116 protein-coding genes and 4 pseudogenes (2 of these 120 only partly in view) are annotated in these 111,293 nt (G+C 66.1%); 56 read left to right on the top strand and 64 right to left on the bottom strand.

Annotation, left to right across the window (positions count from 1 at the left end; translation table 11 throughout):
- The 7 genes from metG to hemF all read left to right on the top strand — a co-directional run.
- Positions 1–1,618, top strand: partial view of a methionine--tRNA ligase gene (gene metG, locus GV368_RS01420; protein ID WP_169114831.1) — the 3' portion only. 485 nt of this gene lie to the left of the window's left edge; the window shows 1,618 of its 2,103 coding nt (coding positions 486–2,103); the start codon falls outside the window, past its left edge; it ends in the stop codon at positions 1,616–1,618.
- The gene (locus tag GV368_RS01415) at positions 1,615–3,300 is read left to right on the top strand and encodes a SulP family inorganic anion transporter (RefSeq protein ID WP_142810092.1); all 1,686 of its coding nucleotides are present in this window, start codon (positions 1,615–1,617) and stop codon (positions 3,298–3,300) included. Before metG ends, GV368_RS01415 begins: the two co-directional genes overlap by 4 nt.
- Positions 3,301–3,504: 204 nt before the next feature.
- Positions 3,505–4,518, top strand: a complete 1,014-nt coding sequence (gene dusB, locus GV368_RS01410; protein ID WP_169114819.1) for a tRNA dihydrouridine synthase DusB — start codon at positions 3,505–3,507, stop codon at positions 4,516–4,518.
- Entirely contained in the window at positions 4,515–4,763 is a 249-nt protein-coding gene (locus GV368_RS01405) for a helix-turn-helix domain-containing protein (RefSeq protein ID WP_206673193.1), read from the top strand. The genes dusB and GV368_RS01405 overlap by 4 nt, the downstream gene beginning before the upstream one ends.
- A 21-nt stretch (positions 4,764–4,784) precedes the next feature.
- Positions 4,785–6,368, top strand: a complete 1,584-nt coding sequence (gene purH, locus GV368_RS01400; protein WP_169114817.1) for a bifunctional phosphoribosylaminoimidazolecarboxamide formyltransferase/IMP cyclohydrolase — start codon at positions 4,785–4,787, stop codon at positions 6,366–6,368.
- Positions 6,369–6,397: 29 nt separating this feature from the next.
- The gene (gene purD, locus GV368_RS01395) at positions 6,398–7,708 is read left to right on the top strand and encodes a phosphoribosylamine--glycine ligase (RefSeq protein WP_169114815.1); all 1,311 of its coding nucleotides are present in this window, start codon (positions 6,398–6,400) and stop codon (positions 7,706–7,708) included.
- Positions 7,705–8,667 carry an oxygen-dependent coproporphyrinogen oxidase gene (gene hemF, locus GV368_RS01390; RefSeq protein ID WP_169114813.1) on the top strand — a complete coding sequence of 321 codons (963 nt, stop codon included), beginning with the start codon at positions 7,705–7,707 and terminating at the stop codon, positions 8,665–8,667. The genes purD and hemF overlap by 4 nt, the downstream gene beginning before the upstream one ends.
- Here hemF and GV368_RS01385 read toward each other — a convergent pair.
- The 3 genes from GV368_RS01385 to GV368_RS01375 form a co-directional block, all read right to left on the bottom strand.
- Entirely contained in the window at positions 8,651–8,971 is a 321-nt protein-coding gene (locus tag GV368_RS01385) for a hypothetical protein (RefSeq protein ID WP_169114811.1), read from the bottom strand. The two genes, hemF and GV368_RS01385, sit on opposite strands and share 17 nt — an antisense overlap.
- 252 nt (positions 8,972–9,223) lie before the next feature.
- Positions 9,224–9,568, bottom strand: a complete 345-nt coding sequence (locus tag GV368_RS11485; RefSeq protein WP_385916363.1) for a type II toxin-antitoxin system HicB family antitoxin — start codon at positions 9,566–9,568, stop codon at positions 9,224–9,226.
- Positions 9,568–9,810: a type II toxin-antitoxin system HicA family toxin gene (locus tag GV368_RS01375; protein ID WP_169114809.1), complete on the bottom strand. Its 243-nt coding sequence runs from the start codon at positions 9,808–9,810 to the stop codon at positions 9,568–9,570. The genes GV368_RS11485 and GV368_RS01375 overlap by 1 nt, the downstream gene beginning before the upstream one ends.
- A gap of 165 nt (positions 9,811–9,975) precedes the next feature.
- Here GV368_RS01375 and pyk point away from each other — a divergent pair, with 165 nt between their 5' ends.
- From pyk to GV368_RS01355, 4 genes and pseudogenes are all read left to right on the top strand, one after another.
- Positions 9,976–11,427: a pyruvate kinase gene (gene pyk, locus GV368_RS01370; RefSeq protein WP_169114807.1), complete on the top strand. Its 1,452-nt coding sequence runs from the start codon at positions 9,976–9,978 to the stop codon at positions 11,425–11,427.
- A gap of 38 nt (positions 11,428–11,465) precedes the next feature.
- On the top strand, positions 11,466–12,530 hold the full coding sequence (gene fba, locus GV368_RS01365) for a class II fructose-bisphosphate aldolase (RefSeq protein WP_169114805.1): 1,065 nt from the start codon (positions 11,466–11,468) through the stop codon (positions 12,528–12,530).
- Between the two features lie 119 nt (positions 12,531–12,649).
- Positions 12,650–12,919 (top strand): annotated as a pseudogene (locus GV368_RS11040) (hypothetical protein); the annotation flags it as partial.
- Positions 12,920–13,033: 114 nt separating this feature from the next.
- Positions 13,034–13,918 (top strand): phosphoribulokinase, encoded by an 885-nt coding sequence (locus GV368_RS01355; protein ID WP_169114803.1) that lies wholly within the window; start codon positions 13,034–13,036, stop codon positions 13,916–13,918.
- A 3-nt stretch (positions 13,919–13,921) separates the two neighbouring features.
- Here GV368_RS01355 and aroG read toward each other — a convergent pair whose 3' ends face one another.
- Genes aroG through yjgA form a run of 3 tightly spaced genes read right to left on the bottom strand, consistent with a single transcriptional unit; the run spans position 13,922 to position 16,181 of the window.
- The gene (gene aroG, locus GV368_RS01350; protein WP_169114801.1) at positions 13,922–15,013 is read right to left on the bottom strand and encodes a 3-deoxy-7-phosphoheptulonate synthase AroG; all 1,092 of its coding nucleotides are present in this window, start codon (positions 15,011–15,013) and stop codon (positions 13,922–13,924) included.
- Positions 15,014–15,030: 17 nt separating this feature from the next.
- The gene (mog, locus tag GV368_RS01345) at positions 15,031–15,621 is read right to left on the bottom strand and encodes a molybdopterin adenylyltransferase (RefSeq protein WP_169114799.1); all 591 of its coding nucleotides are present in this window, start codon (positions 15,619–15,621) and stop codon (positions 15,031–15,033) included.
- A complete protein-coding gene (gene yjgA / locus GV368_RS01340) occupies positions 15,618–16,181 on the bottom strand; it encodes a ribosome biogenesis factor YjgA (RefSeq protein WP_142810185.1) in 564 nt (187 codons plus the stop codon). The genes mog and yjgA overlap by 4 nt, the downstream gene beginning before the upstream one ends.
- A gap of 70 nt (positions 16,182–16,251) precedes the next feature.
- Between yjgA and pmbA the strand changes: the two genes are divergently transcribed.
- Both pmbA and GV368_RS01330 read left to right on the top strand, forming a co-directional pair.
- Positions 16,252–17,598, top strand: coding sequence for a metalloprotease PmbA (gene pmbA, locus GV368_RS01335; protein ID WP_169114797.1), 1,347 nt, complete (start codon positions 16,252–16,254; stop codon positions 17,596–17,598).
- A 383-nt stretch (positions 17,599–17,981) separates the two neighbouring features.
- Positions 17,982–19,063: pseudogene (locus tag GV368_RS01330) on the top strand (TRAP transporter substrate-binding protein).
- A gap of 51 nt (positions 19,064–19,114) precedes the next feature.
- Here GV368_RS01330 and trpE read toward each other — a convergent pair.
- From trpE to GV368_RS01285, 9 genes are all read right to left on the bottom strand, one after another.
- Positions 19,115–20,602, bottom strand: a complete 1,488-nt coding sequence (gene trpE / locus GV368_RS01325; RefSeq protein WP_169114795.1) for an anthranilate synthase component I — start codon at positions 20,600–20,602, stop codon at positions 19,115–19,117.
- Positions 20,603–20,621: 19 nt separating this feature from the next.
- Complete coding sequence (gph, locus tag GV368_RS01320; protein WP_169114793.1) at positions 20,622–21,293, bottom strand: phosphoglycolate phosphatase; 672 nt, start codon at positions 21,291–21,293, stop codon at positions 20,622–20,624.
- Positions 21,290–22,009, bottom strand: a complete 720-nt coding sequence (gene rpe / locus GV368_RS01315) for a ribulose-phosphate 3-epimerase (protein ID WP_142804922.1) — start codon at positions 22,007–22,009, stop codon at positions 21,290–21,292. Before rpe ends, gph begins: the two co-directional genes overlap by 4 nt.
- Positions 22,006–22,665, bottom strand: a complete 660-nt coding sequence (locus tag GV368_RS01310) for an FHA domain-containing protein (RefSeq protein ID WP_142804921.1) — start codon at positions 22,663–22,665, stop codon at positions 22,006–22,008. The genes rpe and GV368_RS01310 overlap by 4 nt, the downstream gene beginning before the upstream one ends.
- An 11-nt stretch (positions 22,666–22,676) precedes the next feature.
- Positions 22,677–23,630 (bottom strand): ornithine cyclodeaminase family protein, encoded by a 954-nt coding sequence (locus GV368_RS01305; protein ID WP_169114784.1) that lies wholly within the window; start codon positions 23,628–23,630, stop codon positions 22,677–22,679.
- A gap of 28 nt (positions 23,631–23,658) precedes the next feature.
- Complete coding sequence (gene sucD, locus GV368_RS01300; protein ID WP_169114782.1) at positions 23,659–24,552, bottom strand: succinate--CoA ligase subunit alpha; 894 nt, start codon at positions 24,550–24,552, stop codon at positions 23,659–23,661.
- A gap of 27 nt (positions 24,553–24,579) precedes the next feature.
- Positions 24,580–25,749: an ADP-forming succinate--CoA ligase subunit beta gene (gene sucC / locus GV368_RS01295; protein WP_169114780.1), complete on the bottom strand. Its 1,170-nt coding sequence runs from the start codon at positions 25,747–25,749 to the stop codon at positions 24,580–24,582.
- A gap of 173 nt (positions 25,750–25,922) precedes the next feature.
- The gene (locus GV368_RS01290) at positions 25,923–26,501 is read right to left on the bottom strand and encodes a DUF2889 domain-containing protein (RefSeq protein ID WP_142804917.1); all 579 of its coding nucleotides are present in this window, start codon (positions 26,499–26,501) and stop codon (positions 25,923–25,925) included.
- Positions 26,502–26,566: 65 nt separating this feature from the next.
- Positions 26,567–27,313 carry a Nif3-like dinuclear metal center hexameric protein gene (locus tag GV368_RS01285; protein WP_169114778.1) on the bottom strand — a complete coding sequence of 249 codons (747 nt, stop codon included), beginning with the start codon at positions 27,311–27,313 and terminating at the stop codon, positions 26,567–26,569.
- 23 nt (positions 27,314–27,336) lie between these two features.
- On the opposite strand from GV368_RS01285, the gene GV368_RS01280 reads away from it, so the two are divergent.
- Positions 27,337–28,485, top strand: coding sequence for a S1C family serine protease (locus GV368_RS01280; RefSeq protein ID WP_169114769.1), 1,149 nt, complete (start codon positions 27,337–27,339; stop codon positions 28,483–28,485).
- Here the strand turns inward: GV368_RS01280 and tatC are convergent, their stop codons facing one another.
- From tatC to hisB, 10 genes are all read right to left on the bottom strand, one after another.
- The gene (gene tatC, locus GV368_RS01275) at positions 28,486–29,277 is read right to left on the bottom strand and encodes a twin-arginine translocase subunit TatC (RefSeq protein WP_169114767.1); all 792 of its coding nucleotides are present in this window, start codon (positions 29,275–29,277) and stop codon (positions 28,486–28,488) included.
- On the bottom strand, positions 29,274–29,840 hold the full coding sequence (gene tatB, locus GV368_RS01270; protein ID WP_169114765.1) for a Sec-independent protein translocase protein TatB: 567 nt from the start codon (positions 29,838–29,840) through the stop codon (positions 29,274–29,276). The genes tatC and tatB overlap by 4 nt, the downstream gene beginning before the upstream one ends.
- Before the next feature lie 226 nt (positions 29,841–30,066).
- Positions 30,067–30,312, bottom strand: coding sequence for a Sec-independent protein translocase subunit TatA (gene tatA / locus GV368_RS01265; RefSeq protein WP_169114763.1), 246 nt, complete (start codon positions 30,310–30,312; stop codon positions 30,067–30,069).
- 31 nt (positions 30,313–30,343) lie between these two features.
- On the bottom strand, positions 30,344–30,709 hold the full coding sequence (locus tag GV368_RS01260) for a histidine triad nucleotide-binding protein (RefSeq protein ID WP_142804911.1): 366 nt from the start codon (positions 30,707–30,709) through the stop codon (positions 30,344–30,346).
- Complete coding sequence (locus GV368_RS01255) at positions 30,706–31,077, bottom strand: phosphoribosyl-ATP diphosphatase (RefSeq protein WP_142804910.1); 372 nt, start codon at positions 31,075–31,077, stop codon at positions 30,706–30,708. Before GV368_RS01255 ends, GV368_RS01260 begins: the two co-directional genes overlap by 4 nt.
- Positions 31,074–31,460: a phosphoribosyl-AMP cyclohydrolase gene (gene hisI, locus GV368_RS01250; RefSeq protein ID WP_169114761.1), complete on the bottom strand. Its 387-nt coding sequence runs from the start codon at positions 31,458–31,460 to the stop codon at positions 31,074–31,076. The genes GV368_RS01255 and hisI overlap by 4 nt, the downstream gene beginning before the upstream one ends.
- The gene (gene hisF / locus GV368_RS01245) at positions 31,457–32,215 is read right to left on the bottom strand and encodes an imidazole glycerol phosphate synthase subunit HisF (RefSeq protein WP_142804908.1); all 759 of its coding nucleotides are present in this window, start codon (positions 32,213–32,215) and stop codon (positions 31,457–31,459) included. Before hisF ends, hisI begins: the two co-directional genes overlap by 4 nt.
- The gene (hisA, locus tag GV368_RS01240; protein ID WP_142804907.1) at positions 32,215–32,982 is read right to left on the bottom strand and encodes a 1-(5-phosphoribosyl)-5-[(5-phosphoribosylamino)methylideneamino]imidazole-4-carboxamide isomerase; all 768 of its coding nucleotides are present in this window, start codon (positions 32,980–32,982) and stop codon (positions 32,215–32,217) included. The genes hisF and hisA overlap by 1 nt, the downstream gene beginning before the upstream one ends.
- Positions 32,983–33,066: 84 nt before the next feature.
- Positions 33,067–33,702, bottom strand: a complete 636-nt coding sequence (gene hisH, locus GV368_RS01235) for an imidazole glycerol phosphate synthase subunit HisH (RefSeq protein ID WP_206673188.1) — start codon at positions 33,700–33,702, stop codon at positions 33,067–33,069.
- A gap of 7 nt (positions 33,703–33,709) precedes the next feature.
- Positions 33,710–34,315 carry an imidazoleglycerol-phosphate dehydratase HisB gene (gene hisB, locus GV368_RS01230; RefSeq protein WP_169114757.1) on the bottom strand — a complete coding sequence of 202 codons (606 nt, stop codon included), beginning with the start codon at positions 34,313–34,315 and terminating at the stop codon, positions 33,710–33,712.
- Between the two features lie 90 nt (positions 34,316–34,405).
- Here hisB and hisC point away from each other — a divergent pair, with 90 nt between their 5' ends.
- Positions 34,406–35,482, top strand: a complete 1,077-nt coding sequence (gene hisC, locus GV368_RS01225; protein ID WP_169114755.1) for a histidinol-phosphate transaminase — start codon at positions 34,406–34,408, stop codon at positions 35,480–35,482.
- On the opposite strand, the gene hisD is transcribed toward hisC, so the two are convergent.
- The 12 genes from hisD to GV368_RS01165 are packed head-to-tail and all read right to left on the bottom strand — an operon-like array spanning position 35,479 to position 44,510.
- On the bottom strand, positions 35,479–36,807 hold the full coding sequence (gene hisD / locus GV368_RS01220) for a histidinol dehydrogenase (protein ID WP_206673187.1): 1,329 nt from the start codon (positions 36,805–36,807) through the stop codon (positions 35,479–35,481). The genes hisC and hisD overlap by 4 nt on opposite strands.
- Positions 36,788–37,444: an ATP phosphoribosyltransferase gene (gene hisG, locus GV368_RS01215; protein ID WP_142804900.1), complete on the bottom strand. Its 657-nt coding sequence runs from the start codon at positions 37,442–37,444 to the stop codon at positions 36,788–36,790. The genes hisD and hisG overlap by 20 nt, the downstream gene beginning before the upstream one ends.
- A 9-nt stretch (positions 37,445–37,453) precedes the next feature.
- Positions 37,454–38,704: a UDP-N-acetylglucosamine 1-carboxyvinyltransferase gene (murA, locus tag GV368_RS01210; protein ID WP_169114753.1), complete on the bottom strand. Its 1,251-nt coding sequence runs from the start codon at positions 38,702–38,704 to the stop codon at positions 37,454–37,456.
- Positions 38,705–38,706: 2 nt separating this feature from the next.
- Positions 38,707–38,976 (bottom strand): BolA family protein, encoded by a 270-nt coding sequence (locus tag GV368_RS01205; protein WP_169114751.1) that lies wholly within the window; start codon positions 38,974–38,976, stop codon positions 38,707–38,709.
- A 16-nt stretch (positions 38,977–38,992) separates the two neighbouring features.
- A complete protein-coding gene (locus GV368_RS01200) occupies positions 38,993–39,763 on the bottom strand; it encodes an ABC transporter permease (RefSeq protein ID WP_142804897.1) in 771 nt (256 codons plus the stop codon).
- A complete protein-coding gene (locus tag GV368_RS01195; RefSeq protein WP_142810051.1) occupies positions 39,756–40,649 on the bottom strand; it encodes an ABC transporter ATP-binding protein in 894 nt (297 codons plus the stop codon). Before GV368_RS01195 ends, GV368_RS01200 begins: the two co-directional genes overlap by 8 nt.
- Positions 40,646–40,963 carry an STAS domain-containing protein gene (locus GV368_RS01190; protein ID WP_206673186.1) on the bottom strand — a complete coding sequence of 106 codons (318 nt, stop codon included), beginning with the start codon at positions 40,961–40,963 and terminating at the stop codon, positions 40,646–40,648. Before GV368_RS01190 ends, GV368_RS01195 begins: the two co-directional genes overlap by 4 nt.
- Complete coding sequence (locus GV368_RS01185) at positions 40,960–41,619, bottom strand: MlaC/ttg2D family ABC transporter substrate-binding protein (protein WP_206673185.1); 660 nt, start codon at positions 41,617–41,619, stop codon at positions 40,960–40,962. Before GV368_RS01185 ends, GV368_RS01190 begins: the two co-directional genes overlap by 4 nt.
- Positions 41,620–41,646: 27 nt before the next feature.
- Positions 41,647–42,408, bottom strand: coding sequence for an MlaA family lipoprotein (locus GV368_RS01180; protein WP_169114749.1), 762 nt, complete (start codon positions 42,406–42,408; stop codon positions 41,647–41,649).
- Positions 42,405–42,875, bottom strand: coding sequence for an outer membrane lipid asymmetry maintenance protein MlaD (gene mlaD / locus GV368_RS01175; RefSeq protein WP_142810045.1), 471 nt, complete (start codon positions 42,873–42,875; stop codon positions 42,405–42,407). The genes GV368_RS01180 and mlaD overlap by 4 nt, the downstream gene beginning before the upstream one ends.
- 28 nt (positions 42,876–42,903) lie before the next feature.
- Positions 42,904–43,686 (bottom strand): lipid asymmetry maintenance ABC transporter permease subunit MlaE, encoded by a 783-nt coding sequence (mlaE, locus tag GV368_RS01170; RefSeq protein ID WP_142804893.1) that lies wholly within the window; start codon positions 43,684–43,686, stop codon positions 42,904–42,906.
- Complete coding sequence (locus GV368_RS01165) at positions 43,683–44,510, bottom strand: ABC transporter ATP-binding protein (protein ID WP_142804892.1); 828 nt, start codon at positions 44,508–44,510, stop codon at positions 43,683–43,685. The genes mlaE and GV368_RS01165 overlap by 4 nt, the downstream gene beginning before the upstream one ends.
- Positions 44,511–44,644: 134 nt before the next feature.
- Between GV368_RS01165 and GV368_RS01160 the strand changes: the two genes are divergently transcribed.
- Positions 44,645–45,283 (top strand): FlgO family outer membrane protein, encoded by a 639-nt coding sequence (locus GV368_RS01160; RefSeq protein WP_142810040.1) that lies wholly within the window; start codon positions 44,645–44,647, stop codon positions 45,281–45,283.
- Between the two features lies 1 nt (position 45,284).
- Positions 45,285–45,836 carry a FlgO family outer membrane protein gene (locus GV368_RS01155; RefSeq protein ID WP_169114747.1) on the top strand — a complete coding sequence of 184 codons (552 nt, stop codon included), beginning with the start codon at positions 45,285–45,287 and terminating at the stop codon, positions 45,834–45,836.
- A 95-nt stretch (positions 45,837–45,931) separates the two neighbouring features.
- Here the strand turns inward: GV368_RS01155 and GV368_RS01150 are convergent, their stop codons facing one another.
- Positions 45,932–47,908, bottom strand: coding sequence for a monovalent cation:proton antiporter family protein (locus GV368_RS01150; RefSeq protein ID WP_169114745.1), 1,977 nt, complete (start codon positions 47,906–47,908; stop codon positions 45,932–45,934).
- 218 nt (positions 47,909–48,126) lie between these two features.
- On the opposite strand from GV368_RS01150, the gene GV368_RS01145 reads away from it, so the two are divergent.
- From GV368_RS01145 to GV368_RS01100, 10 genes and pseudogenes are all read left to right on the top strand, one after another.
- On the top strand, positions 48,127–49,119 hold the full coding sequence (locus tag GV368_RS01145; protein WP_169114743.1) for a KpsF/GutQ family sugar-phosphate isomerase: 993 nt from the start codon (positions 48,127–48,129) through the stop codon (positions 49,117–49,119).
- A complete protein-coding gene (locus tag GV368_RS01140) occupies positions 49,119–49,646 on the top strand; it encodes a KdsC family phosphatase (protein ID WP_169114741.1) in 528 nt (175 codons plus the stop codon). Before GV368_RS01145 ends, GV368_RS01140 begins: the two co-directional genes overlap by 1 nt.
- Positions 49,643–50,278 (top strand): LPS export ABC transporter periplasmic protein LptC, encoded by a 636-nt coding sequence (lptC, locus tag GV368_RS01135; protein ID WP_169114739.1) that lies wholly within the window; start codon positions 49,643–49,645, stop codon positions 50,276–50,278. Before GV368_RS01140 ends, lptC begins: the two co-directional genes overlap by 4 nt.
- Positions 50,275–50,940 carry a lipopolysaccharide transport periplasmic protein LptA gene (gene lptA, locus GV368_RS01130; protein WP_206673184.1) on the top strand — a complete coding sequence of 222 codons (666 nt, stop codon included), beginning with the start codon at positions 50,275–50,277 and terminating at the stop codon, positions 50,938–50,940. Before lptC ends, lptA begins: the two co-directional genes overlap by 4 nt.
- Positions 50,941–50,969: 29 nt before the next feature.
- Positions 50,970–51,745, top strand: a pseudogene (locus GV368_RS01125) (enoyl-CoA hydratase).
- 210 nt (positions 51,746–51,955) lie between these two features.
- A complete protein-coding gene (phaP, locus tag GV368_RS01120) occupies positions 51,956–52,558 on the top strand; it encodes a TIGR01841 family phasin (RefSeq protein WP_142804884.1) in 603 nt (200 codons plus the stop codon).
- 128 nt (positions 52,559–52,686) lie between these two features.
- Complete coding sequence (gene lptM, locus GV368_RS11690) at positions 52,687–52,791, top strand: LPS translocon maturation chaperone LptM (protein ID WP_142804883.1); 105 nt, start codon at positions 52,687–52,689, stop codon at positions 52,789–52,791.
- Entirely contained in the window at positions 52,788–54,038 is a 1,251-nt protein-coding gene (gene lysA, locus GV368_RS01110) for a diaminopimelate decarboxylase (protein ID WP_169114737.1), read from the top strand. Before lptM ends, lysA begins: the two co-directional genes overlap by 4 nt.
- 8 nt (positions 54,039–54,046) lie before the next feature.
- Positions 54,047–55,456 (top strand): D-alanyl-D-alanine carboxypeptidase/D-alanyl-D-alanine endopeptidase, encoded by a 1,410-nt coding sequence (dacB, locus tag GV368_RS01105; protein WP_169114735.1) that lies wholly within the window; start codon positions 54,047–54,049, stop codon positions 55,454–55,456.
- Between the two features lie 96 nt (positions 55,457–55,552).
- Positions 55,553–56,848 (top strand): M23 family metallopeptidase, encoded by a 1,296-nt coding sequence (locus tag GV368_RS01100; protein WP_169114733.1) that lies wholly within the window; start codon positions 55,553–55,555, stop codon positions 56,846–56,848.
- A gap of 285 nt (positions 56,849–57,133) precedes the next feature.
- On the opposite strand, the gene rfbC is transcribed toward GV368_RS01100, so the two are convergent.
- Genes rfbC through GV368_RS01060 form a run of 8 tightly spaced genes read right to left on the bottom strand, consistent with a single transcriptional unit; the run spans position 57,134 to position 64,297 of the window.
- Complete coding sequence (gene rfbC / locus GV368_RS01095) at positions 57,134–57,685, bottom strand: dTDP-4-dehydrorhamnose 3,5-epimerase (RefSeq protein ID WP_169114991.1); 552 nt, start codon at positions 57,683–57,685, stop codon at positions 57,134–57,136.
- Complete coding sequence (gene rfbA / locus GV368_RS01090) at positions 57,685–58,584, bottom strand: glucose-1-phosphate thymidylyltransferase RfbA (protein ID WP_169114731.1); 900 nt, start codon at positions 58,582–58,584, stop codon at positions 57,685–57,687. Before rfbA ends, rfbC begins: the two co-directional genes overlap by 1 nt.
- A complete protein-coding gene (rfbD, locus tag GV368_RS01085; protein WP_169114729.1) occupies positions 58,581–59,507 on the bottom strand; it encodes a dTDP-4-dehydrorhamnose reductase in 927 nt (308 codons plus the stop codon). The genes rfbA and rfbD overlap by 4 nt, the downstream gene beginning before the upstream one ends.
- Positions 59,504–60,580, bottom strand: coding sequence for a dTDP-glucose 4,6-dehydratase (gene rfbB / locus GV368_RS01080; RefSeq protein ID WP_169114727.1), 1,077 nt, complete (start codon positions 60,578–60,580; stop codon positions 59,504–59,506). Before rfbB ends, rfbD begins: the two co-directional genes overlap by 4 nt.
- Positions 60,581–60,619: 39 nt before the next feature.
- On the bottom strand, positions 60,620–61,804 hold the full coding sequence (gene clsB, locus GV368_RS01075) for a cardiolipin synthase ClsB (RefSeq protein ID WP_178086717.1): 1,185 nt from the start codon (positions 61,802–61,804) through the stop codon (positions 60,620–60,622).
- A gap of 39 nt (positions 61,805–61,843) precedes the next feature.
- Positions 61,844–62,686 (bottom strand): endonuclease/exonuclease/phosphatase family protein, encoded by an 843-nt coding sequence (locus GV368_RS01070; protein ID WP_169114725.1) that lies wholly within the window; start codon positions 62,684–62,686, stop codon positions 61,844–61,846.
- A gap of 8 nt (positions 62,687–62,694) precedes the next feature.
- Complete coding sequence (gene nadA, locus GV368_RS01065; RefSeq protein WP_169114723.1) at positions 62,695–63,807, bottom strand: quinolinate synthase NadA; 1,113 nt, start codon at positions 63,805–63,807, stop codon at positions 62,695–62,697.
- 25 nt (positions 63,808–63,832) lie between these two features.
- Entirely contained in the window at positions 63,833–64,297 is a 465-nt protein-coding gene (locus GV368_RS01060) for a rhodanese-like domain-containing protein (RefSeq protein ID WP_194240853.1), read from the bottom strand.
- Between GV368_RS01060 and GV368_RS01055 the strand changes: the two genes are divergently transcribed.
- From GV368_RS01055 to yacG, 12 genes are all read left to right on the top strand, one after another.
- Entirely contained in the window at positions 64,296–65,570 is a 1,275-nt protein-coding gene (locus tag GV368_RS01055; RefSeq protein WP_169114721.1) for a cation diffusion facilitator family transporter, read from the top strand. The two genes, GV368_RS01060 and GV368_RS01055, sit on opposite strands and share 2 nt — an antisense overlap.
- Before the next feature lie 68 nt (positions 65,571–65,638).
- A complete protein-coding gene (gene glnA, locus GV368_RS01050; RefSeq protein WP_169114718.1) occupies positions 65,639–67,024 on the top strand; it encodes a type I glutamate--ammonia ligase in 1,386 nt (461 codons plus the stop codon).
- A 76-nt stretch (positions 67,025–67,100) separates the two neighbouring features.
- The gene (locus tag GV368_RS01045) at positions 67,101–67,550 is read left to right on the top strand and encodes a DUF4124 domain-containing protein (protein WP_055422526.1); all 450 of its coding nucleotides are present in this window, start codon (positions 67,101–67,103) and stop codon (positions 67,548–67,550) included.
- Positions 67,551–67,612: 62 nt separating this feature from the next.
- Entirely contained in the window at positions 67,613–68,662 is a 1,050-nt protein-coding gene (gene glnL / locus GV368_RS01040; RefSeq protein ID WP_169114711.1) for a nitrogen regulation protein NR(II), read from the top strand.
- Positions 68,659–70,050: a nitrogen regulation protein NR(I) gene (gene ntrC, locus GV368_RS01035; protein ID WP_169114709.1), complete on the top strand. Its 1,392-nt coding sequence runs from the start codon at positions 68,659–68,661 to the stop codon at positions 70,048–70,050. Before glnL ends, ntrC begins: the two co-directional genes overlap by 4 nt.
- 45 nt (positions 70,051–70,095) lie before the next feature.
- Positions 70,096–70,899, top strand: a complete 804-nt coding sequence (locus GV368_RS01030) for a biotin--[acetyl-CoA-carboxylase] ligase (RefSeq protein ID WP_169114708.1) — start codon at positions 70,096–70,098, stop codon at positions 70,897–70,899.
- Positions 70,896–71,657, top strand: a complete 762-nt coding sequence (locus GV368_RS01025) for a type III pantothenate kinase (RefSeq protein ID WP_169114707.1) — start codon at positions 70,896–70,898, stop codon at positions 71,655–71,657. Before GV368_RS01030 ends, GV368_RS01025 begins: the two co-directional genes overlap by 4 nt.
- On the top strand, positions 71,654–73,021 hold the full coding sequence (locus tag GV368_RS01020; RefSeq protein ID WP_169114706.1) for a TrpB-like pyridoxal phosphate-dependent enzyme: 1,368 nt from the start codon (positions 71,654–71,656) through the stop codon (positions 73,019–73,021). The genes GV368_RS01025 and GV368_RS01020 overlap by 4 nt, the downstream gene beginning before the upstream one ends.
- A 16-nt stretch (positions 73,022–73,037) precedes the next feature.
- The gene (locus GV368_RS01015) at positions 73,038–73,868 is read left to right on the top strand and encodes an SPOR domain-containing protein (RefSeq protein ID WP_169114705.1); all 831 of its coding nucleotides are present in this window, start codon (positions 73,038–73,040) and stop codon (positions 73,866–73,868) included.
- Complete coding sequence (gene coaE / locus GV368_RS01010; RefSeq protein WP_178086716.1) at positions 73,865–74,491, top strand: dephospho-CoA kinase; 627 nt, start codon at positions 73,865–73,867, stop codon at positions 74,489–74,491. The genes GV368_RS01015 and coaE overlap by 4 nt, the downstream gene beginning before the upstream one ends.
- On the top strand, positions 74,488–75,246 hold the full coding sequence (gene zapD / locus GV368_RS01005; protein WP_169114704.1) for a cell division protein ZapD: 759 nt from the start codon (positions 74,488–74,490) through the stop codon (positions 75,244–75,246). The genes coaE and zapD overlap by 4 nt, the downstream gene beginning before the upstream one ends.
- Before the next feature lie 12 nt (positions 75,247–75,258).
- On the top strand, positions 75,259–75,462 hold the full coding sequence (gene yacG / locus GV368_RS01000; RefSeq protein ID WP_169114703.1) for a DNA gyrase inhibitor YacG: 204 nt from the start codon (positions 75,259–75,261) through the stop codon (positions 75,460–75,462).
- Here yacG and GV368_RS00995 read toward each other — a convergent pair.
- The 3 genes from GV368_RS00995 to GV368_RS00985 form a co-directional block, all read right to left on the bottom strand.
- On the bottom strand, positions 75,405–76,415 hold the full coding sequence (locus tag GV368_RS00995) for a Nudix family hydrolase (protein WP_206673182.1): 1,011 nt from the start codon (positions 76,413–76,415) through the stop codon (positions 75,405–75,407). The two genes, yacG and GV368_RS00995, sit on opposite strands and share 58 nt — an antisense overlap.
- Complete coding sequence (locus GV368_RS00990; protein ID WP_206673181.1) at positions 76,412–77,311, bottom strand: ATP-binding protein; 900 nt, start codon at positions 77,309–77,311, stop codon at positions 76,412–76,414. The genes GV368_RS00995 and GV368_RS00990 overlap by 4 nt, the downstream gene beginning before the upstream one ends.
- Before the next feature lie 124 nt (positions 77,312–77,435).
- On the bottom strand, positions 77,436–78,026 hold the full coding sequence (locus tag GV368_RS00985) for a DsbC family protein (RefSeq protein WP_169114699.1): 591 nt from the start codon (positions 78,024–78,026) through the stop codon (positions 77,436–77,438).
- Between the two features lie 242 nt (positions 78,027–78,268).
- Here GV368_RS00985 and mltA point away from each other — a divergent pair, with 242 nt between their 5' ends.
- Positions 78,269–79,480, top strand: a complete 1,212-nt coding sequence (mltA, locus tag GV368_RS00980; RefSeq protein ID WP_178086715.1) for a murein transglycosylase A — start codon at positions 78,269–78,271, stop codon at positions 79,478–79,480.
- 54 nt (positions 79,481–79,534) lie between these two features.
- Here the strand turns inward: mltA and GV368_RS00975 are convergent, their stop codons facing one another.
- The 15 genes and pseudogenes from GV368_RS00975 to GV368_RS00910 form a co-directional block, all read right to left on the bottom strand.
- Positions 79,535–80,641 carry an aromatic ring-hydroxylating oxygenase subunit alpha gene (locus tag GV368_RS00975; protein ID WP_169114697.1) on the bottom strand — a complete coding sequence of 369 codons (1,107 nt, stop codon included), beginning with the start codon at positions 80,639–80,641 and terminating at the stop codon, positions 79,535–79,537.
- Positions 80,642–80,773: 132 nt separating this feature from the next.
- On the bottom strand, positions 80,774–81,964 hold the full coding sequence (locus tag GV368_RS00970; protein ID WP_169114695.1) for a class I SAM-dependent rRNA methyltransferase: 1,191 nt from the start codon (positions 81,962–81,964) through the stop codon (positions 80,774–80,776).
- A 16-nt stretch (positions 81,965–81,980) separates the two neighbouring features.
- Complete coding sequence (locus GV368_RS00965; protein ID WP_169114693.1) at positions 81,981–82,877, bottom strand: tyrosine recombinase XerC; 897 nt, start codon at positions 82,875–82,877, stop codon at positions 81,981–81,983.
- A gap of 5 nt (positions 82,878–82,882) precedes the next feature.
- Positions 82,883–83,515 (bottom strand): DUF484 family protein, encoded by a 633-nt coding sequence (locus tag GV368_RS00960; RefSeq protein ID WP_169114691.1) that lies wholly within the window; start codon positions 83,513–83,515, stop codon positions 82,883–82,885.
- A pseudogene (dapF, locus tag GV368_RS00955) lies at positions 83,512–84,368 on the bottom strand (diaminopimelate epimerase). Before dapF ends, GV368_RS00960 begins: the two are co-directional and overlap by 4 nt.
- Positions 84,365–85,600, bottom strand: coding sequence for a glycolate oxidase subunit GlcF (glcF, locus tag GV368_RS00950; RefSeq protein ID WP_142804857.1), 1,236 nt, complete (start codon positions 85,598–85,600; stop codon positions 84,365–84,367). The pseudogene dapF and the gene glcF overlap by 4 nt, the downstream one beginning before the upstream one ends.
- A 3-nt stretch (positions 85,601–85,603) precedes the next feature.
- Positions 85,604–86,668: a glycolate oxidase subunit GlcE gene (gene glcE / locus GV368_RS00945; RefSeq protein ID WP_142809969.1), complete on the bottom strand. Its 1,065-nt coding sequence runs from the start codon at positions 86,666–86,668 to the stop codon at positions 85,604–85,606.
- Positions 86,665–86,799 (bottom strand): hypothetical protein, encoded by a 135-nt coding sequence (locus tag GV368_RS11480; RefSeq protein ID WP_255446500.1) that lies wholly within the window; start codon positions 86,797–86,799, stop codon positions 86,665–86,667. The genes glcE and GV368_RS11480 overlap by 4 nt, the downstream gene beginning before the upstream one ends.
- 55 nt (positions 86,800–86,854) lie before the next feature.
- On the bottom strand, positions 86,855–88,345 hold the full coding sequence (locus GV368_RS00940; RefSeq protein ID WP_142809967.1) for an FAD-linked oxidase C-terminal domain-containing protein: 1,491 nt from the start codon (positions 88,343–88,345) through the stop codon (positions 86,855–86,857).
- A complete protein-coding gene (locus tag GV368_RS00935) occupies positions 88,338–89,096 on the bottom strand; it encodes a FadR/GntR family transcriptional regulator (RefSeq protein ID WP_185957715.1) in 759 nt (252 codons plus the stop codon). The genes GV368_RS00940 and GV368_RS00935 overlap by 8 nt, the downstream gene beginning before the upstream one ends.
- A gap of 73 nt (positions 89,097–89,169) precedes the next feature.
- A complete protein-coding gene (locus GV368_RS00930) occupies positions 89,170–91,113 on the bottom strand; it encodes a dynamin family protein (RefSeq protein WP_169114687.1) in 1,944 nt (647 codons plus the stop codon).
- Positions 91,114–91,159: 46 nt separating this feature from the next.
- The gene (mutM, locus tag GV368_RS00925; RefSeq protein ID WP_169114685.1) at positions 91,160–91,969 is read right to left on the bottom strand and encodes a bifunctional DNA-formamidopyrimidine glycosylase/DNA-(apurinic or apyrimidinic site) lyase; all 810 of its coding nucleotides are present in this window, start codon (positions 91,967–91,969) and stop codon (positions 91,160–91,162) included.
- A gap of 1 nt (position 91,970) precedes the next feature.
- Positions 91,971–92,297: an AzlD domain-containing protein gene (locus tag GV368_RS00920; protein ID WP_142804851.1), complete on the bottom strand. Its 327-nt coding sequence runs from the start codon at positions 92,295–92,297 to the stop codon at positions 91,971–91,973.
- Complete coding sequence (locus GV368_RS00915; RefSeq protein WP_194240852.1) at positions 92,294–92,998, bottom strand: AzlC family ABC transporter permease; 705 nt, start codon at positions 92,996–92,998, stop codon at positions 92,294–92,296. The genes GV368_RS00920 and GV368_RS00915 overlap by 4 nt, the downstream gene beginning before the upstream one ends.
- Positions 92,998–95,001 (bottom strand): YgiQ family radical SAM protein, encoded by a 2,004-nt coding sequence (locus GV368_RS00910; protein WP_169114979.1) that lies wholly within the window; start codon positions 94,999–95,001, stop codon positions 92,998–93,000. The genes GV368_RS00915 and GV368_RS00910 overlap by 1 nt, the downstream gene beginning before the upstream one ends.
- Before the next feature lie 160 nt (positions 95,002–95,161).
- On the opposite strand from GV368_RS00910, the gene GV368_RS00905 reads away from it, so the two are divergent.
- The 16 genes from GV368_RS00905 to GV368_RS00830 form a co-directional block, all read left to right on the top strand.
- Positions 95,162–95,932 (top strand): (Fe-S)-binding protein, encoded by a 771-nt coding sequence (locus tag GV368_RS00905; protein WP_142804849.1) that lies wholly within the window; start codon positions 95,162–95,164, stop codon positions 95,930–95,932.
- A 13-nt stretch (positions 95,933–95,945) separates the two neighbouring features.
- On the top strand, positions 95,946–97,352 hold the full coding sequence (locus GV368_RS00900; protein WP_169114681.1) for a LutB/LldF family L-lactate oxidation iron-sulfur protein: 1,407 nt from the start codon (positions 95,946–95,948) through the stop codon (positions 97,350–97,352).
- Entirely contained in the window at positions 97,349–98,038 is a 690-nt protein-coding gene (locus GV368_RS00895; RefSeq protein ID WP_169114679.1) for a LutC/YkgG family protein, read from the top strand. Before GV368_RS00900 ends, GV368_RS00895 begins: the two co-directional genes overlap by 4 nt.
- Before the next feature lie 10 nt (positions 98,039–98,048).
- Complete coding sequence (locus tag GV368_RS11685) at positions 98,049–98,297, top strand: DUF4160 domain-containing protein (protein WP_142809953.1); 249 nt, start codon at positions 98,049–98,051, stop codon at positions 98,295–98,297.
- The gene (locus tag GV368_RS00885) at positions 98,284–98,598 is read left to right on the top strand and encodes a DUF2442 domain-containing protein (RefSeq protein ID WP_169114677.1); all 315 of its coding nucleotides are present in this window, start codon (positions 98,284–98,286) and stop codon (positions 98,596–98,598) included. Before GV368_RS11685 ends, GV368_RS00885 begins: the two co-directional genes overlap by 14 nt.
- A 72-nt stretch (positions 98,599–98,670) precedes the next feature.
- Complete coding sequence (yghU, locus tag GV368_RS00880) at positions 98,671–99,516, top strand: glutathione-dependent disulfide-bond oxidoreductase (RefSeq protein ID WP_169114675.1); 846 nt, start codon at positions 98,671–98,673, stop codon at positions 99,514–99,516.
- Between the two features lie 80 nt (positions 99,517–99,596).
- Positions 99,597–99,866 (top strand): type II toxin-antitoxin system ParD family antitoxin, encoded by a 270-nt coding sequence (locus GV368_RS00875; RefSeq protein ID WP_169114673.1) that lies wholly within the window; start codon positions 99,597–99,599, stop codon positions 99,864–99,866.
- Positions 99,867–100,301 carry a type II toxin-antitoxin system RelE/ParE family toxin gene (locus tag GV368_RS00870; RefSeq protein ID WP_169114671.1) on the top strand — a complete coding sequence of 145 codons (435 nt, stop codon included), beginning with the start codon at positions 99,867–99,869 and terminating at the stop codon, positions 100,299–100,301.
- Complete coding sequence (locus GV368_RS00865) at positions 100,216–101,823, top strand: site-specific DNA-methyltransferase (RefSeq protein WP_169114669.1); 1,608 nt, start codon at positions 100,216–100,218, stop codon at positions 101,821–101,823. Before GV368_RS00870 ends, GV368_RS00865 begins: the two co-directional genes overlap by 86 nt.
- 3 nt (positions 101,824–101,826) lie before the next feature.
- Positions 101,827–102,348 carry a zeta toxin family protein gene (locus tag GV368_RS00860; RefSeq protein ID WP_169114667.1) on the top strand — a complete coding sequence of 174 codons (522 nt, stop codon included), beginning with the start codon at positions 101,827–101,829 and terminating at the stop codon, positions 102,346–102,348.
- Positions 102,345–102,563, top strand: a complete 219-nt coding sequence (locus tag GV368_RS00855) for a hypothetical protein (protein ID WP_169114665.1) — start codon at positions 102,345–102,347, stop codon at positions 102,561–102,563. Before GV368_RS00860 ends, GV368_RS00855 begins: the two co-directional genes overlap by 4 nt.
- Complete coding sequence (locus GV368_RS00850; protein ID WP_169114663.1) at positions 102,560–105,283, top strand: DEAD/DEAH box helicase; 2,724 nt, start codon at positions 102,560–102,562, stop codon at positions 105,281–105,283. The genes GV368_RS00855 and GV368_RS00850 overlap by 4 nt, the downstream gene beginning before the upstream one ends.
- A 15-nt stretch (positions 105,284–105,298) precedes the next feature.
- Positions 105,299–106,771, top strand: a complete 1,473-nt coding sequence (locus GV368_RS00845; protein ID WP_055422491.1) for a DUF3375 domain-containing protein — start codon at positions 105,299–105,301, stop codon at positions 106,769–106,771.
- 26 nt (positions 106,772–106,797) lie between these two features.
- Entirely contained in the window at positions 106,798–107,475 is a 678-nt protein-coding gene (locus tag GV368_RS00840; RefSeq protein WP_055422723.1) for a DUF4194 domain-containing protein, read from the top strand.
- Positions 107,468–110,863: an ATP-binding protein gene (locus GV368_RS00835; RefSeq protein ID WP_169114661.1), complete on the top strand. Its 3,396-nt coding sequence runs from the start codon at positions 107,468–107,470 to the stop codon at positions 110,861–110,863. The genes GV368_RS00840 and GV368_RS00835 overlap by 8 nt, the downstream gene beginning before the upstream one ends.
- A 61-nt stretch (positions 110,864–110,924) precedes the next feature.
- Positions 110,925–111,293, top strand: partial view of a GmrSD restriction endonuclease domain-containing protein gene (locus GV368_RS00830; RefSeq protein WP_169114659.1) — the beginning only. 1,431 nt of this gene lie beyond the right edge of the window; the window shows 369 of its 1,800 coding nt (coding positions 1–369); the start codon lies at positions 110,925–110,927; the stop codon falls past the right edge of the window.

Below are 111,293 nucleotides of genomic sequence, written 5' to 3'. Positions count from 1 at the left end.
CTACTCGCCCACCGAACTCAAGAACCCCTATTCCGCCGTCTCCGGCGCCAAGCCCGTCCTCAAAAAGAGCGAGCACTACTTCTTCAAGCTCTCGGATCCCCGCTGCGTCGAATTCCTGCGCCGCTGGACGCGCGGCACCAACGCGCGCGGCGAACCCCACCTGAGCCTCGAGGCCGCCAACAAGGTCCGGGAATGGCTCGGCGAAGAAGGCGAGAACCGCCTCTCGGACTGGGACATCACGCGCGACGCCCCCTACTTCGGCTTCGAGATCCCGGACGCACCCGGCAAGTATTTCTACGTCTGGCTGGATGCCCCCATCGGCTATCTGGCGAGTTTTCTGGCGCTCGCCAAGCGCCGCGGCAACCTCGACGTGGCCGAGTACATCGACGCACGCCGCGCCGCCGAAGCCGGCACCGAGATGGTGCACTTCATCGGCAAGGACATCCTCTACTTCCACGCCCTCTTCTGGCCGGCGATGCTGCACTTTTCCGGCTATCGCACGCCCACGCGCGAGTACGTCAATGGGTTCCTCACCGTCGACGGCGCCAAGATGAGCAAAAGCCGTGGCACCTTCATCACCGCCCGCTCCTGGCTCGAACATGGACTCGACCCGGAATGGCTGCGCTACTACTTCGCCACCAAATCGAACGGCACCTTCGAAGACATCGACCTCAGTTTCGACGACCTCATCGCCAAGGTCAATAGCGACCTCGTGGGCAAGTACGTCAACATCGCCAGCCGTACCGCCCGCTTCATCGTCGATCGCTTCGACGGCCGGCTCGGACCCGTCGATGCCGAAGCGCTCGCTCCTTTCAAGGCCGCCCACCGCGACGAGCGGCTGCACCGTGCGTTCGAAGACGCCGACTACGGCCGAGCGCTGCGCGAGGCGATGGCGCTCGCCGACGCCGCCAACCACTACATCAACGAGCACAAGCCCTGGGAACTGGCGAAAACCGGTGAACTCGATCGGCTGCACCGCGTCTGCTCCACGGCGCTCACCATGTTTCGCGATCTCACCCGCCTCCTCAAACCCGTCCTGCCGCGCACCGCGGCGCGCGTCGAGCGATTCCTCGCCATCGAACCGCTGTGCTGGAAGAAAGACTGGGCGCCGCTGCCGGCCGGGCACCGGATCGAATCCTACGAGCACCTCCTCACCCGGATCGAACGCAAGGCGATCGACGCGCTCATCGAAGCCAACCGCGAGGCCCTCGCCCCGATCGCCCCTCCCACCAAACCCGCTGCGACGAAGCCCGAATCGGCCGCACCGATCACGCTCGATCAGTTCCTCGGCGTCGACCTGCGCGTAGCGCGCGTCATCGCCGCCGAGCCGGTCGAGGGGGCCGATAAACTGCTGCGGCTCTTGCTCGATGCGGGCGAACGCGAGAAAGACGGCAGCGCCCGGGTACGGCAAGTCTTCGCCGGCATCAAAGCGGCCTACGACCCCGCCGCGCTCGTCGGCCGCCTGGTCGTACTGGTGGCCAATCTCGCACCGCGCAAAATGAAGTTCGGCGTTTCGGAAGGCATGGTGCTCGCCGCTTCCGACCCGGATGGTAAGCATCCGGGAATCTATCTGGTTTCCCCCGACGAGGGCGCCCTACCCGGCATGAGGATCAAATGATCTTTTTCAAACCGCGCCTCGTCGATACGCTACGTGCTTATGACCGCGGACAACTGATCGCAGACGTCTCCGCTGGCCTAACGGTCGGCGTGCTGGCGCTGCCGCTCGCGATGGCCTTTGCGATCGCCAGCGGCATGTCCCCTTCGGCCGGCATCTGGACGGCCATCGTCGCCGGATTCCTCATCTCGGCGCTGGGCGGTTCGCGCGTGCAGATCGGCGGCCCCACCGGCGCCTTCATCCCCATCGTCTATGGCATCGTCGCCATACACGGAGAGGCGAACCTGCTGGTGGCGACCATGCTCGCCGGTCTGATGCTCTTCGCGCTGGGCGCCGCCCGACTCGGCACGCTGGTGCGTTTCATTCCTCTGCCCGTGGTCATCGGATTCACCAACGGCATCGCGGTGGTGATCTTCCTCTCCCAGATCAAGGACTTCCTCGGGTTGGCGATCGAGAAAGTACCCGCCGAGTTCTTCGGCAAGATGCATGCGCTCGCCACGGCGCTGCCCACGGCGCACTGGCCTACCCTCACCTTCGGGCTTGCCTCGCTCGCCTTTCTCCTCACCTGGAACCGCTACGCGTCCCGCTCCCGCTGGCTGGCGCGCCTGCCAGGGCCGCTGGCGGTGCTGATCGTCGCCACCGCCGTGAACATGCTCTTCTCCTTGCCCCTGGAGACCATCGGCACGCGCTTCGGCGGCATCCCGCAAACGATCCCGACACCGAGTTTCCCGGCGTTCGATCTCACCAAATTGGGGCAACTGCTGCCGCCGGCGATCGCCATTGCGCTGCTCGGCGCGATCGAGAGCCTGCTCTCGGCGCGGGTGGCCGACAGCATGATCGATGATCGACACGACCCGAACCAGGAATTGATGGCGCAGGGCATCGCCAACGTCGTCGCCCCGCTCTTCGGCGGCTTCGCCGCCACCGGCGCCATCGCCCGCACCGCCACCAACGTGCGCGCCGGCGGACGCACACCCGTGGCCGGCATGGTGCATGCACTCACCCTGCTCGCCGTCGTGCTCGTGCTCGCGCCGCTCGCCGCGCACGTGCCGCTCACCACGCTCGCCGCCATCGTCTTGGTGGTCGCAGTCAATATGGGCGACTGGCACGAAATGTCGCCCACCGCACTCAAGCGTTTCAGCACCAAATACCGCGTGATACTGCTCACCACCTTCGCGCTCACCGTGCTCTTCGACCTCACCATCGCCGTCGAGGTCGGCATGGTGCTCGCGAGCCTCGCCTTCATCTACCAGATGGCGCGTTTCACCCACGTGGATCGCTTGCCGCTCGAGCGTCGCCCCGACGCCGCGCGTTTCCTTCGCCCCGACGGCTCCCTGCGCGTGGCTGCCTACCGCATCTCCGGAGCACTCTTTTTCGGCGCCATCCACAAGCTCGATGAAATTCTCGACACGCAGGATTGGCCCGACGTGGTCGTGCTCGACCTGGGTAAACTCGTGAGCATCGACGCTTCGGGCCTGGACACCCTACGCGCCATCGCCCGCGAACTCGACAAACGCGGCATCCCTCTGGTGCTCGCCGAACCGAGCCGCGAAACGTTCCGCACGCTGCGCAAGGCGGGATTCCTCGACGAAATCGGCCGTGAGAACGTGCGACGCACCTTCGAGGACGCCTTGGCGCACGCCGCGACCTTGCAGCGACGCGAACCATCGATTTCCTATACGTAGGGAAACGCTGAAGAAATGAGCGAGCGGGATGAAGCGCAAGGCGCACGGAGCGCAGCGACCGAGACATATCGAGTAGATAGGCGAGGGAGCGAGCACCGCGCAACGCAGCGATTCGCCCGCGCAGCCAATTATTCAGCGTTTCCCTAGCGGCAAGCGCTGCGGTATACTTGCCCGTTCCCGACGAACGACACCCACCCCACCGCGATGGATTATCTCGGCTTTCGCCTGCGCAACAACCTCTTCGTCGCCCCGATGGCAGGGGTCACCGACCGCCCCTTCCGGCAGCTGTGCAAGCGCCTGGGCGCGGGACTGGCGGTCTCCGAGATGGTCACCTCCAATTCGCTCCTCTATGGCAGCGCCAAGACCCTGCGCCGGGCCGACCACAGGGGCGAAGTCGAACCCATCGTCGTGCAGATCGCCGGCGCCGACCCCGAAATGATGGCGCAGGCGGCGCGCCACAACGTCGAGCGCGGGGCGCAGATCATCGACATCAACATGGGCTGCCCGGCGAAGAAAGTGTGCAACGTCTATGCGGGTTCCGCGCTCATGCAAGACGAAGCGCTCGCCGCCCGCATCCTGGAAGCCGTGGTGCGCGCCGTGCCCGACACCCCGGTGACGCTCAAGATGCGTACCGGCTGGAACCGCGCCAACAAGAACGCCCCGCGCCTGGCGCGCATCGCCGAATCCTGCGGCATCCGGGCGCTCGCCATCCACGGCCGCACCCGGGCCGATCAGTACATGGGCGAAGCGGAATACGACACCATCGCCCTGGTGAAGACCCTCGTCTCCATTCCCGTGATCGCCAACGGCGACATCACCACGCCCGAGAAAGCCCGCGCCGTGCTGGACTACACTGGCGCCGACGGCGTGATGATCGGCCGCGCCGCCCAGGGGCGCCCCTGGCTCTTTCGCGAGATCGAACACTACCTCGCCACCGGAAAGCACCTGCCGCCGCCTTCGCCGCTCGAGATCCGCGCCCTGCTGCTCGAACACCTCGAAGACCTCTATGCCTTCTACGGCGAGGCAACGGGCGTGAAGATCGCCCGCAAGCACATCTCCTGGTACACCAAGGGCCTCGTCGGCTCGGCGGCTTTCCGCCAGCGCATGAACCGGCTCGAGACGGTGGCCGAACAACGCGAAGCGATCGACGAGTTCTTCGGCGAACTCGCCAGCCGGGGGATCGAACCCCTGGAAACGACCGACGAGGTCTGCGCATGAAACCGATGCCCGAATGCCGCGACGAGCTCGGCCGGGCAGTGCTCGCCACGCTCGAGCGCTATTTCCACGACCTCGAGGGCCAGACACCCACGGGTCTGTACGCGCTGGTGATGGACCGAGTCGAGAGCGAACTCATCCGCTACATCCTCGCCCGCGCCGACGGCAACCAGACGCTGGCGGCACAGATGCTCGGCATCAACCGCAACACGCTACGGCGCAAGATCCAGCAATACCATCTCGGCTGACCCTCACGCACGGAAATCATCATGACGGAAAGATACGCACTCCTCAGCGTCTCGGACAAGACCGGGATCGTCGAATTCGCCCGAGGGCTCGAACGGCTGGGCCTGCGCCTGCTCTCCACCGGCGGTACGGCCCAAGTGCTGCGCGAAGCCGGGTTGAACGTCACCGACGTGGCCGAACACACGGGATTTCCCGAGATGCTCGATGGCCGCGTCAAGACCCTGCACCCCCGCGTACACAGCGGCATCCTCGCGCGGCGCGACGACGAAGCCCATCTGGCCGCGCTCGCCGCCCACGGCATCCCCCTCATCGACGTCGTGGCCGTCAACCTCTACCCCTTCGAGCAGACCGTGGCACGCCCGGGCTGCACCCTCGAAGAGGCGATCGAGAACATCGACATCGGCGGTCCGGCCATGGTACGCGCCGCGGCCAAGAATCACGGCAACGAGCAAGGGGGCGTGGCCGTGCTCACCGATCCGGCCGACTATGCGCCGCTGCTCGACGAGATGCACGCCAATGGCGGGCGCGTGAGCCATGCCACCCGTTACCGCCTCGCCGCCAAAGCCTTCACGCACACGGCACGCTACGATGCCGCCATTTCCCACTACCTCACCGCCCGCACCCCGGCGGGCGAGACGAGCCCATTCCCCGCCGCCTTTCAGCCGGCCTTCGACAAGGTGCAGGACCTGCGCTACGGCGAGAACCCGCATCAGAGCGCCGCTTTCTATCGCGACCCGAGGGCGGCCGCGGGCGGCATCGCCCAAGCGCAACAGCTCCAGGGCAAGGAGCTCTCCTACAACAACCTCGCCGACGCCGACGCCGCCTGGGAATGCGTCAAGAGCTTCGCCGCGGATGCCGACGGTCCCGCCTGCGTCATCGTCAAGCACGCCAATCCCTGCGGCGTCGCGCTCGGGGAAACCCCACTCGAAGCCTATCAACGGGCCTTCGCCACCGACCCGACCTCCGCCTTCGGCGGCATCATCGCCTTCAACGTGCCCGTGGACGCAGCCGCGGCGCAGGCCGTCTCCTCGCAGTTCCTCGAAGTGCTCATCGCGCCGGGTTACACCCACGAGGCGCTCGAAGTGCTCGCGGCGAAGAAGAACGTGCGCGTGCTGCGCTGCCCGCTGGGCACCGATCCCGCCCAATGGGAATACAAGCGCATCGGCGGGGGACTCTTGGTGCAGACGCCGGATGCCCTCTCCTTCGACCCGGACCAGCTGCGCGTCGTTACCCGCCGCCAGCCCACCGCCGAAGAAATGCGCGATCTCCTCTTCGTGTGGCGCGTGGCCAAGTACGTCAAGTCGAACGCCATCGTCTATGGCAAGGAACGGCGTACCGTGGGCATCGGCGCGGGGCAAATGAGCCGGGTCGACTCCTCACGCATCGCCGTGATCAAGGCGCGCAACGCCGGTCTGGAGGTGCGCGGCAGCGTGGTCGCTTCCGACGCCTTCTTCCCCTTCAGAGATGGGCTCGACGTACTCGCCGAAGCCGGCGCCACCGCCGTCATCCAGCCCGGCGGGTCGGTGCGCGACGAAGAGGTGATCGCCGCAGCCGACGAGCATGGCCTTGCCATGGTCTTTACCGGCATCCGCCATTTCCGTCACTGAGCATCTGCAGAAGAACGAGCGAACCCCTCATGAAGAAACACGGACTCACCGTGATGGTCATCGGTAGCGGCGGGCGCGAGCACGCGCTCGCCTGGAAGCTCGCCCAATCGCCGCGCGTGCAGCACGTCCTCGTCGCCCCGGGCAACCCCGGTACCGTCCGCACGGAGAAATGCCACAACGTGCCGGCGAACACGATCGAGCAATGGCTCGACGCCGCCCGACGCGAACGCGTCGATCTCACCGTCGTCGGGCCGGAGGCACCGCTTGCCGCCGGTATCGTCGACGCTTTCCGCGAAGCGGGGCTTGCGATCTTCGGCCCGACCCAGGCCGCCGCTCGGCTCGAAGCGAGCAAGGATTTCGCCAAGCGTTTCATGCAGCGCCACGGGATTCCCACGGCCGCATACCAGACCTTCGCCGACGCCGCGCAGGCCCACGCCTGGGTCGAGGCCAAAGGAGCCCCCATCGTCGTCAAAGCCGACGGACTCGCCGCCGGCAAAGGGGTGGTGGTGGCGCAGACCCTTGCCGAGGCCCACGAGGCGATCGACCGCATGCTCGTGGCCAATGCTATGGGGGACGCCGGCGCACGGGTCGTCATCGAGGAATTCATGGAGGGCGAAGAGGCGAGCTTCATCGTCATCGCCGACGGGCGCAACGCCTTGGCCTTGGCCACCAGCCAGGACCACAAGCGCCTGCTCGACGGCGACCGCGGCCCCAACACCGGCGGCATGGGCGCCTACAGCCCCGCGCCGGTGGTCACCCCCGACGTGCACGCCCGCGTCATGCGCGAGATCATTCAACCCACCCTCGCCGGCATGGCCGCCGAAGGTACGCCCTACGTCGGATTTCTCTATGCAGGTCTCATGATCTCGCCGCAAGGCGAACCGCGGGTGGTCGAATTCAACTGCCGCCTGGGCGACCCCGAGGCGCAGCCGCTGCTCGTGCGCCTCAAGACCGACCTCGTCGATCTCATCGAAGCGGCGCTTGCCGGCTCCCTGCTCGAAATCGAGGCGCAATGGGACCGTCGCCCGGCGGTGGGCGTGGTGCTCGCTGCCGCCGGCTATCCGGAAGCCCCGCGCAAAGGCGACGTCATCACGGGGCTGCCCGAAGAATGCACCCCCCTCGAGCCTCAGGAACCGGTGCTCGTCTTCCACGCCGGTACCGCCGAGCGCGAAGGAAGAATCGTCACCAATGGCGGACGCGTAGTGTGCGTCACCGCACTCGGTGAGACACTGCGCGAGGCGATCGCGCGCGCCTACGCCATGGCCGACCGCATCGAGTTCGCCGGCAAACAGATGCGCCGCGACATCGGCCACCGGGCGCTCAACCGCCACCACCCATGACGCCCGACACCGCCGCGATCCGGGATCATTTCCTCGCGCTGCAGGCGCGCATCGTGGCGGCGCTTGCCAGAATCGACGGCCGCCCGTTTCGCGAAGATCGTTGGGAACGGCCCCAAGGCGAAGCGCTCGTGGGCGACGGAGTGAGCTGCATCACCGAAGACGGCCCGGTGCTCGAGCGCGGCGGCGTCAATTTTTCCCACGTGCGCGGCGCGAGCCTGCCGCCTTCGGCGAGCGCCCGGCGCCCCGAGCTCGCCGGGCGTGCCTTCGAGGCGCTGGGCGTGTCGCTCGTGCTGCACCCGCGCAATCCTTACTGCCCCACCGTACACCTCAACGTGCGCGCCTTCGTCGCCACCGCCGAAGGGCTGCCGCCCGTGTGGTGGTTCGGCGGCGGCATGGATCTCACGCCCTACTACCCCTTCGTCGAAGACATTACCCACTTCCACCGCGCCTGCCGCGACGCGGTGCTGGGCGCGGGCTTCGACGAAGCGCACTATCGTCACTACAAACGCTGGTGCGACGAGTACTTCTACCTGAAACACCGCAACGAGCCGCGCGGCGTGGGCGGCCTTTTCTTCGACGATCTGGGGGCCGACGGCACCATCCCCTTCGCCTCGGCCTGGCGCCTCACCCAAGCCGTGGGGGACGCCTTCCTGCCGGCCTATCTCCCCCTCCTCGAGCGGCGGCTCGCCCACCCTTACGGCGAGCGCGAGCGCGACTTCCAGGCCTACCGCCGCGGCCGCTACGTCGAATTCAACCTCGTATGGGACCGCGGCACCCATTTCGGCTTGCAAAGCGGCGGGCGCACCGAAGCCATCCTCATGTCGCTGCCGCCGCTCGCGCGCTGGCGCTACGACTGGCACCCCGAGCCCGGCAGCCCCGAGGCGGCGCTCTACGAGGTACTCGAGCCGCGCGATTGGGCCGAACGCTCGGCCGAGACGCCCCTCACCGGAACGGAATGAAGATCGGCGACACGTCGATCGTCACCCCCGGCTGGTAGTAGTACGGCCGCGCATAGCGATACTCCACCACCCGCGGCGGTGGCGCCCAGTCGCGATAGATCACGGTGCGCTCGCGCACCACCGTCACCGGGCGGCGATCCCAATGCCGGTCCCAGCCGTGGTGATGGCCGCGATCGAAATGGGCGCGGTAGTCCGGTTCATACCGTCCCCGATATCCATCGTGCCACGGTCCCCCCGCCCATACCGCCGAACTCCCCAAGAAAGCCAGCAATCCCAAGGCGGCAACCTTCTTCTTCGCATTCATGATCCTTCCTCCGACCAAGCTGTCTTTTTCCTGACTGCAGGATAGCGTCCCGGGCGCTCGCCGGGGGTAAAAAGGTGTTTCACCCGGACTTAGCCGCTACCGCAGGTTTGAAGAACGTTCGCTTCATCGAAGGTGATTTCGTTGCGCTTGGTCACGCATGGCCTACGGAACTGGGCCGGTTTCATTATGCTACAGCGCATGGCATCCTTTCCTGGATCGCAAGACCCGTGCGCGAGGGTCTCTACATCGGTTTTAGCTCTTCACGGCCATCCCTTCGGCAAGGAGAGAAACCACGAGCGTATTCATGCTCACGCCTTCTTGCGCGGCACGTGCGGCAAGCCTTGCGTGCAAGCTGCGCGGCAGTCTCAAGACAAACCGCCCCGACTCCGATCCGCTGCTAGGAGACGGGATGGGATCACCATATTCTTCTGCCGCTTCGAGCCATGCCTGAGCGGCGCGATAACCATCCGCAATGGCCTCTTCCGGCGTCTCGCCATCACCTATGCATCCCGGCAGGTCGGGGAATACGGCAAGCCAACCGCCGCCGTCCTCTTCCGGGAGACGGCGAATTTCTACAGGGTAATTTCTGCTGTCGATCACTCTTCGTCTCCAAGTCCCGTATCGATCAATCGAACCAAGGCTTTTATGTAGATCGGTTTGATGGGTCGATGTGCAGGAATGCTGATTTTTCGGCCTGCGGCATTGCGCAGGATGTAGTGGCTTCCACCACGATGGAAGACAGTTAGTCCGAATGCGCGAGCGACGGTTTCCACCTGGTCGATTCGCCAGTCTCTCGGGTTCTGGCGCATGGATTCGAGCAGTTTTCTTGGGGTGCTCATGAGCCAAATGATACTCGTTCCAATATCGCCAAACAAGCTCAGGAACAACAACTTCCAGGGGAAAATGAACGGAATGATCAGGTAAAAGACTGACGGTAACGCCGGACCTTCTTGCTACAATGGACGCAACGCTCGATCACCTTTCCGTCGTCATCCGGAGCCCTCATGTCGCTACGTCACACCAAGATCGTCGCCACGCTCGGGCCGGCGAGCTCCAGCCTTGAGGTGCTCGGTCGCATGATCGATGCCGGGCTCGACGTCGCCCGGCTCAACTTCTCCCACGGCAGCCCCGACGAGCATCGTGCCCGCGCCCGGCTGGTGCGCGAGCTCGCCCTCGAACGGGAAAGGCCCGTGGGGCTACTCGGTGACCTGCAAGGGCCGAAGATCCGCATCGGCAAATTCGCCCACGGGAAAATCACGCTCGAGCGCGGACAGAAATTCGTGCTCGACGTCCACTGCCCCGTGGGCGACGAGACCCGCGTCGGGCTCGACTACCCCGATCTGCCGCGCGACGTCCGCCCCGGCGACGTACTGCTGCTCGACGACGGAAAAATCCGGCTGCAGGTCGATTACGTCGCCGGCGATCGCATCCATACCACGGTGCTCGTGGGCGGCGTGCTCTCCGATCACAAGGGCATCAACCGGCAGGGCGGCGGCCTCTCGGCCCCGGCGCTCACCGCCAAGGACATGGAAGACATCCGTCTCGCCGCCGAACTCGACGTAGACTTCCTCGCCGTGTCCTTCCCCAAAAACGCCGCCGACATCTACATGGCCCGCCAGCTCATGCGCGCCGCCGGCGGGCACGCGCTCATCATCGCCAAGATCGAACGCATCGAGGCGGTGCAAAACCTCGAGGAAATCCTGCAGGCGAGCGACGGCATCATGGTCGCACGCGGCGACCTCGCCGTCGAAGTGGGTGATGCGGCGGTACCGGCGCTACAGAAAAAGATGCTGCGGCTCGCACGTGAGCACAAGCGGCTCGCCATCACCGCCACGCAGATGATGGAATCGATGATCGAGAGCCCGGTGCCCACGCGCGCCGAAGTCTCGGACGTGGCCAACGCCGTGCTCGACGGTACCGACGCGGTCATGCTCTCGGCCGAGACCGCCAGCGGCCGTTATCCGGTCGAGACGGTGGAAGCCATGCACCGCGTCTGCCTCGAAGCCGAACGCTCCCAGGAGAGCTCACTCGATCGCGAACTGCTCGACCGGGTCTTCACCCGCATCGACGAGGCGATCGCCATGTCGGCGATCTGGACCGGCTGGCACCTGCGCGTCAAGGCCATCGCCGCCATGACCCAGACCGGCGCCACCGCCCTGTGGATGAGCCGGATCAACAGCGGCGTGCCCATCTTCGCCCTCACCCCCGACGCGCACACGCGCAACCAGATGACCCTCTACCGGCAGGTCACGCCCATCCTCGTGTCGCAAGTCCATCAGGACCGCGACGAAATGCTGTGGGAAGCGGAGAAGATCCTGCTCGAGCGCGGCATCGTCGCCTACGACGATCTCATCGCGCTCACCATTGGCGAACCCATCGGCGTGCCCGGCGGCACCAACACCCTCAAGATCGTGCGCGTCGGCCAGACCCTGCGGGCCGCCGTCCCGCCGGTGTAGAATCCGCCCGAACAATCCGCTTCAAGGAGAAACGTCCCATGCCCCTCGTCTCGATGCGCCAGCTGCTCGATCACGCCGCCGAACACGGCTACGGCATTCCCGCCTTCAACGTAAACAACCTCGAACAAGTGCAGGCGATCATGGAGGCCGCGGCCGAGACCGACAGCCCCGTGATCATGCAGGCTTCGGCCGGCGCGCGCAAGTATGCCGGCGAACCCTTCCTGCGCCACCTGCTGCTCGCCGCGATCGAAGCCTACCCCCATCTGCCGGTCGTGATGCACCAGGATCACGGCCAGACCCCGGCCGTGTGCATGGCCGCCATCCGCTCCGGCTTCACCAGCGTGATGATGGACGGATCGCTGCTGGAAGACGGCAAAACCCCTTCTTCCTATGAATATAACGTGGCCGTCACCCAGGAAGTGGTGCGCTTTGCCCACTACATCGGCGTGACGGTCGAAGCCGAGCTCGGCTGTCTGGGCTCGCTCGAAACCGGCAAGGCGGGCGAAGAAGACGGCATCGGCGCGGCCGGCACGCTCGCGCACTCGATGCTGCTCACCGACCCCGAGCAGGCCGCCGACTTCGTGCGCGCCACGCAGTGCGACGCGCTGGCGATCGCCATCGGCACCAGCCACGGCGCCTACAAGTTCTCGCGCAAGCCCACCGGCGACATCCTGGCCATCGAGCGCGTCAAGGAAATCCACGCCCGGCTGCCCAACACCCACCTCGTCATGCACGGCTCCTCCAGCGTGCCGCAGGAGCTGCTCGAAGAAATCCGGCGCTACGGCGGCGACATGAAAGAGACCTATGGCGTGCCCGTCGAGGAGATCCAAACCGCCATCCGCTACGGCGTGCGCAAGATCAACATCGACACCGACATCCGCCTGGCGATGACCGGCGCGATCCGCCGCTTCTTCGCCGAGTCGCCCGACAAGTTCGACCCGCGCGAATACCTCAAACCGGCGCGCGCCGCCGCCAAAGCCGTGTGCAAATCGCGCTACGAAGCGTTTGGCTGCGCCGGCATGGCGAGCAAGATCAAACCGATCCCGCTCGAGAAAATGGCCGAGCGCTATCGCTCGGGCGAACTCGCGCAGCAAGTACGCTGATTCCCGAGCCCGCCATGTGCGGGCTTGTTCCTCTTACGAGGAGGAAACACCCTATGAGCGAAGAACGCCGCATCAGCCGCTTTCCCGTCGCCCGGCTCGACGAGGGAAACGCTGAAGAAATGAGCGAGCGGGATGAAGCGCAAGGCGCACGGAGCGCAGCGACCGAGACATATCAACTAGATAGGCGAGGGAGCGAGCACCGCGCAACGCAGCGATTCGCCCGCGCAGCCAATTATTCAGCGTTTCCCGAGCTGCCCGAAGACATCCGCGCCCGCATCCTCGCGGTGCAGGAGAAGACTGGATTCATCCCCAACGTCTTCCTCGCCCTCGCCCACCGACCCGAGGAATTCCGCGCCTTCTTCGCCTATCACGACGCGCTCATGGAAAAGTACAGCATGAGCAACCGCATCGCCAACATGAGCGCCCTGCGGCCCAACGATGAGTTCTACGCCATGGGACGGACATAAAGGCGTATACTGCGAGAGCGATACGCAGGCACTGCCATGTCGATCAAACATCCCATCATCGCGGTCACCGGCTCTTCCGGCGCCGGTACGAGCACCATCACCCGCACCTTCGTGCGCATCTTCGAGCGCGAAGGGGTCAATGCCGCCGTGGTCGAGGGCGACGCTTTCCACGCCTTCGACCGTGCCGAGATGCGCCGGCGCATCGCCGAAGAGGCCGCGCGCGGCAATCATCACTTCAGCCATTTCGGCCCCGAGGCAAATCTGGTCGACGAGCTGGAGAATCTCTTTCGCTCCTACTCGGAGAGCGGCACTGGCCGCACGCGCCACTACCTGCACGACGTCGAGGAGGCCGCCAAATACGGCGGAGAGCCAGGTACCTTCACCCCGTGGGAGCCTCTGCCGGAGAACACCGATCTCCTCTTCTACGAGGGGCTGCACGGTGGTCTGGTGACCGAGACGCACGACATGGCGCGTTTCGTGGATCTCTTGATCGGCGTGGTGCCCATCATCAACCTCGAGTGGATCCAGAAACTGTGGCGGGACCGCAGCGAGCGCGGCTATTCCACGGAGGCCGTCACCGACACCATTTTGCGCCGCATGCCCGACTACGTGCGCTACATCTGCCCCCAGTTCAGCCGCACGCACGTCAATTTCCAGCGCATCCCGGTGGTCGATACCTCCAACCCCTTCATCGCCCGCGACGTGCCCACCGCCGACGAAAGCCTGGTGGTGATCCGCTTCGCCAACCCGCGCGGCATCGACTTCCCCTACCTGCTCAACATGATCGCCGACTCCTTCATGAGCCGCGCGAACACCTTGGTGATCCCCGGGGGCAAGATGGAACTGGCGATGCAGCTCATCTTCACCCCCTTCGTCTGGCGCCTGATGGAGCGGCGCCAGCGGGTGATGGGGGTACTCTAGCGCTCAAGCGCGCTGCGCGAGCGCCACCCGCCGCGCCCGAACCGCTTCGGCGAGGCGATCGAGCGCCGTGACCGTGTCTTCCCAGCCGATGCAGGCGTCGGTGATGCTCTTGCCGTATTCGAGCGGTTTGCCCGGCATCAGATCCTGCCGCCCTTCCTTGAGGTGCGATTCGATCATCACGCCGATGATGCGATCCTCGCCCCCGGTGAGCTGTTCGGCCACCGATTCGACCACTTCGAGTTGCCGCTTGAACTGCTTACGGCTGTTGCCGTGCGAGCAGTCGATCATCACCTTGGCCGGGATGCCGGCCGCCGCCAAGTCGCGGCAGGCCGCTTCGACGCTGTTGGCGTCGTAGTTGGGCTCCTTGCCGCCGCGCAGGATGACGTGGCAGTCTTCGTTGCCGGTGGTGCTGACGATGGCCGAATGCCCTGCCTTGGTCACCGAGAGGAAATGGTGCGGCGCCTGGGCCGCTTTGATCGCGTCGATGGCGATACGCACGTTGCCGTCGGTGCCGTTCTTGAAACCCACCGGGCAGGAGAGCCCCGAGGCGAGCTCGCGGTGTACCTGGCTCTCGGTGGTACGCGCCCCGATCGCGCCCCAGGCGATGAGGTCGGCGATGTACTGCGGCGTGATCATGTCGAGGAACTCGGTACCGGCCGGCAGTCCCATCTCGGTGATCTCCCACAACAACCGACGAGCCAGGCGGATGCCATCGTTGATGCGGAAAGAATCATCGAGGTAAGGATCGTTGATGAGCCCTTTCCAGCCGACCGTCGTGCGCGGCTTCTCGAAGTAGACGCGCATCACCACCAGCAGATCGCCGCGCAAGCGATCCGCCTGTTCCTTGAGTCGACGGGCGTATTCCAGCGCCGCCTCCGGATCGTGGATCGAACAGGGACCGACGACCACGAGCAAGCGATCGTCGGCGCCATAGAGGATGCGGTGGATCGCCTGGCGAGCCAAAAAAGTGGTCTCGGCCGAGGCCGGCGTAGCGGGAAACTCGCGCAGCACGTGCGCCGGCGGCACGAGCTCTTTGATCTCCTTGATTCTAACGTCATCGATGTGCAGACGGGTGTGGGCTTTGACGGTATTCATACGCTTTCCTCGCTGGCTCATCCCTGGGTGGATTTGACGGCGCTCTTGGGGCGAAACGCCGCGACGACCGAGGGATCCGTTTCCAGATAGGGCCCACCGATGAGATCGATCGCATAGGGAATCGCTGCGAAGATGCCGGCATGGAGCACCTTACCCTCGGCGTCGCGCAACCCCTCCAGGGTTTCTTGGATGGACTTCGGCTGCCCCGGAAAGTTCACGATCAGGGTGCGTCCTCGGATCACCGCCACCTGGCGCGACAGGATGGCCGTGGGGACGAAGCGCAGGCCGATGCGTCGCATCTCTTCGCCGAAGCCGGGGAGTTCCTTCTCGGCAACGGCGAGCGTGGCTTCGGGCGTGACGTCGCGCGGGGCCGGCCCCGTCCCACCGGTGGTGAAGACGAGGCAGCAGCCGAGCTCGTCGGCGAGCTCGATCAAGGTGCGCTCGATCACGGGACGCTCATCGGGAATCAGGCGCCTCTCCGCCCGCCAGGGCGAAACGAGCGCCCGGGAAAGCCATGTCTCCAGCGCCGGCAGGCCACGATCCTCATAGACGCCCTGGCTCGCCCGGTCGCTCACCGACACGAGCCCGATCACCGCCTCTGCCTTCATGCCTCTCTCTCCTCGCGTTCTCCCGCACCCCACGGCAGATCTGCCTCATGGGCCTCGACCAAGGACTTCAACTCACGATAGATCGCGCGATACGCCTCGCTGACGAACGTTTCCTTCTGCCGCTCTTCCAGTACCTTGCGCCGCAACACGCGCAGATGCTGCACGTCGGCTTCCGGCGCCCAGGAGAGGATCTCGCCCAATACCCGCTCATCTTCGAGGAAACGCTCACGCAAGCGTTCCAGCTGCGCCCGACGCGCCTTCGCCTGAGGCGAATCCCCCTCGAGGGATTCGAGGCGAGCGGCGATCGCCGCCGCATCGACCACACGCATGAGCCGCCCGACGTACTGCATCTGCCGCCTTCGCGCCTCGTGTTTGCCCTCCAGTCGCTTGGCTTCCAGAATGGCCGCGAGCAGAGATTCAGGGAGATCGAGTCGCGACAGCCGCTCACGCGACAGCGCCGTGAGCCGCTCACCCAGATCTTGCAGGGCGATCATCGCTTTCTTGCGCCGCGTCTTCGACGGTGGGATCTCGGGGCGATCTTTGGGCGGAGGAAGCGGCATTGGAAGCAAGCACTCTGGATCATGGTCGGGAAGGATAGAATTATAAGCCAGTCCCCTAGGAGAGTCCTGAATGCCAGCGGTAGAATTTACCCATAGTCGCGTTGAATTGGCGCGCATCGCGGAGGCGACGCTCGAGCACGCACGCATGCTCGGGGCCGACGCAGCCGAAGTCAGCGTCTCCGAAGGTCGAGGCCTGTCGGTCACGGTACGCCGCGGCGCGCTTGAGACGCTCGAATACCATCGAGACAAAGGCTTGAGCGTCACGGTCTACGTCGGCCGACGCCGGGGGCACGCGAATTCCAGCGACATGAACCGGGAGGCGATCGATCGCACCGTCGCCGCCGCCGTGGCCATCGCCCGGCTCACCGCCGAGGACGAAGCGGCGGGCTTGCCCGACGAGAATCGCCTGGCCGACCCGCACACCCTTCCCGATCTATCGCTCTTCCATCCCTGGGCGCTGGAGGCCGAGTCGGCGATCGAGCTCGCCCGCGCCTGCGAGTCCTCCGCGCTTGCCGTGGACGAGCGCATCACCAATTCCGAAGGGGCGACGGTCTCGACCCAAGCCCACCAATTCGTACTCGCCAATTCCCTTGGTTTCCTCGCGGGTTACCCGACCACTGCCCATTCCTTCTCGTGCAGCGTCATCGCACAAGACGAAGCAGGAATGGAGCGCGACTACTGGTGGGACTGGCGGCGAGACCCGCTCGATCTGGAACCGGCCGAGCTGATCGGGCGCAGCGCCGGACGGCGCGCGATCGCTCGCCTCGGGGCGCGACGCATCCCCACCGGGACTTACCCCGTCGTATTGGACCACACCGTCTCGGGCAGCCTGCTGTCCCACTTCGTCCAGGCCGCGAGCGGCGGCGCCCTCTACCGCAAGGCCTCCTTTCTGCTCGACAAACTCGGTGAGCGGATTTTCTCGCCACACGTCACCATCCTCGAGGACCCCTTCATCCTCAAGGCTCCAGGCTCGGCCCCTTTCGACGACGAGGGCGTAGCCACGGCGCGGCGCACGGTGGTAGCCGAAGGCGTCCTACAGGGGTGGTTCCTCTCCACCTACTCCGGACGCAAACTGGGACTGCCGAGCACCGGCAACGCCGGCGGTGCGCACAACCTGCTCGTGCCGCCCACGCACGACAGCCGAGAGGCGCTACTGCGCGAGATGGGCAGGGGTCTGCTCGTCACCGAACTCATGGGGCACGGCGTCAATCCCGTCACCGGCGATTATTCCCGCGGAGCGGCCGGTTTCTGGGTGGAAAACGGCGAGATCACCCACCCGGTGAGTGAAATCACGATCGCCGGCAACCTGCTCGAGATGTTCGGCGCCATCCGTGGCGTGGCCAACGACGCCCGCCCTTGCCACCGCTACCGGATCGGTTCCACCCTGGTCGAAGCAATGCAAGTGGCCGGGGAATGATGGAGTTCAGCGGCTTTGCGCTACTATAGAGTACCTTGATGAACCGACTGCACGGCTGTATGACGGCCTTCTCCTGTGCCCGGATGCTCACCTCCCCAGGTGATGAGTCTCAGTCTCGCATCCTGGGCTCTGGAGGCCTTGCCCTGCAACCGTTCGGGATGGTTGTTCGAGGTACCCATGAAACGCTGCGAAAACACGCGCACGGACGCTCGTCCCATTCGTCGTCTCGCGGGCTTGCCAGACTACACGGCAAATGATTCTTGCGCCCGCTCTCGAGCGTCCGTCACCGTCATTCCCCTCGACGGGTTTTCGAGGTGTTTCAATTGACCATGGAAGGCCGCCATCTCGGTGTGCCGCTTGTTCGACAGAAAGGGAGACCAACCATGCAACGACGCAAATTCCTCCAGGGCGCGGGAATCGCGGGTATCCTCGCCAGCGGCACCGCTCCGGCCATCGTGATGGCGCAACAGAACATCCGCTGGCGCCTGGCCTCGAGCTTTCCCAAGTCGCTCGATACCATTTTCGGTGCAGCCGAAGAGTTGAGCAAGTCCATCAACGAGCTTTCCGAAGGAAAATTTCAGATCGATGTCTTCGCCGGCGGTGAATTGGTGCCGCCTTTCGGCGTGTTCGACGCGGTCCAACAGGGCACGGTCGAGATGGCACACTCGGCCTCGTACTACTTCGTCGGCAAGAACGACGCGCTCGCCTTCGACTGCGCCATCCCCTTCGGCCTCAACGCCCGCATGATCAATGCCTGGATGTACGACGCCGGCGGCCTGCAGCTGATGCGCGAGCTCTTCGCACGCTACGACATCGTCAACTTCCCTCTGGGCAACACCGGCGCGCAGTGGGGTGGATGGTACCGTAAGGAGATCAAGTCGGTCGACGACCTGAAAGGGCTGAAGATTCGCATCAGCAACCTTGCCGGCCGAGTGCTCACCAAGCTCGGTGCCGTACCGCAGGCGATCCCCGGCGGCGAGCTCTACCAGGCGCTGGAAAAGGGCACGATCGACGCGGTGGAGTGGACCACCGTTTATGACGACTACAAACTTGGTTTCCACAAGGTGGCACCCTACGGGTATTACCCCGCCTGGTGGGAAGGCGGCGCCCAGCTGTCGCTCTACGTCAACAAGAAAGCCTACGACGGCCTGCCCAAACGCTACAGGAACTGATCCGCATCGCCGCGAGCGATGCGCACACCCGCATGCTCGCCAAGTACGACGCGCGCAACCCGGACACGATCCGCAAGCTCGTGGCCGAAGGGGCGAAGATCAACCGCTTCCCCAAGGACATGATGGATGCCTCCTTCAAGGCTCGCAACGAACTCTTCGCCGAGCTCAACGACACCAACCCCGATTGGAAGAACATTTACGCGCACTATGAGAAATTCCTGCGCGACCAATATTCCTGGTTCCGTCTCTCGGAGATGAGCTACGACCAATACATGGCGAGCATCAAGCTTTGAGTCGAATCGGATTTGCGGTAGCACAGAACGGCCCCACGGGGCCGTTTTTCATTACGCCAGTGGTTCGTCGAGGCCGGCCTCGGCCATCTCGGCGGCCTTGAGCATCGCGCGCGCCTTGTTGCGCGTCTCCTGCCATTCGGCCTCGGGATTGGAATCGGCGACGATGCCCGCGCCCGCCTGCACGTGGATGGTCTCGTCCTTGATGACGGCGGTACGAATGGCGATCGCCAGATCCATCTCGCCGTGAAACCCGATGTAGCCCACCGCTCCGGCATAGATGCCGCGCTTCACCGGCTCGAGCTCGTCGATGATCTCCATGGCCCGCACCTTGGGTGCGCCGCTCACCGTCCCGGCGGGAAAGGTAGCGCGCAGCACCGACAAGGGCGTCTCCTGCTCTCCGAGTTCCCCCTCGACCTGCGAGACGATGTGCATCACGTGGGAATAGCGCTCGATGGCGAAGGATTCGGTCACTTTCACCGAACCGATTCTCGCCACGCGCCCCACGTCGTTGCGTCCCAGATCGAGCAATTGCACGTGTTCGGCGCGCTCTTTCTCATCGGCGAGGAGCTCGCGCTCGAGCGCCTGATCTTCGGCAGAAGTGGCGCCGCGCGGGCGCGTCCCGGCGATGGGTCGCACGATCACTTTGCGCGCCGTTCCCTCGTCTTCGAGCCGCACGAGGATCTCGGGCGAAGCCCCCACGACGTGGAACTCCTCGAAATCGAAATAGAAGAGATAGGGCGAAGGGTTGAGCGAGCGGATGGCGCGGTAGAGCGTGAGCGGATCGGCATGGAACGGCTTGCTCATGCGCTGCGACAACACCACCTGCATGACGTCGCCGTCGACGATGTAGCGCTTGACGCGCTCCACCGAGGCCTTGAAGGCTTCCTCGCCGAAGGCCGATACCGGCTCGCCGGGTGGGAACGGACGCGAAACGGGGATACGCACCGGCGTGCGCAGCCGCTCGAGCAGTTCCTGCAGGCGTTTCTTGGCGCGGCGATAGGCGCCCGGCACCTCGGGCTCGGCATAGACCACCAGCGTGAGCTTGCCGGTGAGGTTGTCGACGATGGCGAGCTCTTCGGAGACGAGCAGCAGGATGTCGGGCGTACCGATCGGGTCGGGCTTCTCGATGCCGGCGAGCCGCGGTTCGATGTAGCGCACCGTGTCGTAGCCGAAGTAACCCACGAGCCCGCCGAGGAAACGCGGCAGCCCGGCGCGCGGCGGCACCTTGATGCGGTCGAGATACTCACCGATGAAGGTGAGCGGATCGCCGTAATCGCGCCGCTCCACGAGCCGGTTGCCGTGCAGCAGCAAGGCGCTGCGGCCATAGACTTCGAGGCGCACGGGGCTGGAGAGCCCGATCATGGAGTAGCGCCCGAAACGCTCGCCGCCTTGCACCGATTCGAGCAGGTAGCTCCACGGCCCGTCGGCGAGCTTGAGATACAGGGAGAGCGGCGTGTCGAGGTCGCAAAAAGTGGTGAGCGTGACCGGGATGCGGTTGTAGCCCTGCGCCGCGAGGGCGTCGAATTCGGATTCCTGCATGGCTTCGCCCTGGAAGGACTCAAGCCAAGTAGTTTAGCAGCTCGGGGAAGCGATCGAGAAAGACTGAAGCCGGCAGACGGCGTAAAGATTCCGGGTCGCCGTAGCCATAGGTGACGAGCGCCACCGCCACCCCCGCCCCCTGCCCTGCCTGGGCGTCGATAGCCGAATCGCCGACGAGCAGGGCCCGCTCGCTCGGACGGTTGAGGTGTTCGCAAGCATGCAGCACCATGGCCGGGTCGGGCTTCTTCACCGGCAGGGTATCGCCGGCGACGACGACGTCGAAAAACGGCGCGAGGTCGAGCGCTTCGAGCAGCGGCAGGGTGAATTTCCAGTCCTTGTTGGTCACGCAGCCCATCACCAGGCCGCGGCAGGAGAGCTCGGCGAGCGTCTCCGGTACCCCCTCGTAGGGGCGGCTCGCCATCCCGTTGACCTCGGCATAGTGCGCCTTGAAACGTTCCAGGGCCGCGGCCACCTCTGCCGGGTCGGTGCGTCCGTTGGCCGCCATGAAACGGCGGACCAGCTCGGCGATGCCATCACCAACCCAACGGCGAATCTCCAGCAGCGAGGACATCGGCAGACCGAGGTCGCTCGAGGTGCGCGCCGCGGCCTCGGCGAGGTCGGGCAAGGTATCGACCAGGGTTCCATCCAGGTCGAACAGCAAGGCTTCCGCCGCGATCGGCTTGGCACTCATCCTTTTTTCCTTTCCACGGTTTGCAACCGACTCCTCATCCCGGCGATGATAGAATCGTAACGATGCGGGTCGTCGGCCCGAGCAGCACCGAACACCGCCGAACCGGCGACGAAGACATCTGCTCCCGCCGCTGCCACTTCGGCGATGTTGTCGAGGTTCACGCCGCCGTCGACTTCCAAGAGCAGACGACGACCGCTCTCCTCGGCATAACGATCTAGCATCTTACGCGCAGCGACGATTTTTTTCAAGGTATGCACAATGAAACGCTGCCCGCCGAAACCGGGGTTGACGCTCATGAGAAGGACGAAATCGAGCCGGTCGAGCACATGTTCGAGCCAGACGAGCGGGGTGGCCGGATTGAACACGAGCCCCGCGCGGCAGCCACAGGAGCGAATGAGCTCGAGCGTGCGATCGACGTGCTCGGATGCCTCGGGATGAAACGAGATGAGATCCGCCCCGGCTTCGGCGAACTGCGGCACGAGCGCGTCGACCGGTTTCACCATGAGGTGGACGTCGATCGGCACCGAGGCGTAGGGTTTGATCGCGCGGCACACCATCGGCCCCATCGTGAGATTGGGGACGTAATGATTGTCCATCACGTCGAAGTGGATCCAATCGGCCCCGGCGGCGATCACGTCGCGCACCTCTTCACCCAGGCGAGCGAAGTCCGCCGACAAGAGACTGGGGGCAATCAGGAAAGGGGAAGACGGCTTCATCGAGCAGGAGGAGGTCCGTAGAGAAAAACGAATTCGAGAGAATCGATGATGACCCGATCCCGATCGCGCAAAGGCACGAGGGAGGTCGTGGGAATGCTGCCGTTGACCCTGGGGGGCTGACCGCTCTCATGGCGTAGGAGTACCCGCCAGCCTTGATCGATGAGCGCGATCACGGTATGGCCGGGTTTCCCTAGACGAGTGATTTCCCGAACCAAGGGAAGCGTTCGGTTGTTCTGTCCTTCGCTCGACTCTAGGCGGAGCTGAGGAACGAGCCCCCGACGCAAGGGCGCACTCTGGGGCACGAACGGCCAAGGCAGGGTTCGTTCGAGCGGCGAAGCCCCGTAGAGGAAGCGGTAATGGGCGATACGGAAAACCTCTCCCGGTTTGAGGCGGTATTGCTGGATCCTTTGGCCGTCGACCCAGGTGCCATTGCGACTTCCGAGGTCTTCGACGAGAATCGCATCTCCCAGAGGTCGTATGCGAGCATGCCGTCCGCTCACCGCCAGGCTATCTATGCGGATATCGTTGTCGGCTTTACGGCCGATGAAGAACTCCCGGTTGGGAAGATCGACGCGCACGAGTTCGCTGCCGTGATGGATCACCCGTAGATGACCCGTACCGGAGAGCACGTCCCGGTTGGCAGCAAACCGATTCATGGTATGCCGCCTCAGTACGGAAGAGGGTGACCGAGCCCGCGCTCACGCGCACGCTCGAGCACGAGCGCGGCCACGGCCAGATCCTGTATCGCCATGCCCTGCGATTCGAAGAGCGTGATTTGACGCTCGTGCGCGCGCCCGGGGCGCATGCCGGCGATCACCTCACCCAGTTCCGCCCACAGGCCCGGGCGGGTGCGGCCTTTTTCCAGCGCCGGTAAGAGATCCCCCGCTTCGCGCAAGGCCACCTCGCGGCTATCGACGCAGATGAGGTCGGCGCGCAGCACGGCCTTCTCCGGCAGCTCCTGGCGCGCGAGGCTGTTCGAACCGGCTGCGTTGAGGTGAACGCCTTCGCTGAGCCAGTCTGCATCGAGCACCGGTTTCGGCGAGGTGGTGACGGTGACGACGACGTCGGCGCCCCGCACCGCTGCCTCGACCGACTCGGCCGGCACGAACTGCCGCCCCGTGCGTCGAGCCATGGTCTCGCAGAAGGCACGCACGTGCTCGGGGGTACGTGCAGCGACGCGAAAGGTTTCGATCGGCAGCGTTTCGGCGAGCGCCAGGGCCTGTCCCTGGGCCTGCCAGCCGGCGCCGACGATGGCGGCGATTTTTGCGTCGGGCCGGGCGAGGTACTTCGCCGCCACGCCGCCGGCGGCGCCGGTACGCATCATGCCCAGCGTATCGGCTTCCAGCACGGCGACGGGCTCGCCCGTATCGCTATCGAAGACGTGCACCCAGAAGCGCGCCCGTCCCCCCGAGGAGGTATAGACTTTGAATCCGGTGAGCCGCTTGTCGGGCACGGCGCCTTGCAGCATGTGCGTGATCGAGGTGGGAAGACGCACCCGCTGGCGCGGGTAATCCACCACCTCGCCACGGGCATGCGCCGCCATCACCGCCTCGACGGCGGCGAGCACCGAAGGCATGTCGAGCAGCCCGGCGACTTCTTCTTCCGTGAGATACAAGGCCACGATTGCCTCCTCGGCGTAAGGAATGGGATCAGAGCAGGCTCTTCAATAGCTTACCCATCTCGGACGGGTTGCGCGTGACTTTGAAGCCGCACGATTCCATGATCTCGAGCTTGGCTTCGGCCGTCTCGGCGCCCGTGGAAATGATGGCACCGGCGTGTCCCATGCGTTTGCCCGGAGGCGCCGTGACCCCGGCGATAAAGCCCACGACGGGCTTTTTGAAGTGCTCCTTGCACCACATGGCCGCGTCGACCTCGTCGGTACCGCCGATCTCGCCGATCATGATGACCGCATCGGTGTCGGGGTCGTCGTTGAACATCTTCATCACGTCGAGGTGCTTGAGCCCGTTGATCGGGTCGCCGCCGATACCCACCGCGCTCGACTGCCCCAGGCCCAGCTCGGTGAGCTGCGCCACTGCTTCATAGGTGAGCGTACCGGAGCGCGAAACCACGCCGACGCGCCCTTTCTTGTGGATGTGACCGGGCATGATGCCGATCTTGAGTTCGTCCGGCGTGATGATGCCGGGACAGTTGGGCCCCAGCAGGAGGGTTTCCTTGCCACCGGCGGCGACCTTGTGCTTCATCTTGTTGCGCACGATGAGCATGTCGCGCACCGGGATGCCCTCGGTGATGCAGATGACGAGATCGAGGTCGGCCTCGACCGCTTCCCAGATGGCATCGGCCGCGCCGGCCGGCGGCACGTAGATGACCGAGACGGTGGCGCCGGTGGCCTCTTTCGCCTCTTTCACCGAGGCGAAGATGGGAATGTCGAAAATCTTCTCGCCGGCCTTCTTGGGATTGACGCCCGCCACGAAACAGTTGCGGCCGTTGGCGTACTCGAGGCATTTCTCGGTATGGAACTGAGCGGTCTTGCCGGTGATACCCTGGGTGATGACTTTCGTATCTTTGTTGATCAGGATCGACATGGGTGGATTCCTCGACGGCGGGTTCGGTCAATGAGCGGCAGAGACGGCGGCGACGATCTTCTGCGCCGCGTCGGCCATCGTTTCGGCGGAGATGATGGGCAGGCCGGATTCGGCGAGGATCTTCTTGCCGATGTCCTCGTTCGTGCCCTTCATGCGCACCACGAGCGGCACGTTCAATTGCACTTCGCGCGCGGCGGCCACCACGCCGTTGGCGATGGTGTCGCAGCGCATGATGCCGCCGAAGATATTGACCAGAATCCCTTTCACCTTGGGATTGCGCAGCATGATCTTGAAGGCCGCGGTGACTTTTTCGGTCGTGGCGCCGCCGCCCACGTCGAGGAAGTTGGCCGGTTCGCCGCCGAAGAGCTTGATCGTGTCCATCGTGGCCATGGCCAGTCCCGCGCCATTGACCAGACAGCCGATGTTGCCATCGAGCGCGATGTAGGAGAGCCCATACTTGGAGGCTTCCACCTCGTCGGGGTCTTCTTCGTCGAGGTCGCGGTAGGCCACGATCTCGGGGTGACGGAAGAGCGCGTTGTCGTCGAAATTGAACTTCGCATCCAGCGCCTTGATGCCGCCGTCGCCCTCGAGGATGAGCGGATTGATCTCGGCAAGCGATGCATCCGTCTCCATGTAGCAGGTGTAGAGCTTCTTCAAGGTATCGACGGCCGCCGGCACGGACGCATCGGGGATGCCGATGCCGCGCGCGAGCCGCTCGGCCTCTTCATCGGGGAAACCGACGATGGGATCGATGAAGGTCTTGAGGATTTTTTCCGGGGTCTTCGCCGCGACTTCCTCGATTTCCATGCCGCCCTCGCTGGAGGCGAGCACGGCGACTTTCTGCGTGGCCCGGTCGGTGAGGACCGAGACGTAGTATTCGTGTTTGATGTCGGCGCCTTCTTCGATGAGCAGGCGCTTGACGATCTGGCCTTCGGGTCCGGTCTGGTGCGTGACCAACCGCATGCCGAGGATGGCCGAGGCGTGTTGACGCACTTCATCGAGCGAACGCGCGAGTTTGACGCCGCCGCCCTTGCCGCGCCCGCCGGCGTGGATCTGGGCTTTCACCACCCACACGGGGCCGCCGAGCGACTCGGCCACCTTCATTGCTTCTTCTACCGAAAACGCCGGCCCGCCCTTGGGCGTACGGATGCCGAATTTTCTCAGGACTTCCTTGGCTTGATATTCATGGATTTTCATGGTCACCCTTCGCTTGTTTATGCGACGCCCCAGGGGGCAATGCTTGGTCGTTCATGACGCAACGGTCGATGGTACGGCCGAAAGAAACCGCAGCCGTCCTACCGCCAGCGCCTTCTCAGCAAAAAACCATAGCCTGGTGGATGTAATTATAACGGCAATCCCCCGACCTCCTTTCACCCGTTTTCTTCGCAGCAAGGCTGCGCCTGCCTCCTCGGTCGATACCATCGAGGGTAGTAAGCGGCAACGGCAGGGGAAGAGGTCGTATCGAGGGCGTGGCACCCATCAAGTTGAAAGGGTTTTCTATCCCCTTCATCTTCGCGCTTCTTGAAAGTGGCCCAGGTCTGGATCGCCGCGGTGGGCAAGGCATAGAGGAGCTCCGTGAGGTGGGTGCAACCTTTGATACCGGCAAACAGCGCCCCGACGTCGCGGCGAAACCCTCGCAGCAGGTTGAGCCCGATCAAGCGACGATACGCAGGAGCGATGGCTTCGCAGGTGCCAGGATAAGGTACCCAAGGACTCTCGGCCTGGGCGTCGACGATCGTGAATTCGTCATCCACCGTGATGCGAACGTGCATCTGATGGATCGGTTCACCCGCCTTGCGCAGACCCGAGGCAAGGGGATAGTCGAGCGTTTTCACGTCCGTGAGCGTGGCTTCGAGTTCGAGCAGGCCATCGTCGCGCAGATAACCTTCGATGTCGATGGTTCTGCGGTGAATGCGCCGTCGTGAAGAGGCAGTGGAGGATGATTCCATGATCGTTCAAAGGATGGGACGGACGAAAAAGAACATATTAACGCATAACGTGCGCCAGTTCGACCTCACACCGGGCTGGGAACGTCGTGATAGTCGACCTCGAGCCCGTGCTCCTGCGCTAGCCAGCGCCCCAGCGCCTGCACGCCGAAACGCTCGGTGGCATGGTGCCCCGCGGCGATGAAGGCCACCCCCGCATCGCGCGCCAGATGCACGCAGGGCTCGGAGATCTCGCCAGTGACATAGACGTCCACCCCCTCGCCGATCGCCGCGGCGAATTCACCCTGCGCCGCGCCGCTACACCAGGCGAGCCGCTCGATGCGCCGTTGCGGCTCCCCCAGCACCAGCGGTGTGCGATCGAGCACGGCGTTCAGCCGCTCGGCGAGCGCGGCGAGCGTCGTCTCCCCCTCGGGCCGACCGAGCCAGACGAGATCTTCCCCGCCGCAGCGCCCCTCGGCCCGCCAGCCCATCGCCCGTGCCCAAACGGCATTGTTGCCGACTTCGGGATGGGCATCGAGCGGCAAATGGTAGGCGATGAGGCTCACCTCGTGCACGAGCAGCGGCCGCAGGCGCCGACGACGCCAGGCGGTAAGCGTAGGGTCCTCGCCACGCCAGAAGAAGCCATGATGCACCAGGATCGCGTCGTAGCCGCCCGCGATCGCGTATTCGATGAGTTCGAGGTTGGCCGTCACGCCGCAGAGCACGCGCCCCACTTCCGACCGTCCTTCCACTTGCAGCCCGTTTGGGCAATAATCGCGAAACGATGCGGGTTGCAAGAGAGCGTCCAGGGCCTCTACCAAATCCGTCAATCGCATGCTCGCCGCTCCTCGAGGAACCGATGAAGAAACTATGGCAGATTTTCGCGCAAACCGTCACCGTCGTCGCACTGGCCGGCTTCGTCGTGGCGCACCTCAAGCCGCACTGGTGGTTCGACACCGGTGCCCCGCTCATCGTCGAGCGCGACGCCCCCACCATCCCGGCGCCAGCGGCCAAAGATTACCGCTTCGCTGCCGCCCGGGGCGCCTCCGCCGTCGTTTCACTTCAGCCCATGGAGCCGAATCAGGCGGAAAACGGCGAAACACCGCGACCCTTGCAGCTACCCGAAGGCCACCCCGAGGTTCCGCTACCCGACGAAGACTCGATGCGCTTGCCCGAAGCCATGGGCTCGGCAGTCATCGTCACCGACGACGGAGTGCTCGTAACCAACGCCCACGTCGTACAAGGACACGAGCGTTTCCTGGCGCGCTTCGGTGACGGGCGCAGTGTTCCGGCACGCGTCGCCGGACGCGACCAGGAGAGCGACCTCGCCATCCTGCGGCTCGAGGATTCCGGCCCCTTCCCTGCCCTTCCTTTCGCTCCGCCAGATAGTTTCGACGTGGGCGACGTGGTGCTCGCGGTAGGACACCCCTTTGGCGTGGGGCAAACGGTGACGATGGGCATCATTTCGGCACTGGGGCGCAACGACCTTGGCTTGTCCACGTTCGAGAATTTCATCCAAACCGATGCGGCGATCAATCCCGGCAACTCGGGGGGCGCGCTCGTGGACACGCAAGGGCGCCTACTGGGCATCAACACCGCCATTTTTTCGCGCACCGGCGGGTCATTGGGAATCGGGTTCGCCATTCCCGTGCAGATCGTTCAGCCAGTGGTCGCAGAACTGAGCACCCGCGGTTACGTGCGCCGCGGCTGGGTCGGGGTGCAGCTGCAACCGCTCGAGAACACCCTGGCCGACGCGATGGGGATCATCACCCGCGAAGGCGCGCTAGTGGCCGCGGTCTTGCCCGATTCCCCGGCCGCCGCGGCCAGCCTCAAACCCGGTGACGTCATTCTTGCCATCGATGGCAAACCGACTCGCACGGTACGCGAGGTGCTCGACATGGTCGCGGCGACCCCCCCTGGCAAGGAAATCACGCTGTGGATCGAACGCGAACGACGGACGATCGAAGTGCGCCTCGTCACGGGAGAACGGCCACACCAGGGGTCGTGATCAGTCCTGCGTCCGTTGCGGCGAGGTCTCTTCGCGGGGCAAGGGCAAGCTCTCCTCTGTCGCGCGCTTGCGCGGCTTGCCCCAGCGCACGAACAAGATACCGAGCTCATAGAGCAAGATCATCGGCACCGCCAGCATGAACTGGGAGATGACGTCGGGCGGGGTGACGATCGCCGCGATGACGAACGCGCCGACGATCACATAAGGACGTGCCTCCCGGAGCTTGGTGGCGTCGACCACGCCCGCCTTGGCGAGCAGGATCACCGCGACGGGAACTTCGAACGTCACGCCGAAAGCGACGAACATCGTCATCACGAAGCCGAGATACTGCTCGATGTCCGGCGCCACCTGGACGCTCGCCGGCGCGAACTCAGCGATGAAGCGAAACACGCCACGAAAGACGAAGAAGTAGCAGAACGCCACGCCGAGCAGAAAGAGCACGGTGGAAGCGATCACCAAGGGGGCTATGAGACGCTTTTCGTGCGCATACAGCCCTGGGGCGACGAAAGCCCATGCCTGGTAGAGCACATAAGGCAAGGCGACGAAAAAGGCGAGAAGAATGGTCACCTTGATCGGCACGAAAAACGGCGTGACGACGCCGGTGGCGATCATGGTCGAACCCGCCGGCAAAGCGTCCAGCATGGGCTGGGCGAGAAGGTCATACCAGAAACTCGCCCAGGGCACGAGACAAAGAAAGACGAGCAACACCGCGAGGGCCGCGCGAATCAAACGGCTACGCAGCTCGATCAAATGCGACAGGAAGCTGTCTTCCGTGGGCGTCGATTCGCTCATGACGATGCCTTCCCGATGCCCTGTGGCATAGATGCCGAAGGAACGGGCTCCGTGCTCGACGACACCGAGCCCGCCCCGGGGAAGGAAACCAGAGGCTCGCGCTTCTCCTCCTCGGGCAAAGCGCCCATGTCGGCCGTCGACACCGAAGAGGCAGACACCTCGGCGGACGAAGTAGTCGCATCCTGCCCCGCAACCGGCTCATTCGCTTCGGCAGACGGACGCTGCCCCGGTGCAGAACGGGAAAACGAGGCACCATCCTCGACGGCAAGCGCCTGACGCGCCTCCTCGAGACTCTGGCGCAGGGGCGCCTGGACGTCCTCGGCCTGCCGCCGCATCGTCTCTTGCAGCTCACGCGCCTGGGCTTCGATCTGAGACTGGAGTTTTTTCAACTCCTCGAGCTGCAACTCGCGCTCGATGTCCGCCTTGACGCCGGAGACGTAACGTTGCAACCGTCCGATGAGTTCTCCCGCCGTGCGCGCGGCTTTGGGGAGACGCTCAGGGCCCAGGACGATGAGCGCCACCACGGCGAGCAGAATCATCTCGGAGAAACCGATGTCGAACACCCCTACCTCTCAGTCGGATGATGAATAACCGGCGCACACGCCTTCAGGGCAAGGCGCCCGGAGCGGGAGCCCTATCTCCTAGACCGGCGCGTCGCCGGGAACCGTGCAATGCCGCCATGCAGCGGCGCAGTGCTCGGGGATGCGCGACATCCAGGAGCATCTGCGCTCCAAAACACATCGGCATGCCAGCGCGAATCAGGTCGGTTCGAAGCGCCCGATGGTCGGCTCACGCCCGAGGCTGCGACGCGTCGCTCTTTTCCCGCACCGTGCCTTCGATCGTCGTCTGGTCGCTCACGGCCTTGGGTGAGGTAGCAGCGGCGTTCTCATCTTCCTCTGCGCTCTTCATCCCTTCCTTGAATCCACGTACGGCGCCTCCGAGATCCTGCCCGATGTTGCGCAGCTTCTTCGTACCGAAGATGAGCACCACGACCAAGAGCACGATGAGCCAGTGCCAGATACTGAATGAACCCATGATCATTTTCCTCCTGAATGCGCTTGCCGGTTCAGCGCTTGAGCATGATGGGCAGAGGCTCGTTTCCCCCGCCGAGCAGATGCACGTGCAGGTGCATCACTTCCTGGCGGCCGATGCGCCCGGTGTTGATGATGGTGCGCCAACCGTCGGCACAACCGGCCGCGAGCGCCACCTTGGTGGCGGCCACCATCAGGCGCCCCATCCAGCCGGCGTCGTCGTCGGTGAGCTCTTTGGTCGAAGGAATGTGGTGCTTTGGGATCACCAGCAGATGGACCGGTGCTACCGGACGGATGTCGTGGAACGCCAGCACCTCGTCGTCTTCATAGACTTTCTTCGCCGGGATCTCGCCCGCGACGATCTTGCAGAACACGCAGTTCGGATCGGCTTGCGTCGTCATGCTTTCCCTCCTTTGGCAATCACCACCGATTCGGCCTCCGCCGCCGTGGCCAGGCGCGCGCGTTTCTCGTCGATACCCGAGACGCCCTCCCGACGGCGGAATTCGGCGGCTATGTCCTCGACCGACAGGCCGAAGTGCGCGAGCAGCACCATGGTATGGAACCACAGGTCGGTGACTTCCCACACCAGATGCAGCCGATCGCCGTCTTTGGCCGCCATGATCACTTCGGCGGACTCTTCGGCCACTTTCTTGAGGATGGCCTCCGTGCCCTTTTGGTACAGGCTGGAGACATAGGACTGGTCGGGATCGGCCGCCTTGCGTTCGGCGAGCGTCTGGCTGACGCGGCGTAGCACTTCCAAGTCGATCATGAGTATATCTCCTTCGGATCCTTCACCACCGCTTCGACGACTTTCCAAGCTCCGTCACGCCAGACGCGGTAAAAGCAACTCCGCCGTCCGGTGTGACAGGCAATGCCGCCCTTTTGTTCGACGCGCAGCAGCAGCGCGTCGCCATCGCAGTCGAGCCGCAGCTCGACCAATTTTTGCACGTGCCCGGACGTCTCGCCTTTGGCCCATAGCCGGCCGCGCGAGCGTGACCAGTAGACGGCCTGACCGCGTGCGATCGTCTCGGCCAGCGCCTCGCGGTTCATCCAGGCGAGCATGAGCACCTCGCCCGTGCTCGCGTCCTGCGCGATCGCCGGTACGAGGCCGGAAGCATCCCAGCGGATCTGCTCGAACAGGTCTTCGCTCACAGCCGCACCTCCACGCCGGCCGCCTGCATCGCCTCCTTCGCCTGGCGGATGCTGTATTCGCCGAAATGAAAGATGGAGGCGGCGAGCACCGCATCGGCGTGCCCCTGCGTGACGCCCTCGACCAGATGCTGCAGCGTACCCACGCCGCCGCTCGCGATCACCGGCACCGGCACGGCGTCGGATACCGCACGGGTGAGCTCGAGGTCGAATCCCTGCTTGGTGCCGTCGCGATCCATGCTGGTGAGCAGGATCTCACCCGCACCGAGCGCGCAGACCTTTTGCGCCCATTCGATGGCGTCGAGCCCCGTGTCGACGCGCCCCCCATGGGTGAAGACCGACCAGCGCTCGGGCGCGACGCGCTTGGCGTCGATGGCCACGACGATGGCCTGCGAGCCGACACGATCGGCCGCCTCGGCGATGAGCTCGGGTCGCTGCACAGCCGCCGTGTTGATGCTCACCTTGTCGGCCCCGGCGAGCAGCAGCGCGCGCACGTCCTCGAGGCGGCGCACCCCCCCGCCCACCGTCAAAGGAATGAAGACGCACTCGGCCACCCGCGCGACGACGTCGAGCAAAATGGCCCGCTCTTCGCTGGAGGCCGTGATGTCGAGAAAAGTGAGCTCGTCGGCCCCCTCGGCATCGTAACGCCGGGCGATCTCCACCGGGTCGCCCGCATCGCGCAACGACACGAAATTGACCCCCTTGACCACGCGACCGGCATGGACGTCCAGACAAGGGATGACGCGCTTGGCAAGCATCAGGCCGTCCTCTGCGCGCTGCGCCGCGCCGCGAGTTCGTCGGCGAGCGCCTGCGCCGCTTTGAAGTCCAGCGTGCCTTCGTAGATGGCGCGCCCGGTGATCGCTCCGATCACGCCGTCTTCCTCGATGGCGCACAGCGCCTCGATGTCGGTGAGCGAGGCGATGCCGCCGCTGGCGATCACCGGCGTGGCACGCAGCGCGCGCGCGAGCCGCGCCGTCGCCTCGACGTTCACCCCGGAGAGCATCCCGTCGCGGCCGATGTCGGTATAGACGATGGCCTCCACGCCGTAGTCCTCGAACTTGCGCGCGAGCTCGACGACGTCGTGGCCGCTCGAACGCGACCAACCGTCGATCGCCACCTTGCCGTCCTTGGCGTCCAGCCCCACCATGACGTGGCCGGGGAAGGCGACGCAGGCGTCCTGCAGGAACCCGGGGTGTTTGACCGCCGCCGTGCCGATGATGACGTATTCGATGCCCAGTTCCACGTAACGATCGATCGTATCGAGATCGCGGATGCCGCCGCCGAGCTGCACCGGCACCTCGCCGTCGATTTCTTCCAGGATGGCCTCGATCGCCGCGAGGTTCTTCGGCTTGCCGGCGAAGGCCCCGTCGAGGTCGACGAGGTGCAGCCGCCGCGCCCCCTGGTCGAGCCAATGGCGCGCCATGGCGGCCGGATCTTCGGAGAACACCGTGGCCTCTTCCATGCGCCCCTGGCGCAAGCGGACGCATTGGCCGTTTTTCAGATCGATGGCGGGAATCAACAGCATGATGTCACAGGTCCCGTTGGGCGGTCTCGGCCGCCGTCGTTGTCACCCGGTGCGGCGAACCGCACCCCCTCCTCTGCGCCGCGCTCATGGAGCCCAGCGCACGAAGCGCTCGAGTAGCGCCAGCCCTGCCCGCCCGCTCTTCTCGGGGTGGAATTGCACGGCCACGAGGTTGTCGCGCGCCACCGCCGACGTAAACACGACGCCGTAATCGGTGCGGGCGAGCACGAGCGACTCGTCACGCGGCGCGACGTAGTAGCTGTGCACGAAATAATAGCGCTCGCCGCTTCCCTGGATCGACAAGACGGGGTGTTCGCGCACGTTCTCGACCCGGTTCCAGCCCATGTGGGGCACCTTGAGATGCGCTTGCCCGGGAGCGAACGCGCCGTCGCGCGGGAAACGCACCACCTCGCCGGCAAAAAGGCCGAGCCCGGCGGCACCCCCTTCTTCGGATCGCTCGAAGAGCATCTGCAATCCCACGCAAATGCCGAGAAACGGCCGCTCGCGCGCCGCCAGCCGCACCGCTTCGTGCATCTCCTGGCGCTGCAGCGCCCCCATGCAATCGGGCATCGCCCCCTGGCCGGGGAAGACGACGCGATCGGCCTCGCGCACCTCGCGCGGTGTGCGCGCCAAATACACGTCGACGTCGGGCGCGACGGTCTGCAACGCCTTCTGCACCGAGCGCAGATTCCCCATGCCGTAATCGATCACCGCGATGTTCATGGCCGGCTCACAGCACCCCTTTGGTCGAGGGCATCCGTCCCTCCAGGCGTGGATCGCGCGCGCAGGCCATGCGCAGCGCCCGACCGAAGGCCTTGAAGAGCGTCTCGCACTGGTGGTGGGCATTGACGCCGCGCAGACCGTCGAGATGCAGCGTCACCGCCGCGTGATTGACGAACCCCTGGAAGAATTCGCGCACGAGATCGACGTCGAAGGCGCCGATGCGCGCACGGGTGAATTCACAGCAAAAGACGAGCCCGGGGCGGCCGGAGAGATCGACCACCGCGCGCGACAGCGCCTCGTCGAGCGGCACGTAGGCGTGACCGTAGCGGGAAAGGCCGCGCTTGTCGCCCAAGGCCTTGGCAAACGCCTGACCAAACGTGATGCCGACGTCTTCGACCGTATGATGGTCGTCGATGTGCGTGTCGCCCTCGGCGCGGATTTCGAGGTCGATGAGCCCGTGCCGGGCCACCTGCTCGAGCATGTGGTCGAGAAACGGCACGCCGGTGGCGAGTTCAGCGCGACCGCTGCCATCGAGATCGAGCGCCACGCGCACGCGGGTCTCGAGGGTGTCGCGCTCGACGACGGCGGCACGGCGCACAGGAGATTCGGTCATGGAAGAACCAAAAAAAGGGAAGGTGGCAACGTGTGCATGATACCATTGGGCGTGTCGAGCGTAGCCACCCTGATCCCGAGAAAACGGCGCATGGACGATCGTTACTGGAGCCCTACCGTCAAGCGGCTCACCCCCTACGTTCCGGGCGAACAGCCCCGAATCCCCGATCTCATCAAGCTGAACACCAACGAGCATCCGCACGGCCCCTCGCCACGGGTGCTCGCCGCCATCCAGGCCGAACTCGACGAGCGGCTGCGCCTCTATCCCGACCCCGAAGCGACGGCGCTACGCCACGAGCTCGCGCAACGCCACGGCGTGGAGATCGACCAGGTCTTCGTCGGCAACGGCTCCGACGAGGTGCTCGCTTTTGCCTTCCAGGCGCTCCTGGGTCATGCCAGTTCGATCTGGTTCCCCGACATCACCTACAGTTTCTATCCCGTCTATTGCACGCTCTACGGCCTGCCCCACGAAACGGTGCCGCTGACCGACGACTTCCGCCTGCCAATCCCCGCCTTCCTGCCTCGAGGAGAGCGCACGGCAGGCGGCATCATCTTCGCCAACCCGAACGCCCCCACCGGCATCGCGCTGGAGCTCGACGAAGTCGAACGCATCGTGGCCGGGAACCCCCAATGCGTGGTCCTGGTCGACGAAGCCTACGTCGATTTCGGGGCGCAGAGCGCCATCCCGCTTGTCAAGCGCTACTCCAACCTCCTGGTGGTGCAGACCTTCTCCAAGAGCCGGGCGCTCGCCGGGCTGAGGGTGGGCTATGCCATCGGCCAGGCGCCGCTCATCGAGGCATTGCGCCGCGTCAAAGACAGTTTCAATTCCTACCCTCTCGATCGGCTCGCGCAGGTCGGGGCGCTCGCGTCGCTGCAGGACGAAGCGCACTTCGAGGCCATGCGACTGGACGTGATCGCCACCCGCGCCTCGCTCGCCCGCGGGCTCGAAGCCCTGGGGTTCGAAGTACTCCCCTCGCAAGCGAACTTCGTCTTTGCCCGGCATCGTGAGCGCAGCGGCGCAGAACTCGCGCGATCCTTGCGCGAGCGCAAGGTGCTCGTGCGCCGCTTCGACCAGCCGCGCATCGCCGATTTTCTGCGCATCACCGTGGGCACGCGCGAACAGTGCGCCCGGCTGCTCGAGGTGCTCGTCGAGATTCTGGGGGGTTAGCGCAGGATCCGGTACTCCGCCGAACGCGCGTGCGCCGTGAGCCCTTCGCCGCGGGCAAGCGTAGCGGCAATGGGCGCGAGCTTTTGCGCGCCGGCGCGCGACACGGCGACCAGGCTCGTGCGCTTTTGGAAATCGTAGACGCCCAGCGGCGACGAGAAGCGGGCGCTGCGCATCGTCGGCAGCACGTGGTTGGGCCCGGCGCAGTAGTCGCCGATCGCCTCTACCGACCAATGACCGAGGAAGATTGCCCCGGCATGGCGCATCTTGTCGGCCCAGGGTTCCGGATCTTCGAGGGCGAGTTCGAGGTGCTCGGGCGCGATGCGGTTGGCGATCGCCACCGCCTGCTCCAGATCATCCACCCGGATGAGCGCCCCGCGGTGGGCGAGCGAGGCGGCGATCACTTCGCGGCGCGGCATCGTCGGCAGCAGCCGCTCAATGGCCTCGGCCACCGCCTCGAGAAAATCCGCCTGCGTGCTCACCAGGATCGCCTGGGCAAGTTCGTCGTGCTCCGCCTGGGCAAAGAGATCCATCGCCACCCAGGCGGGATCGCCCGAACCGTCCGACAGGATCAGGACTTCGGAGGGCCCCGCCACCATGTCGATGCCCACCACGCCGAAGACGCGCCGCTTGGCCTCGGCCACGTAGGCGTTGCCGGGGCCGACGATCTTGTCGACTTGAGGAATCGTCTGCGTTCCATAGGCGAGCGCCCCGACCGCCTGCGCCCCGCCGATGGTGAAGACGCGATCGACCCCGGTGAGGTGCGCCGCGGCGAGCACCAGGGGATTCTTCTCGCCGCGCGGCGTGGGCACGGTCATGATGAGCTCGCCCACGCCGGCCACTTTGGCCGGGATGGCATTCATCAGCACCGAGCTCGGATAAGAAGCGCGCCCGCCGGGGACGTAGAGCCCGACGCGATCGAGCGGCGTCACTTTCTGCCCCAGGCGCGTGCCGTCCGCTTCCTCGATCACCCAGCCTTCGAGCTTTTGCCGCTCGTGAAAGGTTTCGATGCGCTCGGCGGCACGCACCAGGGCGTCTTTCTGCTCGGCGGGCAGCGCGGCAAAGGCCTCGGCGAGCGCCGACTTCGGTAGTTCCAGCTCGGCCATGTGCGTGGCCGCCAAACCATCGAAACGGCGGGTATATTCGAGTACCGCAGCATCGCCCGTGGTGCGCACCGCGCGCAGGATCTCGTCGACGGCGCGGCAGACGGCCTCGTCCGTCTGCGCCTCGAAGGCGAGCAGCGCATCGAGCCGGGCGAAGAATTCGGGATCGCGCACGTCCAGCCGGCGGATGCGCGCGGCGGACGAATCAGGCATCTGGCTGGTCATGGAGCGTCTCCGCGAAGGTGTCGATGACCGGTTGTACCAAGGCGTGCTTCAGTTTCAAGGCGGCCTGGTTGACGATCAGACGACTGGAAATGGGCATGATTTCCTCGACCTCGACCAGGCGATTGGCCCGCAGCGTGTTGCCCGAAGAAACGAGATCGACGATGGCGTCGGCCAGCCCGACCAAGGGCGCGAGTTCCATCGAGCCGTAGAGCTTGATGAGATCGACGTGCACCCCCTTGGCGGCGAAATGCGCCTTGGCGGTCTTGAGGTACTTGGTCGCCACGCGGATGCGGCTGCCGAGCCGCACCGCCGCGGCATAGTCGAACCCCTCGGGCACGGCCACGCACAGCCGGCAGCGGGCGATGCGCAGGTCGAGCGGCTGATACAGCCCCTGCCCGCCGTGTTCGAGCAGCACGTCCCGTCCGGCGATGCCCAGGTCCGCCGCCCCGTACTGGACGTAGGTGGGCACGTCGGTGGCGCGCACGATCAGCAGCCGCACTTCGGGGCGGTTGGTCTCGAGGATGAGCCGGCGCGAGGTTTCGGGATCGTCCTGAGGCACGATGCCGGCGGCCGCGAGCAGCGGCAGCGTCTCGGTGAAGATGCGCCCTTTGGAGAGCGCGAGCGTGATCCGTTCCATGCCTCGATTCTACCGGATGCGGCGCACCTGGGCGCCCAGGGCCCCCAGCTTTTCCTCGATCCGCTCGTAGCCGCGATCGAGATGATAGATGCGCTCGATGATCGTCTCGCCCTCGGCCTTGAGCGCGGCCACGACCAGCCCGGCGGACGCCCGCAGGTCGGTCGCCATGACGGTGGCCCCCTCGAGCCGTGTCACGCCGGTGACCACGGCGGTGTTGCCGTCGATGCGGATGTCGGCTCCGAGCCGTTGCAGCTCGACGGCGTGCATGAAGCGATTCTCGAAAATGGTCTCGCGAATGACCCCGCTGCCCTCGGCCACCGTATCGAGCGCCATGAACTGCGCCTGCATGTCGGTGGGAAAGCCCGGATACGGGGCGGTGCGCACGTCCACGGCCCACAGCCTCGCCGGCGCCTGCAGCGCCACCCAGTCGGGGCCGGTCTCGATGCGGCACCCCGCCTCGGCGAGCTTGGCGAGCACGGCTTCGAGCGAACCAGGATCGGCCTGGCCGAGCCGGATTTGCCCGCCCGTAATGGCCGCGGCGCATAGATAGGTCCCGGTCTCGATGCGGTCGGGCATGACGCGGAAACGGGCGCCATGCAACCGCGGCACGCCGCGCACGCGCAAGGTGTCGGTGCCGATGCCGTCGATGTCCGCACCCATGGCCACCAGGCAGCGGGCGAGATCGCTCACTTCCGGTTCACGCGCGGCGTTTTCGATGACCGTCGTCCCTTCGGCAAGGCAAGCGGCCATGAGCAAGTTCTCGGTGCCGGTGACGGTGACCAGATCCGGCACGAGCCGCGCCCCGCGCAGCCCCGGCGTGGTGGCGTGGATGTAGCCGTGTTCGACGCGTACCGTGGCGCCCAGCGCCTGCAATCCCTTGATGTGCTGATCGACCGGGCGCGCACCGATGGCACAGCCGCCGGGAAGGCTCACCACGGCCTCGTGACAGCGCGCCACGAGCGGGCCCAGCACGAGGATGGAGGCGCGCATCGTCTTCACGAGTTCGTAGGGCGCTTCAGGAGAGACGATGCGCTTCGCCTGCAGCCGCACGGTCGGACCCTCGCGCTCGATCGCCACACCCATGCGGGCCAGCAGGGCGAGCAGCGTATCGACGTCGCGCAGGTACGGCACGTTCTCGACTTCCAGCGGCTCCTCGGTCAGCAGCGCCGCGCACAAGATGGGCAATGCCGCGTTCTTCGCCCCGGAGACGGGGATCTCACCGGCGAGCCGGGCACCACCGACGATGGCGAGTTTGTCCACCCTCAACCCCTTCCGCGTGACTCGAGCTCGGCGCGCAGACTTTCCCATTCCTCGGGAGTGAGGGTCGTCAGCGCAAGGGCATGGATTTCCGTGCCCATCGCCGGCCCCAAGGCCCGATAGACCATCTGGTGCTGCTGCACTTTGCGCTTGCCGCGAAAGGCTTCACTTACCACCAGGCCGGTGAAGTGCACGCCGTCCTCACCCTCGACCTGGACGTGCAGACAGGGAAGATGGGCCGCGATGGCCGCTTCGATCGCTTTGGGATCGTACATGTAACCTCCAGAACGCTCATTGGCGCAGTTTGTAGCCGCGGGCGAGCAAGGTGAGCGTGAGCGTCACCACCGCGACTGTGGCAGCGAGCGACACCCCCAGACTCACCCACGGGTTGGTGTCCGCCTGACCGAAAAAACCATAGCGAAAGCCGTCGATCACGAAGAAGAACGGGTTGAGATGCGACACTTTCTGCCAGAAGGGGGGAAGCGACGCGATCGAATAGAACACCCCCGAGAGCATGGTGAGCGGCATGACGAGGAAGTTCTGAAAGGCGGCGAGTTGGTCGAATTTGTCCGCCCAAATGCCGGCGACGATCCCTAGTGCACCCAATAGCAGCGAACCGATCACGGCAAACGCGAGCGCCCATAGCGGCGCAGCGAGCGGCAGATCGACGAAGACGAGCCCCACCAGGATCACCCCCAAGCCTACGGCGAGCCCCCGCACCACGCAAGCGAGCGCGTAGCCCCAGAAAAATTCCAAGTGCGACAGGGGGGGCAGCAGCACGAAGACGATGTTGCCAGTCACCTTGCTCTGGATGAGCGAAGAGCTGGAATTGGCGAAGGCATTTTGCAGCACCGACATGATCGCCAACCCCGGAATGAGGAAGGCGGTATAAGGCACCTCTCCATAGGTCGTCACGTGCCGGTCGAGCACGTTGGAGAAGATGAGCAGAAAGAGCAGCGCATTGAGGATGGGCGCGGCCACCGTCTGGAACGCCACTTTCCAGAACCGCATCACTTCCTTGTAGAAGAGCGTGCGGAAGCCCGCACCGAAGCATTCAGGCACTTCGCATCACCTCGACGAAGACACGCTCCAGGTCCGGCTCACCCACGCGCAGCTCGCGCACCTCGGCACCCGCCTCGCGCAGACGACGCAGGATGAGCTCGATGTCGGCATAACGCTCGAAGGGGATACGCACCCAGCCATCCTCGCCCGCCACGCCACCCAGGGTGAGGGTCACTTCGGGGCGATCGAGCCGCACTTCCAGTTCATGGGCATGGAATCGCGCGAGCAGCCGCTCGGTGGTGTCGAGCGCCACGATCCGGCCGGCCTTGAGCATGGCGATGCGGTGGCACAGCGACTCGGCCTCTTCGAGATAATGGGTGGTGAGGAGGATCGTGTGTCCCTGATCGTTGAGTTTCTGGATGAATTGCCACAGACCGTGGCGCAGTTCGACGTCCACGCCCGCGGTGGGCTCGTCGAGCACGATCACCGGGGGACGATGCACCAGGGCCTGCGCCACCAGCACCCGGCGCTTCATCCCGCCCGAGAGGGTGCGCATGTTGGCCTCGGCCTTGTCGGCCAACCCCAGGCCGTGCAGCAGTTCTTCGATCCAGGCTTCGTTGCGGGTGAGTCCGAAGTAACCGGATTGGATGCGCAGGATCTCGCGCACCGTAAAGAAGGGATCGAAGACGAGCTCCTGCGGCACCACGCCGATGGCGCGGCGCGCCTGGCGGTAGTCGCGCACGACATCGAATCCCATGACGCGCACACTGCCCGCGCTCGGCCGTGCCAGGCCGGCCAAGAGGGAGATGAGGGTGGTCTTGCCCGCCCCGTTGGGCCCCAGCAGGCCGAAAAATTCGCCACGCTCGATGCTGAGGTCTACGCCGGCGAGCGCCGTGAAGTCGCCGAAGCGCTTGACGGCGCCTTGTAAGGCGATGGCAGCGGTCATGTCTTGGCCGGTTCCGGCGTCAGGGGTAAAAAGGCGTCGACCCCGTAGAGCTGGGCGAGCGCCAGGGCCTGTTGCGGCAGTCGCGTGATCTCGAGCGTGGCGCCGGCACGCCGCGCTCGGCGCAGCCATTCGATCAACAGCGCCACGAAGGAAGAATCGCACGCGCTCACCCCACCCGCATCGACGAGGACGTGCGAGCCGGCTTGGACTCCCTCCGGCCAACGATCGAGAAAACCGGTGACGCTGCGCAGATCGATGTGCCCTTCGAGCGAAACACGCATCATCGGCCCCGTATCGGACATCGTTTTGCTCATCCCTGCGCCGCCGCGTCGGCCGGCAAAGTCTCGCCGCGGGCGTTCTTCTGTGCGAGCATCTGGATGAGCCCATCGATCCCTTTGGCTTGAATCTCCTGGCCGAAAGTGCTGCGATAGCTCGTCACCAAGCTCACGCCGGCCACCACCACGTCGAATACCTTCCAAGAGTCTCCTCTCAATTCCATCATGTAGTCGACGGAGATCGGCTCCCCGCCAGGGCGGATGAAATAGGAGGAAACTCGCACGGTCTTGTCACCCGGGGCCATGCGCAAGGGCCTGAATTCGAGCTTTTCATTGCGGTATTCACGCAACGCGGAGGCGTAGGTTCGTACCAACAGGGTCTTGAATTCCTCGGTGAGACGTTTGCGCTGCTCGGGCGTGGCCTGCCGCCAGGCCGGACCCACGGCCAGCATCGTCATCCGCTCGAAGTTGAAATGGGGGAGCACCCGCTCTTCGACGTAGACGAGCCATTCGTTCATGTCCTCATCGGACTGGATCGGCTTCTGTTTGAGCCGTTCGATGACCTCGTCGGCGATCTCCTTGACCAGCACGTCGGGCGCCTTGGGTTCGGCACGCACGGCCGTCCCCCAACCGAAGATCAGCATCGGCAGAAGCACGATTCCGAGCCAGCGCCATACCATCGATCGATGCATCATGTTCGTCCTCACGTTCTTCCTCACGTTCTAGCGACCCGAGTCGCCATCAATTCCATTGCCATTGAAATCTTCGTACTCGATCGGAGGATTTCCATCGTGGATCAAGTAGTTACGCCTCTGAAAGTAGGCGTCTCGCATATAGGCGTACTTGTCGATCATCCGTCCTTCGATGGCCCGATCGGCCGGCAACAACTCGGCCCGCTTGACCACGATCTCGGCCGCCTTGAAGGAATACTTGGCCGCATCGCCCTCGACGTAGGTCGTCGGATGACTGTAGTAATCGACCGGCAACGCGGCGGTATCGCGTATGTTGCGCCCACCCAGGAGCGGCAGCACCAAGTAAGGGCCATCGCCGACCCCCCACACGGCGAGGGTCTGGCCGAAATCTTCGTTATGTTTGGGGATGCCGGCCTCGGAGGCGATGTCGAGCACCCCGAGCAAGCCCCAGGTCGAGTTCAGCGCGAAACGGAAGAGATCACCGAATGCCGCCTCGACCTTGCCTTGCAGCAAATTGTTGGCTGCATTTCTCAAGTCTCCCAGATTGCTGAAAAAGTTGCTCACCCCCGTTTTCACTGGGGAAGGCAAGACGTTGTCGTAGACCACCGCTGCCGGGCGCAAGACGACCGTGTCGAGGGCATCGTTGATCTGGAACATCGCCCGGTTGAACCCTTCGAATGGATCCTTGGGGTGGGAGGGTTGGCTGGTCGCACAACCCGATAAAACCATGCCGGTAGCCAGCACCGCGATCGTTTTCTTGTACTTGTACACTTCGCTCCCCTTCATGCTCATTTGCCGCCGCCATCGGCTGCCTGGTTGAACAGGAATTGACCGATCAGCTTCTCCAATACGAGCGCCGACTGCGTCATCTGGATGCGATCTCCGTCTTCGAGCATTTCGACGTCGGCGCCGGCTGCCAGACCGATATACTGCTCACCCAAGAGACCGGAGGTCAAGATGGCAGCGATCGTATCCTTGGGAAAAGGATAGGCGGCGGAAACCCTCATTTCCACCTCCGCTTGGTACACGTTGGGATCGAAACGAATCGCAGTGACCCGCCCCACCACCACTCCGGCGCTCTTGACCGGCGCCTTGACCTTGAGCCCGCCGATATCGTCGAAACGAGCATAGAGGGTGATGGTGGCGCCTCGCGTTCCTTCGGAAGAGACATCGGCCACTTGCATCGCCAAAAACATCAACGCCGCGAACCCCAGCGCCACGAAGGCGCCGACCCACAGATCCAGCATCGCACGATTCATCGCCACTCCCGGGAAAATGACCCGTATGTCATTTTCCGATATACATGAAAGAAGTCAGAATGAAATCCAACGCCAACACCGTCAGAGACGAATAGACCACCGTCTTCGTGATCGCCCGCGACACCCCTTCGGCCGTCGGCGTGCAATCATAGCCCTGAAAGACCGCGATCAGGCTCACCGCCCAACCGAACACGAAGCTCTTGACGACCCCATTCATCACGTCTTCCCGGAAGTCGACGGAATTGGCCATCTGCGACCAGAACGTGCCGTTGTCCACCCCGATCACGACCACGCCGATGAACCAGCCGCCGATGACCCCGACGGTGCTGAAGATGGCCGCGAGCAGCGGCATCGACAGCACCCCGCCCCAGAAGCGGGGAGCCACCACCCGGGCGATGGGGTTGACGGCCATCATGTCCATGGCCGTGAGCTGCTCGGTGGCCTTCATGAGCCCGATCTCGGCGGTGACCGCCGAACCGGCGCGGCTGGCAAACAGCAGTGCCGCCACTACCGGCCCGAGCTCGCGCAGCAGCGACAGCGCCACGATGCTGCCGAGCGCCGACTCCGAGCCGAAGCGCTGCAAGGTGTCATAGCCCTGCAGCCCCAGTACCATGCCGACGAAGGCGCCCGAGACCACGATGATGACGAGCGAGAGCACGCCGGAGAAATAGAGCTCGCGGATGGTGAGCGAAAAACGCGCAAACGACGGCCCCGAGTGGCGCAGCATCACGAAGAGGAAGCGGGTTGCGAACCCGACCTGCCAAACTCCATCGACCGTGAGCCGCCCCAGGGCGCGCAGCAACCGGATCATCGTGCCACCTCCGATTCCAACAGGCTCTCTGCGAGAGGGGGCGCGGGATAATGGAACGGAACGGGCCCGTCGGCTTCGGCATGGATGAACTGGTGCACGAAGGGATCGGTAGAAGCGCGAATCTCATCGGGCGTACCTTGGGCCACGATTTTCCCTTCGGAGACGAGATAGACGTAATCGACGATGGAAAGCGACTCTACCACGTCGTGGGTCACCAGGATGGACGCAGCACCGAGCGCATCGTTGAGCTTGCGGATCGCCTGACCGATCACCCCCAGCGAGATCGGATCGAGCCCGGCGAAGGGCTCGTCGTACATGATGAGTTCCGGATCGAGCGCCACCGAACGGGCGAGCGCCACGCGCCGCGCCATGCCACCGGAGAGCTCACTGGGCATGAGCGTGGCGGCTCCCCGCAGACCCACGGCGTTGAGCTTCAGAAGGACGAGGTCGCGGATCATCGATTCGGGCAAGTCGGTGTGCTCACGCAAGGGGAAGGCGACGTTGTCGAATACCGACAGATCGGTGAAGAGCGCACCGAACTGGAAGAGCATCCCCATGCGCCGACGCAGAGCGTAGAGCTCTTTTTCGGAAATCTTCTCCAGGGATTCACCGAAGACGCGCACGCTTCCCTTGCGCGCGCGCAGCTGACCGGAGACGAGACGCAGCAAGGTGGTCTTGCCCGAGCCGCTGCCGCCCATGACGGCCACGAGTTGCCCGCGGCGCACCGAAAAATCGATGCCCGACAAGATCAGGCGCTCGCCGTAACCGGCGTCGACGCCGCGCAGTTCAACCACGGGTTCAGCGATGTCAGGATGGGTCGTCACGGCTCACTCTCACCTCGGGTGTCGTCAATGATACACGAAACCCCGTACCCCACAAAAGGACTCCATAGCCCCTGGTAAATCATTAAAGTTTACGTCACGCTCGCCGATATCCCTGGAAAGCCAGGAGCACGACCATGAAGAACAATCGCCTTCTCGTCCACGGTGCCCCCCTGTTGTGTGGCGCCTTGTTCGCCCTAGCTGGCTGCACCCAGACCATAGGCGCTCAGCCTTCCGATGCCGAAAGCCGGAGCACGCCCGTCGCATCGGGGAGCCTGACGCTCGCCGAGCCCAGCAGGGCGGCGGGATTCAGTACAGCCATCGCTCAACTCGCCGAGCAGCTCGATCGTAATACTCGACACAAAGCCCTACTTCCGGCCGTGCTCGCCAGCACCTTCGTCAATCTCGACGATCTCGACGACACCTCTCCACTGGGACGCCTCGTCACCGAGAATTTGGTTCACGAATTGCAGATACGACGCTGGAACGTCTACGACATCCGTCTGAGCAAAGCGGTGGCCGTCAATCCCACGGGCGAATTCGTCCTCACCCGCGACCCAAAACTGCTCGAATACCAATACCTGGTCGCCGGCGTGCTCGCCGGCACTTATTCGATCGCCGGCAACGAAGTCTTCGTGAACGCCCGCATCATAGACATCAATACGGGCGTGGTCGTGAGTTCCGGTCAGATCAGTCTGCCGATCGACGAGTTCGTCGCCCGACTGCTCGTCGACGGCGATCAGCTCAAACCCATGCGTATCATCCGCGGCAAATGAAATGATCACCCGTATCCCAGCCGCGGCTGCAGCTTTGTCGGCCGCAGCATTGCTCTCGGCCTGTAGCGCCCCCACCCTCCTGCGCCCGTCGTGCCACGAGATCCTCCAAGACGAGCTCTTTCGCATGGTGGCGCAAATCTGCCCGGGAAGCCAAAACATCGTCATCACCGACTTCGTCGAGGTCGACCGCTATACCACCGACCCGTATGGTAAGGCCCTAGGAGAATCCTTCCGGCTGGCCTGGAGCCAGCGCTGTAACGCACCGGTTCGTCACGTGGAAGTGGGCGACCATTTCATTCTGGACGAAGACGGATTTCGGCTGCTCACGCGCGACACCGAACGGATCCGACGAGATCTGGTCAGCGAACGCGAGGTCGTGGTCGGCACCTATCGGCGCAGCGCAGGCTGGGTGTCTCTGGGCGCACGGCGAATCGATCTGACCGACGGCACCGTGCGCGCCGCGAGCACCGGGCGAATCCCCGAGCACTGCCTCGACGGCGAACCTCCCCCCAGCAACGGCCGGCTGGATTTGCGCACCACCGTGGCCGATTGAGCAGTCCTGAATCGATCGGTGTACAGCGGAACCGTCGCGCAGGGTTCGCGTACGCGAAGCAAGGGCGTACCGCCGGGGAAGTCGGGGATTTTGCCTCACGGCCCCTGCAGCAGGATCGCCTCCCCGCGCTCGAGCGCCTTCTGCTCCCCTCGCAGGATCACCACGTCGCCGGGGCGCAGGATCAATCCCGGTTCCGGTGACTGCGCCCGTATGCCGCGCCGACGGACTGCCGCGACCTCGACGCCGCACTCTTTCAAACCCAGCTCACCGAGATGCCGCCCCACTGCCCAAGCCTCCTCGGGCAGCAATACCGAATGCAGGCGAATCTCCCCTTCCAGTCCTTCGGATCCCCGCTCGTCCGAACTGCCAGCGAAATAGCCGCGCAGCAGCGCATACCGCTGGGCACGAATCTCGCGGATGCGACGCGCCACGCGGCTCAGGGGAGTACCGATGAGCGCCAAGGTGTGCGTGGCCAGCATCAGGCTAACTTCGATCGCCTCGGAGATCACCGCCGTGGCGCCGGCCGCGGTCAGCCAGTCGATATCGCTCTCGGCGCGCGCGCGCACCACGACCGGCACGTCGGGGCGCAGTTCGCGCAGTACCGACAACACGCGTAGGGATGCCTGCAGATCAGCAAAAGAAATCACCACTGCGCGGGCGCGCAGCAAGCCGGCCGCGATCAGGGTCTCGCGCCGGCTCGCATCACCATAGAGCACGTTTTCACCCGCGGCCGTAGCCTCGGCCACCCGCTCGGGATCGAGATCGAGCGCCACGGTCGGCACCGATTCGTGCTCCAGCAGGCGCGCCAGATACTGCCCCGTGCGGCCATAGCCCAGGACCAACACGTGCTGTTTCACCTTGATGGTCTGCGCTGCGATCGCCGTGAGCTCCATCGCACGCGTCATCCACTCCGAGGCGACGAAGCGCAACACCAGACGGTCCGACGCCGCGACGATGAGCGGCGCGAGCAACATCGACAAGACCAGCGCCGCCGCGCCCGTCTGTAGCCAGAACGACGGCAAGATCTCCAATCCCGCGCTCTGCGCCAGCAACACGAAACCGAACTCCCCGCCAGTGCACAACCACAACGCCGAGCGCATCGCCACCGGCGCCTTCGAGCCCATCATCCTCGAACCGACGAACACCACCGTGAATTTGATCGCCAGGATCAAGACCAGCAAACCCGCCACGTAGATGAAGTGACGCGTCACTTCGCCGATGTCGAGGAACATCCCCACCGTGATGAAAAACAAGCCCAAGAGCACGTCGCGAAACGGCTTGATGTCCTCTTCCACCTGATAACGATAGGCGGTCTCGGAAATCAGCATGCCCGCCAAGAAAGCCCCCAGCGCCAACGACAGGCCAAACGCCTCGGACAAAGCGGCCATGCCCAGGGTGACCAACAGCACGTTGATCATGAAGAGCTCGGGCGAGCGCCGTTTCGCTACCCAGTCGAACCAACGGCTCATCAGAGGATGCCCATAGCGCAAGACCAAGACGAGTGCCGCCACGGTCTTTGACATTGCCAAAGCCAGCGCCCCCACCCATTGGTCGCCCTGCGAGGAAGCGAACGCCGGCACCAGGATCAGCAAGGGCACCACCGCCAGATCCTGGAACAACAGGACGCCGATGGTCTCCCTTCCGTGAGGTTTTTCCAGTTCGCGCCGCTCGACGAGGAGTTTCGAGAGGATGGCCGTCGAAGACATGGTGAGCGCACCGGCCAGGGCCCAGGCCGGCAAGAGCGACAGACCCAAGAGCCAAAACAAGGCGGTGAGCACGATATGCGTGACGATCACCTGTAGCGCCCCCAAACCGAGCACGATGCGGCGCATCGCATTGAGGCGAGTGAGCGAGAACTCCAAGCCGATGGAAAACATCAAAAAAACCACACCAAACTCGGCGAGCCAGGCCGTCGGCCCATCCTGAGGCATCAAACCCAAGGCATGCGGCCCTATGGCCACTCCCACCAAGAGATAGCCCATCAGAGAGGGTAACCCCATCTCTTTGAACAAGGCCACCGCAAAAAGCGAGGCGGCCAAAAGTATCAGAATCGTGATCAAGACTTCATGCATTCCGCTCCCCCGAGACGGGATTCGTCTGGACACCGCGAAAAAGCGCCGCGGGCGGCTGCAAGGCAAGACATGACATCCGGTGCGCCGGATGCGACACATATCGAGTGGATATGCGGACATCCGAGCACCGCAGAACGCTACCTTCCAGCCGCGCAGCGAGGTCATTCGAGGTGCCCGTATTTGTTATACTGGGCTTTTCAAGTATAAACGAAGCGTAAATGCAGCCGCAGACGGTTCCCCCCCTCGACACCGACCGCATGCTCGCCAGCGGACGGCGCACGCTCACCATCGAAGCGCAGGCACTGCACGCCCTGGCCGAGCGGCTCGACCCGACCTTCGTCGACGCGGTACGAACGATTCTCGGCGCGCGCGGCCGGGTGATCGTCACCGGAGTGGGCAAATCCGGCCACATCGGGCGCAAGATCGCCGCCACGCTCGCCTCGACCGGCACGCCCGCCTACTTCGTCCATGCCGCGGAGGCCGCGCACGGGGATCTCGGCATGATCACGCCCGAGGACGTCGTCGTCGCCATTTCCTACTCCGGCGCGAGCGACGAAGTGCTGATGATCCTGCCTGCCATCAAGCGCCAGGGAGCCGCCCTGATCGCCCTCACCGGCCGCCCCGATTCCCCGCTCGCACGCCAGAGCGACGTGCATCTCGACGTGAGCGTGCGCGAGGAAGCCTGCCCGCACAACATCGCCCCGACCGCCAGCACCACCGCGGCGCTCGCCATGGGCGACGCGCTGGCGATCGCGCTCCTGGAAGCGCGCGGCTTCGGCCCGGAAGATTTCGCCCGTTCGCACCCCGGCGGGGCGCTCGGGCGCAAGCTGCTCACGCGCGTGGCCGACGTGATGCGGCCGCGCCCCGACGTCCCGACCGCGCCGCCCGACGTTCCCCTCACCGAGGCGCTCCTCATCATGTCGCGCGGCGGCATGGGCATGGTCGCGGCGATCGATGCCGACGACCGGCCGCTGGGCATCTTCACCGACGGCGACCTGCGCCGCGCCATCGAACAGGGCGCCGACCTGCGCACCGAGACGCTCGCCCGGCGCATGAACCCTTCGCCCAAGACCATCTCCCCCGAGGCGCTCGCCGCCGAAGCCGCGCGCCGCATGGAAGATGCACGTATCAGCCAGATGCTCGTGGTCGACGAGGGCCGCCTCGTCGGGGCGCTGCACATGCACGACCTCATGCGCGCCAAGGTGCTGTGATGACCACCGCCACTGCCAAAGCCACCCGCGTGCGCCTGATGGGGTTCGACGTCGACGGCGTGCTCACCGACGGCCGTCTCTACTATGGCCCCGAGGGCGACACCCTCAAGGCGTTCCACACCCTCGACGGACACGGGCTGAAGCTGCTCGCCCGCGCCGGCATCGAACCGATCGTGATTTCCGGCCGAACCTCCGTCGCCCTGGCACGGCGCTGTGCCGAACTGGGCCTGCCGCTGGCCATGGGCATCGAAGACAAACGCAGCGAGATGGCCGCGCGACTCGCCGAGCGTGGGCTGGGATTCGAAGATGCCGGCTACATGGGCGACGACGTCGTCGACCTCCCCCTCATGCGTTCCTGCGGTTTCAGCGCGGCGCCGGCCGACGCGCACGAGCTCGTCAAATCGCGCGCCGACTGGATCGCTTCCCGTCCCGGCGGAACCGGCGCCGTGCGCGAACTGTGCGACTTCCTGCTGCGCGCCCAAGGACGCTGGGACGAACTGCTGGCACCCTACCTTCACACCCCATGACCCCTCCTCGCCCCGCCGTGCTCCTGCCGTTGCTTTTCGTCACGCTGCTTGCCGGATTCTCTTTCTGGCTCGAGCGGCGGGTGAACCTTCTCACCCAGCCCACCCCCGTCGAACCCGCCGGCGAAGTCGATCTCGTCTCCGGCGGCCTGGTCATCGACGTCTATTCGGAGGCCGGACTGCCCATGCACCGCCTCATCGCCGAGCGCGCCACGCACCACCTGAGCGACGATCGCACCGCGCTCGAACACCCCCGTGTCACCTCTCGACGCGAGGACGTCTACTTCACCGGACAGGCGCAGCGCGCCGACGTCTTCGACGGTGGGCAACGAATCCATGCTCATGACGACGTGCTCGTCACCCGAGTGCTCGACGGAGAGGAAACCCGTTACCAAGGACAAATGCTCATCTGGTGGCCAGAAGATGGTCGAGCCCGCTCCGACCTTCCCGTGCTCATCACACGCGGCGAGCGACGCGCCAGCGGCGACCGGATGGAAGCGGAAGACCACCTCGCGAAGATCACGCTCATCGGCAACGCCCACGTATTCTGGCCACCACCCCCCTCGACCACCTCCAAGAACGCCGCATCGCCGCCGACGGCGTCTCCCGCTCCCCGACGGAGTCCATCACGATGATCCCTATCCTTCAGCCGGAGACCTCGATCAAGCTGCTGCGCGGCTGCATGGCAGCGTTACGCGCTGCCCTGAGGCACACCCACGTTCATGAAACTCCCACCCCGAGCGCCTCACGCCTAGGGCGACGGCCGCTCACGACGGTTCTAGGCGCCCTGCTATTGCCCTTGTGGCTCGCCTTAGCCGCCGCGCCCGCGTATGCAGAAAAGGCCGACAAGCAAAAACCCATCGAGATCGACGCCGACCGCATCCACGTCGACGACCGGCAAAAAATCCATATTTTCGAGGGCAACGTGCTCATGAAGCAGGGCACGCTGGAAATCCGGGGCGACCGCGTCGTCGTGACCCAAGACGAGCAGGGCTTCAAGACGGGTGTGGCCACCGCCCAAGGCGGCAGGCTCGCCACCTTCAAGCAGAAACGCGACAACAGCGACGAATGGGTCACCGGAGAAGCCGAGCGGCTCGAATACGACGCGCGCACCAACAAAGTAAAGCTCATCGGCCGGGCCCGCGCCACCTCGGGTCAGGACGAAGTGCGTGGCGCCTACATCGAGTACGACCAGAACACCGATCAGTACTACGTCACCACCGCCGGCGGCACCTCCAGTGCGCCCTCGGGCCGTGTGCGTGCCGTGATTCAGCCGAAGAACACCGAGGAACAATGAATTTTTCCCACCCACGAGAGGAGCGTTCCATGGACTACCAAAACATCATCGTCGAGACCCACGACCGCGTCGGCCTCATCCGGCTCAACCGCCCCAAGCAGCTCAATGCCCTCAACGATGCGCTCGTCGATGAACTGGGGCATGCGCTCGATGCCTTCGAGGCCGACGAAGGAATCGGCGCCATCGTCATCACCGGCAACGAAAAAGCCTTTGCCGCCGGGGCCGACATCGCCGCCATGGCCAATTTCTCCTACATGGACGCCTACAAGGGCAACTACATCACGCGCAACTGGGAACGCGTCAAGACCTGCCGCAAACCGGTGATCGCCGCGGTGGCCGGTTTCGCTCTGGGCGGCGGCTGCGAGCTCGCCATGATGTGCGACCTCATCATCGCCGCCGACAATGCCAAGTTCGGTCAGCCCGAAGTCAAGCTCGGCATCCTGCCCGGCGCCGGCGGCACCCAGCGCCTGCCGCGCGCCGTGGGCAAGGCCAAAGCGATGGAGCTGTGCCTCACCGGTCGTTTCATGGACGCCGAAGAAGCCGAGCGCAGCGGCCTGGTGGCGCGCGTGGTCCCGGCCGGCGGCTGCTCGAAGACGCCCTCGAGACGGCCAAGACCATCGCCAGCTACTCGCTGCCGGTCGTCATGATGATCAAGGAGTGCGTCAATCGCGCCTACGAGGGCCCCCTCAACGAAGGTCTGCTCTTCGAACGCCGCATGTTCCATTCCAGCTTCGCCCTGGAAGACCAAAAGGAAGGCATGGCCGCTTTCCTCGAGAAACGCGCCCCACGATTCACCCATCGCTGAGCGCTCGAAAGCCGCCCCTACGGGGGCGGCTCATGTCGCGATACGGCAAACGAGAACCTTTCCCCTTCATTTGCATCCAAATCCCGGAAAATCCTTGTGTTCCATTGAGTTTGTGCATTGCACAAAAACGCTTGACAAGGCCCCGACCTTGAACTATAGTGGGATCGTTGCTGCATTGCAGCAATCTTTTCCATTCAAGGAGGACGTACCATGAACACCACCGTCGACACCCTCACCCAACGTGGCCGCCAACTCTCGGATGCGTGGCTCGCCGTGGCCAGCTCCGGATTCTCCGCGACCGAGCGGCTCATCGCGCTGCAGATGAACACTCTGCGCGAAGCGATCGAGCAGTCGCTCGCGCACGCCAAGCGCGTTGCCGAAACCAAAGACGCGCAGGAATTCTTCAAGCTGCAGCAAGAAGCCCTCACCCCCTCGATCGAGAAGACGCTCGCCTATCAGCGCAACGTCTACGAAGTGCTGCAGCAGAGCCAGACCGAGATCGCCAAAATCATCGAAACACAATTGGCCGAAGCCAACCGGCAAATGATCGAGCTGCTCGACAAGATGGCAAAATCTGCGCCCACCGGCGCCGAGACGGTCATCGCGGCAGCCAAGTCCGCCATCGCGGCGGCCAACAGCGCCTACGACAACCTCGCCAAGGCCGCCAAGCAAGTGGCCGAGATCGCCGAGGCCAACATGACTGCGGCAACCAGCGCCACCGTGAAGGCCGTGACGTCCGCCTCCCAGCAGCTCGCCACCAAAGCCGCCCCCGCGGCGACGGCAGCCAAGAAAACCACCCAGAGCGCGGCCTGAGTCGCACACTGGACGCGGTGCCGGGCACCGCGTTGCGTGAAACGCCCGCCATGCGCGGGCGTTTTGCTTTTCCCCTGCCGCCGGCTCTGCTAGGATAGCGTTTCGACCGAACTTCCTTCCTGCAGACCATGCGCTTTCTCCTCCCCCTCGTCCTCGCATTGGCGCTCGCCGGCTGCGGTGTGAAAGGACCGCTCTACCTGCCCCCACCTCCTGCCTCGGGGGAATCGAAATGAATTTCCCCATGCCAACGCTACGGGTCACGGTACGAGGACTCGCCCTCGAAGACGTTCCGCTCACGGCCATTGCCGCCGCCTACGACACCCCTTGCTACGTCTATTCGCGTGCGGCGATCGAATCGGCGTTCGACCGCTATCGCACGGCGCTGCCGCCCGAACGCGCCGAGATCTGCTACGCCGTCAAGGCGAACGGCAATCTTTCGATCCTGCGGCTACTCGCCGCGCGCGGGGCAGGGTTCGACATCGTCTCCCGCGGCGAGCTCGAACGCGTGCTCGCCGCGGGCGGCGAAGCGCATCGCATCGTCTTCTCCGGCGTCGCCAAGGGCGCCGCCGAGATCCGCCGCGCGCTGGAAGTCGGGATCGGTGTGTTCAACGTCGAATCGGCGGCGGAACTCGCCCGTATCACGCACATCGCCCGCGAACTGGGTCGGCATGCCCCGGTGGCCCTGCGCATCAACCCCGACGTCGACCCCAAGACGCATCCCTATATCTCCACCGGGCTCAAGCGCAACAAATTCGGCATTCCCGTGGCGGAAGCACTCGAGCTCTACCGCCAGGCCAAGTCGGCACCGGAGATCGAGCTCGTCGGCATCGCCTGCCACATCGGCTCGCAGCTGCTCGACCCTTCTCCCTTGTTGGAAGCCGCCGATCGCGTGAAAGACGTGATAGCGCGGCTCGAGCGCGACGGCATCCGGCTGCGGCACATCGATCTGGGCGGGGGCCTGGGCATCCGTTACCGCGACGAGACTCCGCCCGACATCCCCGCCGTGCTGCGCACGCTCGCCGATCGCTTTGCCGACCGCCCCGAACGACTGGTGTTCGAACCGGGACGATCCGTCGTCGGCAACGCGGGCTTGCTGCTCACGCGCGTCGAATACCTCAAACAGGGGGAAGAACAGGACTTCGCCCTGGTCGATGCCGGCATGAACGACCTGATGCGCCCGGCGCTCTACGACGCCTGGCACGAGATCGTCCCGGTCGTGCCGCGACCGGGGCCGGCGCGCCGCTACGACGTGGTGGGGCCGGTGTGCGAATCGTCCGACTTCCTCGGCCGCGGGCGCGAACTCGCCCTCGCACCCGGGGATCTGCTCGCGGTGCTCTCGGCCGGCGCCTACGGCATGGCCATGAGCTCGAACTACAACGCCCGGCCACGGCCAGCCGAAGTGCTGGTGGACGGGGCGACACACCGCCTCATCCGCCGGCGCGAATCGCTGGAGAGCCTGTGGGCGCCAGAAGAAACCTGACCTCGGCCATGCGCCTGCTGTTCGCCCTCCTCCTGTGGATGGGAGCGGGGCTCGTCCGCGCCCAATCCCTGCCCCCGCCGATCGCCGCCGCGCTCGAGCGGGCGCAAGTGCCGGTGCAGGCCGTCTCCGTCCTCGTGCAGCCGCTCGAAGGCGGCGCGCCGCTTCTGGCGGTGAACGAGACCGTGCCGCGCAACCCGGCCTCGGTGATGAAGCTCGTCACCACCTTTGCCGCCTACGAAACCTTCGGGGCCCAGTATCGCTGGACGAGCCGGCTGGTGGCCCGCGGCCGCGTGCTCGGTCAGGAGCTCGTGGGTGATCTGGTTTTGCGCAGCGACGGCGACCCTTATCTCACTGCCGAACGTGCCTGGAAACTGCTGCGCACGGCGCGTGCCCTCGGTATCCACACGATCAGGGGCAGGTTGATACTGGAGGCCGACGGGCTGCGCATTCCCCCAACCGATCCCTTCGCTTTCGACGGCGACGGCTATCGTCCCTACAACACCCCGGCGAGCGCCGAGCTCGTCAATTTCAACACGGTGATCGTGCAGCTACAGCCCTCGCCCGACGGGGCGCGGGTGCTCGCCACGCTGCATCCGCCCCTTGCCGGCGTGAGCGTGGGCAACGCCCTGAAGATCGAAACCGGCGCCTGCCCGGCCGACGTCGTCAAGCGCCTCGAGACGGGCGTGCAGGAAGATGCGCAAGGGATGGCGATCACGCTCTCGGGCCGCTATCCGGCAAGCTGCGGCATCCGTTTCCTCGGCCTCTCGCCGCTACCCGCCGAGCGTTTCGCCTCGGCCATGCTCGAAGGCATCTGGCGTGAGCTCGGCGGCCGTCTGCTGCCCGCCGACGCCCCTGCCCCGGCCGGAGGCGAATGGCTCGTGGCCACCGACGACTCGCCCACGCTCACCGAAATCGCGTATCAAATGAACAAGTGGTCGAGCAACCCGATCGCACGCCAGCTCCTCGCCCTCGTCGGCGCGCGTCGCATGCCGGCAGCGCCGGATCACGTCGCCGCTGGTGCGAGTGCCGTACGCTCGCTGCTCACCGAAGCGGGGATCGATCGCCACGGGGTGGTGCTGGAAAACGGCGCGGGGCTGTCGCGCGAAGAACGCATCACCGCCGCCGACCTCGCCCGCTTGCTGCAAACGGTCTGGAACCGCCCTTACGCGGCCGAATTCATCGCCACGCTGCCGGTGGCCGGCGTCGATGGCACGGCCCGGCGCCGTTTCAAGGATTCCCCCATCCGCGAGTGGGCTCACGTCAAAACGGGAACGCTACGCGACGTGCGCGCGATCGCCGGTTTCGCTCAGAGCCAGTCCGGGACGCCTTACGTGATCGCCGCCGTCATCGAGCACGCGAATGCCGCTCAAGCCGGAGAGGCGCTCACGGCGCTCTTCGATTGGCTTTGGGCGCACTGATCCCCGTTCAGTCGGGCGAACCAGCATTGCACCTACGCCAAAGCTGGTTCATAATCCCGACCATTTCCTGCCATTGCGTGCCCGAGGAAACACTCGATGAACCGACCACCCCTTCGTCGCCGCGTACTGCGTACTACCCTCGCACTCTACGGCGCCGCCGTCGTCGGTCTAGCCGTGGCCGCTTTCTCCGACCAGGTACCGTACGCCCGCACCCCCCTCGTCACCGATCTCCCCCCGATCACCCTCACCCCCCCTGCTGCCACCGATACGGCGCAGGCGTACGTGATTCGCGAGGCGTTTCGTCGCGGTGAGACGTTGCCCGCTTTCCTCGAGCGCATCGGTGCCGAAGACGAGGGGCTGCTCGACTATACCTCGCTCGACGAAGAGGTCCGCGCCATCCAGCGGCAACTCCGTGCGCACTCCACCGCCACGGTACGCCTTCGCGCCGACGGTCGGGTCGATTCTCTGATCCTGCCGCTCGTCAGCGGCGCACGCGTCGCCATCCACCGAGCCGACGACGGCTTTCGCATGGCCCCTGTCGGCACCGAGAACGACGACGGCACCGCCTTTCTCGAATTACGCCAGGGGGTGATCACGCACTCGCTCTTTGCCACCGCCTCCGAGATCGGCATGCCCGATGCGGTCGCCTCCAAGCTCGCCGAGATCTTCGGCACCCAGATCGATTTCTCACGCGACCTGCGTGTGGGCGATTCTTTCGCCGTGATCTACGAAACGAAACTCGACGCCGAAGGGCTGCCGCAACCGGGCGAGATCGTCGCTGCCGAATTCGTCAATCAGGGCAAGCGCCACGTCGTGCTGCGCTACGACCTTCCCGGCGGCAAAAGCGGCTACTACACCCCGGACGGCCGGGTGCTCGGCACGGGTTTTCTGCGCTACCCCCTGCGTTTCACTCGCGTGAGTTCGAATTTCGGCGGCCGTTTCCATCCCATCAAACGGGAATGGCGCCACCATGCCGGTACCGACTTCGCTGCCCCTCCTGGCACGCCGGTGATGGCCGCCTCCGACGGCGTGGTGAAGTTCGCCGGCTGGCAGAACGGCTACGGCAACTTCGTACTCGTCGAGCACCGCAGCGGCTATGTCACCGGCTATGGCCACCTCAAAGGATTCGCGCCGGGTCTCAAGGCGGGCAAGCGCGTCTCTCAGGGCGACGTGATCGGTTACGTCGGCTCCACCGGCTGGGCCACCGGCCCGCACCTGCACTATGAAGTACGCATCAACGGCAAACCGCAGGATCCGCTCAAAATCGCCCTGCCCGCCCCCGAGCCGCTGCCAGAACGCGAACTCGCCCGCTTCCGTCAACAAACGGCACCGCTGCTGGAAAAAATCGCGCTGCTCACCCGCACGCCGGTCGAAGTCGCCGCAGCCGATTGAACCGGGAACGCGCGGGAAGCGGCCCGTGCGAGCGGCGCCAAGGTCGAGCGCCCAAGCACGGTGGGCTGCTGTCCCGTCGCAAGGACGGGCGGGCATCCGGGCAGCGTTGCGTTCTCTTGGTAGGCTATTCGCCGCGCTCCTGGGAAACGCTGAAGAAATGAGCGAGCGGGATGAAGCGCAAGGCGCACGGAGCGCAGCGACCGAGACATATCAACTAGATAGGCGAGGGAGCGAGCACCGCGCAACGCAGCGATTCGCCCGCGCAGCCAATTATTCGGCGTTTCCCTAGGAAAAACACTCGGCGGCGTAAAGCCACGGTGCGCTGCGGTCCTTGTCGGAAACGAGAGGCTCCATCCCCAGATCCGGCCAGGCGATCGCCAGCGTCGGGTCGTCGTAGCGCAGCGACCGGTCGCACTGGGGCGCGTAATAATCGGTCGTCTTGTAGAAAAGCCGCGCGTACTCGGAAAGCGCGAGAAACCCATGGGCGAAGCCGGGCGGAATCCACAGCTGGCGCTTGTTCTCGTCGGAGAGCTCGGTGGCCACCCAGCGCCCAAACGTGGGCGAACTGCGGCGCAGGTCGACGACCACGTCGAACACGGCACCCTCGATGCAGCGCACCAGCTTTCCTTGCGCGTGCGGCGGCAGCTGATAATGCAGGCCGCGCAGCACGCCGCGGCGTGAGCGCGATTCGTTGTCCTGCACGAAGTCGACATCGAGCCCCGTGGCGGCGAGGAAAGCGCGCCGATTGTAGGCCTCGAAGAAATAGCCGCGCGCGTCCCCGTGCACCACCGGCTCGAGCAGGATCACCTCGGGAATCTCGAGCGCCATCGCACGCATCATGCCGCCCCCCGCCCCTGTTCGAGCAGCTGGCGCAGATAGCGTCCATAGCCGCTCTTGCCCAGCCGTTCGGCCTGACGCAGGAGCCCCGCATCGTCGATCCAGCCCTGCATCCAGGCGATTTCTTCCAGACAGGCGATTTTCAGCCCTTGGCGCCGTTCGATGGTGGCGATGAACTGCCCGGCCTCGAGCAGCGAATCGTGCGTGCCGGTATCGAACCAGGCATAACCGCGTCCCATGAGTTCGACCGCGAGTCGCCCTTCCTGCAGGTAGCTGCGATTGAGGTCGGTGATCTCCAGCTCGCCGCGCGCCGAGGGGCGCAGCGCCCGCGCGCGCTCGACCACGCTGCCATCGTAGAAGTAGAGCCCGGTGACGGCGTAGTTCGATCTGGGGCGGACGGGTTTCTCCTCGATGTCGACCACGCGCCCGGTGGCATCGAATGCAACCACGCCATAGCGCTCCGGATCCTGCACGTGATAGGCGAAGACGGTGGCGCCCTGCTCGCGCACATTCGCCGCGACGAGGAGCTGCGGCAGGTCGTGGCCGTAGAAGAGGTTGTCCCCCAGCACCAGGGCCGAAGAGGCGCCGGCAAGGAAGGTTTCGCCGATGAGAAACGCCTGCGCGAGTCCGTCGGGCGAGGGCTGCTCGGCGTAGGACAAGGACACCCCCCAAGCGCTGCCATCGCCCAGGAGCTGGGCGAAACGCGGCGTGTCCTGGGGCGTGGAGATCACCAGGATGTCGCGGATGCCGGCGAGCATCAGGGTGGACAGCGGATAGTAGATCATCGGCTTGTCGTAGACCGGCAGCAGCTGCTTGGAGACGGCGAGCGTCGAGGGATAGAGCCGAGTGCCGGAACCGCCGGCGAGGATGATGCCCTTGCGGGAAGAAGTCGGATTCATGATTTCTGCATCAATGGGGGTAGAAGGGACAGCGGCTCGGCGAGCACGGCCACCGTACGTGCCACCTCGTCTTGCCAGGGCGGCAGCCGCAGGCCGAAGGTGGTGGCAAGCCGCGTGGTGTCGAGCCGGGAATTGGCCGGGCGCGGGGCCGCGGTCGGATAGTCGGCGCTGGCGATCGGCTCGAGGTGCTCGAGCACGAGTGGCCAGCCAGCCGCGCGCGCACGCTCGAAAACGAAGGCGGCGTAGTCGTACCAGCTGGCCTCACCGGTAGGCGCGAGGTGGTAGAGACCAGTGGGGCAGGGATCGGGCGCGCTGCGCAGCCGGCGCACCAGCTCGGCGCTCACTGCGGCAACGAGCCCGGTGCCGGTGGGTGCGCCCACCTGGTCGGCCACCACGCGCACCACGGGTCGGCTCGCGCCCAGGCGCAGCATGGTTTTGAGGAAATTGGCACCGTGCAGCCCGTAGAGCCAGCTCACCCGCAGAATGAACGCGCGGGCGCCGCTTTCGAGCACGAATGCTTCGCCGGCACGCTTGCTGCGGCCATAAGCGTTCACCGGCCGGGGCACATCGTCCTCGCGCCAAGGGCGCTGCCCCGTGCCGTCGAAGACGTAGTCGGTGGAATAGTGCATGAGCCAGGCACCGTGCGCCGCGGCCCAGCGGGCGAGTTCTCCGGGCACTTCGGCGTTGAGCCGCCAGGCGAGCGCCGTTTCCGTCTCGGCCCGATCCACCGCGGTGTAGGCCGCGGCATTGACGATGCCCTGAGGGCGCAGGGCATCGAGCCGCGCCCGCAGGGCCGCCGCATCGCCGAGATCGAGCTCGGCGCGTGAAGGGGCGACGAGCGGGGCCTGCAGCGCCAGGAGCGGGGCGAGCGCCCAGCCGAGCTGACCGCTTGCGCCCAGCAGGAGGATGGGGGCCTCGCTCATTGCGCCGGCAAGGCGGCGCCGTAGTGGCGCGAGAGCCACTCGCGATACGCGCCGGAAGTGACGTGCTCGACCCAGTCGCGGTGCGTGAGATACCAGCGCACCGTTTTTTCGATGCCAGTATCGAACGTTTCCGCCGGTCGCCAACCGAGCTCGCGCTCGATTTTGCGCGCATCGATCGCGTAGCGCCGGTCATGTCCCGGACGGTCGGTGACGAAAATGATCTGCTCGGCGTACGAGCGGCCGTCGGCGCGCGGCGCGAGCGCATCGAGCCAGCGACACAAGGTGTGCACCACCTCGAGATTGGTGCGCTCGTTCCAGCCGCCGATGTTGTAGGTCTGCCCGGCTCGCCCCGCCTCCAGCACGCGCCTGAGCGCGGCCGTATGATCGCCCACGTAGAGCCAGTCGCGCACCTGCTGCCCGTCACCGTAGATGGGCAGCGGCTCGCCGGCGAGCGCGCGCGTCAGGCACAGCGGGATAAGCTTTTCCGGGAACTGATAGGGGCCGTAGTTGTTGGAGCAGTTCGTGGTGATCGTCGGCAGACCATAAGTGTGATGGAAGGCGCGCACGAAGTGATCCGCCCCGGCCTTGCTCGCCGCGTAGGGTGAATTGGGCGCATAGGGCGTGGTCTCGGTGAAGGGCGGATCGTCCGGGCCGAGCGAGCCATAGACTTCGTCGGTGGAGACGTTGACGAAGCGAAAGGCCGAGCGCTCGGTCTCGGGCAGCCCTTCCCAATGGGCCCGCGCCGCCTCCAGCAGCCGCAAGGTGCCCAGCACGTTGGTGCGCGCGAAAGCCTCGGGCCCATGGATGGAGCGATCGACGTGCGATTCGGCGGCGAAATGCACCACGGCGCGCACCCGGTGCCGTTCGAGCAGAGAGCGTACGAGGTCCCGATCGGCGATGTCTCCGTGTACGAAGACGTGGCGCGGATCGCCCTCGAGCGAGGCGAGGTTCTCCAGGTTGCCCGCATAGGTGAGGGCGTCGAGATTGACCAAGGGCTCGTCATGGCACGCGAGCCAGTCGAGCACGAAGTTGCTGCCGATGAAGCCGGCGCCGCCGGTCACGAGAATCGTCATGGTCGGTACGGGTCGCGGAAAAGCGCGATGATACCAATTTCACCCCTCCATGTCGCGCGTGTAGCCCGCCCAGCCGATGATGAGGCGCACCCAGCCGAGCACCACCCAGCTCAATGCCTTGCGCCAGCGGGGCAGCCTCGCGAACCCCTCTTCGTCGAGCCGCACCGCGCCCTGCGCCACGTGCCGCTCGATCCGTGCACGCAGATCTGTGCTGAACCCCGGGTCATCCACCCAGACGTTGGCCTCGCGCGCCATGAAGAGGCTGAAAGGATCGATGTTGCTCGAGCCCACCGTAGCGTAGCGATCATCGAACACCGCCACCTTGGCGTGCATCTCGGTGGCATGATATTCCCACAGTTCGATGCCATGGCGCAGCAGCCAGGGATAGAGGGCGCGCGTGGCCTGCGACAGGATGGGATGATCGCTCAGTCCCTGCAGGACGAGGCGCACCCGCACGCCCCGCGCCGTGCAGGCCGCCAGCGCCCGGCGAAAGCGTTGACCGGGGAAAAAATAGGCACAGGCGATCCAGACCTCTTCGCGGGCACGCGCGAGCATCTGCAGATAGGCGTGCTCGATGTCGTGACGATGGCGCCAGTTGTCGCGCAGCACCAGGGCGGCGCGATGGGGTCCGGCCGGGTCGATCCTCGGGGCTGCCGTGAGGCGAGGCTCAGGAGGAGGACGGCGCTTGACGTTGGTCCAGTAGACCAGGCGCCACAGGCGACGCATCGCCTGCTGCACCGAACGCACGAGCGGCCCCTCGATCCGCACGGCGTAATCCCACCGCGGTTGGCGGGTCCGGCGCCCGGGCAGACGAGTGAAATCCGAGAGGATGTTGATGCCGCCGACGAACGCGACGCGTCCGTCGCAGCAGACGAGCTTGCGGTGCAGGCGCCGCAGGCGATGACGCCGGGGAATGAACCAGGGGCCACGCAGCGGGCGATAGACTTCGACCTCCACGCCCGCGGCCGCCACGCCGTGCATCCGCTGCAGCACAAAATCACGGCTGCCGAAGCCATCGACCAGGAGACGAGTGCGCACGCCCCGAGCCACTGCCCGGACCAGCGCCGCGAGCACCGCCTCGCCGATTTCGTCGCACTCGAAGATGTAGGTCTCGAGCCGCACTTCCTCGCGGGCCTCATCGATCGCCTGCAGCAGCGCCGGGAAGAATTCCGCACCGTTCTCCAGCAACTGGAGGCGGTTACCGGGCAGGAAGTCCAAAGCCATCGGCGGGACCTCAGGCGGGGAAGCAGCCGCACGGCGCACTCATCGAACGTCCAGGTCGAGGTCGACCACGAGCGGGAGATGATCCGAAAGGCGCGACCAAGGACGTCCGCGCAGCACGTGCGCTTCACGCACCGTACCGCCGCGCACGTAGAGCCGGTCGAGCCGACCGATCGCCAGACCGCGCGCGGGATAGGTCCGCGGCGGCGCGCGGCGTCCGGCAGCGGTAAAAGCATCTTGCAAGCCCAAGGGCAGAGCGAGGAGCTCTTCCGCCGCTCGACCCCAGTCGTTGAAGTCCCCGCCGACGACGACCGGCGCCTGCAGGGGCAAGGCGGCGATCAGCTCACGCAGCCGCTCGAGCTGCTGGCGCCGCCAGCGTGCCCTGAGCCCGAGATGCACGCAAAAAACATGCAAGACCGCGCCGTGCGGCAGCGCCACGGCACAATGCAGGATGCCGCGACTCTCCCAACGATGCGCCGAGACGTCGTGATTGGCCCAGTCCTGGACCGGAAAGCGCGATAGCACCGCATTGCCGTGATGTCCCAGCTCGTGGAAACGGTTGCCGCCGTAGATGCGCTCGGGCCAGCGTTCGGCCCCGAGATAGTGATGCTGCGGCTGCGCCGGCCAGTGAGCATGGCGCAGCGCGTGCCCGATATGCACTCCCTGGACCTCCTGCAGCAGCACGAGGTCGGGGTCGAGGCCATGCAGCGCCTCGCGCATCTCTGCGATGGTCAGATGGCGGTTGAGCGGACCCCAGCCCTTGTGGATGTTGTAGCTGACCACACGCAACGCCGCCCCGGCAGGAATGAGATGGCGCGGATTTTCCGACGGCGCGAGCCAAGAGCGCCACCGCCCCCAGAGTTTCTGCCGTTTTTCTGCAATCATCGGAACGTTCATGTGGCCGAGAGCATCCGCTCGAGCGCCACTTTCGCCCATTGCGCGACCTCCCCGGGCACGGCGATGCGATTGACCACCCGCCCCTGAACCAGATTGTCGAGCGTCCAGGCGAGGTGCTGCGGGTCGATGCGCTGCATCGTCGAGCACATGCACACCACGCCGCCCATGAACTGCACCGTCTTGCCCTGCGGAGCCATCTCCTCGGCCAGGCGGCTCACCAGGTTGAACTCGGTGCCCACCAGCCATTCGGTGCCGGCCGGCGCCGCGCGCACCGTGCTCTGGATGAATTCGGTCGAACCGACGTAATCGGAGGCGAGGCACACCTCGAAGGCGCACTCCGGGTGCGAGATGACGTAGCCCTGGGGATGCCTGGCGCGCCAGCGCTCGATCTGCGCCTTGGTAAACATCTGATGCACCGAACAATGCCCTTTCCACAGCAGGATGGTAGCCCGCCTGATCTGCTCCGGGCTCAAACCGCCGTAGGGCAGGTCGGGATCCCACACCAGCATGTCTTCCAGCGGGATGCCGCGCTGGTGGCCGGTCCAGCGTCCCAGATGCTGGTCGGGAAAGAAGAGGAGCTTGGGGCGGCGCGCCAGCGCCCACTCCATGATGTGCGGCGCATTGGTCGAGGTGCACACGATGCCGCCGTGGCGGCCGCAGAACGCCTTGAGATCGGCCGCGGAATTGATGTACGTGACCGGCGTATAGACCTCGGCCGGATCGCCGTCGAGCACCTCGCCCAGTTCCCGCCAGGCGCGCGTCACCTTGGCGAGATCGGCCATGTCGGCCATGGAACAGCCGGCGGCCAGATCCGGCAGGATCGCCACCTGCTCGGGCTGCGACAGGATGTCGGCCACCTCGGCCATGAAATGCACGCCGCAGAAGACGATGTAGCGCGAGGAAGTCTGTGCGGCGAGCCGGGCGAGCTTGAGCGAATCGCCGGTGAGATCGGCGTGCCGATAGACGTCGGCGCGCTGATAGTGGTGGCACAGGATCACCGCCTCCTCGCCCAGCCGCGATCGCGCCGCGAGGATGCGCTCCTGCGCCTGCTCGTCGCTCATCGCCGCGTAGGGCGCGAACGGCAAGGCTTTCTCGAGAATCGCCGTCATCTCCTCCCTCCCAAAGGGCATCGATTCAACTTTGCACCCACGGCAGACCGTGGAACTTCCATCCCCCCACCGTTCCCCGATGCCCGGCGGCGTCTTTCGCACCCTCGAAGCCTTCGAGCACGTTGTAACACGAAGTAAAACCCGCCGCCGTAGCCACACGCGCCGCCTGATCGGAACGGCCACCCGAGCGACACAAGAACATCACCAAGGACTCGGGGTCGACCTGGGCCCGAAGGTGGGTGAGAAAATTGGGATTCGGCATCAAGTCGGGATAGTGCAGCCATTCGATCTCCACCGCACCGGGAATACGGCCTACCCAATCCCACTCGGCGCGGGTACGGCAATCGACGAGTACCGCGCCGGGCGCCGTTTGCCACACCAAAAACGCCTCGGGGGGCGTCAAAGCCCCGGCGTAGGGCAGGCCGAAGCGCTCGGCGCGCTCGCCGGCAAGCGCTAGAATATCGTGCAGATTTCCCACGGCGTCCTCCATGAGCTCCGAATCTAGTATACCGCCTCCACTGCCCAACGCAGCGCGGATGCGCGGCAACGCCATCGCCCGCACCAGTCTCACGGCCATGGCCATCAACGCCATCCTGGCCATATTGCAGATCCTCATCGGGCTAGCCGCCAACGCGTTCAGCCTCGTGGCCGATGCGATCCATACCCTCGCCGACCTCACCACCGACGCCATGGTGAGCTGGGCCGGGCGCAGCGGCGGCGCTCCGCCCGACGACAACCATCCCTACGGACACGGGCGTTTCGAAACGTTTGCCAGCTTCGTTCTCGGGCTCGTACTGCTGGGAGTGGGCTGCGGCTTCCTGTGGGCGGCGGGCATGCGGCTACAGACGCTCGAGCACGCCCCGCCGATCGAAACCGCGGCCTTCGTCATGGCGCTCATCACACTGCTCGCCAAAGAAGGCATGTTCCATTGGCTACGCCGCCGCGGACGCGCCCTCAAGGCGCAGGTGCTGGAGGCCGCCGCCTGGCATGCCCGCTCGGATGCCGCCTCCTCGCTCGTGGTGGCGATCGGCATCGGCGGCAGCCTTGCCGGCTACCGCTTCCTCGAACCGCTCGCGGCGGCGCTGGTCGGCTTCATGATCGCCTCGATGGGAGTGCGCTTTGCCTACCGTGCGGTGCGCGAGCTCGTCGACACCGGGCTCGAGCCGGAAGAAGTCGCCCGACTGACCGAGACGATCCGCACCACCCCCGGCGTCGAGGATCTGCACCAGATCCGCACGCGGCGCATGGCCGACCGCATCCTGGTGGATGCGCACATCCAGGTCGCCCCCCGCCTGTCGGTCTCCGAAGGGCACCGCGTGGCCGATACCGTATTCGCCCGCCTCAAGGCCCGCTTCCCCAACCTCGACGACGCGCTGATCCACGTCGATCACGAAAACGACACGACCCGCCCGCCCGATCAGCTGCAGGCGCTCACCGACCGCACCGAAGTGGTGCAGGACCTGCGCGCGCTCCCGGCTTTCGCCGCCGCTTCGCCCGACTGGATCGTCCTGCACTATCTCGGCGGGCGCACCTATCTCGACCTGCTGGTTCCGGCCGAACACGCGCCTTCCCTGCTCGCCGCGGACCGTGCGGCCCTTTTCTCCCAGCTCGACGCCCTGCGCCAACGCCATCCCGACCTCGCTTCCCTGCGGCTCTTCGTCGAGCTTGCACCGGAACCGGGCACAGGAAGCGAAAAATTGCACCAAATCAGTGCGAACGAAGTCCCTCCTCCCCCTCCTCCAGCCGGAAATGCCTCCCTTTGAGGCAAACCAAAAGCTGGCACGACACTTGCTAAAATCCTTCCACTTTTTCCTGACCCGGAGTCGATCCGATGAATGCCCAAGACGTCCTCAAGCTCATCCACGAAAGTGAAGCCCGTTTCGTGGACTACCGTTTCACCGACATCCTCGGCAAGGAGCATCACGTCACGGTGCCGGTCTCGGCCTTCGACGAAGAAGTCTTCGAGCGCGGCCACGCCTTCGACGGCTCCTCGATCGCCGGCTGGAAAGGCATCCAGGCCTCCGACATGCTGCTCGTACCCGACCCGGAAACCGCCTACGTCGACCCCTTCTATGAAGAACCCACGGTGGTCATCACCTGCGACGTGGTGGAGCCGGCCGACGGCAAGGGCTACGATCGCGATCCCCGCTCGATCGCCAAGCGCGCCGAGGCCTATCTGAAGTCGACGGGGCTGGGCGACACCGTCTACTTCGGCCCCGAACCCGAATTTTTCATCTTCGACGAGGTCGACTGGTCGGTCGACATGTCCGGCTGCTCGGTGAAGATCACTTCGAGCGAAGCCTCCTGGGAAGGCACCGGCCACCGTCCGCGCGTCAAGGGCGGCTATTTCCCCGTCCCTCCGGTCGATAGCCTGCACGACATCCGCTCTGCCATGGTGCTCGCCCTCGAATCGATCGGCGTGCCGGTCGAAGTACACCACCACGAAGTGGCCAACGCCGGCCAGTGCGAGATCGGCACCAAGTTCAACACCCTCACGCGCCGCGCCGACTGGACTCAGGCGCTCAAATACGTGGTGCACAACGTGGCGCACCAGTACGGCAAGACGGCTACCTTCATGCCCAAGCCCCTCGTCGGCGACAACGGCTCGGGCATGCACGTTCACCAATCCATCTGGAAAGCGGGCCAAAACCTCTTCGCCGGCAACGGCTACGCGGGGCTGTCCGAATTCGCGCTCTACTACATCGGCGGCATCATCAAGCACGCCCGGGCGCTCAACGCCATCACCAACCCCGGCACCAACTCCTACAAGCGCCTGGTGCCGCACTTCGAGGCGCCGACGAAGCTCGCCTACTCCGCGCGCAACCGCTCGGCCTCCATCCGCATTCCCTACGTGGCCAATCCCAAGGCGCGGCGCATCGAAGCGCGCTTCCCCGATCCGCTCGCCAACCCCTATCTCGCCTTCGCCGCGCTGATGATGGCGGGGCTCGACGGCGTGCAGAACAAGATCCACCCGGGCGATCCGGCCGACAAGAACCTCTACGACCTGCCGCCGGAAGAGGACGCCAAGATCCCGACCGTGTGCCACAGCCTCGACCAGGCGCTGGCAGCGCTCGATGCCGACCGCGAGTTCCTCACCCGCGGCGGCGTCTTCTCCAACGACTTCATCGATGCCTACATCGAGCTGAAGAACGAGGAAGTGCAGCGCATGCGCATGACCACCCACCCGCTCGAATTCGAGCTCTACTACAGCCTGTGAGTGCGAGCTGCCCCCGCAGGGGGCGATGAAAGGAAGAGGGCGGCCGCGGCCGCCCTTTTTCCTTTATACTTGCTGCATGATCAGGTTTCCGTCCCGCCTCGCCTCCTGCGCCGTCCTCCTGGGTTTCGGCATGCTGTGCGCACCGAGCGCCTGGGCAACGCTATGGAAATGCACCGACGGCGACGGACGCATCACCTACACCAACGATCGCGCCAGCACCAAAGGGATGCGCTGCGAGGCCCTGCGCGATCTCCCCTACCTCGACGCGACGCCCGCCCCTTCCGCCCCCGCTGCCGCTTCCCCCTCGAACTTTCCCCGGGTGAGCCCCGGCGAACAGCGCCAGCGCGACGACCTTCGCCGCCGCATCCTCGAAGAAGAGAAAGCCGCAGAGAACCAGCGCCTGCAAGAAACGCAGCGCGCGCTGCAGACCGCCTCGCCGGAGCGCGCCGCCGAACTCAAAGCCCAGGCCGAACGCCAGCGGCGCAACCTCGAAGCGATCGAACGCGAACTCCAGCGCCTGCGCTGAGTCTGCAGCATACCTGGCACCGTTCTTGCTGCATTTCTCCCGTTCCGACACCAGGCACCGCCATGCCGCCCGATCTCACCGCCCTCGACTGGCTCTCCACCGCCGTCGTCCTCGCCGGCCCCGACCGTCGGCTACGGACGGCCAACGCCGCGGCCGAGCACCTCTTCGGTCTCGCCCGCGAACGCCTTGCCGGTCGCCCCTGGGAAGAGATCTTCGGTGCCTCGCCCACCTTGCGCACCGCTCTCGACGAGGCCGAACGCAACCGCTGGTTCTACGCCTGCCACGGCATCGGCCTGCATCTCCCTTCCGGTCAGACGCTCGCGGCCGACGTCACGGTGAGCCCCATCCAGGACGACGGCGAAGGATTCACCCTCGAATTCCGCCCCATCGACCAGCGCCTCAAGACGACCCAGGAAGAAGAGCGCCTGCGCCTGCAGCAGGCCGCACGCGAACTCGTGCGCGCGCTCGCCCACGAGATCAAGAACCCTTTGGGCGGCATTCGCGGCGCGGCGCAACTGCTGCAGATGGAACTGCCCGATCCGGCGCTCGCGGAGTACACCGAAGTCATCATTCTCGAGACCGACCGCCTGCAGCGCCTGCTCGCCGGGCTGCTGGCCGCGCACCAGGCGCCGCACCCGGCCCCGGTCAACGTCCACGAGATCCTCGAGCACGTGCGCCGGCTGCTGCTCGCCGAATTCCCCGCTTTGCGGGTCGAGCGCGACTACGACGCGAGCCTGCCGGAGCTTACCGCCGACCGTGAGCGCCTGCTGCAGGCGATCCTCAACATCGCGCGCAACGCCGCCCAGGCCACCGGGGGCAAGGGTAAAGTCGAGCTGCGCACCCGCGCCGCGCGCCAGGTGACGCTCGCCAAACGGCGCTACCGCCTCGCGCTCCACGTCGAGATCGCCGACGATGGTCCCGGTATCCCCGAAGCGCTGCGCGAGCGCATCTTCTATCCGCTCGTGAGCGGGCGCGAGGGCGGCGCGGGACTGGGACTGGCGATCGCCCAGGACATCGTCGCCCAGCACCACGGCGTCATCGAGTTCGACAGCCGCCCCGGGCGCACGCGCTTCCACCTCCTGCTGCCGCTCGCTTCCGGGAGCCCGACATGAACGACGCCATCTGGATCCTCGACGACGACAAATCCATCCGCTGGGTGCTCGAGCGCGCGCTCGAACGCGAGAACCTGCCGCATCGCGGTTTCGATCGTGCCGAGACGGCGCTGGAGGCGCTCGGGCAGGAACGGCCGGCAGTGGTGCTCACCGACATCCGCATGCCCGGCACCGACGGGCTCGAGTTCGTGCGCCGGCTGCATGAGCGCTCTCCTGGTACGCCCGTGATCGTGATGACCGCCTATTCGGACCTCGACAGCGCCGTGAGCGCTTTTCAGGCCGGCGCCTTCGAGTACCTGCCCAAACCCTTCGACGTACCCGAGGCCGTGCGCCTGGTGCGTCGAGCGCTGGAGGCGCGGCCCGGCGCAGTGGCCCAAGACGAGCCGGACGCCACCCCCGAGATCCTGGGGCAGGCCCCGGCGATGCAGGAAGTCTTTCGCGCCATCGGGCGGCTGTCGCACTCCAGCGCCACCGTGCTCATCACCGGCGAATCCGGCACCGGCAAGGAACTCGTCGCCCGGGCGCTCCACCGCCACAGCCCGCGGCGCGACGGCCCGTTCGTCGCCATCAACACCGCGGCGATCCCGCGCGAACTGCTCGAAGCCGAGCTCTTCGGCCACGAGAAAGGCGCCTTCACCGGCGCCGCCGCCGCCCGCCGCGGCCGCTTCGAGCAGGCCGAGGGCGGCACGCTCTTTCTCGACGAGATCGGCGACATGCCCGCAGACCTCCAAACCCGGCTGCTGCGCGTGCTCTCCGACGGGCACTACTACCGCATCGGCGGACAGCAGCCGCTGCGCGCCAACGTGCGCATCATCACCGCCACGCACCAGGACCTGGAAGCCCGCGTGCGCGAAGGACTCTTTCGCGAAGACCTCTATCACCGCCTCAACGTCATCCGGCTGCGCCTGCCGCCACTGCGCGAGCGCGCCGAGGACATCCCGCTGCTGGCGCGCCACTTCCTGACGAAGAGCGCGCGCGAACTGGGGGTGGAGCGCAAGACGCTCTCGCCGGCCGCATTGGAAGCGCTCGTACGCTACCCCTTTCCCGGCAACGTGCGCCAGCTCGAGAACCTCTGTCATTGGCTCACCGTCATGACCCCGGCGCAGCGCATCGAACCGCACGATCTGCCGCCGGAAGTGCGCACCCCCGTGGAACCTGCCGGCACCACCGAGCCTTCCTCCGCATCCCCGGCCTGGGAACACTTGCTCGCCGAGGAAGTCGACCGCCTGCTTGCCACCGGCCGCACCGCCCTCTACGATGAGCTGCACGCGCGTTTCGAACGCGTCCTCTTCGAGCGGGCGCTCGCCCACACCGGCCAGCGCCGGGCAGAAGCCGCCGCCCGGCTCGGCGTGGGCCGCAACACGCTCACGCGCAAGCTCAAGCGCTAGCGCCTGCCGTACAATAAGCGCTTCGCACCCTTCCTGCGACACTCCATGCCCGCTCCCTCCGCCTTCGATCCGGCGGCATTGCACCGGCTCCTGCCCGAGGCGATCGCCCGACGGCTCGATCTTCATTGGCTTGGCGAATGCGCCTCGACCAACGACGAGGCGATGCGCCTGCCGCTGCCCGATCCCGGGCGCCTTGCCGTCGTCGGTGCCGACCGGCAGACCCGGGGAAGGGGACGGCAGGACCGGATCTGGCAATCCTGGCCCGATGCGAGTCTCACCTTCTCCTGCCTCTTCGCGTTTCCTCCGGGCACCTCGCTCGAAGCGCTGCCGCTTGCCGTCGGCGTGGCGCTCGCTCGAGGCTTGCAGGCGCTGGGCGTGCCCGGCGTCGGGCTCAAATGGCCCAACGACCTCCTCATCGCCGGCGCCAAGGTGGCCGGCGTGCTCATCGAAGCGCAAAGCCGTCATGCGGCGCCGACCCGCGTCGTCGTCGGCATCGGGCTCAATCTCGAACTGCCGCCGGATTTTCAGCCTGCAAGCGGCCTGCCGGCCACCGCGCTGGCGCACCACCTCGCCCCCCTGCCGCCGCAGGCAGCGGTGCTCGCCGCGCTCCTCGAACGGCTAGACGCCGTGCGCGCAAGCTATCTCGCCGGTCGCGGCTTCGTTCCCTGGCGCGACGAATGGAACGCGCTCGACGCCTACGCCGGCCAAGAAGTGGCGGTGCGCGACGGCGAGCGCGAGCTCGTCGGGATCGACGCCGGCGTCGACGACACCGGCTGCCTGCTGCTCGACACCGCCAGCGGGCGCATCGCCTGCTGCGTCGGTGACGTCTCGCTGCGCCCCCTCGCATGAATCCGACGCTGCTCCTCGATCTGGGCAACACGCGGCTCAAATGGGCCTTGCTCGAGGGCGAACACTGGCGCGAGAGCGGCGCCTGCCGCCACGTCGACATCCCGCAGTGGATCGAAGCGATGCGCGCACGGCTGCCCGCTTCGACCCGGCGTTTCGGCGTGAATGTGGCGCACGACCGGCTCGCCCTCGAACTCGAACGCCAGCTCGGTTCGATCCATTGGCTCGTGGCGCAGGCGCAGTCCTGCGGCGTCACGAACGGCTACGACGAGCCCGAGCGGCTCGGCGCCGACCGTTGGGCCGCGCTCATCGCCGCGCACCACCTGCACCGGGGCGCAGCGCTCGTCGTCTGCTGCGGCACGGCCACCACGGTGGACTGGCTCGACGCCGACGGATTCTTTCGTGGCGGGTTGATCCTGCCTGGGCTCACGACCATGCGTGCGAGCCTGGCACACGCCACTGCCCGCCTGCCCTTTGCCACCGGCGACGTCCGCCTGCCGCCGACGAACACGCAGGACGCCATCGCCAGCGGCTGCCTGCTCGCCCAGGTCGGGGCCATCGAACATTACTATCGGGTCATGGAGGGGCCTGCCTGCGGTGCCATGGCCCTGCTCTCGGGCGGCGACGCCGACATCATCGCCGGGCATCTGGCCATTCCGGCCCGGACGGTGGATAATCTCGTCCTGCGGGGCCTGGCCGTGGTCGCCGCTGCCAGCGCCCGTCCCAATCCCTCCCATGACGCACGAGAGCACACCCCATGAGCGAACCAACCCGGGTCCTCCTCGAAGAGCACGAGATTCCGACGCATTGGTACAACATCGCCGCCGATCTCTCCACCCCGCCGGCACCCCCGCTCGGACCGGATGGCAAACCGGTCGATCCCTCGGCGATGGCCGCGATCTTTCCCGAGCCCATCCTCGAGCAGGAGATGAGCCGCGAGCGCTGGATCGCCATCCCCGACGCGGTGCGCGAGGCCTATGCCATCTGGCGCCCCTCGCCGCTCATGCGCGCCGTACGCCTGGAGCGGCGCCTGGGCACGCCAGCCAAGATTTTCTTCAAGTACGAAGGCGTTTCCCCAGCCGGTTCTCACAAGCCCAATTCCGCCGTGCCCCAAGCTTATTACAACCGCCAGGTCGGCATCGAACGGCTCACCACCGAGACCGGCGCCGGCCAGTGGGGCTCCTCGATCGCCTTCGCCGGCCAGATGTTCGGGCTGGAGGTGCGCGTCTACATGGTGCGCGTGAGCTACCAGCAAAAGCCGCAGCGCCGTGTGCTGATGGAAACCTGGGGCGCGGAGGTGCACGCCAGCCCTTCGCCGCTCACCGAGACCGGGCGGCGCATCCTCGCCACCGAGCCGGATCATCCGGGCTCTTTGGGTATCGCCATTTCCGAAGCCGTCGAAGAAGCCACCTCCCGCCCCGACACCAACTACACCCTCGGTTCGGTGCTCAACCACGTCCTACTGCACCAGAGCCTCATCGGACTGGAAGCGAAGAAGCAGTTCGAGAAAATCGGGCTCTATCCCGACGTGATCTTCGGTCCCTGCGGCGGCGGCTCGAGCTTCGGCGGCATCGCCTTCCCCTTCCTCGCCGACAAGTTCGCCGGCGAACGGCGCGCCGCGGGATTGCGTTGCGTGGCGGTGGAGCCCGAATCCTGCCCCACCCTCACCAAGGGGACCTACGCCTACGATTACGGGGATGCCTCCGGCTTCACCCCCTTGATGCGGATGTACACCCTGGGACACGACTTCGTGCCGCCGGGCATCCACGCCGGCGGGCTGCGCTACCATGGTGCCTCCCCTTTGGTGTCGCAGCTCGTGCATGAGGGTCAGGTCGAGGCGCTCGCCGTGCCGCAGCGGGCCACGTTCGAGGCCGGCATCCAGTTCGCCCGCGCCGAGGGCATCATCCCCGCACCGGAATCCTGTCACGCCATCCGCGCCGTGATCGACGAAGCCTTGCGCTGCAAGGAAACTGGCGAAGCCAAGGTGCTGCTCTTCAACCTCACGGGACACGGGCACTTCGACATGAGCGCCTACGAGCGCTACTTGCGCGGCGAGCTCGAAGATTACACCCTGCCCGATGAACTTCTGGCCGAGGCGCTACGCGCTTTGCCGAGCGTAGGCTGAGAGGAATACCGAGGCGATGCGCCTTCTGATCGCGCTGCTCCTGCTCGTCAACGCGCTCCTGCTAGCGATGACCGCGGGGCTGTTGCCGCGACCTTCTCCCGAAGCGACACGCGCAGCCGGCGAGCACCCTCTGCGCCCCGAACGCCTGAGAATCATCGGAACGGCAGCGGGGCCGGAGGCGCCCGCTCCCCCATCGGTCGAAGCTCACGATCCCAAAGCGGCGCAGCCCTTGGTCGCGCACACCGCCACCGAGCCGGAGCCCACCCCCCCCACAGCCAACGACCCGCTCCTCCTTGCCGGCACACCGCGCATCGAGACTCCACCTGCCTCTGCTGCACCCGGCTCGGGCACCTCGGGGACAGAACGACCGGCCATGACTCCGAGCCTGGCTCCCCCTCCGGATTGCCTGCAGCTCACCGGGGTCGATCCCGATCGGCTGCCGGCGCTCAAAGACGTACCACGCGGGCTGACCAGCATCCAAATCCAAGAGCGAACCAATACAAAAACCACGGCTTGGCGCGTGCTCCTTCCCCCCCAAGGAGGCGCGGCAGCCGCGAATCGTCGGCTCGAACAATTGCGTCTAGCCGGGGTCGAAGATTATTTCGTGATCCGAGACCCTGGTCCGTTGCAATGGGGCATTTCGCTCGGGCTCTTCCGCTCCCGCGACAGCGCCGAGAAGCGGATCGCGGAACTGCGGGCGAAAAAAGTCGAGGATGCCCAGATCGTGGAGCACCGCACTACCGTCCACGACCTCACCTACCTCGGCCCCCAAGATGCCATCGCCGACCTGCGCCAGCGCATCCGAGCCCGTTTTCCCCAGATCGCCATCGACACCTGCTCCCCATGAGCCATCCACCCTTCATCATCGGCCTGACCGGTGGCATCGGCAGCGGCAAGAGTGCCGCCGCCGAGCACTTCGCGCGGCTCGGCGCCGCCGTGGTCGACACCGACGCGATCGCGCACGAACTCACCGCACCCGGCGGCGCGGCGATCCCGGCGCTCGTCGCCGCCTTCGGCCCCGACATCCTCACCCCTGCCGGGGCGCTCGATCGCGCCAAGATGCGCACGCTCGCCTTCTCCGACCCCGAGGTGAAACGTCGGCTGGAAGCCATCTTGCACCCCCTGATTCGCCAGGAATCCGAGGCGCGCTGCCGTGCCGCCACCGAGGCGCCCTATGTCGTGCTCGTCGTGCCGCTACTCATCGAAGCGGGCCCAGATTATCGGCGCCGCTGCCAACGCATCGCCGTGGTCGACTGTCCCGAGGAAGTTCAGATTGCGCGGGTACGCGCGCGCAGCGGCCTGGATGAAGACCTGATCCGCCGCATCATGGCGCAGCAGGCGAGCCGGGCCGCGCGGCTCGCCGCCGCCGACGACATTCTCGACAACGGGGGCGATCTCGCCCAGCTCCACGCTCAAGTCGAAGCGCTCGACCGCCTCTACCGCGAACTTCCCCGGCACACGCCGTCATGATTCTCTTCGAATTCCCCTTCAGCGAACGCATTCGCACCTTGCTGCGCCTCGAGGACGTGTGGCAGCGGTGGCAACATTTTCTCGACGGCACACACCGGTACGACCACCACGCCGCGATCGTTACTCTCTTCGAGCTCGCCGACATCGCCGGACGCACCGACCTCAAACTCGACCTGATGCAGGAGCTCGATCGCCAACGCGCCGCCCTGCTCGCCCTACCCAGCGAGCGGGTCGACGCCCAACGCCTGGCGACCCTCATGGCGCGTATCGAACGAACCCGTACCGCTCTGCTCGGCATGGTCGGGCGGGTGGATCACTACCTGCGCGAAAACGAATGGCTGATGGCGCTGCGCTCACGCGCCCACGTCCCCGGCGGCCTGTGCGGCTTCGATGCCCCCGCCTACCATTTCTGGCTGGAACAGCCGCCCGAATCGCGCACTGCATCGCTCGAACGCTGGACCGCTGCGCTGCAGCCGATTCGCGAGGGCGTCGAGCTCGTGCTGGGCCTCTTGCGCGCCAATGCCGAACGCTTCGAGGCCATCGCCCCTCGCGGCGCCTACCAGCGCGCACTCAAAGGGACCTGCTGCCTGCTCGCTCGCGTCCATGTCGACCCCGCGCTGCAAGTCATCCCCTCGATGTCGGCCAACAAGTACCTCATCAGTCTGAGATTCGCCCCACCCCGCAGCGATCTGCGCCCCGCCACGCAACCGTTGGAACTCGACGTCCCCTTCGTGCTCGAACTGTGCCGACTGTGAAAGGGATACGCCATGAACGACACCGTTGCGAAGACTCCTCGCCTCGTCTCCTGCCCCACCTGCGGCAAACCGGTGCCATGGACGCCGGAATCGCGCTGGCGCCCATTCTGCTCCGAGCGCTGCAAACTCATCGATCTCGGCGCCTGGGCCGACGAACGCTATCGCCTGGCCTCGGCCGGAGAAAGACCATCCGAATCCGGCGACGAATCGCAATAGACCTGGCTCCACCAGGCGCGGATCCCCGCCACGCCGTGCGCCCCGGCACGGCGCGCATCCTCCAGATCCGCCGGTCCCAACCCGCCGATGGCATAGACCGGGATCGACGCACCGCGCGCGATTTCCTCGAACCCCTGCCAACCGAGCGCCGCCGTGCCCGGATGCGAGCGGGTCGGTCGTACCGGCCCCAAGACCGCGTAATCCAGCGCCAAAGCCTCGGCGCGGTGCAAAGCGGACGCCTCGTGCACGGAGGCTCCGACCCAGGGCAGATCGGGTCGCCGGGAAAGCGATTCCAGCCGCCGCTGCGGCAGGTGCAGCCCCGTGCCCAGCGCCCGGGCGGCATCGACCTCGCCATTGAGCACCAGGAGATCCTCCGGCCCCAGCTGGGGGCGCAGCCGACGCACCAGCGCTTCGGCGAGCGCCGCCGGCTCGCGCACCTGCACGAGCACCGACCCCAGGGCACGCGCACGCACGAGCGCATCTTCCTGCCGTTCGAGCGCCCCGGCGAGCGGCTCCCCCGCTTCGAGCATCGCCGCCACGCCGCTCACCAACATCCGCTCCGGCAAGGCGAGGAACTTCCACACCGGGCCGTTGGCGGGCAACAGGGGCGCGACCGTCATCGCTGGCGGCCGCACCCAGGCGAGCGCCGCATGGATCCGCGCCCGAGGCTCGCCCGACCAGCGCACGATGCGAAAGAAATGCAGCCGCACGTGCGCGTGCGCATAGGCATGCTCGCGCACCACCCACGGCAGCACGTCTTCGGGCGCCACGGCGATCTCCAGCTCTTCGGCCAACTCCCGCACCAGCGCCTGCGCCGGCGTCTCGCCCGGCTCCACCTTGCCGCCGGGAAATTCCCAGTAGCCGGGGCAGAACGTTCCCTCTGCCCGTTGCCCCAGCAGCACGGCGCCGTCGTCGCGCCGCAGCACCGCCGCGGCCACTTCCACGCGTTTCACCCTCGAGGCTCCTTGCGCGGCAAGCCATGTCGCCCCGCCCAATCTCGCGCGAACTGCCAGGCCACCCGGCCGGAACGCGAGCCGCGCTCGATCGCCCATTGCAACGCCTCGGCGCGCGCCGCCTCGATCTCGGCCTCACCGACGCCGAACGAACGCAGCCAATGCGCGACGATGGTGAGATATTCCTCCTGCGAAAAGGGGTAGAACGACACCCACAGGCCGAAACGCTCGGAGAGCGAGATTTTTTCCTCCACCGCCTCGGCCGGATGTACCTCCTCGCCGACGTGGCGCGTCCCCTCGTTCTCGTGGAAGAACTCCGGCATCAGATGCCGCCGGTTGGAGGTCGCGTAGAGGAGCACGTTGTCCGGCTGCGCCCACACCGAACCGTCGAGCACGCTCTTGAGCATCTTATAGGCCGGCTCGCCCTCCTCGAACGAGAGATCATCGATGAAGACGATGAAGCGCTCGGGCCGCGTCTCGAGGCAGGCGAGCACGTCGGGCAGATCGACCAGATCGGTCTTTTCCATTTCCACCAGTCGCAGCCCCCGATCGGCATACTCGGTGAGCAGCGCCTTCACGAGGGAAGACTTCCCCGTGCCGCGCGCCCCCGTGAGCAGCACGTTGTTCGCCGGGCGTCCGGCGAGGAACTGTTCGGTGTTGCGCACCACGCGCGCCTTCTGCGGCTCGATGTCCTTGAGATCGTCGAGGCGCAAACGATGCGGCCGCCGCACCGGCTGCAACACGCCGCGCCCGCCCACCCGCCGATACCAGTAGGCCAAACCCTCTTCTTCCGGCCAGCACACCCGCGCCGTTTCCTGACTGGCCGCCCGAGCCTCCAACACCGAGGCCAGGCGCTCGATCGCGGCCACCAGTCCTTGCACGTTCATCGTTTCCATCGTCTCCCCACTCCAGCGAGCATCGCGACCAAGGGCCCCGAGTATACCCGCGCCGTGTCTCGAGGGCACCGCGAAAGCCGTCGCGAACGCTCACGGAACCCCACACCCGGCGCTCGGGGTGTCGTCAACGACGAAGCCCCGATGCTTCCCCGGTCAACAGATCGCCGAGATCGTCGGCACGGATCAACCCCGAAATGCGCTTTCCCGAGGGCAAAATGATCGTCGGCACCCAAGAGATCCGCAGTTCTCGCCCCAGGCGGAGGTTTTCTTCGATCGCACTCGCATCGCAAGCCGCCGGGGCAGGCAACCGGCCTTCGAGCATCCACGCCCGCCATGCCTGCGCCCGATCCGGCGCGCACCAGATCCGTTCGGACTTTTCCCGTGAATCCTCGCCCAGAATGGGGTAGAGAAAGAGGTAGACCGTTACGTCCCCGAGCGCATCGAGTTCGCGCATCGATTCCTTGCAGTAGCCGCAGTTGGGATCTGCGAACGAAACGATCGTCCGCGAGCCCGTCCCATACACCAGCGCGATCGCCCGATCGAACGGCAAGCGGGCAACATCCACGCGACCGACGTCCATACCGTCGCGCCCGCCCTCGTCCAGATCGGACCACGTTTCATCCCCCGCGTGCGCCTCGATCCACCCCGTCAGAACCAGGGCCAACACCCAAGCCAGCACCAACGGCAGCGCAATTTTCCTGCTCGGCTGATGCATCGCTCCCCTCCCCCAAAGATTCTGCCATCGGGCAGGTCACCATGATCGACGAGTAGGCGCTGCGAATGACCTACTGCGCGGCGGCGGCATGGAGGCAGTGCACGAGGCCCGGATGCTCTGCTCGCCTATCCGGTTGATGGGTCTGGGATTGCGCACTCCGGGCGCCTGGCCCAGCCCCCGCTCGCCACGGTTACGCGGTGTCCGAGTATACTCGGCGCACGACCTCTCGCGCTCGATCGCCCATGACGCCACTGGCCACACGCCCCAGCCTGCTGCTCGCACTCCTGCTCTCCCTCGCCGCCTGTACCAGGCAGGAATCTCCCACACCGCCCGAACCCTGTGTCTGCCCGCCGGCTACGACCCAACCCGCTCCCCCACACGCGCCAGCGCCCGCTCTGCGCGCCGAGGCTCGCGCGTGGAGCGATCTGCCGGGCTGGCGCGAGGATCGCCCCAGCGAGGCGTGGGTGGCTTTCCTCGCCGGTTGCCCCCGCCTTGAGGCAATCGAACCCGCCTGGCAGGCCGTCTGCCGCGAGGCACGCGAACAGCCGCGCGAGGACGCGGTGCTGCGCCGATTCCTCGAACGACGCCTGCGCCCCTGGCAGCTCGTGGCAGTGCTACCCGATGGCGGCACCCGCGACACCGGGCTCGCCACCGGCTATTACGAGCCGCTGATCGCCGCGAGCCGCACACCGGATGCCCGTCATCGTACCCCCATCCTCGGGCCGCCTGCCGATCTCGTCACCGTGGATTTGGGTGAAATCGTGCCCGCGACGAAGCACCTACGCCTCAAGGGCCGGCTGGAAGGCAATCGGCTCGTCCCCTATTACAGCCGCGCCGAGATCCGTGCCCTGGGCGAGAGGCTGCCCGCCCCGATACTCTTCTGGGCGGCCGACGAGCTCGATTTCTTTTTCCTGCAGATCCAAGGCTCCGGCCTGCTGCGTCTGACCGACGGTTCGACCGTGCGCATCGGCTATGCCGATCACAACGGACACCCTTACCGTTCCATCGGGCGTCTGCTCATCGACGCCGGCGAACTCACCCTGCCAGAAGCCTCGGCGCAGGGCATCCGGCGCTGGCTCGAACGCCACCCCGAGCAGCGTCAGGCGCTCCTCGACGCCAACCCGGCTTATGTCTTCTTCCGCGAATTGCCCCCCGACGGCCCCGGCCCCATCGGCACCCTGGGCGTACCGCTCACGCCGCAGCGCAGCCTCGCGGTCGATCCGGCGCTCCTGCCCTTGGGTGCGCCGCTCTATGCCGTGGTCTCGGGCAGGCATCCCCTGTCCCGGCTGATGCTGGCGCAGGACACGGGAGGCGCCATCCAAGGACCGTTGCGTGTGGACGTCTATGAAGGCAGCGGCCAGGAAGCCGGCGAGCGCGCCGGGCGGCGGCGCGACGAAGTCGCCCTGTGGCTGCTGTGGCCGACCGATGCCGACCCACCCGCAGCCAGGCAATGAAAAAGAAAAAGGCGCCCGCAGGCGCCTCGCGGGAAACAGGATCGCAGTACTTCCTCAGCAGCCGCCCTCCAGCCCCATCAGCCGGCGATAGAACGCGTGGAAATGCGGCATCCCCACCTCGAACGGCTCCTGATAGGGTCCAACCTCGTCCCTGCCCTCGGCCAGGAGCGCCTTGCGGCCGCGGTCCATGCGCTCGGCGATCTCATCGTCCTCAATCGCCGTCTCCATGTAGGCCGCCTGCTGCGCCTCGACGTACTCGCGCTCGAACTCGACGATCTCTTCGGGATAATAGAATTCCACCACGTTGATCGTCTCGCTCACCGACACCGGCCACAGGGTGCTCACCACCAAGGTGTTGGGATACCACTCCACCATCACGTTGGGGTAGTACAGCATCCAGATCGCACCGTGCTCGGGCAGTTTCCCTTGATGATAATCCAGTACCGCCTCGTGCCAGCGCGCATAGACCGGCGTGCCCGGCTTGTCGAGCGCCGTGATGCCCACGCGCTGCACCGAGTACCATTCACCGAACTGCCACTCGAGCGCGCTGCAATCGACGAAGTTGCCCAGCCCCGGATGGAAGGGCACGACGTGGTAATCCTCGAGATACACCTCGACGAAGGTCTTCCAGTTGTAGTGGCAGTCGTGGCGCACGACCCGGTCGAGTTTGTAGCCGGAGAAGTCGAACCAGCGGGCGAGCTCCATGCCGGCGAGATCGGCCGCCGCCGAGCGCGGCCCGCGAAAGAGGAGCCCGTTCCACGATTCGAGCGCCTCGCGCTGCAGGTTGAGGCAGGGCGTCTCGGAGAAATGCGGCGCACCCACCAATCGCCCCGTGAGATCGTAGGTCCAGCGGTGCAAGGGGCAGACGACGTGCTCGGTCTTCCCTTCCCCCTGCAGCATGATGGCTTGCCGGTGGCGGCAGACGTTGGACAGCAACGCCGGCCCCTGGGCGTCGCGCACCAGCGCCTTGGCGTGGTCGAACCACTCGAGCGAGCGGTAGGAGCCGGGCTCCGGCACCATCGCCTCGTGCCCGACATAACCCGGCCCCTGGCGGAAGAAGATCTCCAGCTCGCGGCGAAACAGCGCCTCGTCGAAATACCACGACACCGGGAATTGCAGCGCCGCCGGCTGCAGACGGACCCCAGAACCCATCTCCGACATGATCGAACCCTCCATGGACGAAAGGACCCGACCTCGACGCCGAGGTCGCCGAAAGAGCGCGGGATGGTACCACGAAACGAGTGCAAGGGGTTGATCAGGCGAAAAAATCTTCCGCCTTGCCCCCGAGCGGATTCATTCCAGGCGCACGAGCAGCCCTTTGAGATATTCGCTCTCGGGCACCGCCAGCCCCACGGGATGATCCGGCCCGGCCTGCAGGCGGGCGAGCACCTGCGCGTCGCGCCCGTTCTTGGCAGCGCAGTCGGCCACGATCTCGCGAAATTCCTCCGTGCCGATGCCGCCGGAGCAGGAAAACGTCATCAGAAGCCCGCCGGGGGCGACCAGGCGCATGCCGTGGAGGTTGACGTCGCGATACGCCCGCCGCGCCTGCGGCACGTGGGCCGCCGAGGGGGCGAACTTGGGCGGATCGAGGATGACGAGGTCGAAGCGCTCGCCGTCGCGCTCCCACTCGCGCAACAGGGTGAAGACGTCGGCCTCGAACCAGCGCGCCCGATCCGCCGGTAGCGCGGGATCGAGGGCGAGGTTGCGCCGCGCGAGTTCCAGCGCCGGGCCGCTCGAGTCGATCGAACAGACCTCGCGCGCGCCGCCCGCGAGCGCGTGGAGCGAAAATCCGCCGCTATAGCAAAAGGCGTTGAGCACCCGCGCCCCGTCGGCGAGCTGCCCGGCGAGCCGCCGGTTCTCCCGCTGGTCGAGGTAGAACCCCGTCTTGTGCCCCTGCACCACGTCGACGAGCAGACGCACGCCGTACTCCTCGATCACCACCGTCTCGGGCAAGGTTCCGAAGACGAGACCCGTGCGCGGCTCCAGCCCTTCGAGCCGGCGCACCCCGGAATCCGATCGTTCGTAGAGCGCCTCCAGCTCCGGCAAGGCGCGCCGAAGGGCATCGGCGATGGCTTCGCGCCAGCGCTCGGCGCCGGCAAAAGTGAGCTGCAGCACCGCCACCGCGCCGAAGCGATCGACGATGACGCCGGGCAGGCCGTCGGCCTCGCCGTGCACCAGCCGCAGACCCTGCTGCCCGCGCAAAAGGGGATGGGCCAGACGCCGGGCGATCGCCTGGGCGATGCGCCGCCGGAAGAAGGCGTGATCGACGGGCGAATCCGGCGTGAAGTGCCACACCCGCGCGCGGATGCGCGAAGCGAGCGACACCCCGGCGCGCGCGAGCGGCGTGCCGTCGTGGCGCGCCACGAGCACGGTGTCGCCGTTTCTCACCGGTCCGTCGATGCGCTCGACGCTGGTGTCGAAAATCCAGGGGTGACGCCGCATGAGCGAGCGCTCCCGCCCCGGTTTGAGGATCAAGGTCGCCATGGAAAGATTCCGGTCCTTATTTGCGTTTGGCCCGCGGATGGGCCGCGTCGTAGATGCGCGCCAGATGCTGGAAATCGAGCCGGGTATAGACTTGGGTGCTGGCGATCGAGGCGTGTCCCAGGAGTTCCTGTACCGCCCGCAGGTCGCCCGAGGATTGCAGTAGGTGACTGGCGAAGCTGTGGCGCAGCCGGTGCGGATGGAGGCTCCCTTCCACGCCATGCTTGCGTCCCCAGCGCACCAGGCGGCTTCCCACCCCCTGAGGGGAGAGGCGCGTGCCCTCGCGGCTCACGAAGAGCGCCTTCTCGCCCGGCGCCACGAGCTCGGCGCGCAGCGCGAGCCACTGGTGCAGCGCCGCGATGGCCGTGCGCCCCAGCGGCACGGTGCGGCGTTTGCCGCGTTTGCCGGTCACGCTCACCCAACCCTGGTCGAGATCGAGGCAGGCGGGATCGAGGTCGAGCGAGACGAGCTCGGCCACCCGCAGCCCCGTGGCGTAGAGGAGTTCGGCCATGGCGCGGTCGCGCACCTCCAGCCCCGCCTCGGGCGCGGCGTCGAGCACGCGCTGCGTCTCGTCCACCCCCAGCGCCTTGGGCAAGAGGCGCGGCGCACGCGGCGCGCGCAGCCCGTCGGCGGGGTTGGCCGCCACCCAACCCTGGCGCAGCGCCCAGCGGTAGAACCCGCGCCAGCACGACAGGCGGCGCGCGAGCGAACGCGGCGCCAGACCCTGCCCGTGCGCCCGGGCGAGCGCCGCGCGTAAGGCAGCCGCATCGGCGCGCAGCGGCTCGCCGCCCGTGGCCTCGGCCAGGGCTGCGAGTTCCAGCCGGTAGGCACGCACGGTCGCCGTGGCGCTGCGGCGCTCGGCCTCGAGCGCGGCGAGGTAGCGCTCGATCGCGTCGGGCAGCTTGGCTTCGTCCATGAGGCTCACGCCGCCTCGCGGCAGCGGGCGAGCGCCGCTGCCGCGAGCTCGCCGATACGCCGCAGAAAGACGGTTCCCATCGCCGGGTAGAAGCGCTGCGGCTCGGGACTGCCGAGCGCCAGCAACCCCACGCCCTCCTCGGGCACCGGTAGCGGCAACACGGCGCAGGAGGCGACGTCGGCACCGAGCCAGGCGGCCAGCGCCGGATGGGGAGGCGACCCCACGTGCACCTCGGAGAGCGTGCGGGCGAACGCCGCGAGCGTCTCGGGTAATTCCGCCGCGAGCCAGCCGGGAAGGCCCAGGCGCACCGTCGGCACGGCGAACTCTTCGGTGAGGGTGCGCGTGAGGATCTGGCGCACCTGCGGACGCGTCTCCGCCCCGATGAGGGCGAGCGCCAGGCGGTGCATCCGCTCGGCGAGCTGATCGTTCTGCCGCCCGATCTGCAGGAGCTGGGCGAATTTTTCTTCCATCGCCTGGAGTTGACCACGCAGCAGGTTCGCCTGATGCTGGGCGAGCGACACAGTCCCCCCCGGCCCTTCGGACGGCAGGGCCAAGGAGGCCGCCAGCGCCGGCTCATGCAGGAAGAAGTCCGGATGCTCCTGCAGATAATGGCGAACGTCGTCGTGCGAGCAGCTCATCGCGGTAGCTCCCAGGGTTGGTCGAGGTCGATCACTCCTTCGAACACGGTGCGCGCCGGGCCGATCATGATCACGGGCCGACCCGGCCCGGCCCATTCGATGCGCAGCCGCCCGCCGCGCGTGTGTACCGTCACCGGCGGGCACAGCAGCCCGCGCAGGGTACCGGCCACCACCGCGGCGCAGGCACCCGTGCCGCAGGCGAGCGTCTCACCCGCCCCGCGCTCGAATACGCGCAGCCGGATCGCGTCGGGCGCGAGCACCTGCATGAAGCCGACGTTGACGCGTTCGGGAAAACGGGGATGACGCTCGATTCGTGGACCGAGCTCGGCCACCGGCGCCCGATCGGCGTCCTGCACCACCAGCACCGCGTGGGGATTGCCCATGGAGACTGCCGTGAGTTCCACCGGCCTGCCGTCGACTTCGAGCGTCTGCACCACTGCATCGGTGTCGCTGACGAAGGGGATGCGCGCGGGTTCGAGCACCGGCACGCCCATGTCGACGGCCACCTCCCCTTCCTCGCGCAGCTCGGGTTCGATCACGCCGCTCGCCGTCTCCACGCGCAGGCGCTGCTTGGTGGTGAGCCCTTTCTCCACCACGAAGCGGGCGAAACAGCGCGCACCGTTGCCGCACTGCGCCACCTCGCCGCCGTCGGCGTTGAAGATGCGGTAGCGGAAATCGGCGTCGGGGCGGGTGGGCGCCTCCACCAGCAGGAGCTGGTCGCAGCCGATGCCGAAATGGCGGTCGGCAAGCCAGCGTACTAGTTCGGCGTAGGCGTGAAGCGCTGGCGAATCGCGTCGATCACGACGAAATCGTTGCCCAGGCCGTGCATCTTGGTGAAATGGAGAAGGTTCATGCCCTCAACGCCTCGTCGATGAGCTCGATCCAATGGCACACCGGCACGCTCGCGCCGTGCGCCAGATGGGTGATGCAGCCGATGTTGGCCGAGGCGATCCGGGCCGGAGCGTGTTCGGTGAGGGCGGCGAGCTTGTTGCGCTTGAGCGCCTCGGCCAATTCCGCCTGCAGCAGCGAGTAGGTTCCGGCCGAACCGCAGCACAAGTGGGCATCGCGCACCGGCACCAGAGTGTAGCCCGCGCGCGCGAGCAACCGCTCGACCACGCCGCGCACCTTCAGACCGTGCTGCAAGGAACAGGGCGCGTGAAAAGCCACGGCCCCGCGCGGCGTCGGCTGCGCCGGCAGCAGCGCTTCGAGTGCAGCCGATTCGGCGGCGAGCACTTCGCTCACATCGTGCGCCCGCTGCGCCACCTGCGCTGCCTTGTCGGCATAGGCCGGATCCTCGGCGAGCCAAAACCCATAGTCGCGCACCTGGGCTGCACAGCCGGAGGCGGTGATGAGGATGCCCTCGATTTCACCCGACTCGATCGCCGGCCACCAGGCGTCGATGTTGCGCCGCGCCCGCGCTCGCGCCCGTTCCTGTTCGTCGAGGTGCCATTCGATCGCCCCGCAGCACCCCGCCCCCGGCGCGGCCTCGAGCGAAATGCCCAGCCGGTCGAACACGCGCTCGGCCGCCGCGTCGATCGCCGGTTCCAGCTCGGGCTGCACGCAGCCTTCCAGCCGCCACCAGCGGCGAGGGTGGCGCGCCGTCGGTCGCGGGCCAGCCTCTTTTTTCGCCGGAATCTTCGCCGCCAGGGAATCCGGCAGCACCCCTTTGCCCAAACGGGCGAGCCGCAGCGCCGCGGCGAAGCGTTGGCGTTCAGGCAGCACGCGCGCCAGCGCCCAACGCTTGGCCCGTTCGGCGAGCGGCCGCGGCACGCGCGCATCGACCTCGTGCCGGCCGATGTCGAGCAGGTGCGCGTATTCCACGCCCGAAGGACAGGTCGTCTCGCAGGCGCGGCAGGTGAGGCAGCGGTCGAGATGTTGCTGGATGGCGCGCGTGGGCGGCACGCCCTCGAGCACCTCTTTGATCAGATAGATGCGCCCGCGTGGCCCATCGAGCTCGTCCCCGAGCAGCTGATACGTCGGGCAGGTGGCGGTGCAAAAGCCGCAGTGTACGCACTTGCGCAGAATGACGTCGGCCACCCGGCCGGCGGGGGTGTCACGAATGAAATCGGCCAGATTCGTCTGCATCGCTCACTCCAAGGGCAAGCGACGCGCGAACACGCCGTCGGGGTCGAAGGCGGCCTTGAGCCGCTCTTCGATGGCGCGCTCGGCGGCGCCGCGCGGCGCGAACACGCGCTCACCGGCCCGGGCGCCGCGCCAGCGCACGGCATGTCCGCCCACGGCGCGAGCGCGTTCGAACCAGGAATCGTCGCCCACCGGGCGGCGCAGCCAGCGCAGCCCTCCGCCCCATTCGACGAGCGCATCCTCCGCATCCGCCCAGGCAGGCGTGGTCGGCGGCAACGCCAGACGCCACAGCACCTCACCCTCGTGCAGGTTCCAGACGGGCAGGCGCTGCTCGCGCACTTCCTCCCAGAATCGCTGCGCCGCCGCCTCCGGCAGCACCTCGCCGCCCAGGCGCGCCGCGGCCGCTTCCACCGCCGCCCGGGCGCCGGCAAGGCGCAGGGTCATTTCCCCTTGCCACCACACGCTCGCCGACAGGGGAAGCGGCTGTCCCGCCCAGCGGTTGAGGCGTTCGATCGCCTCGTCCTGGCTGCAGGCAAAGCGCAGGGTGAGGGTGGCCGGGGGCAGCGGCAAAACCTTCAGCGACACTTCGAGGATCACCCCCAGGGTGCCGAGCGAACCGGCAAAGAGCCGCGCGACATCGTAGCCGGCCACGTTCTTCATCACTTCGCCGCCGAAGCGCAGCACTCGCCCCTGGCCGTCGAGCACCCGCACTCCCAGCACGTAGTCACGCAGCGCCCCGTGTCCCCAGCGGGTCGGGCCGGAGAGTCCAGCGGCCACCGCCCCCCCGATCGTGGCCGAATCGGCGAAGTGCGGCGGAGAGAAGGGCAACCATTGCCCGTGACGCGCGAGCAGCGCCTCCACCTCCCTCAGCGGCGTGCCGCCATAGGCGGTGAGCACCAATTCCGAGGGTTCGTAACGGATGATGCCGGAGAGTAGGCCCACCTCCAGCGGCTCGGCATCCGGATCCGGCGCCCCGTACCAGGATTTGCTGCCCCCGCCGCGGATCTCCAGCCGCCTGCGCCCGCACGCCGCCAGCACCTGCTCACGCAAGCGATCGACGATCGCATTCATCGTTTCTCCTCTCGTTTTTTGCGGCGCCGCTCGGCGAGCCGCGCCTCGTCGCGCAGCCACAGCAGGGAACCGATCAGCCCCAGCACGGGAATGGCGACCAATAGCAGCTGCACCCAGGCCCTCTCGCTCATGGCTTGTGAATCCATCTGCTGATTGCGACGATTGCTTCACGAGCAATCACGCCGTTCAGAACCGCGGCAATTCGGCAAAAGGCAGCTTGCCGCGCGACACGCGCATCCGGCCGTATTCGGCGCAGCGGTGCAGCGTGGGAATCGCCTTGCCGGGATTCAGGATTCCCGCCGGGTCGAAAGCTGCTTTCACCTGGAAGAACGCCTCGAGCTCCACGGGCGAGAATTGCACGCACATCTGGTTGATCTTTTCTACGCCCACGCCGTGCTCGCCGGTGACCGTACCGCCGAGCCGCACCGAAAGCTCCAGGATGTCGGCCCCGAACGCCTCGGCCCGCTCCCATTCGCCGGGCTGGTTCGCATCGAACAGGATCAAGGGGTGCAGATTGCCATCACCCGCGTGAAAGACGTTGAGACAGCGCAGCCCGTATTCGCGCTCCATCTCGGCGATCGCCTCCAGCATCTCGCCCAGGGCCTTGCGCGGAATCGTCCCATCCATGCAGTAGTAGTCGGGCGAGACGCGCCCGGCGGCCGGAAACGCCGCCTTGCGTCCGGCCCAGAAGCGCAGCCGCTCCTCCTCGTCGCGCGAGACGCGCCACTCGGTAGCCCCGCAGCGCTCGAGCACCGCGCCCATGCGCGCGATCTCTTCTTCCACTTCCTCGGGGGTACCGTCGGACTCGCACAGCAGCACCGCCGCGGCCTCGAGCGGATAGCCCGCATGGACGAAGTCCTCCGCGGCGATCGTCGCCCCCTGGTCCATCATCTCCAGCCCCGCGGGGATGATGCCCTCGGCGATGATCGCGGCCACCGCCTCGCCGGCGGCGCGCACCGAGTCGAAGGCGGCAAGGATGCAGCGCGCCGTCTGCGGTCGGGGCAGCAGTTTCACCGTGATCTCGGTGACCACCGCCAGCATTCCCTCCGAGCCGATCGCCAGCGCGAGCAGGTCGTAGCCCGGCGCATCCGGCGCGAGGCTGCCGAACACGACGGGCTCCCCCGCGGCGGTGTAGCCGCGTACGCGCAGCACGTTGTGCACCGTGAGACCGTACTTCAGGCAATGCACACCGCCGGAATTCTCGGCAACGTTGCCTCCCAGCGTGCAGGCGATCTGTGAGGACGGATCCGGCGCGTAATAGAGTCCGTAGGGCGCGGCCGCTTCCGAGATGGCGAGGTTGCGCACCCCCGGCTGCACCGTGGCGGTGCGCGCGAAGGGATCGAGGGCGAGGATGCGATTGAGCCGCGCGAGCGACAGCACCAGCCCCTGCGGATGCGGCAGCGCCCCGCCCGACAAGCCCGTACCCGCGCCGCGTGGCACGACCGGCACCCGCAGGCGATGGCACGTCTGCAGCAGCGCCACGACCTCCTCCTCGGTGCGCGGCAGGGCCACGGCCCAGGGCAACTCACGGAAGGCCGACAAGCCGTCGCATTCGTAGGCACGCAGCTCGGCTTCTTCGTGGATCAGACCGTCCGCAGGCAGGAGGCGGCGCAACTCGGCGACGAAGACTTCGCGCGTGACGGCGGGAGAAGGAGTATGGAGCGCAGTCTCAGCCATCGATGGGTTCCAAAGAAGAAGGTTCTTCAGGGGTTTCGCCTGCCGGACACAGCACCTCGGAGACTCGTTCCGCCGTTCCTTCCAAGTGACGCTCGGCCGCGCGCCGCGCCGCCGCCGGATCGCCCGCACGCACCGCTTCGAGGATATCGCGGTGCTCGGCATTGGCCGCGATCGGCCAATCGCGCACCCTACCCTCTTCACCCCAGAGCACGCGGTGGACCGCGGCGTTCTTCACGCCAAGATATTCCTGGAAGCGCTCGATCTCGGGGTTGTGCGTCGCCCGCGCGAGCGCCAGGTGGAATTCGTCGTCCCACTGCGCCCCGGTCATCCCCTCGGTAGGGGTGTGCGCTGCCTGCTGGGCCCAGTGATCCATGGCAGTCACCACCGCTTCGAGATGGCGCAGATCGGTCTCGGTGCGCCGTACCGCCGCCAGTTCGGCCACCCCCGTTTCGAACACCTTGCGCAGCTCGAGGATGTGGCGCAGTTCTTCGAGGACGGAAACCTCCTCGACGTTCTTCAGATGGAACCCCTTGCGACCGGGGCGATCGATCACGTAGGTGCCGGAGCCCTGACGTGCCATGACCACCCCTTCGGCCTTCAGATGAGCGATCGCCTCGCGTACCACCGCCCTACTCACCCCGAACCGTTCGCTCAAGGCATGTTCGGACGGCAAGCGGGCACCACGCGGATGATGACCGGCCAGGATGGACTGAACGAGCAAATGGGCGACTCGCTCACACTCCCTTATCATTTTTTTTCGTGTTCTCATGATCTTGGCCGCGTGAATGAATCGTTGCAGAATTTACACGCAAGCCGCGCCAGGATCAAGCGGCATGTTCGGGCGCGCGTTCGAGCAGAGGGCGCGCGATGGTCGCCAGCCCTCGTTGCAACATGGTTTCGAGCCGCTGGAGTTGCTGTTCGAGCCGCTCGCGCTCCGCATGCAGTTCGGCCAGCTGCGGCTCCAGGGATTCCGCCGCCTGATGTACCCGTACGATGCCGTTCATGCGCAGCTCGAGCTCGGTTTTCTTCTCTTTCAAGGCCGCCTCGAGCGGCAACAACGCCTGCCGGACCCAGGTGACCGTTTCGCGGTGCATCGCCGCCCAGCGATGTTGCACCTCGCTTCCGACCAAGGAGAGGAATCGTTCGATGACTCCCGACTTGGTATGCGCGAGCATGGTGCCCCAGCTGGCAAGCTGGCGTAAGGCCAAGGTACGCGCCGTCTCGAGCGACGCACGCGTGGCGGCGAAATCGAGCGGCGCCGGCGGCTGACAGACGATGCCGTGTTCCACTTCGAGCTGGCGCATCATGGTGGTGAGCATCTCGTGTATCTCCGCCACCTTGGCCTGAGCCCGGTCGATGAGGGCAAACACCCGTTCGAAAAACTGCTCGATGCGCTCCCTCAAGTCGGAAGAAAACGCCGCCATCTCCATCTGATGGCGCACGTCGGCCAGCTCGAAACGAAAGCGCGACGTCGCCACCGCGTCGAGCAACTCACGACAGAGTTTGACATAAACGGCGCGAGTGGCCTGATAACGGCGAAAGGCCGCATCGAATTCCTCTTTCTCCGTCTGGGCCTTGCGCAAGAGATACGCCACTCGGCTGCGGTTCTGGCCCCGAAGGGCGACCAGCTCCGACTCCTGTGTTCCCACGGCCGACAAGCGCTCGCGCAACATTCCCGCAGCCAACGAACCGATCTCGCGAAAGGCGGACTCCACCGCCTCGCGCGTGAGCGCCTGGCGTTTTCCGAGCAAATCCTGAGACAAGGCGTGTTCGAACGGTTCGATGCGGCTACGGCGCAGCAAGTCCCGTTCGCCATGGATGCGAGCGGCCAACGCCTTCTGCGCCGAGAGGGGAAAGACGTGCTCCGGGCGCACCGCCAGCATGCGCGCCACGGAGTCGACCTGGGCGGCGATCTCGCGCTCGATCTCCTCTTCACTGCGGATGCCGTCCCACAGCGAATCGATCTTGTTGAGCGCGATCAGACACCCTTCGTCGGGGTCGACGCGCGATTCGAGCACGTAATGGCGCCAGATCTTCATGTCGCTCTGGGTGACGCCCGTATCGGCGGCCAGCACGAAGACCACGGCGTGGGCCTGCGGCAAAAGCGAGAGCGTCAGTTCCGTTTCGGCGCCGATGGCATTCAACCCCGGCGTATCGAGAATCACCAGCCCGCGGGCGAGCAGCGGATGCGGATAGCGCACGATGGCATGGCGCCAGGCGGGCACTTCCACGAGGCCGTCTTCACCCGGCACCAAGCCGGCCTCGCCGCTGGGGTCGATGTGAAAACCCAAGAATTCTGCCTCGTCGACCGGGATACGCCGGGTCTCGCCCACGCGTTCGAGCGCCCGTTGGACGGAGGCGAGGTCTTCTGGAGTGTAGGACTGCACGCTCCAGCACTCGCGGCGACGTCGCGCCTCGTGCAGTGAAACGATCTCGCGGCGCGTGTCGATCGGTAGCAACAAGACTTCGGGACGCGCTCCCTCGTACCATTCGATCTCGGTGGGGCACATCGTCGTACGACCGCTGCGAGAGGGCAAGGCCCGTGCACCGAGCGAAGAAAAGACGAGTGCGTTGATCAGTTCCGACTTGCCCCGAGAAAATTCCGCCACGAACGCCAGGCGCAGGCGCTCACGGGCCGCCTCGAGCCGGCCAGCGAACGCTTCGTCCGCCACGCCCAGGGATTCCAGCGTGCGGGCAAGCGATTCCAGCGCCTCGAGCGCCTCTCGACGCCATTCGTCATAGGCCGTGAAATACCGTTCGAGACTCACCGCCGATCCCCAGGCATGGAAACACCATATAAGCTTACCATGCCCCTCATCCACTGCGTTGGCACGAGGGACAGAAAAAGGTACCCCGTCCTCCTTGTGTCACCCGGCGCACCGGCGTAGCGCAGCGCGGACACGGCTCCCCTTCGCGCCCATACACCGCGAGCCGGCCGCGATATTCGCCTCCCTTGCCCTCCACCGTGCGGTGATCGCGCAGGGTCGTGCCGCCGGCGGCGATCGCCGCCTCGAACACCGCGCGCAGCGCCGCGATCAGCCGCGCCCAATCGCCCTCGTCGAGCGACTCCGCCGGCCGACCCGGCGGGATACCGGCAAGAAAGAGCGCTTCGCAGGCGTAGATGTTGCCCGCCCCCACCACCACGTCGCCCGCGAGCAGCACTTCCTTGACCGCCCGCCGCCGTCCCTGCACCTTGGCGCGGGCCCAAGCCGGGGTGAGCCGCTCGTCCCACGGCTCGAGCCCCAGGCGCGCCTCCAGGGTCCGTTCGGCGGCTGCATCGAGTGGCTCGACGAGACCGAAACGCCGCGGGTCGGTATAGCGCAGCAAAGTTTCTGCGAAAAGAAAATCCAGGTGATCGTGCCGCCCCGGCGGCACGTCCGGCGCCACGAACGCGATCCGCCCGCTCATGCCCAGATGCACGAGCAGCGTCCCCCCGTCGAAGCGCCACAGCAGATACTTTCCCCGCCGCTCCACCCGCAGCAGCCGCCGCCCTACCCAGGAGGCGAGCAACGGCACCGGCCGGCGCAGGCGCGGCTCGCGCACCCGCACTTCCGTCAGGATTTTCCCGACGAGGCGCTCCTCCACGCCGCGGCGCACCGCCTCCACTTCGGGCAGTTCAGGCATCTCACCCCCCCAGATGCTGCAGGGCGAGCAACACGCCCATCCCCGCGAGGAAAGGCACCCACGGATTGCGCCAGCGAAGCACCACGAGCACCACCGCCGCGGCGGCAACGAGGCGCGGCGAGAGAAAATCCAATGGCTGTCCCGTCCCCCCCACCAGTTCCGGCGCGATCAGCGCACCCAGCGCCGCCGCTGGCGCGAAGCGCAGGAAGCGCTGCATGCCCGCCGGCAGACGCACCCGCTCGCCCGCGAGCAGGAACGCCCCCCGGGTGAGCCAGGTGGCAAAGAACATCAATGCGAAGATCCCATAGAGTCGCCACTCACCCATCATCGCTCCCGAGCAACGCCTTGCTGTCGCCGTTCGAAAAGATAGCCCGCCACCAAGCCGACGATCACGGCGGCGATCACCCCGGTACGCAGCGGCAAATCCCGCAGCAGCAAAGCCGACGCACCGGCAGCCAAAGCCGTGACCAGCATCACCCGTTCCCGGCACATGGGGACGAGCAGCACCAACAGGGCAATGGTTCCCATGAATCCCAGCGACCAGTGCTCCGGCACCCAACTCGCCCCCACGATCCCGACGAGCGAAGCGATCTGCCACGTCCCCCAGCACCACAGGCCGGCGCCGAGGAAACGCCCCCAACGTCGCTGGGCGTCCTGTTCCTGGAGCAGACCTGGTCCCTGGACGAGGAAGACCACATCCACGAGCAGGTAACTACCCAAGGCGCGGCGCGCCCAAGGTTGATCGTGGAACGCCGGAGCCATCGCCGCGCTGTAGATGACGAAACGCAGGTTCAAGATCGCCGCGGTGGCCAGGATCAGCCACACCGGAGCCTCGCTCACGAGCAGCGGCAAAGTGCCCAGCTGGGCGGTCGCCGCGAAAACGAGCACGTTCATCGCCAAGGATTCGCCGATCGAGAGGCCGCTGGCGCGCATGGCGATGCCCGTGGCGATCGCCCAAGGCACCAGCCCGAGGGAAAAGGCCAGAATTTCACGGACCCCTTCGCGCAGACCCATTCGGAGCGTGGACATCACCCTCTCCTCGAGGTGCCCGGCGAACGCCGCCCACCGGAGCCAACCCGCCCCCCCGGTGCATCCTGCCACGGCACCAGCTGATCCGGCCGATTCCCGATCAGATCGCGCCGCCCCATCTTCAGCAACGCCTCGCGAATGAGGGGCCAGTTGGCCGGATCGTGCCAGCGCAGCAGCGCCTTGTGCAGCCGCCGACGCCGCCCCTCGCGCACCACCTCCACCGTCTCGCCGCGCGCGAGCGGCCGCAGCGGATTGCGCCCGCTGTGATACATCGCCGTGGCGAGCGCCATCGGCGTGGGCAGAAAAGTCTGCACCTGATCGGGGCGAAAACCGTTCTTCTTCAGCCACAGCGCCAGGGCCACCATATCCTCGTCGGTGGTCCCCGGATGCGCGGCGATGAAGTACGGAATCAGCTGCTGGTTCTTGCCCGCCTCGCGCGAGAATCGCTCGAAGAGGGCGCGGAACTGCTCGAACGCCTCCACGCCCGGCTTCATCATCTTGGAGAGCGGCCCCGGCTCGGTGTGCTCCGGTGCGATCTTCAGTCGCCCGCTCACGTGGTGGGTGACGAGCTCGCGCACGTACTCGGGCGAGCGCACCGCCAGATCGTAGCGCACGCCCGAACCGATGGTGATGCGTTTCACCCCCGGCACCTGCCGCGCGCGGCGATAGAGCCGGATGAGCGGCGCATGGTCGGTATCCAGGTTCGGACAGATGCCGGGATAGACGCAGGACAGGCGCCGGCAATGGCGCTCGATCGCGGGGTCCTTGCAGCGCATGCGGTACATGTTCGCCGTCGGCCCGCCCAGGTCGGTCACGTGCCCGGCAAAGCCCGGCGTGCGGTCGCGGATCGCCTCGATCTCGCGCAGGACGGAGTCTTCCGAACGGCTCTGGATGATGCGCCCCTCGTGCTCGGTGATGGAGCAGAACGTGCAGCCGCCGAAACAGCCGCGCATGATGCTCACCGAGAACTTGATCATCTCCCAGGCGGGGATGTGCGCCTGCCCATAACTCGGGTGGGGTCGCCGTGCATAGGGCAAGCCGTAGATGAAATCCATCTCGGCGGTGGATAGCGGCAGCGGCGGCGGATTGACCCACACCTCGCGCGCCCCCGGCCCTTCGCCGTGGCGCTGCACCAGGGCGCGGGCGTTGCCCGGGTTCGACTCCAGGTGCATCACCCGCGAGGCGTGCGCATAATGGAGGGGATCATCGCGCACCGACTCGAACGAAGGCAGACGCACCACCTCGCGGCTACGGTCGCGTTTCGCCCCCACGGGCTCTGGCGCATCGGAAGGCTGCGGCACGGGCGACACGGGGCGCGGCGCATAAGGGTCGGGCGGCGGCAGAGGCCGGCCGGGCGCCTCGATCTCGCTCGCGTCGATCTCGCGCCAATCCGCCTGCGGTTTCCAACCCGGCGGCACCGCGAACACCGTGCCGCGCAGATCGCGGATCGAACCAATGGGCTCGCCCGCATCGAGCCGACGCGTGAGCGCGAGCAGCGCCCGCTCCGCGTTGCCATAGAGGAGGAGGTCGGCCTTGGCGTCGAGCAACACCGAGCGGCGCACTTTCTCCGACCAATAATCGTAATGCGCCAGCCGTCGCAGGCTCGCCTCGATCCCCCCCAGCACCACCGGCACGCCGGGAAACGCCTCGCGCACCCGCTGCGCGTAGACGATCACCGCCCGGTCCGGGCGCTTGCCCGCCACCCCGCCCGGCGTATAGGCATCGTCCGAACGGATGCGCCGCTCAGAGGTATAGCGGTTGACCATGGAATCCATGTTACCGGCGGTGATGCCGAAATAAAGGCGCGGGCGCCCCAACGCCTTGAACGGCTCGGCGCTGTGCCAATCTGGCTGGCTGAGGATACCCACGCGGTAGCCGTGCGCCTCCAGGAGACGCGCGAGCAGCGCCATGCCGAAACTCGGATGGTCGATGTACGCGTCCCCCGTCACCAGGATCACGTCGCACGCGTCCCACCCCAGCCGCTCCATCTCCGCGCGCGTCATCGGGAAGAACGGCACCGGCGCCCGGGCGCTCGCCGGCGCGATGATCGTCTCTCCGTTCCAAACTTCCGTCTGCCGCATCGTTCCTCATCCTTCGCCCGCCTTGCCGGGCCCATCGATTCTCATTATCCTACGCAAAGAACTTTTCTGGAGCGAGCTGCCCATGTCCTCTCCCCCTGGTCGCGCCGGCACCGTCGGTCTCTTCGCCACCTGCCTGATGAACGCGATGCGGCCCAACATCGGCTTCGCCGCCGCGCGGCTCCTCGAAGACGCCGGCTGGCGGGTCGAAGTTCCGCGCGAGCAGACCTGTTGCGGCCAGCCTGCCTACAACGGGGGCGACGAAGACGCCGCCCGGGCGCTCGCCCGCCGCACCATTGCCCAGTTCGAGGCCTTCGACGCCCTCGTGGCTCCCTCCGGCTCGTGCCTTGCCACCCTCAAGTACGACTACCCCCGGCTGCTACGCGACGACCCGCTCTGGGCCGGCCGCGCCCAGGCGCTCGCCGACAAATCCTGGGAGATCCTCACTTTTCTCCACGAACGGGTCGGCGTCGAGCACATCCGCAGCCGATTCCCCCATCGCGTCGTCTACCACGACAGCTGCTCGGGGCTGCGCCAGCTCGGCATCCGCGAGGCGCCACGCGCGCTCCTTGCCCGCGTCGAGGGGCTGCAACTCGTCGAGGCCGAAGAGCGCGAAGTCTGCTGCGGCTTCGGCGGCACCTTCAGCGTCAAATACCCCGCCCTCTCCGAGCGCCTGGCCGAGAACAAGGTGCAACGGCTCCTTGCCACTCGCGCGGAGGTCGTGCTCGGCGGCGACCTCGGCTGCCTCCTGCACCTCGCCGGTCGGCTTTCCCGCATCTGCGCCCCGGTGCGCGTCTATCACACGGTCGAAGTGCTCGCCGGCCTGGCCGATGGCCCCGGCATCGGCCAGGCCTGAACGGAGCGACCCCATGCAGATCCGTACCCGTGAATTCGTCCCCCGCGCCACCTTCGCGCTGCACGACCCCAACCTGCAGCGCGCGCTCGCCAAAGCCGCCGACGGGTTCATCGGCAAGCGCGCCAAGGCCATCGCCGAAGTCCCCGAGTTCGAGGCCCTGCGCGAAGCCGCCAGCGCCCGCAAGGACGAGATCCTCTCCGAGCTCGACCTCTGGCTCGAACGCTTCGAAGCGCGCGTACGCGCCGTGGGCGGCCAGGTCCACTGGGCGCGCGACGCCGAAGAAGCCCGCGCCATCGTGCTCGCCCTGTGCCGGCGCGCCGGTGCCAAGACGGTGGCCAAGGGCAAATCCATGGTCTCCGAAGAGATCGGACTCAACGAAGCGCTCGCTGCCGACGGGCTCGAAGTGATCGAAACCGATCTGGGGGAATACATCGTGCAGCTCGCCAAGGAACCCCCCTCGCACATCATCGCCCCGGCCGTACACAAGACCAAGGAACAGGTCGCCGAACTCTTCGCCGAACACCACGGCGGCCCGCCGAAGACTACCGTCCCCGAGCTCGTCACCGAGGCGCGACTGCAGCTGCGGCGCAAGTTCTTCCGCACCGACGTCGGCATCACCGGCGCGAACTTCCTCATCGCCGAGACCGGCGCCTCCGTCATCGTCACCAACGAGGGCAACGGCGACCTCACGCAGTCGCTCGCCCGCGTGCACATCGTCACCGCCGGCATCGAAAAAGTCGTCCCCACCCTGGAAGACGCCACCCTCTTCCTGCGGCTGCTCGCGCGCAGCGCCACCGGCCAGGACAGCGAAACCTACACCACCTATTCCATGGGCCCGCGCCGCGCCGACGATCCCGACGGAGCGCAGGAATACCACGTCGTGCTCGTCGACAACGGCCGCAGCCGCATGCTCGGCGGCCCCTGGCGCCCCATGCTGCGCTGCATCCGCTGCGGCGCCTGCATGAACCACTGCCCCGTCTATGGCGCCATCGGCGGGCACGCCTACGGCTGGGTCTACCCCGGCCCCATGGGCTCGGTGCTCACGCCGCTCTTCGTCGGGCTCGACACCGCCTACGACCTCCCCAACGCCTGCACCCTCAATGGCCGCTGCGGCGAAGTCTGTCCGGTGAAAATCCCCCTGCCCGAACTCATCCGCGAAGTACGCCACGCCCAGCAGCGCGACGGCCTGCACCCCCCGGCGGAGCAGCGCGTCAAGGCCCTGTGGCGGCGCGTCGCCGAACGCCCCGCCCTCTACCACGGGCTCGAACGCCTCGCCGTGCGGCTGCTCGCCACCCTCGGACCCAAAGGACGCATCCGCCGCCTGGCGGGGCTCCACGCCTGGACGGACGCGCGCGACCTCCCCGCCCCCGCTGGCCGTACCTTCCTCGAACTCTGGCACGCCAAAGGCCGCGACGAATGAACGAACCCGATCCCCTCGACCCCGCCCTCGCCGCCCGACGCCGCGACACCGTGCTCGGCGCGATTCGCCGCAACCTCGGCCGTGACGCCGCCCCGCCCGCGCCCGAATTCCCCTTGCCCCCGGTGCACCCGCGCATTGCCGTGCCCGACGAAGATCTGGTCGAACGCTGGCGCCGGCGCTGGGAAGCCCGCGGCGGCACCAGCGCCCTCGTGCCCACGAAAGCATCCGCGGTCGAGCACCTCGTCGCTTGGTGCCGCGAACACGACCTCCCTCCCCCCACCCACGCCGCCCGGCCCCTGCTCGAACTCCCCTGGCCCGCCGACTGGTCCCTCGACCCCGGCCCCGCCGGCATCGACACCCAGAGCGCCGTGAGCCTCGCGTTTGCCGGCATTGCCGAAGTCGGCAACCTCGCCTTCCTCTCCGGCCCGGAAAGCCCCGTCACCCACCTCTTCGTGCCCGACAACCACTTCATCCTACTCGACGCTGCCACCATCGTGCGCCACTTCGAAGACCTCTGGCAGCGCCTGCGCCACCACCTCGCTCCCGCTGGCGGCGACTGGCGCGAGCGGCTGCCGCGCACCATCAACTTCGTCGCCGGCCCCTCCCGCACGGGCGACGTCGAACAGACGATCCAGCTCGGCGCGCATGGACCGAGACGGGTGCATGTGGTGATTTTTTCAGAATGACGGTGCCCGGATGCCGACCGTATTGCGCCAAGGCTCTTTGAGGATCGTCATCTATACGAACGATCACCGTCCAGCCCATGTCCATATAATTGACAGCGGGCGAGAAGCGACTTTCGACCTGCACTGCCCCGACGGTCCGCCAGAACTTCGGCTCACCTTCGGATTCGATCGACAGTCACTCAACCGAATCCGGAAAATGCTGGCCGACCGGCTGGCTACACTCTGCCACCAATGGAGGCAAATTCATGGAGATTACTGAAGAATCTTTCATTCAGGCCCAGCAAAGGATGGAGGAATTGCGGCAACGCGGCCATGCGCTCTCGGCGCACTATGACCCTACAAAAAACCGCATCGTCATTGGTCTCAATACGGGCGTGGAAATTTCTTTTCCTCCGGACCGCGTTCCCGGATTGGGCGATGCCACGGCAGAAGAGCTTGCCGCCATCGAAATCAGCCCCTCTGGACTGGGGCTGCATTGGCCACGACGCGATGTCGATCTCTTTCTTCCCGCCGTGTTGCAAGGTGAATTCAGTTCGCGGACTGCCCTGATTCATGGCTGAAACGGAGCACTAGGTTGCAGAATCCGTGAACGTTTGCCCTCGTCTTTTACTACCCCGACAATGGAGTCCCCCATGACCGATCAAGCCTACACCCCGCCGCGCGTCTGGAAGTGGGAACAACCCAGCGGCGGACGATTCGCCAGCATCAACCGCCCCGTGGCCGGCCCCACGCACGAAGCCGAGCTGCCCGTGGGCAAGCACCCCCACCAGCTCTACTCGCTCGGCACGCCCAACGGCCAAAAAGTCACCATCCTCTTCGAAGAGCTGCTCGAAGCCGGTCATGCCGACGCCGAATACGACGCCTGGCCCATCGACATCATGAAAGGCGAGCAATTCTCGACCGGGTTCGTCGCCATCAACCCCAACTCCAAGATTCCGGCCCTGCTCGACCGCAGCACCAATCCCCCGACGCGGGTGTTCGAATCCGGCGCCATCCTGGTCTATCTAGCGGAAAAATTCGGCCAATTCCTCCCCGCCTCGGGTGCTCCGCGGGCCGAGTGCCTCTCCTGGCTCTTCTGGCAAGTGGGTTCCGCCCCCTACCTGGGCGGAGGCTTCGGGCACTTCTACGCCTACGCGCCCATCAAGCTGCAATACCCCATCGACCGCTTCGCCATGGAAGTCAAGCGCCAGCTCGACGTGCTCGACCGCAACCTCGCCCAACGCCGCTTCATGATCGGCGACGAATACACCATCGCCGACATGGCCATCTGGCCCTGGTACGGCGGCCTCATCCTGGAAAACCTCTACGACGCCGCCGAGTTCCTGCAAGTCCACAGTTACGCAAACGTCGTGCGCTGGGCGAACGACATCGCCGCGCGCCCCGCCGTCCAGCGCGGCCGACGCGTCAACCGCATCCGCGGACCGGAAGAACTGCGCCTGCCCGAGCGGCATGGACCGGAAGATTTCCTCGTTTCCTGAGCGCTTGCGGCAAGACGAACCTTGACAAGGGACTGCGGGCCGACTTTAATAACTGTTGTTAGTCATCAGGAGACACCGCAATGCCGACCAGTGTGGCACTCGGCCCCCATTTCGAGGCCTTCATCCGCCAGCAGGTGGAGTCTGGCCGTTTCAACAACGCCAGCGAAGTAGTGCGCGCCGGACTGCGCCTGCTCGAAGAGCACGAAGCCGAACGAGCGGCCAAGCTGCAAGCCCTGCGCGAAGCCGTGGCGGTGGGTCTGGCCAGCGGACCGGATCTTTCGGAGGAAGAGGTGTTCGACCGGCTGGAAGCGAAGTATCTCGCCATGGCTGAAGCGGCCGAAAGAACCTGATTGGCACGGCTCATCTTTCTGCCGCAGGCCGAAGCGGATCTCGAAGCCATCGGTGACTACATCGCCCGGCAGAACCCACGCCGGGCGGTGAGTTTCGTGTGCGAATTGCGTGCGCAGTGCCGCAAGATCGCGCAAGCCCCCAAAGCCTATCGCCCACGGCCAGAGCTCGGCCCGGGCCTCCACTCATGCGCCTACGGCAACTACCTCGTGCTGTTTTTTGAAGAGCCTGGCCTGGTGCGGATCGTGCGGGTGCTGCACGGCGCCATGGACATCGACGCACAGTTCGCCGAAAAAATTTCAACGGCAACGCGACGCCTGCCGGGTTTCCCCCTCCACGAAATGAGCGCCCATGCCAACATTGAACTGGATCGGCAAAGAAGCCGTCGTCAAACACCACCGGGACGTTCCTTTTCGCCTGCTCGAGCCGGTCGCTGATCTCTCCTGCGGCCCGGCCGATTCGGGCAACCTGATCGTGCAGGGCGACAACCTGCACGCCCTCAAAGCCCTGCTGCCGCGCTACGCCGGTCAGGTGAAGTGCATCTACATCGACCCGCCCTATAACACCGGTAACGAGGGCTGGGTGTACAACGACAACGTCAACAGCCCGGAGATTCGCAAGTGGCTGGGCGAGGTGGTCGGCAAGGAAGGCGAGACCCTCGACCGCCACGACCGCTGGCTGTGCATGATGTACCCGCGCCTCGTGCTCTTGAGGCAGTTCCTGCGTGAAGACGGCGCGATTTTCGTGTCGATCGACGACAACGAGGTGGCGACGCTGCGGTTGTTGATGGATGAGGTGTTCGGGGCGAGGAATTTCGTGGCTACAGTTATTTGGCAAAAGGTATTTGCACCGAAGAACAGTGCGCGCCACCTTTCTGAAGATCACGACTATATCGTTGTTTATGCGGCAAATGCAGATAAATGGCAGCCAAATCTCATACCTCGTGCCGAAGAGGCAAAAGCACGGTACAAAAATCCCGACAATGATCCACGTGGCCCGTGGACGTCTGGCGATTTACAGGCGCGCAACTATTACAGCGAAGGCACGTATGCAGTAACGTGCCCTTCTGGCCGTGTTATTCCCGGCCCCGGCCGTGGAATGTATTGGCGCGTATCCAAAGAAAAATTCGCGGAACTTGATCGTGATCGGCGTATTTGGTGGGGCGAGGATGGAAACAATATGCCAAGGCTCAAGCGGTTTCTGTCCGATGTCAAAGAAGGGGTCGTGCCACAGACGCTTTGGTTTTATAAAGACGTAGGCCATACACAGGAAGCCAAGAAAGAATTGCTCGAACTGGTCGATTTCGCCTCCAGCGACGACGTGTTCATTACCCCCAAACCTACCCGCCTGATTCAGCGCATCCTGCAAATCGCCACCGACAAGGATTCACTCGTCCTCGACAGTTTCGCCGGCTCCGGCACCACGGCCCACGCGGTTCTGAAACAAAACGCCGAGGACGGCGGTAAGCGCCGTTTCATCCTGGTCGAGATGGACCCGGGCATCGCGCAAAACGTCACCGCCGAGCGCGTGCGCCGGGTGGCGCAGGGCTACACCAATGCCAAGGGGCAGGCGGTGGCAGGGTTGGGCGGCGGATTCCAGTTCTGCCGCCTCTGCCCCGAGCCCTTGTTCGACGCCGACGGCCAAATCCGCGGCGACGTGACCTTTGCCCAGCTCGCCGAATTCGTCTGGTTCGTGGAAACCGGCACGGGCTTTAGCGGCACAGCCGACTCGCCGCTCCTGGGCATCTTTGAGGGCCGGGCCATTTATCTCCTCTACAACGGCATTCTCAAGGACAAATCGGCGGACGGCGGCAACGTGCTCACCAGCGCCGTGTTCGAGGCGCTGCCGCCCTTCGCCGGCCCAAAAGTGATCTACGCCGCCGCCTGCCGCCTGGGCAACGCACGGCTGGCGCGCGAGGGCATCATCTTCAAGCAAACGCCCTACGCGCTGGAGGTGTGAGCCATGCAGGCGCGCAAGGTCATCATCATTGCCGGGCCAAACGGCGCGGGCAAAACCACGTTTGCGCGCGAATTCTTGCCCAACGAGGCCGGCTGCCCGGTGTTTGTGAACGCCGACCTGATCGCCGCCGGACTCGCGCCCTTTGCGCCCGAGACGGCGGCCGTACAGGCCGGCCGCCTGATGTTGCAGGAACTCGCGCGGCACTTCGCGGCTCGCGAGAGTTTCGCGTTCGAGACCACGCTCGCCGGGCGCGGCTACGTACACCACATCCGCGACTGGCAGGCGGCTGGCTACCGGGTCAAGCTGATTTTTCTGCAGCTCGACAGCCCCGAGGAAGCCATAGCCCGTGTCGCGCAGCGCGTCCGTCAAGGCGGACACGCCATTCCCGAGACGACGATCCGCCGCCGCTTTGCGGCCGGCCGGGAAAATTTCGAGCGCCTGTACGCCCCGCTGGTGGACGCTTGGGCGCTGTATGACAACGCCGGTGCCACGCCGGTGCTGCTCGACTGGAGCGAAAAGCCATGAATCCACGACCGATCGAAACCGCGCTGGATGAGGACTTGCGCCTGTCACGTCAGGCCATGCAACGCGCTGCCGCGCGTGCCTGGGAAATCGCGGCCCGCACCGGTACGGCCATCATCATCCGCCGTGCTGGCGTGATCGAGGCGGTACGGCCGGCGGAGCTCGATCCGCTGCAGCGCCAGCAGGCACCGCACGCGCCCGACGCAGGAAAGCCATGACCCCCTTCACCCCCAAAACCTACCAGCAGCAGGTGCTGGACAGCGTGCAGGCCTACTTCACGGCGTGCCATGAGCTGCCTTCGCCTTCGCTCGCCTTCACCGCCACCACCGAACGCCTGTGGGGGCGCGGTAATCCGTACCATGCGCTCGTGGGCTTTCCGGCGGACATGCCGTATTTCTGCCTGCGCGTGCCGACCGGCGGCGGCAAGACCTGGCTCGCAGCAAAAAGCGTGCAACTCGTCAATACCCATCTCTTGCGCTCCCAGTACAGCGTGATTCTGTGGCTGGTGCCGAGCAAACCCATCCGCGAGCAGACCCTCAAGGCGCTGAAGGATCGTGCGCATCCCTATCACGCCGCGCTGCGCGAGGCGGGGCCGGTGACGGTGCTCGATCTGGAAGAAGCCAAGAGCGTGACGCGCGCCACGCTGGACACGTCCACCACGGTGATCGTCGCCACGCGCCAAGCCTTTCAGGTGGAGGACGAGGAATGCCGCAAGGTGTATCAGTCAAGCGGCGCGCTGATGCACCACTTCGACAATCTTGTGCCCAGCCAGCGCGATGCCCTGCTCTCCGAGGGCGAGGGCAGCGAGCGCACCGTGCCCTATTCGCTCGCCAACGTGCTGCGCCTGCGCCGGCCGTTCGTGATCGTGGACGAGGCGCACAACAGCCGCACGGAGCTCGCCTTCGACATGCTGGCGCGCTTTCGCCCGAGCGGCGTGATGGAGCTCACCGCCACGCCCGATCTCACGCGCACGCCGAGCAACGTGTTGCACAGCGTCTCGGCGGCGGAATTGAAAGCGGAGGAAATGATCAAGTTGCCGGTGTTGCTCGAAACCGAGCCGAACTGGCAGCAGTGCCTCGCCGATGCGCTCACCCGGCGCGAGACGCTGCACCGGCTGGCGGAGGAAGCCCGCCGCGCTGGCGCGCCCTACCTGCGCCCGGTGGTGCTGATTCAGGCCGAAGCTCGCCGCGCCGGGGTGGAAACGCTCGATGTGGCGCGGGTAAAAAACGAGCTGATCACCAACCACGGCATTCCGCCCGAGGAGATCGTCGTGGCCACGGGTGAGGAAAAGGGGTTGGAAAGCATCGACGCCTCGTACCCCAAAGGGATTGCCGACCCCGCCTGTCCGGTGAAATTCGTCATCACCCAGAAGGCGCTCGCCGAGGGTTGGGATTGCCCGTTTGCCTACATTCTGGTGAGCATGGCCGAGCTGAAATCGGCCACGGCGGTGGAACAGCTGCTGGGGCGCATCCTGCGCCAGCCGAACGCGCGCCACTTTGCCAACCAGCGCCTCAATCAATCCTACGCATTCGTGGTGTCGCGCAACTTTGCCGAAACAGCGGCCGCGCTGCGCGACCGGCTGGTGGCCGGGGCCGGCTTCGAGCGGCGCGAGGTGGCCGAATTCGTGGCTGCGGCTTTGCCGGAGCAGGCGCGTCTCGACCTGGAAGCTCACGCCGGGCGTGTGGTGGTGCGGCCGGTGGCGGTGACGCTGCCGGAAAAGCCCGACCTCAAAAGCGTGCCGAAACCGGTGCGCGACAAACTGAGCTGGGACAGTGCGCTCAACACCCTGACCCTGCACGCGCCGCTCTCGGAAGATGAAACCGAAGCGCTCAAGGCATCGGTCACTTCCGCAACGGCAGCCGCGGCCATTGAGGAAGCTGCCGAAAAGAGCCGCACGACGGCGATCGAGTTTTTTCAGACACCGGCCGAACAGGGTGAGCGCTTTCGCGTGCCGCAGCTGGCCTTGCGCGTGCAGGGCAAGTTGCAGCTCTTCGACGATCCGGAAGTGCTCGAATATCCGTGGAACCTCTCGCTCTACGACGCCGAACCGACGGCCGGCGAACTCGCAGCCTTGGGTGCGGCGCTCAAGGTGGCCGAGGGCGGCGAAATCGACGTCGACGCGGGTGGTCACGTGGTGTCGCGTTTCCTGCCCGAATTGCAGCGCGACTTGGGTCTCGTGTATCCACCCGAACACTGGGACGAAGTACGCCTCGCCACCTGGTTGTGCCGCAACCTGCCCGAACCGTCGCTGACCCATGAGAACAAGCAGGCGTTCGTCGCCGCGTGGCTCACGGCCTTGCTGCGCCGGGACGGCTTCACGCTGGCGCGCGTCAACCTGCAGAAGTTCCTGATCCGCAATCTGATCGAAGCGCGTATTCGGGAACTGCGCAAACAGGCTGTCGGCAAGGCGTACCAGCAGACCTTATTCGGTGACGATGCGGCCTCGCGCGTGGCAGTGAGCGACCAATACGTCTTCGAGTTTCACGCCCTGGCTTATGCGCCCAGTCGCGACTACGACGGACGATTCGGGCATTTCGACTTCCGCAAGCACTTCTACGGCCGCATCGGCGACTTCGACAGCAAAGAGGAGTTCGAATGTGCCTGCCAATTGGACATATGGGCACAGCAGGGCCGCATCAAGTTCTGGGTGCGCAATCTCGTGCGCCGCGAAGGCTGCTCCTTCTTCCTGCAGAAAGCCGACGGCCGCTTCTACCCGGATTTCCTGTGCCAGTTACCAGATGTGGCAGGTCAGCCCGGGCCGATTCTCGCGGTTGAATACAAGGGTGCGGATCGTTGGAACGGGGCCGAGAATGACCGCCTGATCGGCGGCCTGTGGGCGAATCTTTCTGAAGGGCGCTGCCGATTCGTGATGGTCACGGATAGGCGATGGGATTGGATTGAGGCGCAGCTGAACCGTTTGCCGGTTCCGCAGCGCTGAGTCCGTGACGTCACCATGGACCACGCCACCCTCTCCCTCCTGCGCGAGCGCCATCCCGCCTGGCGGCTGCTGGCTTCGCCGTACGCGCCGCTGGTGGCGAGTTTTCTGCACCGGGTGTTCGTAGCACCTAACGTGCGGGTAATGCCGGAGGTCGACCTCGTCGAAGCGCTGGAGGATGATCTCTATGCGCTGCGCGAACAGCTCGGGCCTGACGCCTACCCCAAGAGCGCCCTGGACTACCTCAACGACTGGGCTGCACCCGACAAGGGGTGGCTGCGCAAGTTCTACAAGCCCGGCACGGACGAGGCGCAGTTCGACCTGACGCCGGCCGCCGAGAAAGCGATCGCATGGCTGCAGACGCTCACCGAGCGGCCGTTCGTCGGCACCGAATCGCGCTTGCTGACGCTCTTCGCGTTGCTGGAGCAGATCAGCGCCGGAACCGAAGCCGACCCGGCCAAGCGCGTGAAGGAACTGCGCAAAAAGCGCGATGCGCTCGACGCCGAGATCGCCCGCGTGCTGGCAGGCGAGGTACCGCTCTTGGACGACACGGCGGTCAAGGATCGCTTCTTGCAGTTCCAGCATCTGGCACGCGAGCTGCTCGCCGATTTTCGCGAAGTGGAGCACAACTTCCGCCAGCTCGACCGCAAGGTGCGCGAGAAGATCGCGCTGTGGGAAGGCGCCAAGGGCGAGCTGCTCGACGAGATCATGGGCGAGCGCGACGCCATCGGCAACTCCGACCAGGGGCGCAGCTTTCGCGCGTTCTGGGACTTCCTCATGTCCAGCCGGCGGCAGGAGGAGCTTTCCGAACGGCTCGATCGGGTGCTGGCACTGCCCGCGGTCGCGCAGCTTGCACCGGATCCGCGCACGCGCCGAGTGCACTACGACTGGATGGAGGCCGGCGAACACACCCAGCGCACCGTGGCGATGCTCTCGCAGCAGCTGCGCCGTTTTCTGGACGACCGAGCATTCCTTGAGCACCGCCGCATCCTCGACCTGCTGCACGGCATCGAGAGCAAGGCGCTGGCACTGCGCAAGGCCATGCCCGCCGGCACGGTCATGCACATCGACGCCATGGGCGCGGACGTAGAACTACCGTTCGAGCGTCCCCTGTATACGCCGAGCGAGAAGCAACGTCTGGCCGATCTGGCACTCGTCGCCGGCAAGGATGATATCGATACCGCGCGTCTGTTCGACCAGATCGTGGTAGACAAAGCACGCCTGCGGTCAGCCGTGCAGCGAGCGCTGCGCTGCCAACCGCAGATCACACTGCGCGAGTTGCTGGAGGCCGAGCCCTTGCGCCAGGGTCTGGCCGAGCTGGTGGCTTATCTGGAGCTAGCCCACGCCGCTGATGCCGGTGATGCGCCGAACGGCTGGCGGGTCGTGGTGGATGATGCTCACCCCGAGACGATTCGTTGGCAGGGCAGCGATGCCGCGGGCGAGACCGTGATGCGCACGGCACACCTGCCGCGGGTGATTTTCACGCGCTGAAATCCGCTGGGGGAAAAATGGATATGATGAGCGATGCCCTGAACGACGACAGCACGATGGACGTGCCGTCCAGCGCACCGCCGGCCGTGCCCGAGCTGTCGCGGCTAATGGTGCACCTCCTCAAGGGCGTCCTTTACCGCGACGACGACGAGCGGCTGTGGGAGAGCCTCTTGCGCCTGCAGGCGCGCGTCAGGGAACAGGCCGCCGTGCTGCTGCTCGAGCTGGTGCTGGACGAAGCCGAGGGCTTCGCGTTCCTCAAAAGCCGCCCAGACCCGGACGAAGCCGACGGCGCACCGCGCCTGCCTCGGCTCATTGCGCGCCGGCCTCTGTCCTACCCGGTAAGCCTGATGCTGGCGCTGCTCAGAAAGCGCCTGGCCGAGTTCGACGCTGGTGGCGGCGACACGCGGCTGGTGCTCTCGCGCGACGAGATTGCCGAGCTGATGCGAGTGTTCCTGCCCGATGGCACCAACGAGGCCCGGCTGATCGACCAGGTGGACGCGACTCTCGCCAAGGTGGTCGATCTGGGCTTTCTGCGCCGACTCAAGCCTGCTGCCGGCAGTGTGCAGGACCGGGGGCACTACGAGGTGCGGCGCATCCTGAAAGCCTTCGTGGATGCGCAATGGCTGGCCGAGTTCGACGCGCGCATGGAGGGTTACCGCACGGCGCTGTCGTCCGGTGCCGCCAAGGAGGCAGGCGATGCTTGAAGTGTCAACGCTCGACCTCGACTTCGTGGGCGACGACAGCCGCGTGGGTTTTCGGCTGCAGCGGCTGGAGGTGCTGAACTGGGGCACCTTCGACAAGCGGGTGTGGCGCCTGGAGCTCGACGGGCGCAACGGCCTGCTCACCGGCGACATCGGCTCGGGCAAGTCCACGCTGGTCGATGCCATCACCACCTTGCTGGTGCCGGCGCAGCGCGTGGCCTACAACAAGGCGGCCGGGGCGGACGCACGCGAGCGCTCGCTGCGCTCCTACGTGCTGGGCCACTACAAGAGCGAGCGCAACGAGGTCACCGGCACTGCCCGCCCTGTGGCGCTGCGCGATGCGTCGAGCTACTCGGTCATCCTCGGCATGTTCCGCAACGAGGGCTACGACCAGGCAGTGACGCTCGCGCAGGTGTTCTGGCTGAAGGATCCGCAGGGCCAGCCTGCGCGCCTGTTCGTAGCCGCGGAGCGCGAACTTACCCTCGCCGACGACTTCAGCGGCTTTGGCAGTGACATCACGGCGCTGCGCAAGAAGCTGCGCGGTGCGGGCTGCGAACTGTTCGACAGCTTTCCGCCCTACGGCGCCTGGTTCCGCCGTCGATTCGGCATCGAGCACGAGCAGGCGCTGGAGCTCTTCCACCAGACCGTCTCGATGAAGTCGGTGGGCAACCTCACCGACTTCGTACGCAGCCACATGCTGGAGCCCTTCGATGTGGGCAGCCGCATCGAGGCGTTGATCCGCCACTTCGATGACCTGGACCGGGCGCATCAGGCGGTGCTCAAGGCCAAGCGGCAGGTGGATTTGCTCACACCCCTGGCCGAGGACGGCAAGCGTCACCAGCGGCTTTCGGCCGAGATCCAGGGCTGGCGGGAGGCGCGCGACCAGCTTCGGCCGTACTTCGCCCGGCAGAAGGGCGAGCTGCTGGAACGCCGCCTCGGTCTGCTGGCGCAGGATGCAGCCCGGCTCGACGCGCAGATCGAGCGCCTGGACATTCAGCGCGAAACCGAGCGCATCGAGCTTGGCCGCCTGGAGCGGGCCCTGCGCGACAACGGCGGCGACCGCCTGGAGGAGCTGGCGGCGGAGATGCGCCGTCTGGAGCAGGAAAAGATCCAGCGCCAGCAGAAATCGGATCGCTTTCAGACGCTGCTGGCGCGCATCGACGAGGCAGCGCCGGCCGATGAAGCCGGCTTTCTCGCCCAGCAGCAGAACATCGCCCAGCGCGCCGAAGGCTTGCGCGAGCGCATTGCCGACCTGGACAACCGCGAGCGCGAGGAGGACTTTGCTTTCCGCAAGGGTCGTGAAGAGCACGCCGTCTTGTCCGATGAGATCGACAGTCTGCAGCGGCGCAAGAGCAACATCAGCGCCGCCCAGATTCGCATCCGCGATGCGCTGTGCGCGACGCTGGGCATCACCGAAGACGAACTGCCTTTCGCGGGCGAGCTCATCCAGGTGCGCGAGGACGAACGCGACTGGGAAGGTGCCGCCGAACGGCTGCTCCATGGCTTCGGCCTTTCGCTCTTGGTGCCGGAGGCGCACTACAAGGCCGTTGTGGACTGGGTGGACCGCCAGCATCTGGGTGCCCGGCTGGTGTACTTCCATGTGCGTCCGCGAAAGGCGGCGCCGGGCGTGGCGCTGCATCCGCAGTCACTGGTGAAGAAGCTCGCCATCAAGCCGGATTCGCCGCACTCCGAGTGGCTGGGACAGGAACTGCGCCAGCGCTTCGACGTGGCCTGCTGCGACACCGGCGAGCAGTTTCGCCGCGAGGCACGCGCCATCACGCGTGCAGGACAAATCAAGGACCCGAGCGGACGACACGAGAAGGACGACCGCAGCCGCATCGACGATCGCAGCCGCTACGTGCTCGGCTGGAGCAATGCCGACAAGCTGCGGGCGCTGCGGGATCGGCGGGAACGTCTGGAGGCGAGACTCGCCCTGCTTGCGCAGCGCATCGGCGAGATCAGCCAAGCGCGCCACGAACTGCGCGGCCGGCTGGATGCCCTCAGCAAGCTGGAAGAATTCACGCGCTTTGCCGACATCGACTGGATGAGCCTGGTTCGGAGAATCGGCGATCTCACCGAGGAACGGGCGAGGCTGGAAGCCGCCTCCGACGCGCTGCAAGAATTGGCGCGCCAGCTCGAGGCGGTGCAAGGGCGGCTTACGGAGGTAGAGCGCCAGCGCGACGCGGCCCGCGACAAGCGCTCGGCGGTCGCCACCAGGAAAGAGGCGGCGCAAACACTGTGTGATCAGGCCCGCACCATTTGGGCTGACGCACCGCTGACCGAAACGCAGATCGCGCGTCTGGACGCCTGGCGTGCGCAGGCGCTGGGCGAGCATCAACTCACGGTCGAATCATGCGACAACCGCGAGCAGGAGCTGCGCGACTGGCTGCAGGCTCGCATCGACATGGAGGACAAGCGCCTGGCGCGCCTTACCGAGCGCATCGTCAATGCCATGCGCGGTTTCAAGGAGGAGTTCAAGGCCGAGACGGCCGAAATGGACGTTGCACTCGCGGCATTGCCGGAGTATGAACGCCTGCTCGCCAGCTTGCAGAGCGACGACCTGCCGCGCTTCGAGGCGCGCTTCAAGGAGCTCTTGAACGTCAACACCATCAACGAGATCGCCAACTTCAACGCCCAGCTCGCCCGCGAGCGGGAGACGATCAAGGAGCGCGTCGACTTCATCAACCAGTCGCTCGCCGCCATCGACTACAACCCCGGCCGCTTCATCAAGCTCATCGCGCAGCCCAGTCCGGACGCCGAAGTGCGCGACTTTCAGCAGGACTTGCGCGCGGCCACCTCCGGCGCGCTCACCGGCTCGGCCGACGAGCAGTATTCGGAGGCCAAATTCCTGCAGGTCAAGGCCATCATCGACCGCTTCCGGGGCCGCGAAGGCCTGACCGACGCCGACCGGCGCTGGACCGCCAAGGTCACCGACGTGCGCAACTGGTTTTTGTTTTCGGCCAGCGAGCGCTGGCGCGCCGACGGTGCCGAGTACGAGCACTACACCGACTCGGGCGGAAAATCGGGCGGACAGAAAGAAAAGCTCGCCTACACCGTGCTCGCGGCAAGCCTGGCCTACCAGTTCGGGTTGGAATGGGGGGCGGTGCGTTCGCGCAGTTTCCGCTTCGTGGTGATCGACGAGGCCTTCGGGCGCGGCTCGGACGAATCTGCGCAGTACGGGCTGCGCCTCTTCCAGCAGCTCAACCTGCAACTGCTGATCGTCACACCGCTGCAGAAAATCCACATCATCGAGCCCTTCGTGGCCAGCGTCGGCTTCGTGCACAACGAGGGCGGGCGCGACTCACGGCTGCGTTGCCTGACGATCGAAGAGTACCGGGCGCAGAAGGCCGATAAAGGCAGCGCAGAAAGAAGTAAAAAATCCGAAACATGACGTAAAAGAGCGGAAATGCATATACCATGCCAACCGAATCAAGCCCACACGGAGGTGGCCTATGAAGAAAACCCAGAAATACGCTGTCAACCAATACATGATCGAAAGCCTGCTCGCCAATGTGCGTGAGGGCGAGATCGCCATCCCGGAAATCCAGCGGCCTTTCGTCTGGGATGCCTCCCAAGTGCGTGACCTCATGGATTCGCTCTATCAGGGATTCCCGGTGGGTTATCTGATCGCCTGGCGCAATCCGGACGTGAAACTCAAAGATGGCAGCACGGCTGCGGGCAGGATGATCCTGATCGACGGCCAGCAGCGCGTCACGGCGCTCACGGCCGCAATGCTCGGGCAGGCGGTCATCAACAAAGATTATCGAAAGGTACGCATCTCGATTGCCTTCCACCCCATCGAGGAGCGCTTCGAGGTTAGC

The organism is Tepidiphilus baoligensis, from assembly GCF_012911495.1.
In the GTDB taxonomy this organism is placed as follows: domain Bacteria; phylum Pseudomonadota; class Gammaproteobacteria; order Burkholderiales; family Rhodocyclaceae; genus Tepidiphilus; species Tepidiphilus olei.
Note: the sequence above shows the minus strand (reverse complement) of the source record. Positions and strands in the feature narration are given on the sequence as shown.

Bases quoted from the DNA above. Each gene is read 5' to 3' on its own strand.
- GV368_RS01415 (WP_142810092.1), top strand. From the start codon at position 1,615: ATGATCTTTTTCAAACCGCGCCTCGTCGATACGCTACGTGCTTATGAC.
- dusB (WP_169114819.1), top strand. From the start codon at position 3,505: ATGGATTATCTCGGCTTTCGCCTGCGCAACAACCTCTTCGTCGCCCCG.
- GV368_RS01405 (WP_206673193.1), top strand. From the start codon at position 4,515: ATGAAACCGATGCCCGAATGCCGCGACGAGCTCGGCCGGGCAGTGCTC.
- purH (WP_169114817.1), top strand. From the start codon at position 4,785: ATGACGGAAAGATACGCACTCCTCAGCGTCTCGGACAAGACCGGGATC.
- purD (WP_169114815.1), top strand. From the start codon at position 6,398: ATGAAGAAACACGGACTCACCGTGATGGTCATCGGTAGCGGCGGGCGC.
- hemF (WP_169114813.1), top strand. From the start codon at position 7,705: ATGACGCCCGACACCGCCGCGATCCGGGATCATTTCCTCGCGCTGCAG.
- GV368_RS01385 (WP_169114811.1), bottom strand. From the start codon at position 8,971: ATGAATGCGAAGAAGAAGGTTGCCGCCTTGGGATTGCTGGCTTTCTTG.
- GV368_RS01375 (WP_169114809.1), bottom strand. From the start codon at position 9,810: ATGAGCACCCCAAGAAAACTGCTCGAATCCATGCGCCAGAACCCGAGA.
- pyk (WP_169114807.1), top strand. From the start codon at position 9,976: ATGTCGCTACGTCACACCAAGATCGTCGCCACGCTCGGGCCGGCGAGC.
- fba (WP_169114805.1), top strand. From the start codon at position 11,466: ATGCCCCTCGTCTCGATGCGCCAGCTGCTCGATCACGCCGCCGAACAC.
- GV368_RS01355 (WP_169114803.1), top strand. From the start codon at position 13,034: ATGTCGATCAAACATCCCATCATCGCGGTCACCGGCTCTTCCGGCGCC.
- aroG (WP_169114801.1), bottom strand. From the start codon at position 15,013: ATGAATACCGTCAAAGCCCACACCCGTCTGCACATCGATGACGTTAGA.
- mog (WP_169114799.1), bottom strand. From the start codon at position 15,621: ATGAAGGCAGAGGCGGTGATCGGGCTCGTGTCGGTGAGCGACCGGGCG.
- yjgA (WP_142810185.1), bottom strand. From the start codon at position 16,181: ATGCCGCTTCCTCCGCCCAAAGATCGCCCCGAGATCCCACCGTCGAAG.
- pmbA (WP_169114797.1), top strand. From the start codon at position 16,252: ATGCCAGCGGTAGAATTTACCCATAGTCGCGTTGAATTGGCGCGCATC.
- trpE (WP_169114795.1), bottom strand. From the start codon at position 20,602: ATGCAGGAATCCGAATTCGACGCCCTCGCGGCGCAGGGCTACAACCGC.
- gph (WP_169114793.1), bottom strand. From the start codon at position 21,293: ATGAGTGCCAAGCCGATCGCGGCGGAAGCCTTGCTGTTCGACCTGGAT.
- rpe (WP_142804922.1), bottom strand. From the start codon at position 22,009: ATGAAGCCGTCTTCCCCTTTCCTGATTGCCCCCAGTCTCTTGTCGGCG.
- GV368_RS01310 (WP_142804921.1), bottom strand. From the start codon at position 22,665: ATGAATCGGTTTGCTGCCAACCGGGACGTGCTCTCCGGTACGGGTCAT.
- sucD (WP_169114782.1), bottom strand. From the start codon at position 24,552: ATGTCGATCCTGATCAACAAAGATACGAAAGTCATCACCCAGGGTATC.
- sucC (WP_169114780.1), bottom strand. From the start codon at position 25,749: ATGAAAATCCATGAATATCAAGCCAAGGAAGTCCTGAGAAAATTCGGC.
- GV368_RS01290 (WP_142804917.1), bottom strand. From the start codon at position 26,501: ATGGAATCATCCTCCACTGCCTCTTCACGACGGCGCATTCACCGCAGA.
- GV368_RS01285 (WP_169114778.1), bottom strand. From the start codon at position 27,313: ATGCGATTGACGGATTTGGTAGAGGCCCTGGACGCTCTCTTGCAACCC.
- GV368_RS01280 (WP_169114769.1), top strand. From the start codon at position 27,337: ATGAAGAAACTATGGCAGATTTTCGCGCAAACCGTCACCGTCGTCGCA.
- tatC (WP_169114767.1), bottom strand. From the start codon at position 29,277: ATGAGCGAATCGACGCCCACGGAAGACAGCTTCCTGTCGCATTTGATC.
- tatA (WP_169114763.1), bottom strand. From the start codon at position 30,312: ATGGGTTCATTCAGTATCTGGCACTGGCTCATCGTGCTCTTGGTCGTG.
- GV368_RS01260 (WP_142804911.1), bottom strand. From the start codon at position 30,709: ATGACGACGCAAGCCGATCCGAACTGCGTGTTCTGCAAGATCGTCGCG.
- GV368_RS01255 (WP_142804910.1), bottom strand. From the start codon at position 31,077: ATGATCGACTTGGAAGTGCTACGCCGCGTCAGCCAGACGCTCGCCGAA.
- hisF (WP_142804908.1), bottom strand. From the start codon at position 32,215: ATGCTTGCCAAGCGCGTCATCCCTTGTCTGGACGTCCATGCCGGTCGC.
- hisA (WP_142804907.1), bottom strand. From the start codon at position 32,982: ATGCTGTTGATTCCCGCCATCGATCTGAAAAACGGCCAATGCGTCCGC.
- hisH (WP_206673188.1), bottom strand. From the start codon at position 33,702: ATGAACATCGCGGTGATCGATTACGGCATGGGGAATCTGCGCTCGGTG.
- hisB (WP_169114757.1), bottom strand. From the start codon at position 34,315: ATGACCGAATCTCCTGTGCGCCGTGCCGCCGTCGTCGAGCGCGACACC.
- hisC (WP_169114755.1), top strand. From the start codon at position 34,406: ATGGACGATCGTTACTGGAGCCCTACCGTCAAGCGGCTCACCCCCTAC.
- hisD (WP_206673187.1), bottom strand. From the start codon at position 36,807: ATGACCAGCCAGATGCCTGATTCGTCCGCCGCGCGCATCCGCCGGCTG.
- hisG (WP_142804900.1), bottom strand. From the start codon at position 37,444: ATGGAACGGATCACGCTCGCGCTCTCCAAAGGGCGCATCTTCACCGAG.
- GV368_RS01205 (WP_169114751.1), bottom strand. From the start codon at position 38,976: ATGTACGATCCCAAAGCGATCGAAGCGGCCATCGCGGCCCATCTTCCC.
- GV368_RS01195 (WP_142810051.1), bottom strand. From the start codon at position 40,649: ATGACCGCTGCCATCGCCTTACAAGGCGCCGTCAAGCGCTTCGGCGAC.
- GV368_RS01190 (WP_206673186.1), bottom strand. From the start codon at position 40,963: ATGAGCAAAACGATGTCCGATACGGGGCCGATGATGCGTGTTTCGCTC.
- GV368_RS01185 (WP_206673185.1), bottom strand. From the start codon at position 41,619: ATGATGCATCGATCGATGGTATGGCGCTGGCTCGGAATCGTGCTTCTG.
- GV368_RS01180 (WP_169114749.1), bottom strand. From the start codon at position 42,408: ATGAGCATGAAGGGGAGCGAAGTGTACAAGTACAAGAAAACGATCGCG.
- mlaD (WP_142810045.1), bottom strand. From the start codon at position 42,875: ATGAATCGTGCGATGCTGGATCTGTGGGTCGGCGCCTTCGTGGCGCTG.
- mlaE (WP_142804893.1), bottom strand. From the start codon at position 43,686: ATGATCCGGTTGCTGCGCGCCCTGGGGCGGCTCACGGTCGATGGAGTT.
- GV368_RS01160 (WP_142810040.1), top strand. From the start codon at position 44,645: ATGAAGAACAATCGCCTTCTCGTCCACGGTGCCCCCCTGTTGTGTGGC.
- GV368_RS01155 (WP_169114747.1), top strand. From the start codon at position 45,285: ATGATCACCCGTATCCCAGCCGCGGCTGCAGCTTTGTCGGCCGCAGCA.
- GV368_RS01150 (WP_169114745.1), bottom strand. From the start codon at position 47,908: ATGCATGAAGTCTTGATCACGATTCTGATACTTTTGGCCGCCTCGCTT.
- GV368_RS01145 (WP_169114743.1), top strand. From the start codon at position 48,127: ATGCAGCCGCAGACGGTTCCCCCCCTCGACACCGACCGCATGCTCGCC.
- GV368_RS01140 (WP_169114741.1), top strand. From the start codon at position 49,119: ATGACCACCGCCACTGCCAAAGCCACCCGCGTGCGCCTGATGGGGTTC.
- lptC (WP_169114739.1), top strand. From the start codon at position 49,643: ATGACCCCTCCTCGCCCCGCCGTGCTCCTGCCGTTGCTTTTCGTCACG.
- lptA (WP_206673184.1), top strand. From the start codon at position 50,275: ATGATCCCTATCCTTCAGCCGGAGACCTCGATCAAGCTGCTGCGCGGC.
- phaP (WP_142804884.1), top strand. From the start codon at position 51,956: ATGAACACCACCGTCGACACCCTCACCCAACGTGGCCGCCAACTCTCG.
- lptM (WP_142804883.1), top strand. From the start codon at position 52,687: ATGCGCTTTCTCCTCCCCCTCGTCCTCGCATTGGCGCTCGCCGGCTGC.
- lysA (WP_169114737.1), top strand. From the start codon at position 52,788: ATGAATTTCCCCATGCCAACGCTACGGGTCACGGTACGAGGACTCGCC.
- dacB (WP_169114735.1), top strand. From the start codon at position 54,047: ATGCGCCTGCTGTTCGCCCTCCTCCTGTGGATGGGAGCGGGGCTCGTC.
- GV368_RS01100 (WP_169114733.1), top strand. From the start codon at position 55,553: ATGAACCGACCACCCCTTCGTCGCCGCGTACTGCGTACTACCCTCGCA.
- rfbC (WP_169114991.1), bottom strand. From the start codon at position 57,685: ATGCGTGCGATGGCGCTCGAGATTCCCGAGGTGATCCTGCTCGAGCCG.
- rfbA (WP_169114731.1), bottom strand. From the start codon at position 58,584: ATGAATCCGACTTCTTCCCGCAAGGGCATCATCCTCGCCGGCGGTTCC.
- rfbD (WP_169114729.1), bottom strand. From the start codon at position 59,507: ATGAGCGAGGCCCCCATCCTCCTGCTGGGCGCAAGCGGTCAGCTCGGC.
- rfbB (WP_169114727.1), bottom strand. From the start codon at position 60,580: ATGACGATTCTCGTGACCGGCGGCGCCGGCTTCATCGGCAGCAACTTC.
- clsB (WP_178086717.1), bottom strand. From the start codon at position 61,804: ATGGCTTTGGACTTCCTGCCCGGTAACCGCCTCCAGTTGCTGGAGAAC.
- GV368_RS01070 (WP_169114725.1), bottom strand. From the start codon at position 62,686: ATGATTGCAGAAAAACGGCAGAAACTCTGGGGGCGGTGGCGCTCTTGG.
- nadA (WP_169114723.1), bottom strand. From the start codon at position 63,807: ATGACGGCGATTCTCGAGAAAGCCTTGCCGTTCGCGCCCTACGCGGCG.
- GV368_RS01055 (WP_169114721.1), top strand. From the start codon at position 64,296: ATGAGCTCCGAATCTAGTATACCGCCTCCACTGCCCAACGCAGCGCGG.
- GV368_RS01060 (WP_194240853.1), bottom strand. From the start codon at position 64,297: ATGGAGGACGCCGTGGGAAATCTGCACGATATTCTAGCGCTTGCCGGC.
- glnA (WP_169114718.1), top strand. From the start codon at position 65,639: ATGAATGCCCAAGACGTCCTCAAGCTCATCCACGAAAGTGAAGCCCGT.
- GV368_RS01045 (WP_055422526.1), top strand. From the start codon at position 67,101: ATGATCAGGTTTCCGTCCCGCCTCGCCTCCTGCGCCGTCCTCCTGGGT.
- glnL (WP_169114711.1), top strand. From the start codon at position 67,613: ATGCCGCCCGATCTCACCGCCCTCGACTGGCTCTCCACCGCCGTCGTC.
- ntrC (WP_169114709.1), top strand. From the start codon at position 68,659: ATGAACGACGCCATCTGGATCCTCGACGACGACAAATCCATCCGCTGG.
- GV368_RS01030 (WP_169114708.1), top strand. From the start codon at position 70,096: ATGCCCGCTCCCTCCGCCTTCGATCCGGCGGCATTGCACCGGCTCCTG.
- GV368_RS01025 (WP_169114707.1), top strand. From the start codon at position 70,896: ATGAATCCGACGCTGCTCCTCGATCTGGGCAACACGCGGCTCAAATGG.
- GV368_RS01020 (WP_169114706.1), top strand. From the start codon at position 71,654: ATGAGCGAACCAACCCGGGTCCTCCTCGAAGAGCACGAGATTCCGACG.
- GV368_RS01015 (WP_169114705.1), top strand. From the start codon at position 73,038: ATGCGCCTTCTGATCGCGCTGCTCCTGCTCGTCAACGCGCTCCTGCTA.
- coaE (WP_178086716.1), top strand. From the start codon at position 73,865: ATGAGCCATCCACCCTTCATCATCGGCCTGACCGGTGGCATCGGCAGC.
- zapD (WP_169114704.1), top strand. From the start codon at position 74,488: ATGATTCTCTTCGAATTCCCCTTCAGCGAACGCATTCGCACCTTGCTG.
- yacG (WP_169114703.1), top strand. From the start codon at position 75,259: ATGAACGACACCGTTGCGAAGACTCCTCGCCTCGTCTCCTGCCCCACC.
- GV368_RS00990 (WP_206673181.1), bottom strand. From the start codon at position 77,311: ATGGAAACGATGAACGTGCAAGGACTGGTGGCCGCGATCGAGCGCCTG.
- GV368_RS00985 (WP_169114699.1), bottom strand. From the start codon at position 78,026: ATGCATCAGCCGAGCAGGAAAATTGCGCTGCCGTTGGTGCTGGCTTGG.
- mltA (WP_178086715.1), top strand. From the start codon at position 78,269: ATGACGCCACTGGCCACACGCCCCAGCCTGCTGCTCGCACTCCTGCTC.
- GV368_RS00975 (WP_169114697.1), bottom strand. From the start codon at position 80,641: ATGTCGGAGATGGGTTCTGGGGTCCGTCTGCAGCCGGCGGCGCTGCAA.
- GV368_RS00970 (WP_169114695.1), bottom strand. From the start codon at position 81,964: ATGGCGACCTTGATCCTCAAACCGGGGCGGGAGCGCTCGCTCATGCGG.
- GV368_RS00965 (WP_169114693.1), bottom strand. From the start codon at position 82,877: ATGGACGAAGCCAAGCTGCCCGACGCGATCGAGCGCTACCTCGCCGCG.
- GV368_RS00960 (WP_169114691.1), bottom strand. From the start codon at position 83,515: ATGAGCTGCTCGCACGACGACGTTCGCCATTATCTGCAGGAGCATCCG.
- glcF (WP_142804857.1), bottom strand. From the start codon at position 85,600: ATGCAGACGAATCTGGCCGATTTCATTCGTGACACCCCCGCCGGCCGG.
- glcE (WP_142809969.1), bottom strand. From the start codon at position 86,668: ATGAATGCGATCGTCGATCGCTTGCGTGAGCAGGTGCTGGCGGCGTGC.
- GV368_RS11480 (WP_255446500.1), bottom strand. From the start codon at position 86,799: ATGAGCGAGAGGGCCTGGGTGCAGCTGCTATTGGTCGCCATTCCCGTG.
- GV368_RS00940 (WP_142809967.1), bottom strand. From the start codon at position 88,345: ATGGCTGAGACTGCGCTCCATACTCCTTCTCCCGCCGTCACGCGCGAA.
- GV368_RS00935 (WP_185957715.1), bottom strand. From the start codon at position 89,096: ATGATAAGGGAGTGTGAGCGAGTCGCCCATTTGCTCGTTCAGTCCATC.
- mutM (WP_169114685.1), bottom strand. From the start codon at position 91,969: ATGCCTGAACTGCCCGAAGTGGAGGCGGTGCGCCGCGGCGTGGAGGAG.
- GV368_RS00920 (WP_142804851.1), bottom strand. From the start codon at position 92,297: ATGATGGGTGAGTGGCGACTCTATGGGATCTTCGCATTGATGTTCTTT.
- GV368_RS00915 (WP_194240852.1), bottom strand. From the start codon at position 92,998: ATGTCCACGCTCCGAATGGGTCTGCGCGAAGGGGTCCGTGAAATTCTG.
- GV368_RS00910 (WP_169114979.1), bottom strand. From the start codon at position 95,001: ATGACGCGCGCGGAGATGGAGCGGCTGGGGTGGGACGCGTGCGACGTG.
- GV368_RS00905 (WP_142804849.1), top strand. From the start codon at position 95,162: ATGTCCTCTCCCCCTGGTCGCGCCGGCACCGTCGGTCTCTTCGCCACC.
- GV368_RS00900 (WP_169114681.1), top strand. From the start codon at position 95,946: ATGCAGATCCGTACCCGTGAATTCGTCCCCCGCGCCACCTTCGCGCTG.
- GV368_RS00895 (WP_169114679.1), top strand. From the start codon at position 97,349: ATGAACGAACCCGATCCCCTCGACCCCGCCCTCGCCGCCCGACGCCGC.
- GV368_RS11685 (WP_142809953.1), top strand. From the start codon at position 98,049: ATGCCGACCGTATTGCGCCAAGGCTCTTTGAGGATCGTCATCTATACG.
- GV368_RS00885 (WP_169114677.1), top strand. From the start codon at position 98,284: ATGGAGATTACTGAAGAATCTTTCATTCAGGCCCAGCAAAGGATGGAG.
- yghU (WP_169114675.1), top strand. From the start codon at position 98,671: ATGACCGATCAAGCCTACACCCCGCCGCGCGTCTGGAAGTGGGAACAA.
- GV368_RS00875 (WP_169114673.1), top strand. From the start codon at position 99,597: ATGCCGACCAGTGTGGCACTCGGCCCCCATTTCGAGGCCTTCATCCGC.
- GV368_RS00865 (WP_169114669.1), top strand. From the start codon at position 100,216: ATGCCAACATTGAACTGGATCGGCAAAGAAGCCGTCGTCAAACACCAC.
- GV368_RS00860 (WP_169114667.1), top strand. From the start codon at position 101,827: ATGCAGGCGCGCAAGGTCATCATCATTGCCGGGCCAAACGGCGCGGGC.
- GV368_RS00855 (WP_169114665.1), top strand. From the start codon at position 102,345: ATGAATCCACGACCGATCGAAACCGCGCTGGATGAGGACTTGCGCCTG.
- GV368_RS00850 (WP_169114663.1), top strand. From the start codon at position 102,560: ATGACCCCCTTCACCCCCAAAACCTACCAGCAGCAGGTGCTGGACAGC.
- GV368_RS00845 (WP_055422491.1), top strand. From the start codon at position 105,299: ATGGACCACGCCACCCTCTCCCTCCTGCGCGAGCGCCATCCCGCCTGG.
- GV368_RS00840 (WP_055422723.1), top strand. From the start codon at position 106,798: ATGAGCGATGCCCTGAACGACGACAGCACGATGGACGTGCCGTCCAGC.
- GV368_RS00835 (WP_169114661.1), top strand. From the start codon at position 107,468: ATGCTTGAAGTGTCAACGCTCGACCTCGACTTCGTGGGCGACGACAGC.